Genomic DNA, 115,343 nt, shown 5'->3' with positions numbered 1-115,343 from the left:
TCGATTTAATACCTACGACGCTATAAAAATTAGAAAAGAAAAAGAATTTGAAAGCGAGATGCAACACGCACTTGACTTTGTTAAAACAGATGCTTTTGGAATTGAAGTTGATTTAGATGCGCTTCCTAACATCGCCAGTAGTGCCATGACTTTGAGCGGATTTTCTATCGAAGAATTGCGCCAATTTATTTCGTACTTTGGAAAACATAAAAATGCTACCTATTTGCATATTTGTGAAGGAGCACCAGATTTAGGGGAAGAAAAAAACAACCATTTGATAGGAAAGCTTATTGGTTATCTCGTTACTGATTTTATTAAAACAACACACCTATAAACATATAATTGATTGCAACTGCATAAAAAATAATAACACTATCTTTGCAGCCGTACTTCTCGATTTGAATTAGAAGTATTTTAATTAGAAATATATGTTATTCGAAGATTTATCATTATCAAAAAGTATACAGAAAGCCGTTTTTGAAGAAGGCTATTTAAACCCTACTCCTATTCAAGAACAATCAATTCCGATTGTTTTGTCGGGCCGAGATTTAATTGGTTGCGCACAAACAGGAACAGGAAAAACTGCTGCATTTGCTATTCCTATTATTCACCAATTGCATAGAATTGTTGGTTCTACTAAAAAACCAAAAGTAATTCGTGCGCTAATTGTAACTCCAACACGTGAGCTGGCCGTTCAAATTGGACAAAATTTTGACACCTACGGCAAGTATACCAATTTAACCCAATTAACCATTTTTGGAGGTGTATCTCAAAATCCGCAAGTAGATACTTTAAAGAAAGGTGTTGATGTTTTAGTGGCCACACCTGGTCGGTTATTAGATTTACACAAACAAGGTTTTATTGATTTGGATCATCTACATACGTTAGTTTTAGATGAAGCTGATCAAATGCTGGACATGGGTTTTATTAATGACGTTAAAAAAATCGTCAAATTAACGCCTAAAAATAGACAAACCTTATTGTTCTCTGCAACTATGCCTGTTGCTATTCGCGAATTAGCCGAGATGTTCTTACAAGATCCTGCAACAGTTACAGTTTCTCCCGTTTCCTCTACAGCAGAGAATGTAGAGCAACGCGTTTATTTTGTTGACAAAGGTGAAAAAAGAAACTTACTATATCATTTAATAAAAAATGAAAATTTATCGAATATTTTAGTTTTTTCAAGAACTAAACATGGTGCAGATAATGTCGTCAAAGCGCTTCGCAAAAAAGATATCGCTGCTGAAGCGATTCACGGAGATAAATCTCAAAATGCAAGACAACGTGTTCTAGAAGCGTTTAAAAATAAAGAAGTGGGTGTTTTGGTTGCAACTGATATTGCGGCACGTGGTATTGACATTGATCAATTACCATTTGTAATCAATTTTGACTTGCCTAATATTCCAGAAACGTATGTACACCGAATTGGTCGTACTGGTCGTGCTGGAAATGGTGGAATTGCGATTTCATTTTGTGGCAAAGACGAGCACCAATATTGGAAAGACATTCAAAAGTTAATAAAAGTGGATGTTCAGACCATAAACGATCATCCTTTTCCGTGGCATTCTGGTAGTCCAGAGGAAGCACCAAAAGCGGCCAACTCAAATAGAAGCGATGGCGCTCACAAATCTAGAAAGTCAAGTGCTAGTAAACAAAATAAAAAACGTTGGTATTAACCAACGTTTTTTTTACGCTATAATTAAAAGAGTTGCGCTGCAAGTAAACTTTCTTGTTGTCATCATATCCTACAATTAAATCAAAAGCTTTTGGTGTCTCTATTATGGTTGAACCTAGCATTTTTAATTATTTGTTGTTTGTAGCCTAAGAATATGATTTTACAGACTTCACTCATTGTTTTACACTAAAGAATTCTTCTAAAAATATAGTCCATAGCCCAGATTCATCCTTCGATTTTCTTTTGCATCAAGTTTATTAAAAAAAGCACATAAAAAAAGCCTCGCAATTTGCGAGGCTTTATTATTTAGATAAACTGGAGAATTATTTTTTCTCAGTTTTTTCCATTTTAGCTTTCAATGCAGCTAATACATCATTGCTATCTCCTAAAGTCGCAGCTGGTGCGTTTGAAGATGAGTTAGATGAATTATTGTCAGATGCACTTTTCACATTTTTTTCTTCTTCTTCACGGAAGATAGCAGTGTGAGATGCAACTACTCTTTTGAATTCTTTATTGAATTCGATTACTTTGAAATCAGCAGCTTCACCTTTTTTCAATTTCTTTCCGTCTTCTTTTTCAAGGTGACGAGTAGGAATGAATGCAACGATATCATCACCGAATTCTACAGTAGCTCCTTTGTCAACAATTTCAGAAATTTCACCGTTGTGGATAGTTCCTACAGCGAAAGAATCTTCGTATTGATCCCAAGGATTAGGAGTAGTTTGTTTATGACCCAAAGATAATTTACGTCCGTCAACATCTAATTCTAATACAACTACATCTAATTTTTCACCAACATTTACAAATTCAGATGGGTGTTTGATTTTCTTAGTCCAAGAAAGGTCAGAAATGTAGATTAATCCATCAATTCCTTCTTCTAATTCTACGAAAATACCAAAGTTTGTAAAGTTTCTAACGATACCAGAATGTTTAGAACCTACTGGATATTTAGTTGTAATATCTGTCCATGGATCTTGAGATAATTGTTTGATACCTAATGACATCTTACGATCGTCTCTGTCTAATGTTAAAATTTGAGCTTCAACAATATCACCTACTTTTACGAAATCTTGAGCAGAACGTAAATGAGTTGACCATGACATTTCTGAAACGTGAATTAAACCTTCAACACCTTCAGCAACTTCGATAAATGCACCGTAATCAGCGATTACAACTACTTTACCTTTAACTTTATCTCCAACAGCTAAGTTAGCATCTAAAGCATCCCATGGGTGAGCGTTTAATTGTTTCAATCCTAATTGAATTCTTGTTTTTTCGTCATCGAAATCAAGAATTACAACGTTTAATTTTTGGTCTAATTCAAGAACTTCAGATGGGTGGTTAATTCTTGACCAAGAAAGGTCAGTAATGTGAATCAATCCATCAACACCACCTAAATCAATAAAGACACCGTAAGAAGTAATGTTTTTAACAACACCTTCTAATACTTGTCCTTTTTGTAATTGACCAATGATTTCTTTTTTCTGTACTTCAATATCAGCTTCGATAAGCGCTTTGTGAGATACAACAACGTTTTTGAATTCGTGGTTAATTTTTACCACTTTAAATTCCATCATTTTGTTCACATAAACATCGTAGTCTCTAATTGGCTTAACGTCAATTTGAGAACCTGGTAAGAAAGCTTCAATACCGAAAACGTCAACGATCATACCACCTTTAGTTCTGCATTTTACAAAACCATTAACGATTTCTCCTGTTTCGTTTGCAGCAATAACTCTATCCCAAGACTTAATAGTACGTGCTTTTCTGTGAGATAATACTAATTGACCTGTTTTATCCTCACGGATGTCAATTAATACTTCAACAGTATCACCAACTTTTAAATTTGGGTTGTAACGGAATTCGTTTAGAGAAATAACACCTTCAGATTTAGCATTGATATCAACGATAACGTCTCTATCAGTAATTCTAATAACAGTACCATCTACTACTTCTTCTTGATCAGTAGCGATGAATGTTTTTGATACTAATTCTTCAAACTCTTTTAAGTTTTGTGCATCTACAGCATCAATTCCTTCTTCGAAATTGTGCCAGTTAAAATTTGCTAAAAACTCTTCTTGTGATTTTACTTGTTCAGACATGCTGATAAAAAATTTGTATTCTGTTTTCTCTCGTGTTTCTTAATGCGGCAGAAAAATACAGAAGTTGTTTACATAAATTGTTGATTCCTAATAGAAACGCTATCCGCTAAAAGGACTGCAAAAGTAATTCATTTTAATGAAACTACAAAACATTTACACAATGTTAATAGTCTGTAAATCAACAATTAATTACATTTTTATGTTTTGTTGGTATAAGAAAGCTAATTAGGAGCAGTAGATCAGCGTTTTATCTTTTAATACCAGTTCGCTTTAAACTTTTTCTTTGAGCTACGTTTCAAGGATATTGGCTCTAACGGGACTAAAGACTAGTAATAATTTGTATTCACAAGCAAAAAAAAACCGACACATAAAGGATCGGTTTATAATTTATAGGTAGCAATCAATGACTTAAATTTTCAATCTCTTTAGGGTCGTGTTCATGTTTAAATAAAATTGCAAACGCTATAGCAATAACCAAAGCGTAAGCTGCAAAAGACAACCAGATAGTATGCCAATCTTTCATTAAGATTTCTCTACTAAAAATACCGTCGGCAGAAATAGCATTTCCTTGACTTTTTATAAATGCTACCATTTTAGAATTGGTAGATTCCGTTTCTAAAAATCCTGCTAATTCAGTGGTATTCGAAAATGATTTTGTAAAAAAACGATCGATCGCCCAACCAGAAGTAAAACTTCCTAAAATTGCACCTACTCCATTGGTCATCATCATAAATAATCCTTGTGCAGACGAGCGAATTTTAGAGTCCGTGTTGGTTTCTACAAATAAAGAACCCGAAATATTAAAGAAATCAAATGCCATACCGTACACAATACACGATAAAACGATCATCCAAAGCCCACCAACGGGATCTCCGTATGCAAATAATCCAAAGCGCAAAACCCAAGCCAACATACTAATTAGCATAACATGTTTTATTCCGAATCGTTTTAAGAAAAATGGAATTGCCAATATAAACAAGGTTTCAGAAACTTGAGAAATTGACATTATGATAGTCGAATACTCAATTACAAAAGAATCAGCATATTTAGGAAAGTGCTTGAATTCATCTAAAAATACGTCACCATATGCATTTGTCAATTGTAAAGCACCTCCTAAAAACATTGAAAAAACAAAAAACAAAGCCATTTTGTAATTTCCAAACAATTTAAATGCTTCTAAACCTAACGTTTCAGTTAGTGTTGCATTTTCTTTGGTTAATCGTTGTGGTTTACATTTGGGTAATGTAAAAGAGTAGATTCCTAAAATTAAAGCACCGATTCCAGCGATATAAAACTGAAATTCAGTTGACTTGCTTCCTGATAAATTGGTAATCCACATGGCTACAATAAACCCTATTGTTCCCCAAACTCGAATAGGTGGAAAATCTTTTACGACATCTTTATTACTTAATTTTAAAGAAGTGTAGGAAATTGAATTACTTAATGCAATAGTTGGCATGTAAAAACACATGGCCAATAACATAATATAAATGAAGTTTTCGGGCGTGGTTACCGTCGGAATGTAAAATAAAACCCCTGCGTACAAGATGTGCAATACACCATATAATTTTTCGGCATTAACCCATCGGTCTGCTAAAATTCCTGTTAGCGTCGGCATGAATAAGGAAGCAATTCCCATGGTACTAAAAACCAATCCGAATTGTGTCCCATCCCAATTTTTTGTTCCAAACCAATAATTTGCAATTGTTATAAGCCAAGCTCCCCAAACAAAAAATTGCAGAAAACTCATTATGGTTAATCTATTTTTAATCCCCATCTGTTGAATTATTGATTTTGAAAAATAAGGTTGTAAAACTACTCTTTTATAAAATAGTTATAAAAATTTTAATCTGTTTTAACAGTATCTTTTATTATTTCTAAGACAGTTTGAAATTGTTCTTCTCTAGTAAGATACGAATTGTCAATTTCAATAGCATCATCTGCAATAATCAATGGCGAATCTTCGCGGTGTGTATCAATATGATCCCGTTCTACTACATTTTGTAACACTTCTTCATAAGAGACTTCATCTCCTTTTTGCATTAATTCATCGTAACGACGCTGTGCACGAGTATCAGCACTTGCGGTCATGAATATTTTCACTTCGGCATCCGGAAAAACGACTGTACCTATATCACGTCCGTCCATTACTATCGCTTTGCTTTTTCCCATTTCCTGCTGTTGCTCCACTAATTTTGCTCTAACTTCAGAAACTTCAGCGACTTTACTTACATAACTTGAAACTTCAATAGTACGAATTGCTGTTTCAACATTGATTCCGTTTAAATACATTTCGGCATAGCCTAAATCAGAATTAAACTGAAATTCTAATTTAATTTCTGGCAAACTATCAATTAGTAATTCTTTATCAAAATGAGTAGCGTTTATAAACTCCTTTTGCATAGCAAATAAAGCTACAGCGCGGTACATCGCGCCTGTATCAACATATACATAAGACAATTCTTTAGCGAGTTGTTTGGCTAAAGTACTTTTACCGGTAGACGAAAAACCGTCTATTGCAATGGTTATTTTTTTCAAAATGAAATGATTTATTTTTTATTTATTTATTGAAAATTCATAGTTAAACCAAACAAACTTGTGTTAGCTGCTAATGTATAGCGAGAATAAGAATAATTGAATTTTAGTTTGTTTAATTTTAGTCCAAAACCCAAAGAAACGCCAGAAAAATTACGTTGATCGACTATTTTTAACTCTTCTGACCTCCTAAAGTTATAGCCAACCCTTAAATTTATGGCTTTCTTAGGAAACAATTCTACACCTATAATGGTATGACGAATGACATTGCTTAAAAAGCCGACTTTTTCATCGGTTGAAGTTCCGTCCAAATTATTTACGGATCGATTGGGATTCGAAAAAGCAATGTTCCATTGTTGTAAGTTCTCGAAGGTTAAATGCCAACGAATAGGAACGTGTTCTAATTCTTGTGAAACTCCAGCAACAATTTCTAGTGGTAATTTTTCGTGAATTCCAGAATAGGTTTTAAATTGAGTTCCTAAATTACGTATGACTACTCCCCAATTGATATCGTTTTTTGTATCAATATAAATTAGTCCTAAATCTACCGCACCACCAATTGAGTTATAACTTTCTAATGTAGATGTAATTATTTTTGCACTTGCACCGAGGTATAAGTCTGTGTAAGGTAGGTTGTAAGCGTAACCTACCGAAAGCGCGGCTTCACTTCCTGTAAAATTTGCTGTGGCTTGGCCAGTTTCATCATAGCCTTCAAAATTACCATAATTAACGTAAGTCACACCAGCCTGAAAAGTTTGTAAATGGCGGTCGTATGTGTACGCATAAGACGCAGTTCCGTACGTTACTTCTCCGTAATAATTACTATAATTAATCGCAAAATTATTATCCATTTCTGCGTTTAAAGTAGCGGGATTAAAGAGAACCTGATTGACATCATCATCATAAAGCGTAATGACTTTACCGCCCAGTGCCGCTTGTCGCGGAGAAGTCATTAGGTTTAAAAACTGATAGGTATATTTCCCTCCTATTTGTCCGTAAGAAATCGAACAAAAAAGCAGTGTAAGAAACAATATCGTTTTTTTAACCATATTTTGTATGACTTTAAAAGCATTAAAATGCAGTTGCGAAGATAAAATTATTAAATGAAAAATGACTACAACCAAAACACAAATAAAAAACCAAATTCCGAACTAAATGAATCTTCAGCTCGGAATTTGGATTACAGAAAAGCAATTAATTTTACTTTAATTCTTTTGCATTTTTTACTTTTTGGTTGGTCAATGCCAAAGTCAGCACTTCACTCATTTCCTTCACATAATGAAATGTAAGGCCTTCTAAATATTCGGGTTTAATTTCATCAATATCACTTTTATTTTCATGACATAAAATTAACTCTTTGATGTTAGCACGTTTCGCAGCTAAGATTTTCTCCTTAATTCCGCCAACTGGTAAAACTTTCCCGCGTAGGGTAATTTCCCCTGTCATGGCAATGTGTTTCTTAACTTTAGTTTGCGTTAGCAGCGAAACTAAGCATGTTAACATTGCAATTCCTGCGCTTGGTCCATCTTTTGGAGTTGCTCCTTCTGGAACGTGAATATGAATGTTGTATTTTTGAAATAATTCAATACTCAAACCTAACGATTTCGCATTAGCTTTAATATATTCTAGTGCAATAGTAGCCGACTCTTTCATTACATTTCCAAGGTTTCCGGTCACGCTCAGTGTTCCTTTTCCTTCAGAAATTAAAGATTCAATAAACAAAATATCACCACCTACGCTTGTCCAAGCCAAACCGGTAACTACTCCCGCAACGTCATTGCTTTCGTATTTATCACGCTCTAATCTTGGTACGCCAAGGACTTTGATAATATCTTCGTCTGTAACTTTTTTATTGTATTCCTCCTCCATCGCTACCGACTTTGCAGCATTACGAATAACTTGAGCCAACTTATTTTCTAAATTACGAACTCCAGATTCACGTGTATATCCTTCGACAATTTTCTCCAACTGTTTTTTACCAATTGTCAAATCTTTATTTGTCAAACCATGAGCCGATAAAACTTTAGGAAATAAATGTCTCTTAGCGATCTCAATCTTTTCTTCAATCGTGTAGCCCGACATTTTAATCACTTCCATTCTATCTTTCAATGCAGGCTGAATATTGGCCATATTGTTAGAAGTAGCAATAAACATCACCTTAGATAAATCGTATCCCATTTCAAGGAAATTATCATAAAAAGCATTGTTTTGTTCTGGATCCAAGACCTCCAGTAAAGCAGATGATGGATCACCATTATGACTGCTTGACAACTTATCAATTTCATCTAAAACAAAAACAGGATTCGATGTTCCTGCTTTTTTCAAGCTCTGAATAATTCTTCCTGGCATCGCTCCGATATAGGTTTTTCTATGTCCACGAATTTCGGCTTCATCACGCAAACCACCCAGTGAAATACGAACATATTCACGACCTAATGCTTCGGCAACTGAACGTCCTATTGACGTTTTACCAACTCCAGGAGGTCCTGTTAAACAAATAATTGGCGATTTCATGTCATTTCGCAATTTTAAAACTGCTAAATGCTCAATCATTCTTTTTTTAACTTCTTCTAATCCAAAATGATCTTTATCTAAAACCTTTTGGGCGTATTTCAAGTCAAATTTATCTTTAGAATATTCTCCCCACGGCAGTTCTAAAAATAATTCTAAATAATTGCGTTGAATTCCATAATCCGGAGATTGTGGGTTCATACGACGAATTTTAGACAATTCTTTTTCGAAGTGTTTTTCCGTTTTTTCGTCCCATTTTTTAGATTTAGCCTTGATTCCCATTTCATCAATTTCCTCTTCTTGCGAAACGCCACCCAATTCTTCTTGAATGGTTTTCATTTGCTGATGTAAGAAGTACTCTCTTTGCTGTTGGTCTAAATCAAAACGGACTTTAGATTGAATATCATTTTTAAGTTCCAGTTTCTGCAACTCAATATTCATGTAACGCAAAGTTTCAAAAGCTCTTTCTTTCAAGTCATTTATAGACAATAAACCTTGCTTGTCTTTTACAGACAGATTCATGTTAGAAGAAATGAAATTGATTAAAAACGATTTGCTTTCAATATTTTTTATAGCAAAAGTTGCCTCAGAAGGAATACTCGGACTTTCTTTTATAATTTGAATGGCCAGCTCTTTAACTGATTCTAAAACAGCAGTAAATTCAGTATCTGTTTCTTCCGGACGTGTTTCAACCACATTTTTCACATTTGCAGTGATGTACGGTTCTTCCGTAAGAACTTCCGAAATTTCAAAACGTTTTTTTCCTTGCAGAATCACTGTGATGTTTCCGTCAGGCATTTTTAGAACGCGTAAAATACGAGCTACAGTTCCAACTTTATGGATATCATTTTTGGTTGGATCCTCGACATCTTCATCAATTTGTGAAACCACACCGATAATTTTATCACCGGCATTAGCATCATTAATTAATTGAATTGATTTGTCTCTTCCAGCAGAAATCGGAATTACAACACCAGGAAAAAGAACCGTATTGCGCAAAGGCAAAATAGGCAAAGTAACCGGTAATTCTTCGTTGTTCATTTCCTCCTCGTCTTCTGGAGTTAATAACGGTATTAATTCGGCTTCAGAATCAAATTCCTGAAGTGACAGATTGTCAATGGTAAGTATTTTATGATTTGACATAGTATAATAAAGGTCGTTTTGTCATTAAAAGTTATAAAAGCAAGTGATAAAAGATAAGATTTAATCGTGCTTTACTGAAAACACGAACTTAAGCTAATTTTTTTATACAGCCTTTAAAAGAGACAATCATTATGCCAAAAGAGTCGATTTAATTTTATAGTTAGGAATGAAAATAGTACCAAATGAGTATTTAAATTTTATACTTTGCAGTTAAAAAAGAACTACTGAATTTTAAATTGATAATTAAAAAAATATTTTCAGTAATACTGTAACATTAAAAAAAAATAACGGTCTATATAATAAACCAATCATCGTTTGAGCATAAACAGTCAAAATATTGAAGATTTAATCATTCTTTGTAAACAGAAAAATCAAAAGGCACAATTTGAAGTGTATAATCGATATTCTAAAGCAATGTATAATGTTGCATATCGCATTGTAAAAGATGAACATTTTGCACAGGATGTAATGCAAGAAGCTTTTTTAAAGGCATTTACCAAAATTGATACATTTAAAGAGGAGGTAACTTTTGGAGCTTGGTTAAAGAAAATTGTAATTAATTATAGTATCGATTTTTACAAGAAAAACAATCGTTTTCAATTAGAAGATTTAGGCACCACAGTTCAAAAGGTTGAAGATGACGCATCATTCTTCATTGACAACTTAGATCTAGACAGCTTGAAAATAAGTAATGTTTTTGATAGTATTTTAAATTTAAAGGACAATTATAGAATGGTTTTGACTTTGTTTTATATAGAAGGTTATGATCATGAAGAAATTAGCGAGATTCTTAAAATTACCAATGCAAACTGTCGAACGACCTTAAATAGAGCTAAAAATACTTTGCGGAAAAAATTAGAGGAATTAGATAGAATAACTAAACCTTGTTTTTAAAGAAGAAAATAATCCATTATAATACCGAAATTAAAAATGAATTCTAAAAATAAATTTTAGATATATGAAAAAGGAAAAAATAAATTTAGAACAGGTTTTTGAGAAATTTGAATCGCAGTGGGATTTTAAGGAACTGAATAAGGAACATGATTTAGATTTTATGAATCGATTGAGTTCTAAGTCCAAGAAGAAAAGCTATACGTTTTCTTTTGCCATTGCCGCTTCTATCGCGATTTTAATTGGCTTTTCATTGTTTTACCAACCTGTTGAAAAACAAAATGACTTGCAATTTGCTTCTAAGGAAACCAAACGAACCGATTCTATTTTTACAGTTTTAATAGAAAATCAATTGATTGTGTTGAAAGAAAAAAAATCAAATGAAAATCAGAAAATTGTTGCAGATGCACTGAAGCAGATGAAAGTTTTGGATGCAGATTATGAGAAAATAGTTGTTGAATTACAAAAAAATGGTGAGAGCAAACAAATAATTTATGCACTAATTAGCAATTTTCAAACTCGAATTTCTTTTTTACAGGAAGTTTTGAAACGAATTGATGAAAATGAAAAACTTAATGAAGAACTCCATGAGAAGACAATTTAACCTAGTTTTTATGACCATACTTCTTCCCTTTTTTACCATAGCCAATACTGGTAATTGGGCGGTTACCAAGCAAAAAACTATAAAAAAAACCTATTTAGTTAATTCCGATGCAGGAATCACAATTGATAATAAATACGGTAATATTTCGGTAACCACTTGGAATGAAGATAAGATTGATTTGGATATAATTATTAAAGTAAGCGGAAACAAAGAAAGTTGGGTAAACGAACGCATTAATACTATTGATGTTACGATTAACGCTTTAAAGTCGATGGTTTCTGCTCAAACCGAATTCGGAAATTTAAACAATAATAGTAGTCGTACTAATAGTTTTGAGATCAATTATGTGATCAAAATTCCAAAAAACGGATCGATTAAGCTCAATAATAAATATGGCAACATTACGATCTCAAATGCTGAATCGAGCACAGACATTTTCTGTAAATACGGAAAAATTAATTTAGGAAAATTGAATGGAACTAAAAATACAATTCAAATTGAATACTGTAACGATTCTAACATTGACTATATAAAATCAGGGGCGATAATTGCTAAATATTCGGACTTTCAAATTACGACAAGTGATAAGTTAGAACTACTTTCTGATTATACCGATGTGAACATTCAAAATGTAGATAATTTAAGATACACAAGTAAATACGGTACAATCAAAATTAATTCGGTACGAAATCTGGATGCAATTAGCAATTACCTTACTTTAAGAGTTGACGAGTTAAGAGATCAATTTAAAATTACTGCAAAGTATAGTGAAATCAAAGTTGGAATCATAAATGCCATTGCATCAAATGTTACTATTAATGCTGCTTACACTGATATTTCTTTAGGTTTTCAATCTAATTATCCGTTTGATTTTGCTGTAGATACAAAGTACAGCAACTTTAAGTATGGATCTGAATTAGAATTTAATTCGAAAGATGAAAGTAATAATTCTAAGTCTTATCAAGGTTTTTATAAAAAAAAGGGGATCAATAAACTTAGCATTGCATCCAGTTACGGAAATGTATCATTAATCAAAAAACAATAATTTAAATCAATCAACATGAAAAAGTTAACACTATTAATTGCAGTTTGCACGTTATTTTTAGCAATGAATGCTCAGGCACAATGGTCTTCAAAAAATAAAATTAAGGGAAATGGAAATTTGATTACTGAAACGCGAAAGACTGCAACCTATGATCAAGTAAAAGTAGCAGGATTTTTTGATGTCGATTTAGTTTCTGGAAAAGAAGGTGTTATACTTTTAGAAGGGGAAGATAATTTATTGCCACATGTTAAAATTGAAGTTGAAGGAAATGTGTTGAAAATTTTTACCGATAAAAATAGCAATATTAGTACAAGTAACGGAAAAACAATTCGCATCACAGTACCTTTTGAGGTTATTTCAGCAGTAGAATTGGTAGGTTCGGGAGATGTGGTATCAAAACACACAATTAAAGCAGAGTCTTTTACAGCGAAATTAACGGGTTCCGGTGATTTAAAACTAGCTGTAGATGCACAAAGTACAGCCATTATCTTGGCAGGTTCCGGCGATATAGCTATTACAGGAACAACTGAATCTTTAATGAGCAAATTATCTGGATCTGGAGACCTAACTACCACTAATTTAAAGGCAAAAATTGCACAAGTCACTGTTGCTGGCTCAGGAGATTTAACGCTTTTTTGTTCTGAAAATTTAACTGCAAGAGTCACAGGTTCTGGTTCAATAAAATACAAAGGTAATCCCGAAAAAAGAGATACGAATGTTTCTGGATCTGGAAGTATTTCAAAAATTTAATAAGCAAACTATTTATTCGTGAAGGTGTTTTATTAATTTAAAACGCCTTTTTTTGGCACTCGTCTCAATAAAATAATCGCTATCAGAAAAAACACTCCTAAGAAAACAATAGCTAATCGTGGACTTCCTGTAATTTGATCGATGATACCGTAGACTGACATTCCAATCACGATTCCTATTTTTTCTGCGACATCATAAAAGCTAAAAAACGAAGTTGTATCTTTTGTTTCGGGTAATAGCTTTGAATACGTGGAACGTGATAAAGACTGAATTCCGCCCATTACAAAACCAGCGACGGAGGCCATGATGTAAAAATGAATTGGCAAACTAATAAAAAAAGCGAAACCACAAAACACCAGCCAAATGCAGTTGATAACAATTAAAGTTGGAATATTTCCAAACTTCTCTGAAGCTCTAGAAGTCAGTAGCGCACCTAGAACTGCTACAAATTGAATCAACAAAATACAAATTATTAAACCGGTGGTTCCTTCTTCTTTAGATGACCATTCAATTTCTTGTGCGCCAAAATAAGTAGCAACAAGCATTACGGTTTGTACCGCCATACTGGATACAAAAAAACCGCCCAAGTATCGTTTTAAAGCAATGTTTTCTTTTAGTAGAGCCCAAACTTTTTTAAGCTCTTTAAATCCATTAAAGATAAATGCTTTGGATAATTTTTCATCACTCTTTCTATTTCCGTTAGGCATGTAATAATATGTGTATTGACTAAACAAAATCCACCAAATTCCGACCATAATAAAAGAGTAACGCATTGCTTTCATTGCTGCTTCTCCTTTGGTGCCAGTAATTCCAAAAGTGTCGGGCATCATAATCATCGCTAAATTGACAATTAGTAATAAAACACTTCCTATATAGCCTAGAGAATATCCTTTGGCACTAATGCGATCTTGTTGCTCTGGAAACGCAATATCGGGTAAATACGAGTTGTAAAAAACTAAACTTCCCCAGTAGCCAATTAAACCTAAAAAATAAAACAGTAGGCCGATGTAAATATTGTCTAGACTAAACCAAAATAAACCGATACAGGAAAAAGCTCCTAAGTAGCAGAAAAATTTTAAAAAAGACTTCTTATTACCGACATAATCTGCAATTCCAGACAGTAGAGGCGAAATAAAAGCGACCATCAAAAAGGCGAATGCGGTTACAAAACTTATTAAAGCGGAGTTTTTTAAGCTCAACCCAAAGACGGATATGTAGTGCGATCGATCTGAAAATAAAGCCTCGTAAAAAATTGGAAAAACTGCTGAAGCAATTGTCAAAGTGTAAACCGAATTTGCCCAATCATAAAAAGCCCATGCGTTTAGTAATTTTTTATCTCCTTTAGGTAACTCAGCCATAATAGTTTTAGGTTTGTGAAATTAGATGTCATATCGAATTTAAAAATAAATAAAAAAGGTTAAGAAATGCGAACATACCTTAACCTTTTTAATATTTTTTAAAATAATTCTTATTCTAGTTTGGCTTTCAAAGCAGTAGCTTCTGCTTTCATTTCTAAAGCTCTATAAACGCTTAATAAAGTTTCAGATGCTCCAGCATTTTTAGGATCTAAATCAACTGCTTTTTTAAGGAAAGGAATGGTACTTTTAAAGATTGCTTCTCTTTTCTTCTTTAGCACATCGTAACGAGCCATATCTTTAGATGAAGTTCCCAATTTATTCATTTCATCAATAATTGGTTTTTCGTCTTCCAATTTAAGTGCTGCCAAATTCACATATGCATTGGCATAATTTGGATCAATTTCCATTGCTTTCAAATAGTATTTTTCAGCATCCGGAAAATTTTTCGCATTATAACTAATTACTCCTAAGTTATAAACTAAATCAGCATTGTTAGGATCAGCTACTAAAGCCTCACCAACTAATTTTTTGTATGTTTCGAAGTCCTCAGTTTCTAAGTATAGGTTTGCTTCTGTTAAAATTAAAGAGCTGTCTTCTGGGTTTGCTTTTCTAGCATCAACAATTTCTTTTTTAGCTTCTTCAATCTTTCCTTTTTGCACTAAAATAAGAGCAATATTTTTATAAATTTCTCCTCTTTTTGAAGGTACTTTTTCAGTGGTAGGTTTTTCGTGCGTACCCAATTTAATTGCCATATCGCGTTGGTTTGCAGTAGTAAAACCATCCTCAGTTCCAGATACTTTATTTACTGCCAAGTAAGAAGTTCCTTTACCTGAATAATTTAACCTTTTTAACTCCTCATACATCGTCAAAGCAGTATCATAATCGCCAGCATTAATAAAAGTAGATGCAGCATAATACAAATTGATAGTATCTTTTTTATCTAATAAATAAGCATCATTTAATTTTTTTGCTCCCTCTTTGCTTTTGTTTGACTGTGTGTCAGCAATTGCACTATTGATCAATTTACCTTTAATTTCGGTAATTGAGGCCGCTGCTTGATTAGAATACTTCAATTTACCAGATGTTTTTTCAACTTCTAATAGTTTTTTATACGCATCTGCAGATAACGAAAGATACTTCCCTTCTTCTACACCTTTATTAGCTACATCCAAGTATGCATTTCCTTTTACAAAATAATACTGTGCCTGCTCTGTGTCTTTAGCGTTTACTACCATGTTTTCAGCATCATTTAAAATAGAAATAGCTCCTTGAGCATCTCCATTTTTCAATGATTTTTCAGCACTTTTAATTTGATCTTTTTGAGCAAAACTAGCTACTGAAATTAGTAAGGCTGACGCCATTATTGCAACTTTATTTTTCATACTTTTTAATTTATGTTCAACGTTTATTTAAAAATTTTATTCTTCAGATGATTCCGCTTCAGGAGTTTCATTAGATTCTTCTCCTAATTCTTCTGATTCTGATGCTTCATTTATTTCTTGACCTTCAGTTAATTCGGCAATAAGTTCTTCTTCATCATCTTTCATTACTTTCGCTACAGCTGCAATCGAATCGTTTCCTTTAATGTTAATTAAACGAACTCCTTGAGTTGCACGCCCCATAACTCGTAAGTCATCTACTGCCATACGAATGGTTAATCCTGATTTATTGATAATCATTAGGTCATCAACATCAGTAACCGCATTAATTGAAATTAGGGCGCCAGTTTTATCAGTAATGTTAAGTGTTTTAACTCCTTTACCACCGCGGTTAGTAATTCTGTACACATCTACGCCATCTTCATCTACAATCTTGCTACGTTTTCCGTACCCTTTTTCTGTAACTACTAAAAGTTGTGTGTTATTGATATCGTCTTTATTAACAGAAACCATACCAATCACTTCATCTTTATCGTCCTGCAACGTAATTCCGCGAACTCCAGAGGCTGTTCTTCCCATCGGACGTGTTTTACTTTCTTCAAAACGAACCAATTTACCAGATTTAACGGCAATTAAAATTTGACTTTCTCCGTTGGTTAATTTTGCTCCTAGTAATTCATCATCTTCTTTAATTGTAATTGCAGCAACTCCATTGACTCTTGGACGAGAATACTGTTCTAATGACGTCTTTTTTACTTGACCTTTTTTGGTCACCATAATTACGTTATGAGAATTGATGTATTCTTGATCTTTAAGATCTTGTGTACAAATAAATGCTTTCACTTTATCATCACTTTCAATGTTGATTAAGTTTTGAATGGCTCTTCCTTTTGCAGTTTTACTTCCTTCTGGAATTTCATAAACACGCATCCAGAAACATTTTCCTTTTTGAGTAAAGAACATCATGTATTGGTGGTTGGTAGCCACAAACATATGTTCTAAGAAGTCTTGATCACGAGTACCAGCACTTTTTTGACCAACTCCTCCTCTATTTTGGGTTTTGTATTCGCTTAAGTTGGTACGTTTAATGTATCCCGCGTGTGAAATCGTAATCACTACATTTTCATCAGCAATTAAATCTTCAATACTTACATCGCCTCCGGCGTACTCTATAGTCGAGCGGCGTTCATCTCCGTATTTATCACGAATTTCAATTAATTCTTCCATAATTAAAGCCGTTCTTAAATTTACATCTGCTAGCAAAGCTTTCAAATGTTCGATCAACTTCATTAACTCTTCGTATTCTGTTCTTAACTTGTCTTGTTCTAGACCTGTTAATTGACGCAAACGCATTTCTACAATTGCTCTAGCTTGAATGTCAGAAAGTTTAAATCTTTCGATTAATTTCTCACGTGCTTCTTCTGTGTTTTTAGAACTACGAATTAACGCAATTACTTCGTCTATATTGTCTGAAGCAATAATTAAACCTTCTAAAATATGCGCTCTTTCCTCGGCTTTACGTAATTCAAATTGTGTTCTACGAACTACAACATCATGGCGGTGCTCGATAAAATAGTGAATCATGTCTTTTAGATTCAACATTTGTGGACGCCCTTTAACTAGCGCAATGTTGTTGACACTAAAAGAAGATTGTAATTGTGTGTATTTATATAAAGTATTTAAAACAACATTTGGCGTTGCGTCACGTTTTAAGATGTAAACGATACGCATTCCATTTCTATCCGATTCGTCACGGATGTTGGCAATACCCTCTATTTTTTTCTCATTTACCAAGTCTGCAGTACGCTTAATCATGTCTGCTTTATTCACTTGATACGGAATTTCGGTTGCAATGATGCATTCTCTTCCGTCTACTTCTTCAAAACCAACTTTCGCACGCATCACAATACGTCCTCTACCCGTTTTAAAAGCTTCACGAACACCATCATAACCATATATTACACCTCCAGTAGGAAAATCAGGTGCTTTGATAAAGTTCATTAACTCATCAATTTCGATGTCATTATTATCTAAAAACGCTAACGTTCCATCAATAACTTCCGTAAGGTTGTGTGGTGGCATATTGGTCGCCATTCCAACAGCAATACCTGTTGCTCCATTTATCAATAAGGTAGGGACACGCGTTGGCATTACCTTTGGCTCATATAAAGTATCATCAAAGTTCAATTGAAAATCAACTGTTTCTTTTTCTATATCTGCCATTATTTCTTCCGAAATTTTACGCATTCTAGCTTCAGTATAACGCATTGCTGCAGGACTATCGCCATCGACAGAACCAAAGTTACCTTGGCCATCCACTAATAAATAACGTAAACTCCATTCTTGTGCCATACGTACCATGGCATCATAAACAGAAGTATCTCCGTGTGGGTGATACTTACCTAATACTTCTCCAACAATTCTAGCAGATTTTTTATGGGCTTTATTTGAAAAAACTCCTAAATCGTACATCCCGTATAAAACTCTACGATGCACCGGTTTTAAGCCATCTCTAACATCAGGAAGTGCTCGTGATACAATTACAGACATCGAATAATCGATGTACGCTGATTTCATTTCATCTTCTATGTTAATAGGAATTAACTTTTCTCCTTCAGACATAAGTTGTTATATTAAATAATTATTTTAGTTTCAAAACGTGCCAATATACGGATTTTTAAAATTTTTAGGCCTATTTTACTACACTTATTTAAATGTTTTATCAACAACTTTTCTTAGGTTACTCGTTAATAAATTAAGTACTGTTTAACGTAGATTTTGCCTTTTTTTTCGTCTATTAGCTGACAGCGTTTCCTGACGGGTACGGTTTTTGTTTTTGAAACAGTAATTCACTAAATTTACAATACCAACAATATATTATGGACGACAATTTTTCACCAAGAGTAAAAGACGTTATTACGTATAGTAAAGAAGAAGCTTTGCGTTTGGGTCACGACTTTATAGGTACCGAACACTTAATGCTAGGCATTTTACGAGACGGTAACGGAAAAGCAATTAGTATCCTAAATAACCTTGATGTTGATTTGGACCATTTGCGTAGAAAAGTCGAAATACTAAGTCCTGCCAACGTAACCGCCGAACCTAGCGTCGAGAAGAAAAACTTACACTTAACACGCCAAGCTGAAAGAGCGCTAAAAACAACTTTTCTAGAAGCAAAAGTATTTCAAAGCACCTCTATAAGCACTGCGCATTTGCTGTTGTGTATTTTAAGAAATGAAAACGATCCCACAACCAAGTTGCTTCATAAACTAAAAATAGATTATGATGTAGCTAAAGAACAATACTTAAATATGACTCCAAACGAAGAAGAATTTTTAGAAAACTTGCCTCGAAATGAATCGTATAACGATGATGCAGGACAAGATGACAGTCTTAAAGAAGGTAATTTTAATAATCCAGCCAATAAGTCTAACAAGAAATCTAAAACACCGGTTTTAGATAACTTTGGGAGAGATTTAACAGAAATGGCCGAAGAAGGAAAATTAGATCCTGTGGTAGGACGTGAGAAAGAAATTGAACGTGTTTCTCAAATTTTAAGTCGTAGAAAGAAAAACAATCCTTTGCTTATTGGTGAACCGGGTGTTGGAAAATCTGCTATTGCTGAAGGTTTGGCTTTGCGTATCATTCAGAAAAAAGTTTCACGTATTTTATTTAACAAACGCGTGGTAACTTTAGATTTAGCAAGTTTAGTAGCTGGAACTAAATACAGAGGACAGTTTGAAGAGCGAATGAAAGCGGTAATGAATGAATTGGAAAAGAATGATGATATTATCCTTTTTATTGACGAAATTCATACCATTGTTGGCGCTGGTGGCGCAACAGGTTCTTTAGATGCATCCAACATGTTTAAACCGGCACTATCTAGAGGAGAGATTCAATGTATTGGAGCGACTACCTTAGACGAGTACCGTCAGTATATTGAAAAAGACGGTGCTTTAGAAAGACGTTTCCAAAAAGTAATTGTTGAACCTACTTCGGTAGAAGAAACTATTACTATTTTGAATAATATTAAAGAGAAATATGAAGATCACCATAATGTGATTTATACGCCAGAAGCTATTGAGGCTTGTGTAAAATTGACTAATCGTTACATGTCGGAACGTTTCTTGCCAGACAAAGCTATTGATGCATTAGACGAAGCTGGATCACGTGTACACATTACAAATATTGATGTTCCAAAGCAAATTTTAGATTTAGAGCGTCAGTTAGAAGATGTTCGCGAATTGAAAAATGTAGTAGTCAAAAAGCAAAAATATGAGGAAGCAGCCAAACTTAGAGATGATGAAAAACGCATCGAAAAAGAATTAGCAATTGCTCAAGAACAATGGGAAGAAGATTCTAAAAATAATAGAATTGAAGTTACCGAAGATAATGTTGCCGATGTAGTTTCTATGATGACCGGTATTCCGGTAAATCGTATTGCACAAACAGAAAGTAACAAGTTGGCAAAATTACCAGAACTAATACAAGCTAAGGTTATTGGGCAAAATGAAGCGGTGTTAAAAATTGCCCGATCTATTCAAAGAAATAGAGCGGGTCTTAAAGATCCTAATAAACCAATTGGTTCGTTTATTTTCTTGGGTCAAACGGGTGTTGGTAAAACACAATTGGCAAAAGTTCTAGCTAGAGAATTATTTGATTCTGAAGATGCATTAGTTCGTATTGACATGAGCGAATACATGGAGAAATTTGCAATTTCTCGCTTAGTTGGTGCACCTCCAGGATATGTTGGTTATGAAGAAGGTGGTCAGTTAACCGAAAAAGTTCGAAGAAAACCTTACAGTGTAGTGCTTTTGGATGAGATTGAAAAAGCACATCCAGACGTATTTAATATGATGTTACAAGTTTTAGATGACGGTTATTTGACTGATAGTTTAGGACGAAAAATTGATTTTAAGAATACTATTATCATTATGACATCTAATGTTGGAGCGCGTCAGTTGAAAGATTTTGGACAAGGAGTTGGTTTTGGAACTTCTGCAAGGGCAGCCCAAGCGGATGAGAATTCGAAAAGTATTATTGAAAATGCTTTGAAAAAAACGTTTGCTCCTGAGTTCTTGAATAGAATTGACGATGTAATTGTATTTAATGCTTTAGAGAAACATGATATCGATTTGATTATTGAAATCGAATTGAAAAAATTATATTCTCGTGTTGCAGAATTGGGGTACAAATTAAATTTAACCGATACCGCAAAAGCTTTTATTGCAGACAAAGGATTTGATAAACAATTTGGAGCAAGACCCTTAAAAAGAGCGATTCAGAAATATGTTGAAGATATTTTGGCTGAAGAAATTATCACTTCAAAAATTGGAGTTGGTGATGAAATCTTAATCGATTTGAATGAAGAGGACAAAGAACTTACTGTAAACGTAAAAAAAGCTGAAGAGCCTTCTAATCAATAAATAAAAATTGTTTTATAACAGAGTCTATGCCCCCGTTGTGTTTTTATAACATAACGGGGGTTTTCTTTCATCAAAAACTGTTATTTATTAAAAAGTAATAGCTACTTTTGATATAAAAACTAAGTAAAACATATAGCTTATGCTACAAAATAAAGTTATCGTTGGTAGTGAAGAATGGTGTTCGTTTCCTGATTTAGGAATTCCTACGATAAAAGCTCGTGTAGATTCGGGAGCTAAAACATCGGCTTTACACGCAGTTAACATTGCGCCTTTTATAAAAAATGATGCTAATTGGGTGAAATTTGACATCAATCCAATTCAAAATAATAGTAAAACAATCATTCATTGCGAAGCTCCATTGGTAGACAAAAGGATCGTTAAAAGTTCTAGTGGTTACCGTGAGCAAAGATATGTAATACAAACTATTGTAGAAATTGGCAGCACCAAATGGCCTATTGAAATGACGCTTACCAATCGAGATTCTATGGGATTTCGAATGCTTTTAGGTAGAGAAGCCATGAGCGGAAGAATTTTGGTTGATCCTGAACAAAAATATCTTTTGGGACAACCGACGACCGAAAGTCTAAAAGAATTATATAAAAATTCTGAAAAAGCAAAATCTGGTTTACGAATCGGTTTGTTAGCGAGTAATCCGGAGTTATACAGCAATAAACGCATCATGGAAGCGGGCGAAATGCGCGGACACGAAATGCATTTTTTGAATATCAAAGAATGTTACATGAAGTTAGATGCTAAAAAACCGGAGATACATTATCGTGGCGGAATTATCTTGAATCAATTTGATGCTATTATCCCACGCATTCGACCAAGTATGACCTTTTACGGCTGCGCTTTAACAAGACAGTTTGAAGCATTAAAGGTATTTTGTTTGAACTCCGCTTCAGCAATCACACAGTCTAGAGATAAATTATACTCTTTACAATTATTACTAAATCACGGTGTTGAAATTCCAACTACAGGATTTGCTAATTCTCCTTTGGATACTGATAATTTAATAAAAATGGTTGGCGGCTCTCCACTGATTGTAAAATTATTAGAGGGAACACAAGGCAAAGGTGTTGTTTTGGCTGAGACAAAAAAAGCAGCAGAAAGCGTTATTAACGCATTTAAAAGTTTAAATGCGAATATATTAGTGCAAGAATTCATTAAAGAAGCCAACGGAAAAGATATTCGTTGTTTTGTAATTGATGGAAAAGTTGTTGCTGCTATTCAGCGAGAAGCGATGCCTGGCGAATTTAGAGCAAATATTCACCTCGGTGGAACAGCTTCTATTATTAAAGTAACGGCTGAAGAAAAGCGTATTGCGATAAAAGCTACCAAAGCAATGGATTTAAAAGTAGCAGGTGTTGATATTATTCGTTCGGCAAAAGGTCCATTGTTATTAGAGGTAAACTCCTCTCCTGGTCTAGAAGGAATTGAGGGAGCCACTAATAAGGATGTGGCGGGAGAAATGATAAAAGCGATAGAAAAGAATTTTAAGCTGATATAATTAAATACTACAAAAGCCAGTTAAACCTAAAAATTTAACTGGCTTTCTTATTTTCAAAAAATACTATCAACCTATAAATATTTATATCATGATCTCAAAAAATTATACAGTTCTTCTCCTGTTTTTTATTGTACTTTTTTGCAATGCACAAGAATCTATTAAATATAAAAGCAATAGTTACAGCGCAACTCCAAATTGGGAATTCATTTGTAACAGTTATGTATTAAGTGGAGCAATAAATATTCAAATTGCAAGTACAGAAACTGGTGGTATTTTAAAATTAGCTGTAAAAACTACTGACGAAAACTTTATTATTTCTGGAAATGTTTATGTGGACTTAAAAGACGTGTCGTTTATTCTTTGTACAGACAAAAATTATCGAGAATATACGAATGGACAAGCAATCACTTACTATAATTTTACTGTTGCAGAGATGAAACGTCTGAAAACTACTAATATTCAGGACATTCGTTTTAATATTAGCGGCAAGAAAAACACGTTCAGTAATCAAGTTGGAAATTTTACAGCAATTAATAAATCGACGTATTTTTCGACGATATATCACAATACTAATAAAATTTTTGAAACCGCTGCCGCAATCAGTTTATTGTAAAAAATAGATAAAGAAAATTCAACGAAATAAATTAAGCTTAGATATGAATGCTAACGAAAATACAATTAGCGATTTTTACCATGCTTTTAAAAATGGAGATGCTGCAAAGATGGCTTCATTTTACCATCCAGAAATTCAATTTAGAGATCCCGTTTTTGGACTGTTAAAAGCAGAAGAAGTTTTAAAGATGTGGCAAATGCTTTTCTCAAAAAATGGAGGAACAGTAAAGATTGAGGTATCAAAAATTAAAGCCGATGACTTTTTAGGTACGGCTCGTTGGGTAACTACTTATAATTTTAAGAAAAGCAATCGAAAAGTTGTGAATATAGTATCTGCAGAATTTCTTTTTAAAGATGGCCTTATCATTAAGCATACCGATTCATTTGATATGTGGCATTGGGCTCAACAAGCTTTTGGCTTTAAAGGTTTTATGTTAGGATGGACTGGTTTTTTTCAAAAAAAGGTTCAAGAAGAAGCTTTGCGATTACTGCATAATTACAAGTAAAATTGCTGAAATAAAAAACATAATAGTAAATAGTCGAAAATTCACGGTTAAAAACTCATTGTTTACGAATTCTTCTTCCCCATTATTAGATCTAAGTCTACAGCTGTATTTGCTTCAAATTATTTTTAAATAGTGCTTTAAAGTTTTTTACGATTTTTTGTTAAAGCCGATAAATAAAAGTAAATTTATAATACTGCTAAAAAAAAGAACTTCAATAAGAGCTATTTTTTACAATTAATCTCGACATCAACAAAATCTCAACTGTCTTTCTAAATGAAAAAAGTTTTACACAAAAAATTAAACGAACTGCAATCTACTGCAATTTCTGGAAATGACATTAGTTCTTCTTGTTTATATGTTTCATCATTAACATTATTATATGCTGGGCAGTATGCTTGGATTTCATTGCTGGTAGTTGGTATTGTTTTATTTATGTTCAGAAAAATCTATGGAGAAGTTGTAGGTGCTATTCCGCTAAACGGTGGAGCTTACAATGTACTTTTAAATACATCTACAAAAAGATTAGCTTCTATGGCGGCTACTCTTACAGTACTTTCCTATATGGCGACAGCAGTAATTTCGGCTTCAGAAGGAATGCATTATTTACACGGAATATTTGAAGGACTGAACGTCACGGTAGCCACAATTATAGTATTGATTGTTTTTACATTGTTAACTATTTTAGGAATTGGAGAGTCGGCGATAGTGGCGGTAGTTATCTTTATCACACATTTAGCGTCCTTAACGCTATTAGTATTAGCATCTGTTTGGTTTATTTTTAATTCTGGTTTAGATACTTTTCACATCAATTGGGCCATGCCAGTTAGTTCTGGTTCCATTATGTCTGCATTATTTTTAGGTTTTTCTGCAGCAATGTTAGGAATATCTGGTTTTGAAAGTTCTGCCAATTTTGTAGAAGAGCAAGAACAAGGTGTTTTCCCGAAGACCTTGCGTAATATGTGGGCCATTGTAAGTTTTTTTAATCCCGTTATAGCATTATTATTAATCTGTATTATTCCGCTTGCTGAAGTTGGCGAACATAAAGAATCGTTATTGGCTTACTTAGGACATATGACAGGTGGTTCGTGGTTAGCAGGTCTAATTGCTGTCGATGCTGCTCTTGTTTTATGTGGTGCTGTTTTAACCTCTTTTGTTGGAGTTTCAGGTTTGCTAAATCGCATGACTTTGGACCGTATTCTGCCAAATTATTTTTTAAAGCAAAATAAACGTGGCTCTAATTACCGTATTATTATAAGTTTTTTAGTGTTGTGTTTATCCGTTTTATTCGCAACAAACGGACATATTGAGTCGTTAGCAGGTGTTTATACATTTTCCTTTTTAGCCGTAATGATCTTGTTTGGTCTCGGAAATTTATTGTTGAAATTTAAACGTAAAAGGTTGCCAAGACCAGAAAGAGCAAGAGGCATTGTGGTCGTAATTGCTGTAAGTTTCATTGCTGCAGCATTTCTTGGTAATATGGAACTGAATATTGATTCCTTCTATATCTTTATAAAATACCTTATCCCAGCCTTAGTATTTGTATCTATTATGCTTAACCGTACCATTCTTATTCAGTTTTTAATTGATGCGTTACAATATTTTTATCAGCCTTTGCGAAAAATGGTGGTTTTAAGCAATCGATACTTATCAAAAATGCATCTTAAAATTAACTCTCAAGAATTTGTTTTTTTTACCAAAGGAGACGATATCGCAGTGTTGAATAAAGTAATGCAATATGTTCAAGGAAATGAAACTACTAAAAAATTAAAAGTTGTTAATGTAAATACAGATGGTGTTTCAAATACTTTATTAATAGCTGATATAAAGGTCTTAGACAGAGCTTATCCTGAAATTGATATTGAGTTCATCGAAATGCAAGGTGTTTTTGGACCAGAAATTATCACTGAACTATCGGAGAAATGGGGAATTCCTAAAAACTTTATGTTCATTGGTTCACCTGGAGACAAGTTCTCTTACCGTGTTTCAGAATTAGGTGGAGTTCGTTTAATTATGTAAGTAGATACAACTAACTACGAACTATTAATTTATATTAATCAACTATTATGGAGAAGGAAATTAATGATTTTTTATATGATCCAACAGTTGGTAAAATAGTAACCTTTTGTATTGGAGTCGGTTTGATCTGGATTTTGATAAAGTGGTTGCAAAACCGTTTGTTCACAAAAATTAAAGACAACGATAATAAGTATCGTGCAAATAAACTTAGTAGTTTTATTGGTTACTTTTTAACTATTGTTTTACTGACGGTTATTTTTAGTGATAGACTTGGAGGTTTAACTGTCGCTTTTGGAGTTGCTGGAGCTGGAATAGCTTTCGCGCTGCAAGAAGTAATTGCTTCTTTTGCCGGTTGGTTAGCCATTCTTTTTGGCAACTTTTACAAATCGGGTGATCGCGTGCAACTAGGCGGAATAAAAGGAGACGTAATGGATATCGGTGTGTTACGAACAACATTAATGGAAACTGGCGAATGGGTTGACGGCGATCTATATAACGGTCGTATTGTTTTGATCGCTAATAGTTACGTTTTTAAAGAGCCTGTTTTTAACTACTCTGGTGATTTTCCTTTTTTATGGGATGAAATTAAAATCCCAGTTCAGTTTGGAAGCAATTATGATAGAGCTGAAAGTATTATTCTTAATGCAGGTAAAACCGTTGCTGGTGACTTGTCTCAAGCGTCAAAAGACAACTGGAAAAAGCTTCAGAATATTTATAGATTAGAAGATGCACAGACAGAATCCATGGTTTCTTTAATTTTTAATGACAATTGGGTAGAATATACCTTACGCTATGTTGTAGAATATAAAAAACGTCGAGTGACCAAGACGCAATTATTCAAAAAAATATTGATTGATATTGAAGCTACGAATGGTGAAATAAAATTAGCGTCAGCTACTTTCCAATTAGTAGAAGGTTCAGAGCTTAAAGTGAAAAACACCTAAGCGCCATGGATTTATTTCACTTATTTTCAGTGCTCATTGTCCTATCTGCATTATTCTCTTTCATCAATTTCAGATATTTAAAGTTGCCCAACGCTATAGGTTTAATGTTGGTCTCTTTACTTTTTTCTTTTGTTATTTTAATCGCTGGAAATTATTTTCCTGTCTTTAAAAATGATATTGTGGAAAGGATGAACAGCATTAATTTTAGCGAATTAGTATTAGAAGGAATGTTGAGTTTTTTACTATTTGCAGGTGCTATTCACATCAAAATTGAAGATCTTAGAAACGAAAAACTAACTGTTTTATTATTTTCGACCATTAGTGTTTTAATAAGTACGATGGTTATTGGAATAAGTGCGTATTATGTACTCAACTTAATGGGAATTGAAGTGACATTAGTACATTCAATGCTATTTGGTTCTCTAATTTCACCTACAGATCCTATTGCAGTTTTAAGCATATTAAAAAGTGCTGGAGTTTCTAAATCATTAGAAACAAAAATTGCAGGAGAGTCATTATTTAATGATGGTGTTGCTGTAGTTATTTTTCTAACAATTTTAAATATTGCTAAACCAGGAGCAACTGTTACTTTTGAAAGTGTTGCCCAACTGTTTGTTCACGAAGCAATTGGTGGTCTGATTTTAGGAGCAATTATTGGTTATGCCGGTTACAAATTAATTGCCAGTATTGATAATTACCAAGTCGAAGTTTTATTGACTCTAGCTATAGTAATGGGTGGCTATACTTTAGCTCATTTTACACATGTGTCTGGCCCTTTGGCCATGGTTGTTGCGGGCTTAATTACAGGAAATAAAAGTAAAAAGAAAGGAATGTCAGATACCACTGCTGAATATGTGGATAAATTTTGGGAACTTATCGACGCCATTTTAAACGCAGTTTTATTTGTTTTAATTGGCTTAGAATTATTGGTAATTCAAATTAATAAGTTGGTATTAATTGCGGCTTTATTTATATTGGTAATTACGCTAATCACAAGATATATTTCGGTCTATATTCCTTCAATTGCCGTTCGCTTTAAAGAAAAAATGGACAACAATACTTTAATGATTTTAACTTGGGGCGGACTGCGAGGCGGCATATCAATTGCCTTAGCGCTTTCCATCGCACCAGAGTATGATAAAGATGTTTGGGTAACCATTACATACGTAATCGTGTGTTTCTCCATACTAATACAAGGAACAACTATTGGCTCTTTCGCGAAGAAAATTCAAAATTGATGAAGTATAAAAAAAGAGCATTTTTAAGGTGCTCTTTTTTATATCAATACTTTAAAATTCTTAAGAATTAAACCATCCTGCAACTAAATTTTCTTCAAAATCAGTCGCTCTTTTATGAATAAATTCATTAGTATTTTTGTTATATAAATAATCTAGTGTCCATTCTTTGTGGTTAGCAGCCATAGATTGGATACTTTCACAAACATAAGCGATCTCTGCATTTGTAGTAGTTGGATGAATAGACATACGAATCCACCCTGGCTTTTTAAGCAAATCGCCTATCCCAATTTCATCAACTAATTTATTCGAAGTTTCTTGATCCACATGCAATAAAAAGTGGCCATAAGTACCTGCGCAACTGCATCCGCCTCTGGTTTGAATTCCGAACTTATCGTTTAATAATTTTACGCCTAAATTAAAATGTAAATCATCTACAAAGAAAGAAATTACTCCCAAGCGCTCTTCATGTTGTGCCGCTAAAATCTTAATATTCTCTACCGATTTTAATTCATCAAAAACATAATTAACAATTTCATGTTCTCTTTCTAAAATGTTCTCGATTCCCATTTCTTCTTTCAGCTCAATAGCCAAAGCTGTTTTGATCACTTGTAAGAATCCAGGAGTTCCGCCATCTTCACGTTCTTCGATATTATCAATATACTTGTGTGCGCCCCACGGATTGGTCCAACTTACGGTTCCTCCACCTGGACAATCGGGAATCATATTTTTATATAATTTTTTATTAAATATTAATACGCCAGAAGTACCAGGACCACCTAAAAATTTATGCGGAGAAAAGAAAATAGCATCCAAATAAGCTTCCGGATCTTCAGGGTGCATATTCATTTCAACATAAGGTCCAGAACAGGCAAAATCTACAAAACAAATGCCGTTGTGCTGGTGCATTAATTTGGCAACTTCATGAAAGGGAGTTTGTAAGCCCGTTACATTTGAACATGCGGTAACAGACGCGATTTTGAAAGGGCGCTCTTTATGCTTTTCTAATAATATTTTGAGATTCTCTAAGTTAAATAAACCTTGGGCACACGAAGGAATAATTTCGACATCGGCGATCGTCTCTAACCACGTAGTTTGATTGGAGTGATGTTCCATGTGAGAAATAAAAACAATTGGTCTAATTTCTTCGGGAACAGTAGTATATTTCTTTAAATTTTCTGGAACTTTTAATCCTAAAATTCGTTGAAATTTATTAACCACGCCCGTCATACCAGATCCATCTGTAATTAAAACATCATCTTGGTTAGCGTTAGCATGTCTTTTAATGATAGTTCTTGCATGATTATATGCCTTGGTCATCGCGGTTCCAGAGACCGTTGTTTCAGTATGCGTATTTGCAACAAAAGGACCAAATTGATTCAATAATTTTTCTTCAATGGGTCTGTACAATCGTCCACTAGCTGTCCAGTCGGTATAAATTATTTGCTTTTTTCCGTACGGAGAAACAAATTCTTGATCAATACCTATTATATTGGTACGAAATTTTTTGAAATAGGTTTCTAAATTGGTATCTATAGCTGTATTGTTCATGTTGTAGTGCTCTTAGAGTACAAATATATCTCTTTTTTACAAAATTGTGAATTTATCAATTATAAACTTTAAATACTTTGATCCATTTTTAATTTATTAAAGAAAATCATGTTTTATAAATAATATAATAATTTACCCTATAAAATTTATAGGGTGATTCTAATTAAACTTAGTTTCTTCTAATTCTCATCTTGGTCGACTTTAAAGCTTTTGCAATCAAAATAGTACACTTACATTTTTGGTTAATTCCCTACAGGATATTAGTATTTGATTATTCAGTTTAGTATATAAACAACTTGCCTTTAATAAATTAACTTTTATAATTCAATTAACGTAATTTATGGCTAATTCCGATCAAATAGTTTTAAATTTGAAGTAGCAGTAGTTTAAAATACTTAAAAAATATCTTATGAAAAATCAAGAAGTTGCTACTTTTGGCGGCGGTTGTTTTTGGTGTATCGAAGCAATTATCCAACGTCTAAAAGGCATTATATCAATACAATCAGGTTACGCAGGAGGATTTATTAAGAATCCTCCTTATCGAGAAGTGTGTAGTGGTCGAACGGGACACGCAGAAGTAATTCAAGTTACATTTGATCCAGAAATTATTTCTTACAAAGAAATAATTTTTGTCTTTTTAACCTCGCACGATCCAACAACATTGAACCAACAAGGCGCCGATCGAGGAACGCAGTACCGTTCTATAATTTTGTATCATGATAAAGAACAACAGCAAATTGTAAACGAATTGTTTGACACACTTAAACCTATTTTTGAACAACCAATTGTGACTGAATTAACGCCACTAGAGGTTTTTTATGAAGCCGAAGAAGAACATCAAAACTACTACAATAACAATAGAGAAGCTGGTTATTGTACTATGGTTATCGACCCTAAGATTCAGAAATTAAAGAAAATGTACATTGATAAACTAGCATAATAATCATGATACATTTAAAAACTCATAATCGTTTTACAGCTGAATTACCTGCAGATCCCGAAGACACAAATGAAACGAGACAAGTAAAAAACACTTGCTTCTCGTACGTTTTACCTAGAATTCCGTCAAATCCAACTTTAGTTCATGCTTCTGAAGAAGTAAGCAGTTTAATTGGGTTAGATTTAGCGGACTTACAATCGCAGGAATTTTTAAATATTTTTTCTGGTAAAGAGGTTTTATCTCACGCTAAGTCGTATGCGATGTGTTACGCTGGTCATCAATTTGGAAACTGGGCCGGACAATTGGGTGACGGAAGAGCAATAAACTTGACTGAAGTTGAGCATGACAACAAATCCTTTACGCTGCAACTTAAGGGTGCAGGTAAAACACCCTATTCACGAACTGCAGATGGATTGGCAGTTTTACGCTCTTCTGTTAGAGAATATCTATGTGCCGAGGCAATGTTTCATTTGGGTGTTCCAACAACTCGTTCGCTTTCGCTAATGCTTTCTGGTGATTCTGTTTTGAGAGATATGTTGTACGATGGAAATGCAGAATATGAAAAAGGTGCTATTGTTTCTCGTGTTGCACCGTCGTTTATTAGATTTGGAAATTTTGAAATGTTAGCAGCTCGAAATGAGTTGACAAATTTAAAGCAGTTAACCGATTTCACTATTAAATATTATTTTCCTGAAATAAAAGGAGATTCAAAGCAAAGTTACATTCAGTTCTTTCAATTCGTTGCAGATAGCACTCGAAAAATGATTTTAGAATGGCAGCGTGTCGGCTTTGTTCATGGAGTTATGAATACCGATAACATGTCCATTCATGGAATAACAATTGATTATGGACCATATGGATGGTTGGAAGATTACGATCCAAATTGGACTCCAAATACTACCGATCGTCAAAATAAACGGTATCGTTTTGGAAATCAACCTAGCGTTGCACAATGGAATTTATACCAGTTGGCAAATTCTTTATTTCCGTTAATTAATGATGCGGCTCCTCTAGAAAAAGTATTAGAGTCGTTTTTAGAAGATTATCAGTCCGAATACAAAGTAATGATGTTTAGTAAATTAGGTTTATTTACATCAAGTGAGGATTCTTCTAAATTTATAAAAAATTTAGAGGATAATTTACAGTTATCAGAAACGGATATGACGATTTTTTTCAGAAATTTAAATCGGATTAGCAAAACGGATTCGGTTAATGAATGTTTTGAAGTCATAAGAGATTCTTTTTACAAACCAGAAGAAATAAAAGAAAGGATTCTCGAATCTTGGTTGAGCTGGTTTGCTGAATATTTAACTTTCCTACAATCTGAAACCCTTTCTGATGCGGAAAGGATTTTAAAAATGAATCTAATCAATCCGAAATATGTGTTACGCAATTACATGTCGCAATTGAGTATTGATGCTGCAGATCAAGGCGATTACTCATTAATTGCTGAATTATTTAACGTATTGAGAAAACCGTATGAAGAACAACCCGAATTTGAAAAATGGTTTGCCAAACGTCCCGATTGGGCACGATCTAAAGTAGGATGCTCGATGTTGTCTTGCAGCTCTTAAAAATAACATAAAAAAAAGCGAGGAATTTGACTCCCTCGCTTTTTTTATAAATTCTAAAGTATTACAATTTACTAATGTAACTTCCGTACATGTCTTTGAACTCGTATCCCTGCGCAAAACGATCTTTGCTCAATTTTTTATATTCTACTAATGCCCATAGTACAAATTCCTTCATAAAATATAATTCTTTTTCATCCAATTTTGATTGATATTTTTTAAGTAGAGCAGATAAAGGCGAAACGTCGTCCAATACTTTTTGATACTCTTCATCTGTAGCATCATCTAAAAGCTCAAATCCACTTTCTGTAAAAAACCATTCTACAATATCAGTATACGGTGTTTTTGCATCTGGTCGTTCTAGTTTTTCAATTTTTGGAAAGTACACTGGAAAAAGTGTTTGAATAGCAGAACCAATTAAGTGCTGTGCTACCGTGGCTGCTCCCTCCTGCTCTCCTTCATAAACTAATTCTACTTTTCCTGTTATTGCTGGAATTATTCCCATAAAATCAGACAATCGCAATGTAGTATGATCTGCACCTGCTTTTAACGCTCGACGTTCAGCAGTACTTAATAAATTTTCAAAAGCAGTAATACTCAAACGGGCACTTACGCCGCTTTTATTATCAATGTATTCGCTATCTCTAGCTTCAAAACTAATTTGCTCTAATAAATCTTTAGCTAGATTTGGAACATATACTACTTCGCTTTGGTGTTTGTCTAATTTGGCCTCTTGTTCTGTAATGGTCCGTGCAATTGCAATACTTTCAGGATAATGGGTCAAAATTTGAGACCCAATTCTATCTTTCAACGGTGTTACTATACTTCCTCTATTGGTGTAATCTTCTGGGTTAGCTGTAAATACAAACTGCATATCCAGAGGCATGCGCAATTTAAAACCACGAATTTGAATATCTCCTTCTTGTAAAATATTAAACAAAGCCACTTGAATTCGCGCTTGTAAATCGGGTAGCTCATTAATTACAAAGATGCAACGATTGGCACGCGGAATCATTCCGAAGTGAATCACGCGGTCATCTGCATATGATAGTTTAAGATTGGCTGCTTTAATAGGATCGACATCCCCAATTAAATCAGCAACAGTTACATCTGGAGTAGCTAATTTTTCAGAAAAACGTTCTGAGCGATGCAGCCACTTAATAGGAGTCTCATCCCCTTTTTCTTCAATTAAATTTTTAGCAAATCTCGAAATTGGATGAAACGGATCGTCGTTTATTTCTGAACCCTCAACATAAGGTATGTATTCATCTAACAAGTCAATCATTTTTCGAGCTAACCGTGTCTTTGCTTGGCCGCGAAGTCCTAATAAGTTAATGTTATGCCTTGATAAAATAGCGCGTTCCAGTTCTGGAATAACAGTATTTTCAAAGCCATGAACTCCTTCAAAAGCTGATTTACCAGTTTTGATTTTTTCGCGCAAGTTGTAACGTAATTCATCTTTAATAGATTGGCTTTTATATCCTGATTGTTTTAGTTCGCCGAATGTATTTATGTTTTCTATTTTCATATTTTACTTTATATTAAAGATTGAAAAATTTGATAAATTTAAGATTTCAATATTTATTTTTATTTACAATTATTTTATCCTAACTTTTGTATTTAAGTAAGTTAAGTAACATTACTTAATCTTTTTCTTTCTATTGGTTTCGTAATCTTCAAATATCATTTCTCCCAAACCTTTTAATCCGGTGTAAAATGCTTTTCCTTGGTTTGCTTCTGTAAAATGATTCACAAAACGTTGCAAGTATGGATCTTGAGCGATCATAAAAGTGGTAATCGGTATATGTAATTTTCGAGCTTGTTGCGCCTGATTGTAGCATTTGTCAACAATGTATTCATCTAAACCATTACTGTTCATATAATACGAACCATCGCGTTCTCTTACGCAACTTGGTTTACCATCAGTAATCATAAAAATTTGTTTATTTGTATTTCTTTTACGACGCAAAATATCCATTGCCAACTGCAAACCTGCAACAGTATTGGTGTGATACGGTCCCACTTTTAAATACGGTAAATCTTTAATAGCAATAGTCCACGCATCGTTACCGAAAACGAGAATATCTAAGGTGTCTTTGGGATAACGAGTCGTAATTAATTCGGCCAGTGCCATCGCTACCTTTTTGGCAGGGGTAATTCGATCTTCACCATATAAAATCATGCTGTGCGAAATATCAATCATAAGTACGGTACTCATTTGCGATTTATACTGCGCATCTTCAACCACGAGATCATTTTCAGTTAGTTTAAAACCGTCCATACCATTATTGATCTGGGCATTTTTCAAACTTTCAGTTAAAGAAATTCGCTCTAAACCATCACCAAAATGAAATTCTCTAAATTCGCCCGTATGTTCGTCTCCACTTCCCGAATATTTCGTTTTGTGGTTTCCAGATCCAGAACGTTTTAGATTACCAAAAATTTGATCTAAAGCTTGTTGTCTAATAGCGCGTTCTGTTTTAGCGGTGATTCCAATTCCGCTTGTTCCGTCCTCTTTCAGTTCGTCTTTGATGTAGCCTTTTTTCTTCAAATCTTCAATAAAATCATCGATAGTATAATTCTCATCGGTCAATTTATATTCGACATCCAGTTCGCGAAGCCAACTAATTGCTTCGTCAAAATCACCCGAAGTATGGGTAATTAACTCCTTGAAAATACCAAAAAGCTTTTCAAACGGAGACTGGAAAGGTGCCTCATATGTTTTAAAATAAAAACCTTTTTTGTGTTCGTTTTTCATACTTCTAAAATTACTTCATTTAGATTGAGTTAAAAAAGAACGTTTACTAATTTTTAGTTAAAAGAAAAGCAATTTTGAATTACAATAAAATCGTTTATTCGCCTTTTAAAAAGTACCATTGTGCGTTTTCCATTATAAAAGTAGAAAATTCATGGTGGATTTGCTTTACCTGATTTTCATCAGTGTAGAAGGCTTTAAATTCTACGGTATTTTCGGTGAATTTTATGATCTCCAACGAAATCCATTCATTGGCAGTTGACCATTCTAAAATAGCTTCCTTTGAATAATTTTTTCTTTCAGAGCCATAGGTGGTTTTCATAAGATAATCTGCATTATGAGAGGCAAATGCAGAATACCTCGAACGCATTAATGCTAAAGCAGTAGGAGCTTTTTTATTAGTATGGTACAAACCGCAACATTGTTCATATAATAAACCGGTGTCGCAGTAACATGTTTTCTGTCGCGTAAATAGATTATTCGGCTGCATTTATTTTTTGGTGCAATTGATTGAGTAAAACTTGATATTTACTAATTTCTCTTAGATCTTCATCTTCTTCAGCAAAATCAAGTAATTCGTCTAAGTCTTCACTTACTTCGACCAATTTATTATTCGCCGTCTTTAAATCTTTAGTAGCAATTAAGTCAATAATTTCTTGTACTGTTTCTTTTAAGGCTGAGAATTTATCGTTTTCCATATATTTAAAATTAATTTTCTGTTGTATTAGTGTCTTCGTTGTGCTTTTTAACAATCTGTTTCAGCATTTCTTTACGATCTGCTGCTGCTTTTTTGACTTTATCTTGCGCTTTGTGCAGTTTGTCGTTGTGTTTTTTAATATTTCTTTCGTTATTTCTACCCATTATATTTCTCGTTTTATATCTTCTAAAGTTTTTTGTGTAAAAATAAGCTCGTTTATTATTTGGGTACGCAATTCTTGAATGTCATCATAGTCAAAATATTTTGCCCAAGAAGTCAATTGCTGTAAGTTCCGAATTTGTTTGATTCGCTTAGTGGTTTCAAAAGTGGTTCGTAAAATTGCTTTATTATCATAAGCTGAGTTATTTTTATGCTGATACGTGACCGTATTATTTAGCAGATCAGCTTCGATATAATAGAGTCTATCTCCGTTGTTATCAGGAAAAAAAGAAGTCCATTTGGCAAAACCAATTTTATATTTAGAATCTGTTTCTGGATCTAAAGCGATTAACCTCCATTTACTATTGGCTAATCGCCCCCAATGATTTGATTGCCGATACATTCCTTCTTCGGTGTAATAATAAGCACTTCCTGCTTTACTTTCAAACTGAATTTTTAGACCGTTTATTTCGTCAATTAAAACTTCATTAAAAATACAAAAGGTATTTTTGAAGGAGTTTGGACTGGGTCTGAAATTTTTTTGCATGTGCAAATATAATTAGAATGCTTTAAAACAAACGTGCAATCTCAAAATGATTACCTTTGCTCCTTCATTCTAAAATACAAAAACAATGTCGAAAGAGATAGATCCAAAAATGCTGAAAAAAGGAATTTACACTGGAATTCTAGAGCAAGATGAAAATAATAATTTTTTTTGTGGCGAATTCTTATTGGATTATAAAGTGGCAGCATCGAATTTTAAATTAGGTGATGTAATTACAATTAAGACCGTTATAGAGAACCCAAGCGACATTAGCTATAATAAATATCCAAAAAAATCTAGAAATTTTGATAAGGCTAATATGAAGCCAGAGCAATAAAACGTAGTACTTAAAGTTTTAAGTGATAGAAATAACCGAATATATTTTGGCTCTATTCTGAAAAGTTAAAAAAAAGTGTACCTTTGCAAAAAATTTGTCGATTTGAACTAAAACAGTTCATTTTTAAATACAGACAAGTAGTTATCTTTATTTATGAAAAAAATTGTTGAATACCGCAAGTTACTAAACGTAGAAAAAACGGCTGAATTAAAAGATTTAAAAAAGATCTATCGTGATGCGATGAAAGAATCTCATCCTGATAAATTTCAAGGAGACGCTGCAGGTTTAAAAGATGCAGAAGATAAAAGTAAAGCTATTATCGAAGCATACCACTTTTTGGTAAGTATTAATCCTGAAACGATTAAAGCAAATTTACCAGAATATACAGAGACGATTGCAACGGCAACAATTAAAGATTATAAATTTGTTGAAGGTCGTTTAATTATTGATTTTTCTAACGGAAGTGTTTACGAATACATAAGTGTTCCAAAAGCAACGTACGTAAAAATGGTCAATGCAGATTCGCCAGGTCGTTTTGCTAAAAGACACATTTTGAATAGCTTTACTTGGAGAAAAAAGATCAACCAAGACTAAAGTTTAGTTCGTATAATCATACAAGAAACACTCATTTTATGGGTGTTTTTTTTTGAATGACAATTTAAATTATACATTTTCGCTTGCCGTATAAGCAAAAAATGACTTTAAACCTTTGTTAAGTTATTCAAAAACAAATACTTAAAAAGTACTGAAACTATAACAAAAATTTAGGTTTCAAAAATTTTTCTACTTTGTATTTTTAGATACATTTGCTCTATAAAATCAATTAACTAATTTATTATAATGAAAAAAACTATTTTATTCTTATCGCTTGTCCTAGCCGTTGTTTCTTGCAGCAAAGTTGGTAAAGGCGAATACATAATTTCAGGTACTGCTACAGGAGTAGAAAACGGAAAAACAGTTATTTTACAAACACAAGATCCGGTTACGAAAGCAATTTTAAACTTAGATACTGTAAAAGTTGAAAATGGTAAATTTGAGATTAAAGGTAAAGTTACAGAACCAGCTTTTCACGTTTTAAATTTTGAAAGTTTAAACGGACAAGTACCTTTTATCCTTGAAAGCGGTGAAATTAACATCGTAGTTAACAAAGACAGCATTCATAAATCTAAAATTTCTGGTACTTACAACAATGATGAGTATGTGAAATTTAATGATGAGATGATGGTGCTTCAAAAGAAAGCCAATGATTTTCAAAAGAAAAACATGGAAGTAATGCAAAAAGCACAACAATCTCAAGATACTGCGACTATCAACGGATTGATGAAAGACTTCATGAAAATACAAGAAGAATCAGCTACACAATCTAAAGCAAAATATGCTGGATATGCTGAGTCTCATCCAAAATCATTTATCAGTGTATTAATTATTCAAAGTATGTTAAACGATCCATCAGCTGACGTTGCTACTATTGAGAAACTATACAATGGATTGGATGAATCTATTAAAAACACTAAACCAGGTACTGCTGTTAAAACAAGTATCGGTCAAATGAAAATGCCTGCTGTTGGTGCTTCTGCTCCAGCTGTTGGTAGCCCTCAATGAAGAGCAGATTTTTCTGCTCCTAATCCGGAGGGAAAAATAGTATCGCTTAAAGAAAGTTTAGGTAAAGTAACAATTGTTGATTTTTGGGCATCATGGTGTGGACCATGCAGACAAGAAAATCCTAATGTTGTTGCAATATATAACGATTTGCATAAAAAGGGTCTTAACATTATCGGTGTTTCTTTAGATAAAGATGCTGCAAAATGGAAAGAAGCTATTGCAAAAGATAAACTTACTTGGACACACGTTTCAAATTTAAAGTTTTGGGATGAACCAATTGCTGCTCAATATGGTGTACAATCTATTCCTGCAACTTTTATATTAGATGCATCAGGAAAGGTAGTTGCAACAGATTTACGAGGCGATGCTCTTAGAGCTAAAATTGAAGAATTGTTAGCAAAGTAATTTTTTAAGATTTTATATAAAAATGTTGGAGCGAAAGTTCCAACATTTTTTTTATGCAAATTTCAGTATACAAAAACAAAAGCCATGTCTGAATATATTGTTGACCAAAACTATAGCGATATTACTTATAACGAGGAAGATTTAAATTTTAAAGAATTTGAAGGCTGTACATTCCATAATTGTAATTTTTCTTCTTGTAGTTTTAAAGCTTTAAGCTTTATTGATTGTGTATTTGATCGGTGCGTTTTTAATGAAGCCAGAGTGAATCACGTTTCATTTAAAACGGTTACTTTTAAAAATTGTCATATTGTAGATGTTAATTTTGCTATGTGTGACCGCATTATTTTTGAAGTACATTTTGAAAATTCTACTCTAGATTTTTCGAAATTTTATAGTTTAAACCTAAGTAATGCCACTTTTTTTAAGTGTAGCTTAGTTGCAGTCGATTTTATGGATACTAATTTATCCAGTTTAGCATTTAACCACTGTGATTTGTATCGCGCCGAATTTAGAAAAGCAAATGCCTCGAAAGCAGATTTTAGCACGAGTTACAACTTTACAATTGATCCAGGAAAGACAAAGCTTAAGAAAGCATTATTTGCGAGAAGTGAAGTAAAAGGATTGCTTTTTAAGCACGATATTATTGTTAGTTAAAGATTTGAATTTAAAAAATTAATAATCTCATCTTCGTCGAAGACAAAGTCGGGATCAGAATTTTTCATTGCAAAATCTGGCATATAAGGTATTTCGGCAGTTTCTGGTTTTTGCACGATAGTGATACCTCCTTGTTTTTGGATAATTTGTAAACCAATAGTACCATCTGCGTTCGCTCCAGAAAGTAAAATGCCTACTAATTCTTGTTTGAACATATAAGCCGCCGATTCAAAAGAAACATCAATACTTGGACGACTGTAATTTACTTTTTCTGAAGCGTCTAATGCAATTGTATTTTTATCTTCAAACAACAAGTGATAATCAGAAGGTGCTACATAAATGACGCCAGGTTCAATTAGTAATTTATCTTCAACATACTGTAATGGAATAAACGTTTTAAAAGCGATTAAGTCTTCTAAAATTGTATCAGCTGTATTTTTACGATGTACAACAATTACGATAGCAAATGGAATAGGAAGCTGTATCTGCGGAAGTATTTTAATCAATACTTGCAAACTACCTGCAGAACCTCCCATTATTAACAATTTACATCGTGATCTCATTGTGTTTTTTTCCAAATTTTCTCTTTCCGGAGCTGTTGAAATTTACTATCTCCTAAAGTATATTTAATAGTTTCTTTAGAACCTAAAGCCAAATAACCTAAAACTGCTAGGCTATCATCAAACAATTTTATAGCTCTTGATTGCAAATTGTTATCAAAATAAATCAACACGTTCCTACATAAAATCAAATCAAATTCGTTGAACGAGTTGTCTGAAACCAAACTGTGTTGCGAGAAAACCATTTTTTCTGACAAATCAGAATCAAATTTTGCAATATTAAAATTAGCACTGTAGTACGAAGAAAAATCTTCTTGACCTCCAGAGGCTAAATAATTCTCCGAATATTGTTTCATCATTCGCAAAGGAAAAACGCCTTTCTTTGCGGTTTCTAAGACACTTGCGTTGATGTCTGTTGCGTATAAAAGTGATTTATGCAACAAGCCTGCTTCTTTAAGCAGTATAGCCATCGAAAAAACTTCTTCTCCCGTCGAACAGCCCGCATGCCAAACTCTAATAAACGGTTTGGTTGCCAGCAACGGAATTACTTCTTTTCTTAAAACAGAAAAAAAAGAAGGATCGCGAAACATTTCAGTAACATTTACCGTAATTTCTTCGACCATTCGTTTATAATAATTCTCATCTGAACGAATTCTGTATAAAAATTCATGAAAGTGACTGAAGCCATCCATTTGATAAAGCCTGTCCACACGTCTTTTTAAGGAAGCTTTTGAGTAGCTTCCAAAGTCAAATCCATAATGTTCATACACGTCATTAATGAGTCCTTCTAACTCTATATCTTCTATCATTTTAAATCGTATCTAAGGCAGCGAGCATTTTATCTACATCAATTGGTTTCGAAATATAGTCGTCTGCTCCTGCTGCTAAACATTTTTCTTTGTCACCAACCATTGCTTGAGCCGTTACTGCTATAAGCAAAACATCTTTTCTAGCCGGTATTTTTTTGATTAATGGAATTGCTTCATAACCGTCCATTTCGGGCATCATCATGTCGATTAATATCGCATCAAATACATCTTCTGATTCTAATTTTTTCAATGCTTCTTCTGCACTTAAACAAGAAATACATTCGAATGATTTCGCACGTAATGTAGCCGTCAATGCGAATATGTTTCTTGGATCGTCATCAATAATTAAAATTCTCTTTTTAGTCATTTTGTAACAAATAGTTAGTTAATTTTATCGTATAACCATACTCTCAATAACGAAAGCAATTGATCGATGTCTACAGGTTTGGTTATGTAATCTGAAGCGCCCGATTTAATGCATTTTTCTCGATCTCCTGTCATTGCCTTTGCTGTCACAGCAATTACAGGCAGTTTTTTGAAGTGCGATTTCTTACGAATTTGTTCTGCTGTTTCGTAGCCATCCATATTTGGCATCATCATATCAAGTAATACAATATCAACGTCTGGATGTTCTTCTAACATTTGTAAAGCTTCTTTGCCGTCAATTGCGCTAATACAATTCATTTTAAAAACCTCTAGCGATTTAGTTAATGAATAAATATTTCGTACATCGTCATCAACGATTAATACTTTTTTACCATTCAGAATATTATTCAATAAATTTAATTTTTTAGCAACTTTCGAGCTGTCTTTATTTTCTTCTACCAAATGCAAGAATAAAGACACTTCATCTAGCATTCTTTGGTACGAATGGGCTGTTTTTACAATAATTGAATCCGCATATTTTTTAATTTTCACTTCTTCCTTCATCGACAAACTCTTTCCTGTAAAAACAATAACAGGTAAATTTTCCAATCCAGGTGTTTTCTTCAAACCTTCTAAAATATCGTAGGCTTGCTTGTCCGGTATTCCCATGTCTAGAATTACACATTCTACGTCTGGATCTTTTAAAGCGTTCACTCCATCTCCTATTTCACTTTTAATCTCGGAGTTGATGTTGTATGTTTCTAAGAAATAAGCCAATGCTTGCGCATGCTGCGGATTATCTTCAATAATTAAAACTTTTTGAAATTCTTTATTGATAATTTGCTCTATTTTTTCAAAAACCGAAGGAATACTTTCAAATGCAACCGGTTTGTGCAAGAAATTAACAGCGCCTTTTAGTAAACTTTCCTGCTTCAATTTATGTGAAGACATAATATGAACTGGAATCGGACGGGTTTGCACATTTCCTTTTAATTCTTCCATCACTTCCCAACCGCTTTTCATAGGTAATTCTACGTCTAACAAAATTCCGATTGGTCGATAAATTAATGCATAATTAAGAGCGTAATCACCTCGAACAGCTACAACTCCTTTATAACCTTGATCGCGTGTAAATTTTAATAACGATTTAGCAAAATTAATATCGTCTTCGACAATTAATATTACCTTGTCTGTTGGAATTAAGTTTTCTCTGTCATCTGCTATTTCACTTGGAATTACGGTACTTAAGTACTTTCTTTCAAAGGGCTTATCAGCTGTTGAAATAACTATCTCTTTTTCAGTTAGTTTAACTTTTTTCTTCTTTTTTGGTCCTTTATCTCCATAAACTGGTAAACACAAAGTAAATTCACTTCCTTGATTAACAGTACTTTTTAGTTTAATTTCTCCTTTTAATAGTTTAGTCAATTCACGGCTAATCGATAATCCTAAACCAGTTCCTCCGTATTTACGTTTGGTAGAACCATCTGCTTGTTGAAAAGCCTCAAAAATCAAAGGTTGTTTGGCAAGCGGAATTCCAATTCCACTATCGGTAACAACAAAGCAAATTGTTTTTTTATTAGTTGGATCTACTTTAATTTCAAATGTAACCAGACCTTTTGCGGTAAACTTGATAGCATTTGAAATTAAGTTTTTAAGAATTTGCTCTAAACGCATTTTGTCAGTTCTAATAACAGCAGGCGCTTCGTCAACATTAATCTCAAAACCTATACTTTTTTCTTTGGCTACTTCAGAAAATAAGTTCTTCATGGTGTTCGCAATTTCTTGAGTAGAAACTTCTAAGAACTCCAGTTCCATTTTACCAGCTTCAATTTTAGAAAGATCTAAAATCTCGTCAATCAAGCCCAGCAATCCATCTCCTGAGCTTTGAATCACTTTTGCAAATTCAATTTGTTCCTCATTCATATTGTCATCATTATTTTCAGACAACAAACGACTCAGTAATAATATTGAATTTAAAGGAGTACGCAACTCATGAGACATATTTGCTAGAAACTCCGACTTGTAACGTGTGGTAATCTCTAAATCCTCTGATTTTTTTTGAATTTCACTGTTTTTCTCTTCTAATAAAACACTTCTTTCTGCCAACTCTTCATTGGTTTGTTGCAGCTCTTCTTGTTGCACGCGCAATTCTTCTTCAGATGCTTGTAACTTTTCAGTTTGTGCTTCTAATTCTGCATTTATAGCTTCCATTTCGCTATGCTGAATGCGCAATTCTTCCGATTGTGCCTGAGTTTCCTCTAATAGATCACTTAAGCGCTTGCGATTCATTGTAGATCGCAACCCAATACCAATATTGTTGGCTACTTCATTCAAAAATTCGAGTTCTATATCAGTATATCCATTAATACTTGCTAATTCAATAACTCCTTCAATTTTGTTATCTCTAACAGGAAAAGCAACAATATGTTTTGGTTTAATTTTACCTAACGCATATGAAATTTGAATGGCACTATCGTCAATCACTTTAAGTTCAAGCAATTTATTTGATACGGCAGCTTGACCAATCAATCCTTCGCCTACTTTAAATTTTTGACGCTCTGGAGTTGCGATATGACTGTAACCTGAAGTTGCATGCAAAACATTTCCTTCTAATAAATATAATACGCCAGCGCTGCTATTGGTATAAACGGCAAGAAATTTAATAATATCATCAGACAACGGATCAATTAATTTTTCTCCCAGCATCACCATATTTAATTCGGCCATACCAACTTGCAACCATTCTTTATCACCTAATAACTTAAAGGAGGTAGCTAAAGATTTACCCATATTATTAAGAGAAGTGCTTACGCTACCTAACGTATCGCTTTTACTCTCTTCTACTTCAATTTCATAATCTCCTTCGGCAATTTGTGTCGCTACTTTGCTAATTGTTTCAATTCGCAACGCAGTTTCCTCTTCTTTTTTCTGAAGTTCTTTTTGCAATTCAAGTCTTTGCTCGTAATCTTTTAAAATACGAATTAAAAATATAACACTAATAAAAAGTGCAATAGCAAAGGCGATAATAATTAATAATGAACTGTATTTCCCATATTCTTCAGAATTTTCGATTCGATCAATTAAAAGACCTTGTTCTTCGCTCTCGATGCGCTTTACGAATCCTTTAATTTTAGCCATTAATTCTTGACCAGCATCCAGATCGTAAGCTAAAAACTCTGCTCCATTTTTTTTCTCTATAATCTTTCGATTTAAAAAGCGGAAATACTGGTCTCTTAATGGTTTCAACTGCAGTAAACGTTTCTGTTGTGCAGGATTGTCTAGCGTTAATTCTTCAACAACGTTAAAAAACGAGTCTACCTTACTCTCATTTAATTCGTGGTCCTTTAAAAAAGAAGTTTTACCTGAAACTAAGTAACCTCGCATGCTGGTTTGTGATTCGAGCATTAGCGAATTTCCCTCATTCAAGTTGTAAATTATATCTTGAGTGCGATTGACTAGATTATTACTATTTAATAGGCTTCGAATACTAATAAACGAAGCAGTTGAACTAATCAATAATATGAGTACTGATACTGCCGAGCTTATTAAAACGTTTCTTCTAAAATTTCCGTTCATGAATTTTGGGGATAAGTGGTATTATAAAACTATTTCGTCATTCAAAGGTAAAATAATTACAAAAGTTGCTCCTTCGTCTAACGCACTTTTTGCAGTTATGAGACCGTTGTGTTTTTCAATTATTTTTTTTGCAATCGCTAATCCAATTCCAGTTCCTTCGTAGGCGCTACGATCGTTTAAACTCTGAAAAATCATAAAAATACGATCAATATAACTTTCGTCAAAACCAATGCCGTTGTCTTTTACTTCTAATCTGCAATACCTTCCATTTTCAGAAACGGCACTTTCAAAAGATTTTTCCGCAATGATTTCAGCAGTTATTGTAATTAAAGGAGCTTGATCTTTCTTTGCGAATTTTAGAGAGTTACCGATAAGGTTTTGAAAAACTTGTCGCATTTGACTCGGAATAACTGTAAGTGTTGGCAAGTCGTCAATTTGAAGCACCGCTTGTTTAGAATCAATTAAATAGTCAAAGTCTGTAACCACTTCATCTACAATTGAGTTAAGATCGGTTTCTTCTGGAGGAACGTTGGAGGATAAGCGCGAATATTCTAGTAAATCAGTAATTAAGTTTTGCATTCTTTCGGCAGATCGAATGGTTCTGTCAATGTAATCAAGTGATTTTTCCTCCTTAACTAAAAATTTTTCTTTTATTATTTTAATGAAAATCTGAATTTTTCGAACGGGCTCTTTTAAATCATGCGAAACAACCCAAGAAAATTGCTGCAATTCATGATTACGCATCTCTAATTCTTCATTTTTTAAAACTAGTTCTTTGGTTCTCGCACTCACCATTTTCTCTAGATTTGCTTGGTCTTTTTTACGAATTTCAATTTCTTTTGACAGCAAATCACGGACTATTTTTAGTTCATTTTGTTGGTTGTAAATTTTCAAAAAAGTTTTGACTTTCAAGATCAATAAGTCCGGATCAACGGGTTTAGTTATATATTCTACTCCACCGGTTTCATATCCTTTTGATATGAATTTTTTTTGCTTGTTGACTGCAGATAAAAATATGACGGGAATATCTTTGGTTTTTTGATTTCCGGCCAAAATTTCTGCTACTTCAAAACCGTCCATAGTTGGCATTTGCACATCCATAATGATTACAGAATACTCGGTTTTTAAAATTTTTCTCAACGCTTCCTCTCCTGATGTAGCCGTTTCGACTTCAAGATTGTTCAGTTCAAGAATTTTTTTTAGGGCGATTATGTTTGCCTCTATATCGTCAACAATTAAAATCATAATTAGATGGGAGCTGTTTTCAGATGAATGATGTAACTCAGTAATTATCTACTTCGTAAAAAATGAAAAAATTTTTGACTGAAATAGGGTGTTTTTTAACTTTTTATAAGAAACTCTTCAAAAATAAAAAAAAGAACTTATAAACGACTCTTTATAAAATCTATTTTTAAATTTTTATTTAAAAATTTTCTACCATTTTTAATTTTTTTCTTTTGAGTTAAAATATAAATTTTTCAGGTTATTTAGTAGACTTTACGATTGCTATTCAATTTTACTTTTTTTATATGAAACCAAATGATACTAAAAAAACAGCTTTCCAATAAAAGCTGTTTTTTGATCGAAAATATAGAGGTATGTTAGGCTGTGATAGCTAGCGAATTTTGACTGTATCTGTAGTCTTTTGGACTACAGTTGTATTTTTCCTTAAATATTTTAGAAAAATAACTTCTGCTACTAAAACCAATGCTATAAACGATCTCAGAAATATTTAAATCTGAATTGCGCATTAAGCTTTCGGCTTTCTCAATACGGGTATTTGTGATAAAATCATTTACTGTTCGATTATGAACCAATTTAAAACCTTCTTGCAATTTATTAGCTGATAAGCCCGATTTCTGACATAAAAATTTAATTGAAAATGATTCGTCCGGTTGTTGCTTAATCAGTTGAGACAACTCTTTAATTGCATCAATATCTCTTAAACTCAAACAAGTAGACTCGCTAAAAATATTTTTGTTGCCCAATTGAGAGTGTTGTTCAATTTCTAACGCTAATATGATTTTAAAAATACCTTCTTTCAACAAATTACGAACTAATCCTGTTTGTTTCACCGCGTTCAATTGCTCAATTTTTTCGGCTATTCTAAAATTAGGTGCGCCCAAATGAATAAAATTTCCATTATCAGATAGTGGCTCAGCAAAAGTTTGTGTTAATATTTGATGCAATGCATTTGTTGAAACTGCTTTTTCATCTTTAGTATCCACTAAAATTAATAACACTTTTGTTTTTTTATCTTTGGCAAAATACAATTCATTTTCCTCTACATTGTTAGTAGTTAAAATTGCTGTTTCGTATTTTGATACGGTATTTATTTGTTCTTGCTTGTCAAAACGATGATTTAAAGCGCCTTCAGAGCAATAGGTAAAAATAATTGGAGAAGTTTTAGACGAATTAATATGAAATGAAATTGCTTCGTTAAACCTTATATCAAACTGCACGTATGAAATTCCTTCTTCATAAGTCATCCCTTCTATTTTTCCTTCGCATAAAGGAGAAGAAAGATCTAATGAATATTCTTTTTCATCGGAAGACAAAACGCCTCCAAAACTTGTTTGTAGCCCATTAAACAAGGCTTCCATTTTTGCTGTTTTAAGATTGATATTTTTCATTTTATCCGATTTAAAATTATATTTATAAAGCAGTTTGCAATACTTCGATTTTGATAATTCAAAGTTCTTCTTTTTGTCCATTGACTTAGTTATACAATTTTTTGGATATGTTTCATAATTACGTTTTTAGATGTTTTTTAAACAAAAAAAAGCTGTAACATGTACTGTTACAGCTTTTTGGAATTAAAAATAGTTTTGGAATTATTTTGTATTCAAACTCAAATTAACTTTTAGGTAACAAAACCGTATCAATTACATGAATGACACCATTTGACTGATTAACATCTGCAATTGTTACTTTAGCTTTGTTTCCACTCTCGTCACTAATATATAAGTCTTTTCCATCCATCCAAGCAGTTAAAGTACCGCCACTTACTGTTGACAACATAGCTTTACCTTTACCCATTTTGATTGCTTTAGCAATATCCATCGCATTCATTTTTCCAGATACTACATGATAAGTCAAAATTCCTTGTAGCATTTTTTTATTTTCTGGCTGTAGTAAAGTAGATACTGTTCCGTCAGGTAATTTTTCGAAAGCTGCGTTTGTTGGAGCAAAGACCGTAAAAGGCCCTTTTCCTTGTAATGTCTCTACTAAATCAGCTGCTTGTACTGCTGCAACTAGCGTAGTATGATCTTTAGAATTTACTGCATTTTCGATAATGTTTTTAGTTGGGTACATTGCTGCTCCTCCAACCATTACTGTTTTTTGAGCAAATGAACTTACTCCGAATACCAATGTAAATACTGCTGCTGTTAAAATGTTTCTAGTTTTCATAATTAAATTTTTAAGTTATACAGACATTTACGGCATTAAGTGTATTTTGGTTTTATAAAAAGAGAATTTTTTTCAAAATAAATCTTAAAACACTATTAGTCAGTTTTTTAAAAATATTTATTATTTAACTACTACACATAATGTGTGTGAGAAGTTTTCTATTTCATCAAAATGAAAAACGGTAATGACTTTAAAATCCTATATCATTTAATAGGTAACAGCCGAAAAAATCGGGTAATCCTTAATCTTTTCTCTTCCATTCAAAAAAGAAAGTTCCATTAAAAAATTAAACTGAACAATTTCGCCTCCCAATTTTTCAATTAATTCACACATTGCTTTTGCAGTTCCGCCTGTGGCTAAAACATCATCGTGAATCAGTACTTTATCACCCTTTTGAATTGCATCGGTATGAATTTCCAGATGATCCGAACCATATTCTAGTTCGTACGATGCAGATAATGTTTGATACGGTAATTTATTGGGTTTCCTAATGGGAACAAAACCTGCATTAAGTTCTTGTGCCAATAGTATTCCGAATAAAAAACCACGGCTTTCTGCTCCTACTACTTTGTCAATACGTTGTCCTTTTAAAGAATTTGCTAGAATATGCAAACATTCTCTTCTGGCTTTGGCATTACTTAATAGTGGCGTAATGTCTTTAAACAAGATTCCTTTTTTTGGAAAATCTGGAACGTCACGAATATAATCTTTAAGTTGTATCATAAGAATAGAATTTCACTAAAGGTCATAAAAAAAGCCGAGTTAGCAATAACTCGGCTTTCTATTTATAAATCTAAGAAATTATTTAACTTCTTCGAATTCAACGTCTTCAACATTATCACCTTGTGGTGCATCTCCTTGTGGTTGAGCAGCTCCTTGACCTTGGTCACCTTGCGCATACATTGCTTCTGTAGCTGTTTTCCAAGCTGCATTAACATTGTCTAAACCTTTTTGGATCGCTTCAAGATCTTGAGATTGGTGCGCCATTCTCAATTCAGTTAAAGCAAATTCGATAGCTGTTTTGTGGTCAGCAGTAATTTTATCTCCTAACTCTTTCAATTGAGTTTCAGTTTGGAAAATAGTACTATCTGCTTCGTTTAATTTCTCAGCTCTTTCTCTTAAGATTTTGTCTGAATCAGCATTAGCTTCAGCATCTTTTTTCATTTTTTCGATTTCTTCAGAAGTTAATCCAGAAGAAGCTTCGATACGAATGTCATGAGATTTTCCTGTTCCTTTGTCAGTTGCAGAAACTTTAATGATACCATTAGCATCAATATCAAAAGTTACTTCAATTTGTGGAACACCTCTTGGAGCTGGTGGAATACCATCTAAATGGAAACGACCGATAGTTTTGTTATCTGCAGCCATTGCTCTATCTCCTTGCAATACGTGAATTTCAACTGTTGGTTGAGAATCTGCTGCAGTAGAGAAAACTTGAGATTTTTTAGTTGGAATAGTTGTGTTAGACTCAATTAATTTAGTCAATACACCACCCATTGTTTCGATACCTAAAGATAAAGGTGTAACGTCTAATAACAATACATCTTTTACATCTCCAGAAAGAACTCCACCTTGAATAGCTGCTCCAATTGCAACAACTTCATCAGGGTTAACTCCTTTTGATGCTTTTTTACCAAAGAATTTCTCCACTTCTTCAACAATTCTTGGCATACGAGTAGAACCTCCTACAAGGATAACTTCGTCAATATCAGATGTAGATAAACCTGCATCTTTTAATGCTTTAGCAACTGGTTCCATAGAACGTTTAACTAAAGTAGCTGCTAATTGCTCAAATTTAGAACGAGATAGTTTTTTAACTAAGTGTTTTGGTCCTGAAGCGGTAGCCGTAACGTATGGCAAGTTGATTTCAGTTTCTGTAGAAGAAGACAATTCAATTTTTGCTTTCTCTGCAGCTTCTTTCAAACGTTGCAATGACATTGGGTCCAAACGCAAGTCAATTCCTTCTTCCGATTTGAATTCGTCAGCTAACCAGTCAATAATAACTTGGTCAAAATCATCTCCACCTAAGTGTGTGTCACCATTTGTAGACAATACTTCAAAAACTCCATCTCCTAATTCAAGAACAGAGATATCAAAAGTACCTCCACCTAAATCGTAAACAGCAATTTTTTGATCAGTTCCTTTTTTATCCAATCCGTAAGCTAATGCCGCAGCAGTTGGCTCGTTGATGATACGCATAACTTTAAGACCTGCAATTTCTCCAGCTTCTTTTGTAGCTTGACGTTGTGCATCATTAAAGTAAGCAGGAACAGTAATAACTGCTTCAGTAACTGTTTGACCTAAATAGTCTTCAGCAGTTTTTTTCATTTTTTGAAGTGTCATTGCTGATAATTCTTGTGCAGTGTATAAACGACCATCAATATCCACACGTGGCGTATTGTTGTCTCCTTTTACAACACTGTAAGGAACTTTACCTAATTCTGATTGAACTTCAGAAAAACTATGTCCCATAAAACGTTTAATAGAAGCAATTGTTTTAGTAGGATTTGTTACCGCTTGTCTTTTTGCAGGATCTCCTACTTTAATTTCTCCACCTTCAACAAAAGCGATGATAGATGGTGTAGTTCTTTTTCCTTCAGCATTAGGAATAACCACTGCCTCATTTCCTTCCATTACAGAAACACAAGAGTTTGTCGTACCTAAATCAATTCCGATTATTTTACCCATTTTTTATATATTTAATTTTGATAATAATTTTTGATCTCTTCTTGCCTAAGTCAATCTTTGTGCCAATATAAAAAACATTAATAAATTGTCAGTTTTGAATGGTAGCAAAGCTTCCCAAATACTGACAGACTGACATTTTTGCATTTTGTCAGTAATTTTTAGAGCTGTCAGAAGTGAGCGTTCCTATTTCAAATTACTTCATAAAATTGAATCTTTCATTCCGATCGATACATTTTTATTAATTAAAGTACATACTAATTTTATATTAAAATCGGGATTGCATAAAGTATCTTCGGTACAATTTCTTAGTTTTGCGGCGATATTTACTTTTAAAAATATCGCGACTTAACTAATTTAAATACGACAAATGACATCTTTCAGCAAACAATTATCTTTTCGTTGGTCCGATTTAGACCCTAATTTTCATTTACGCCATAGTGCTTATTATGACTTTGGAGCACAACATCGTGTAGAAATATTAGAACAATTAGGACTGACATTGCGCGTCATGCAAACGCAACATTTTGGACCAATCTTGTTTCGTGAAGAATGTGTTTTTAGAAAAGAAATTAACCTTTCGGATGTTATTGTCATGAAAACCAAAATGTCTAAAATGAAAGTAGACGCTTCTCGTTGGTCTATTGTACATGAATTTTACAATGATGAAAAATTATGTGCCGTAATTACGGTTGATGGTGCTTGGATGGATACTAAATTGAGAAAAATAGCGACACCAACTCCTGAAATTATAATTGAAGCCTTGAGCGTTTTTCCTAAAACAGACGATTTTATCGCGCTTTAAAGTAATTAAGTAACTGCAAAATAGTCAATTCTCTTTTTGAGTTATTGGTACGATTTTGATCCTAAAGATTATAGCAAAAATAAAGTCTAATACATGTGAATTTTAATCTTTGCTTAAAGAGTATTTCACGTCTTGAAGTAGTATACTTAATATTGATATCTAATTAAGATTTTCTTACCAATCTAAAATATCGAAAAATGAAAAATTTACTTACTTTTATAGGTCAACAAAAAATAAACTTATGTTTACAATAGATCAAATCAAAGAGTCGCATGCTAAAGTAAAGACAGGCGCAGATTTTCCAAATTACATTCAAGATTTAATAATTTTAGGAGTTAAAGGCTATGACACTTTCGTTAAAGATGGTTGTACCGAATATTATGGCGTAAATAACTTTACCGCTTCTACCGAAGAGAAATATAATGAAATAGCGATTAGTTCGACAGTAAATAAGGAACGCTTTATTCAGTTTTTAGTTATGCATCAGGATGGTGAGACCGATTACTTATCTTTTTGCAATCAAGCAGCACAATGTGGAATAAATAAATGGCGTATCGATATTGTCGAAATGACTTGTACATATTTTGACCTTGAAGATAATGCCGTTGTAATCGAAAAAATTCCGAATTAAAAAATCAAACACAAATGCTTTATAATTCTCATTGGGAATTGCTACTCTCCAATCAAGTGGACAAGAAGAGTTTTATTGATGAAATTGTAAAAGGAGAATCTATTGCAGAACTTTACTTTTTAAAAAATTTAAAAGGTTTGTTATTTTCTGACTTAGCAATCGAAAAGTTTATTAAAAGAGAATATCAGTATGATAGTATCGCCTCGACAACTTCTGCACGAAAATTGTGCACCTTTTCATCTGGAGAACGCAAAAAAGAATTTTTAAAACACTGCATCGCGCAGAAACCAGATTTTATAATATTTGATAATCCTTTAGATCACTTAGATCAACTATCTAGAAAAAATTTAGAAGAAGCGATAACCAAATTAGCGCAGCATACTATCATTATTCAAATTGTAAATCGCAAAAGTGATTTGTTTTCTTTTACATCGAACAAAGCGCAATTAATCGATAATTCATTCACGTTCCATCCTATTGATTCTTCCGAGATAAAAGAATCTTCTATTTCCAAGACGCTTCTTCCTGAGTCCTTGGACGTTGGTGAACCCATGTCAAATCCATTAGTAAAACTAAACCATGTTTCGGTCAGTTACGAAGATCGAAAAATTATAAATAGTATTTCGTGGGAAATCAATAAAGGTGATTTTTGGCAGTTAATTGGTCCAAATGGTTCCGGAAAGAGCACTATTTTGTCACTTATAAATGGTGACAATGCCAAGGGTTACGGTCAAGATTTACATTTGTTCGGAACAAAAAAAGGAAGCGGTGAAAGTGTTTGGGATATCAAAAAAAACATTGGTTATTTCTCTACAGCGATGATGGATTTATTTCAAAAAAATCATACCTTGGAACAAATGATTCTCTCTGGATTCTTTGATTCAATTGGTTTATACATCGAACCAACAACGCACCAAAAAATTGTGGTTTCGCAATGGCTTGAGGTTATTAAAATGAGTCATTTGAAAAATAAAATATTTACTCAGCTTTCCATCGGGCAACAACGTGTGGCTCTTATCGTACGAGCCGTTTTAAAACACCCACCACTGGTAATTTTAGACGAGCCCGTTGAAGGTTTAGATGATTCAAATACAGCGCTTGTTACGCAATTAATTAACTTATTAGTTAAAGAAAGTAGTATGGCGATACTTTACGTTTCTCATAGAATCGAGCCCAATTTAATTCCAAAATTTATTTTTGAATTAATTCCCAACGAAAATGGGTCAATTGGTCAAATTAAAAACTAAAAAAAGAGCTTGAAATTTCAAGCTCTTTTTTTAAAACTAATCTATTGCTACTTTATAGGTTGGATCTTCTACTATATTGACCTCAATAATGCTTGCTGCATTGCGTAATAGCAAACGGCAGTCTTCGCTTAAATGTCGCAGATGTACTGTTTTATTCTCTTTTGCATAGCGTTCGGTAATTTTATGAACGGCATCTATAGCGCTCATGTCTGCGATTTTACTTTCTGCAAAGTCTATGATAACTTCATTGGGATCTCCAACTACATCAAACTTTTCTGCGAAAGCAGTTGTAGATGCAAAAAACAATGGACCGTAAATTTCGTAATGCTTCACTCCTTTTTCATCAATATACTTTTTAGCTCTAATGCGTTTGGCACTTTCCCAAGCAAAAACTAAAGCCGAAATAATTACTCCTATTAAAACTGCTAAAGCTAAATTATGCAGAAATACAGTCACGATGGCAACCAAAACCCCAACAAAAATATCGTGTTTTGGCATTTTATTGATAACTCTAAAACTAATCCATTCAAAAGTTCCAATTGCTACCATAATCATCACACCCACTAATGCAGCCATGGGTAAAAGCTCGATTATAGGAGCTCCAAATAAAATAATAATTAAGATAGTGAGAGCAGCAATAATTCCCGACAAGCGAGCTCGTGAACCTGCTGAAAGATTAACTAGTGTTTGGGCAATCATTGGACAACCTCCCATTCCAAAAAAGAAACCATTTAAAATATTGGCACTTCCTTGAGCGATACATTCTTTGTTTCCATTTCCTTTAGTTTTTGTAATTTCATCAACCAAATTTAATGTTAACAATCCTTCGGTTAAACCAACAGAAGCCATAATTAAAGCGTACGGAAAAACAACTTGTAAAGTTTCTAACGTAAATGGAATATTAGGGATGTGGAAAGGTGGAAATCCGCCACTTATTGAAGCGATATCGGCAACAGTTTTAGTTTCGATGCCAAAACCTAATACGATGCCAAATACTACTAAAATCGCCACTAAAGACGCAGGAATTACTTTTGTTATCTTAGGTAAAAAGAAAACGATGCTGATTGTTAGAGCAACTAAGCCGACCATAATATAAAGCGGATTGCCACTTAACCATACACTTTGACCGTTAACAATAGTTTTAAATTGCTCTAATTGTGACATAAAAATAATTATTGCCAAACCATTTACGAAACCAAACATCACGGGTTGCGGTACTAATCGTATAAATTTACCCCACTTAAATAATCCGACTAAAATTTGTATAATTCCCGCCAATGCTACAGCGGCAAAAACAAACTCTAAACCGTGTGATTTCATTAATGCAATTAAAACGATAACCGTAGCTCCTGCTCCACCAGAAACCAGACCTGGACGACCACCAAAAATTGCAGTTACCAATCCCATTATAAAAGCAGCGTATAAACCAACAAGCGGAGGAAAACCAGCTAGAATAGCAAAAGACAACGATTCGGGAATCATAGTCATTGCAACCGTTAAACCTGCTAAAATCTCGATTTTATAGTCTACTTTCTGAGTAAAATCAAATAACTTAAAGTATTGCTTCATTCGTTTTAATTCTGGAAGATTTTATTATTACTAATTGCACTTTTCAGGCAATTGTAAGAAAGAGAGTTCTTTCAATTTAAGAAAGGCAAAAGTAAAATTTTTAAAAGAAATGACAAGTATAAAGTGATAACTATAAAATAAATACGAGTAAAATAGCGGTCAAACAATCATTTGCAAAGGGAATTACAAGCAAAATATTTAGTCCAAAATGATGAAAAAGTATTATATTAAGTTTCAAATGTATTATATTACATGCTTTTTTAAACTTTTTTTTGAATAAGAAAAGTGAACCACTCAAATTTTAAATTTCATTTATGACTATTATAATTACTTTTTGCGTTTTATTACTTGTCGCTTATCTCTTTGATTTGACGTCTTCTAAAACTAAAATTCCATCAGTTATATTATTGCTTTTATTAGGATGGGTTGTTCGTCAAGTAACTGATTTACTATTTATTGATCTTCCTGATTTTTCTATGGTATTACCCATTTTAGGAACTATTGGTCTGATTTTAATTGTTTTGGAAGGATCTTTGGAATTAGAGTTGAACGAATCAAAAGTTAGTTTGATTAAAAAATCATCCCTGGGAGCATTTTTACCCGTAGTAACGATGGCTATTATTTTGGCGTACCTTTTTCACTATTATGGTGGCTATGATTTTAAAGCATCTCTATGTAGTGCTATTCCGTTTTGTGTGATTAGTAGTTCAATAGCGATTCCTAGTGTTCGAAATTTAAGCTCAGAAAAACGCGAATTTGTTACTTATGAGAGTAGTTTATCTGATATTTTTGGTGTGATTTTCTTTAACTTCGTTTTGTATAATACTGATTTTGGTGCGGCTACTTTCGGATTTTTCCTATTGCAGATGCTAATTATCATTGTAGTTTCGTTTTTAGCAACTCTACTGCTTTCGTTTTTATTGAATAAAATTGACCATCATATTAAGTTTGTTCCAATTATTTTGTTGATTATTTTAATCTACGAGATATCAAAAATGTATCACTTACCAGCTTTACTATTTATCCTTATTTTTGGACTCTCAATTAATAATTTTGATGAGTTGAAGCGTTTCAAGTGGAGCGAAAGATTCCGTCCTGATTCATTAACGAAAGAGGTCGAAAAATTTAAGGAATTAAATATAGAAGCTGCTTTTGTAGTACGCTCTTTATTCTTTTTACTATTTGGTTATTTGCTAGAAACCTCTGAAATATTAAATCCAGACACGGTTATTTGGGCATTGGTCATTGTATTAATTATTTACTCTCTTCGTGCCATACAGTTGTATTTATCAAAAATTCCATTGATGCCATTATTGTTTGTCGCACCTCGTGGATTAATTACGATATTATTGTTTTTAAGTTTAGATCCCATTCTAAAAATTCCTTTGGTGAATAAATCTTTAATAATTCAAGTCATTGTCTTAAGTACTGTTTTTATGATGTTAGGAAGTTTACTGACCACTAAAAAGCAAGAACTTCAAAAGGAAAAAGAAGAAAAGAAAGCTAAAGAAGCCAATGAAATTGAAGTTTCTAAACTGTAGTCTTGATGTTGATTTTAGAACTATCTTGGTCTTTCTAGGAACGATAAATTTCTCCGATAATGGTAAAGCCTATCACCAAATTTCGATTAATTTGGTGAATTTTTGTTAGATACTTCTCAGCTGCAGCAAGAAGAAGATTGCATATTTTTGAATCTTAAATTTTATATTGAATGACAAGATTGACAAAATAAATAGCGATATTCTATCAAACTAAAACGCCAACAACCGAGCTTCTTTTAAAATTGCGCGAAATAAAGTACTTTTGCTAACTGTAAATATTTTTTATTTACTTTTAAACGTACTATATGAAATTAATTGCTACTCTATTTTTTTCTATTTTTTTTCAATTTACATTCGCTCAATCGACTGCTGACTATTTAACTAAAATTAGGACAAAAGAAGTCGAATTAACTGCATTTTTTCAGCAAATGCCAAAGGGAGGTGACCTACACCATCATTTTTCGGGTTCTATTTATGCAGAGCCTTTGTTAGCAAAAGCAATTAAAGAAGATTTTTATCTAAATTTAGAAACGATGGACGTTTCTAAATCAAAAGGAATTAGAGGTAATTGGTCTTTATTTTCTTCTTTAGAAAAAGAAGGAAAACTTAAAGCATATCAGCAAAAAATTCTAGAAACGTGGTCGGTAAAAGATTACAACGGATCAGTTCCATCCGATGATTTATTTTTTGACTCCTTTGATAAATTTTTCACAACTTTAGATGGTAGTTTTTCAAATGGTTTACTGGAATTAAAAAATAGAGCCATTGCAGAAAATTTGAGTTACATCGAAACACAATTGTCTACAATTCCGCACGATCTAGATTTAGCTGATCTCAAGCTCTACGATAAACAACTTCGAGAAGCTGCAGTTTCGAAGGACGAAAAGAAAGTTTTTAAACTTTTAGAAGAGATATTCAATTTTATTGAAAAAAAGAACGCTCAATCGTATGCAAAAGATTTTAATCAGAATTTCGTAGCCAAATTACACCATGACCTAAAAATTGACGACAAGCAATTTACCATGCGTTATCAAAATTTCGTGTTGCGATTTATGGAACCTGTCGATTTATTTACCAACTTGGTGATCGCATTTATCTCAGCCGATTCTAGCGATCTTATTGCTGGAGTGAACATTGTTTCGCCAGAAGATGGCGCTAATTCGATGCAAGATTATTGGTTACACATGGTTTTCTTTAAATATTGTCACACAAAATTTCCAAACGTAAAATACACTTTGCACGCCGGCGAATTGACGCTTGGTTTAGTACAGCCAGAAGATTTAACTTGGCACATTAATGCCGCTGTTTATATTGCGGGAGCCAACCGAATTGGTCATGGAGTGGATATTGCATATGAGAAAAACTCGTATGATTTATTGCGTTATATGTCTAAAAATGAGATTCCGATTGAGATCAATTTAGTCAGTAATGAATTCATATTAAAAGTAAAAGAAAACCGTCATCCGTTTTCGCTTTACAAACAATTTGATGTTCCAATTGTAATCAGTACCGACGATGCTGGAATTTTAAGAACAAACATCACAGAGCAATTTGTTTTACTCGCAAAACGCTATCCTGAAGTGAGTTATGAAGACATAAAAAAATATGTGTACAATAGCATCAACTATAGTTTCATCAAAGAAAACGCAGTCAAAAAACAATTAATAAAAGATTTAGATCAACGCTTCAAAACTTTTGAAGATTCCATTTCAAAACTATAATTTATGATTTTAGAAGGCGTCGTACTTTTTGTAAAAAAAGGTAAAACAAAAGATTTTGAATTGGATTTTATAAAAGCAAGTCAATATATTAGTGCTGTCGAAGGATATTTAAGTCATACTTTACAAAAATGTTTAGAGATAGATAATAAGTATCTTTTACTAGTTGAATGGAATACTTTAGAATCTCATACCATAGGATTTAGAGAATCATCAGCTTATTTACAATGGAAAGAATTGTTGCATCATTATTACGAACCTTTTCCTATTGTAGAACATTTTAAAACTGTCTATTCCAATAAAAAATAAAATTTAATGAACATTAAGCTTCTTGCCATTGGTAAAACCGATAATAAAGCGTTGCAAACTTTAATCGATGATTACAGCAAACGATTGTCTTTTTATATCAAATTTGATCTTGACATTATTCCAGATATTAAAAATGTAAAAAACTTGTCTGAAAGCCAACAAAAAGAGAAAGAAGGCGAACTAATCTTGTCCAAATTAGCGGTAACTGATCAGTTGATTTTATTAGATGAAAACGGTAAAAATTTTTCGAGCGTTGGATTTTCTGACGAATTGCAAAAGAAAATGAATTCTGGAGTAAAAACTCTGGTTTTTGTAATTGGCGGTCCGTACGGATTTTCAGAAGCAGTTTACAATAAAGCCCAAGGAAAAATATCACTGTCTTTAATGACGTTCTCGCATCAAATGGTACGTTTGTTCTTTATAGAACAATTGTATCGTGGATTTACAATTTTAAAAAACGAACCGTATCATCATCAATAGATTAAGCAATTCTTTAACAAAAAGCTGCGATGAATTTATATAAAAAAAGGTGCAAAAATTAAATTTCACACCTTTTTTCAATTTACTACTGAGTACCTAAAATTAATTTCAAACTGTATGCGTTTGGTTTCTAAAAACCAATTGACCATCAAAAGCATCTAGCAAAATAATACTATCGGTGGTAATGGCACCCGAAAGAATTTCTTTAGACAATTGATTTAAAACCTCACGCTGCACTACACGTTTTACAGGTCTGGCTCCAAATTGCGGATCGTATCCTTTGTCGGCCAAATAGGCAACTGCTTGTGGAGTTGCATCCATCGTTATGCCTTGCAACGCTAACATTTTGGTCACGCTTTTTAATTGTAAACCGACAATTTTTGTAATATTGGCGACGGTCAATGGTGTAAACAAAACAATTTCATCAATACGGTTGATAAACTCCGGACGAACCGTCTGCTTTAGTAAAGCTAAAACCTCCACTTTTGCCGCTTCAGATGCAGCTTCAACATTACCCTTACTATTATCAAATTTATCTTGTATAATTTGACTACCCATATTAGACGTCATGATGATAATGGTATTTTTAAAATCAGCCAAACGCCCTTTGTTATCCGTTAAACGACCTTCATCTAAAACTTGTAATAAAATATTAAAAGTATCTGGATGCGCTTTTTCAATCTCATCTAACAAGATTACAGAATACGGTTTTCTACGAACAGCTTCTGTCAATTGTCCGCCTTCATCATAACCAACATATCCTGGAGGCGCACCAACTAAACGACTCACACTATGACGTTCTTGGTATTCGCTCATATCAATACGAGTCATCGCATTATCATCATCAAAAAGATATTCTGCCAAAGCTTTGGCAAGCTCGGTTTTACCCACTCCAGTAGTTCCTAAAAATAAAAACGTCCCCACTGGTTTTTTCATGTCTTGCAATCCCGCTCTACTTCTGCGTACAGCATCACTTACCGCTTCAATTGCTTCTTCTTGACCCACCACACGTTTGTGTAATTCATCTTCTAAATGCAATAATTTTTCGCGTTCGGTTTGTAGCATTTTCATAACTGGAATACCGGTCCATTTAGCCACAACTTCTGCTATATCTTCGCGAGTTACTTCTTCTTTTATCAAAGAACTACCTTGTTGAAATTCTTGTAATTGTTTTTGCAATGCTTCCAAACGTTCTTGTGTTTCCTTGATTTTTCCATAACGAATTTCAGCTACTTTTCCGTAGTCACCGTCACGTTCTGCACGTTCCGCTTCGTATTTAAAATCTTCGATCTCATGTTTTACCTGCTGAATACCATCCACGATATCTTTTTCAGATTTCCATTTGGCATAAATCTCGTTTCGGTCTTCTTTTACATTGGCTAAATCCAATCGAAGTCCTTTTAGTTTTGACTCATCATTTTCGCGTTTAATGGCTTCAATTTCAATTTCCAATTGCATCACTTTACGATCCAAAACATCCAATTCTTCGGGTTTTGAATTAATTTCCATACGCAATTTCGAGGCAGCTTCATCCATCAAGTCAATCGCTTTATCTGGTAAAAATCGATTCGTTATGTACCGTTGCGATAATTCGACAGCAGCAATGATCGCTTCATCTTTAATCTGAACTTTGTGATGCGTTTCGTATTTTTCTTTAATTCCTCGTAAAATTGAAATCGCACTTTCAGTATCTGGCTCATCGATCAATACTTTCTGAAAACGACGTTCTAACGCTTTGTCTTTCTCAAAATATTTTTGATATTCATCTAAAGTAGTCGCACCAATAGCTCTTAATTCTCCGCGAGCCAGAGCTGGTTTTAAGATGTTAGCCGCGTCCATGGCGCCATCTCCGCCGCCTGCTCCGACTAAAGTGTGAATTTCATCAATAAATAAAACAATGTCGCCTTCGGCAGCAGTAACTTCTTTTACTACTGATTTTAACCGTTCTTCAAATTCTCCCTTGTACTTTGCTCCTGCGATTAAAGCACCCATATCTAGTGAAAAAACAATTTTATCTTTTAAATTTTCAGGAACATCTCCATCAACAATTCTGTGCGCTAAACCTTCAGCGATCGCAGTTTTACCAACTCCTGGCTCTCCAATTAACATGGGGTTATTTTTAGTTCTACGAGTCAAAATTTGCAATACGCGTCGAATCTCTTCATCACGGCCGATCACAGGATCTAATTTTCCAGTACGAGCCAATTCGTTTAAGTTTTTTGCAAATTTATTTAATGAATTATAATTTTCTTCCGCCGAAGACGACGTTACTCGTTCACCTTTTCGCAATTCTTCGATTGCAGCTTTTAACCCTTTTCCTGTAACGCCTTGGTCTTTTAAAATTTGTGAAACTTTACTTTTAGAATCAAAAATAGCTAAAATTAAATGTTCGATCGAAACGTATTCATCGTTCATTTTTTGAGCAATAATTTCAGCTTCGTTCAAAGTGGTATTTGCAATTCTAGAAAACATTAGCTCTCCGCCAGAAACTTTAGGAAAACTCTTAATTTGACTGTCTAAAAGTTGCAGAAATAAAGGCACATTTACATTTAATTTTTTCAATAAAAAAGGTGCTACATTTTCATCAACTTCAAAAATTGCTTTGAGAATATGTTCATTTTCAATTTGTTGTTGCTCATTACGCTGCGCCAATTGTTGCGAAAGCTGAATGGCTTCCTGAGATTTTATGGTAAATTTATTTATATTCATCTTTATTAATTTTTTAGTTACTATTATTTATAAGAATAATTAACTTTGCTAGACAATGGTCAAATTACATTCCATTACATATAAACAGACAAAATGACGTTTATTTTGAAAAAAAATTAAAATATTATGTCAAAAGGTCATAAATCAAGACAAAATGAGTTTTTTATCTAATATTTTCGGAAGTTCTGATGCAGAAAAACAATCAGATTCAAAAGTGAACTGGATTCCTCTTACAAATTTAACACAGTTAGCTGATATTGAGTCTAATTCTAGTGTTAAGCCTATTGTAATTTTTAAACACAGCACTCGTTGTAGCATTAGCCGAATGGCACTGAAACAATTTGAAAGAGAATACGATTTAAATGAAGTAGTTGATGCTTATTTTTTAGACTTAATTTCATATCGAGATGTGTCAAATGAAATAGCGAATCGTTTTGGTGTTCAACATCAATCGCCTCAACTTATTTTAATTAAGAATAAAAAAGCCACTTACAATGCCTCTCATAGCGATATCAATGCAGAGACATTAAAAAGTAAAATTTAGTATACGTATTAAATTATAGGAAATCATATAATACCCAAACCTCATTAATGGTTTGGGTATTATTTTTTTAAAAGCTTCCTCCAGCTCCTCCTCCACTAAAATCTCCACCTCCAAATTCCATCGAAGATTCTGAAGATACTTCTGGTCTCATTCCAAAAGTCGAAGCTACAATTAATGCTTCTGCATTTAGGAATTGATTTGAATTAGTAATTCTATCTGGTTTAAAGGTAATTCCTATGTCATTATGTTTTAATTTTTTTATCGCAAAGAAAGCAATTCCAAACAATACTAATCCTGCGATCGTTAATTCAATCTCTCCTGATAGAGCAGAGAAATAAATCTCAAAAGAATACATAGAAAATGCAACTGCTAAAAAACTAATCCACAGCATAATTTTGTCTTTCGTTTTTAGTGCTTGAATTAAATATAAAATTGGAACGATTATCGTAAAGCAGTAAAAAAATAAAGCAAAGGGAATATCTGTACTGGAAAGAATTTCATTTTCTAGCAGTACTACAGAAAGTTCTCTAACTACAAAATAATTACACGAAAGATAAAATAGAATTAAACAGAAAGTATTGGCAAGTAAAATCCCTTCGCGATAATATTGTTTTACTAAATTACCTTTTAATTTTTTTGTCCAGAAATAAAAGCCTGCTGAAAACAAAAGTGAAACAAAAGGTAAAATGCTCTTTCCTATTGTTCCGAACTCCAACATTGCCAAAAATAGAAAGACGGAAAGCGCCACGCAAAAAATAAGCATGGACAGTATGTGTAAGTATCTGATATACATTAAAATAGCGACAGCTGCCACAACAATAGCAGTAAGTAAATCAGATTCAAATACTTCACTAATGGCCACGCCTAAAGCCAATTGAGATCCCAGTAGAAAAGCTTCTTCTAAACCATGTTTAAAATAATTTTGAGCATAGAGAAATTCAGCACCTACAACTCCGATAATAGCATATAAATACAGAAAGACTTCCCAATTATTATCAATTCCTGAAATTCCAAGAAGTGAAAATGCCCCGCATATTGACACATATAATAATAGACCCAACAAAACGAAACCCAAACGAACAAGAATATTAGTATTTGTCTTAGGCGTGTCCAACTCTTTTTTAATGTATTCTATTTGTTCCTTGCCAATAAAACCAGCATTTTGCAATGACTTTGCTTCCTCGACCAAAATAAGGTTTTCTAGTTTAGTACTATTTATTGCTTGCATTAGTTTTTAAGTTTATTAAATTTTTTAATCAATTTGATAAAAATTACGATGGAGGTTACAAAATAAAAAGGCAAGAGTACAATTAGCAATTCCCAGATATCATCAAAATCAATTATAGTAAAGAGTTGTGCAATGACCAAATTTAAGCCTATGTAGGCATAAATTATTGTAAAAACATACAATGAAATTGATTTGATTTCGTAACTAATTTTATAAAAATAAAAGCAGGCTACGCCAAGTATTATCAAGAAAAGCAACCAAATAGCAGAGTTAAAGTGCACCAAATTAGTAATGGATACAAGACCAATAAGATGTAATGCAAAAGTAAAAAAGATCAATGAAAAATGCGTTTTTAAAATAGTTCGTTTACTGTAGATTGTCCAAGCTATAAGAGCAATCCCAAGAGCAATTGCAGAAAAACTTAAACCCTCAGTCGCGTAAAATTCTTCGCTTAAGAGTGCACGGGGCGTGACCGTCAATCCAATGTAGGCTGCAAGACCAGTAATTGCTATACTTAAAACACTTTTGTTGTCAAAATAGTAAGCAGAAAAGAAACAAATTATTGTGGGTATTAGCGTTGCTAAGCCATAAAGTGTGCCGAAAGCATTGTACTGAAATTGTAGGTATCCAATAAAGGTGCAGGTTAAAATATTTGCGCCCAATACAACATAATCTAAAACTGGATTTTCGAATTGGGTTTCTGCACGACTAAAACCATTTGAGTTTTTAAAACTAAAATAAAAGCAAACTGCGATCGTAATCACTAATAGAGATAATATCGCAACGTGACCAATAGTATCAATGTTGTTATAAATTAAAATTCCAACACCAGAGGTAAATAGTAAAACAGACAGATAAAGCGCCAGTTTTAGTTCTGCATGCAATGAGAAAATACCAAGACCACGGTATTCCTTTATTTGATTGAACTGGTTTTCTGTAATGAAATTTTTTTCAAAAAGTTTTAAAGTAGATTTTTCTTCAAATGATGACATACATTTTTTCTGCAAGATAGTAATTTCAACTATATGTAATTAACATGATTTTTCTGTTTTTGGTTTTAATATTAGGTCAAAAAAAATGCGCTATGATCAATAGCGCATTTTATATTTTAATAAGAAGATTTCATCTTCGCTCTGATCTCTGTCAAACAAAGATTGTTGATGCTTCCTTCGTGCGTATGCTTTGTTGCTTTTGGTGATTCGTATGTACCACTTTCCAGCTGCTCAGCAACGGCCTTGTATGCATCTCTAAAAGGCATTCCGGCAACTACCATTTCGTTTAACGTATCAACAGTAAAAAGATAATCGTACTTTTTATCTTTGAGTATTCCTTCTTTAACTGTAATATCTTTGATTGAAAAAATTGCAATATCCAAGCAAGCTTTCAAGTTTTGAAGCGCTGGAAACAATCCTTCTTTCAATAACTGCAAGTCGCGGTGATAGCCACTTGGAAGGTTATTGGTGATTAGCGTAATTTCATAAGGTAATGCCTGAATCTTGTTGCATTTTCCGCGAATTAACTCAAATACATCAGGATTCTTTTTGTGTGGCATGATGCTCGAACCGGTCGTTAAATGCGCAGGTAAACCAATGAAACCAAAGTTTTGACTCATGTACAAACAAACGTCCATAGAAAATTTAGACAAAGTAGCTGCTACGCTGCTCATGGCGAAAGCAACTGTTTTCTCTGCCTTTCCACGACTCATTTGAGCCGCAACAACATTGTATTTCATAGTTTCAAAACCCAATTCTTGCGTGGTAAGAGTTCTATTGATTGGAAAAGAACTGCCATAACCTGCAGCAGAACCCAACGGATTTTGATCTACAATTTTTAACGCAGCATTCAACATCGTTACATCATCAATTAAACTTTCGGCGTAAGCTGAAAACCACATTCCAAAGGACGATGGCATTGCAATTTGCAAATGCGTATACCCTGGTAACAAAACATTTTGATGCTTTTCGGCCGATTCCATCATCAGATCAAACAACGTTTTTACTTGCTCCTTAATGGCTTTTAATTCGTCTTTTAAATACAAATGCACATCGACTAAAACTTGGTCGTTGCGAGAACGCGCGGTATGAATTTTTTTTCCAGCATCGCCCAACTTAACAGTTAACAAATATTCAATTTTAGAATGAACGTCTTCGAAAGAATCTTCGATTTCAAAGTTTCCTTTTTCGACATCGGCAATAATTTCATTTAAAGCAGCTACTAACGAACTGGTTTCTTCGGAAGTTAAAAGTCCGATTTGGCCTAACATTTTGGCATGCGCAATAGAACCCAAAGCATCATATTTGGCCAAAACCAAATCTAAATCTCTATCATTTCCAACTGTAAATTGCTCAATTTTTTTGTCGGTTGGTATTCCTTTTTCCCAAAGTTTCATAATTATTATTTTTTGTTTCGCAAAGAGGCTCAGAGATTGCTCAGAGATTTGCGAAGTTTCTTATTTAAGAAAAACTTGATTTAAAATTTAAGTCCCTAGCCCCGATAGCAGCGGCATCCTTTGCTTGCCTTCTCTAGGCAAGTAAAGATATAGCGAATAGCGGGAAATAGCTCCTAATCATTCTAAAGCTTAAAAAAATCGGTTAAGATCTTAATGTATAAATCTATTCCTTCTTCGATTTCATTCAAAAATATAAACTCATCTGCAGAATGTGATCGCAAAGTTTCGCCTGGTCCTAATTTAAGCGATTGACAGCTCAAAACCGACTGATCTGAAAGCGTTGGCGAACCATAAGTGGTTCTTCCGAGCGCAATACCCGCTTGTACCAACCCGTGATTTACGGGAATTGAAGACGCGTTTAGCTGCATGGAACGTGGCGTAACCTCAGCATTTATATTGTTCTTTACAACTTCTAGAATTTCAGTATTAGAATAGCAATCGTTGACACGAATATCGACCACCAAATCACATTCTGACGGTACAACATTGTGCTGTTTTCCGGCATTTATTTGAGTAACAGTCATTTTTACGGGACCCAATTGTTCTGAAATTTTATCGTATTTGAAAGTCTTGAACCAATCGATGATTTGCATGGTGTTGTAAATGCAATTGTCGTCATTTTGATGCGCTGCATGACTGGCAGTACCTTTTATTTTGACATCTAAAACCAGTAAACCTTTTTCGGCAACTGCCAATTGCATCAAAGTTGGCTCACCAACAATGGCACAATCTAGTGTTGGTAAATGTTGTAAAACGCTATTTAAGCCATTTTTGCCACTACTCTCCTCTTCTGCCGATGCTACCACAACCAAATTGTGTGATAAATTATCATTTTCGTAGAAATATACGAAAGTCGCCAATAGCGAAACCAAGCAACCGCCGGCGTCATTGCTGCCTAAACCAAATAATTTCCCGTCTTGGACAATGGCTTTAAATGGGTCATTGGTGTAAGCTTGATTGGGTCTTACGGTATCGTGATGTGAATTTAATAATAAGGTTGGTTTGCTCTTGTCGAAAAACTTATTGAAAGCCCAAACGTTGTTTTTTTCTCTTTTAAACGGAATTTGATTTTGTATAAACCAACTTTCTATTAAAAGTGCCGTTTGGTCTTCTTCGCTTGAAAATGAAGGCGTTTCTATTAATTTTTTTAGTAAAGCGATGGCTTCCTGCGTCAATAGTTCTATGGTTTTCATATAACTGTTTTAAGATTTTTGTTTCAAATAATATAATTTAAAACGGTTAGAGGGTAATTAATGTATGCACGATTTGATCGTTTTTTAACATTTGATGGTGCCCTATTTTTATTTGTTGCACCCCTTTTGACAAACTATTGAAACAGTTGTCTAACTTAGGAATCATGCCCGAATGAATTACTTTTTCGGCCTTGAGTTGTGCGTATAATTTGGAGTTAATTTGTGGAATTACCGAATCATCATCTTCTGAATCGGACAGAACGCCTTGTTTTTCGAAGCAATAATTTAAAGTTACTTCGTAAACTTCAGACAATGCAATTGCGAGTTCGCTTGCAATGGTATCGGCGTTTGTGTTTAACAATTGTCCGTTTTTGTCGTGCGTAATGGCACAAAATACGGGAACAATTTTATGAGATAGTAAAGTTTGTAATAAGTTGGTATTTACCGCTTTTACGTCGCCGACATAACCGTAGTCGATAGTAGGATGGTTTCTCTTGGTTGACTGAATCAAATTTCCATCTGCACCCGAAAAGCCAATTGCATTATTGTCTTTAGCTTGTAATTGTGCCACGATATTTTTATTAATTTGACCTGCATAAATCATGACAACAACATCTAACATTGGGGCATCAGTAACGCGACGGCCTTCGATCATATTTGGCACTAAACCAATACTTTCGGCCATTTTTGTAGCAGATTTTCCACCGCCGTGAACCAGAACTTTATTGCCTTCTATTTTTGAAAAATCAGTAAGGAATTGCTCTAATTCGGCTGCATTGTCAATAATATTACCTCCTATTTTTATTACGGTAACTTTTTCCATTTATTTTTAGATTCAAAGGAACAAAGCAATAAAGCAGCAGCGGTTTTATTCAAGACTTCTAAGCCTTTTTTCTCTGAAACTTTATGGCTTTGCAACGCTAATTACATTTTCTTCAATATCTTTTGCAACACCAATTGCGCAGAATAGGTTCTGTTATTGGCTTGCTGAATTACCACGGAATTTTCGCTGTCGATCACCTCATCAGCTACAATTACATTACGGCGAACAGGCAAACAGTGCATGAATTTTCCGTTGTTCGTCAACGCCATTTTTTCGGCAGTGACTGTCCAATTTGGATCCATGTTGGTTACAGAACCGTACTCGTTGTAATTACTCCAATTCTTAACATATACAAAATCAGCATTTTCAAAGGCTTTGTTTTGGTCGTACTCGATTTTGGAATCTTTAGTTATCTCTGGGTTTAATTCGTAACCCTCGGGATGGGTAATTACAAAATCCATTTTTTCTTGCTTTTGCATCATTTCAACAAAAGAATTGGCAACAGCCTGAGGCAAAGCCCTTGGATGTGGCGCCCAAGACAAAACTACTTTCGGCCTGTGCGGGGTTTTAAATTCTTCCATTGTTATGGCATCTGCCAAAGACTGCAGTGGATGTCCCACAGCGCTTTCCATGTTTACAATTGGCACTGTAGCAAATTTTGCAAATCCGCTCAAAACCATTTCGGCATTGTCTTTCTCTTTGTCAATCAAACCCGCAAAAGATCTTATGGCGATAATGTCACAGAACTGAGAAACTACCTCTGCAGCTTCGCGAATGTGCTCCGACGCACCTTGATTCATGATGGTTCCGTCTTCGAATTCTAATGTCCAACCTTCGTTGGTAAAATTCATTATCATGACGTTCATGCCTAAGTTCATCGCAGCCTTTTGCGTACTCAATCGCGTTCGCAAACTTGGATTAAAAAACAACATCCCTAAGGTTTTGTTTTTACCAAGTTTTTTATTTTTAAGTGGATTGCTTTTTATCTTCAAGGCACTTTTTACCCATTTTTCTAATGAGTCGATGTTTTGAATAGAAATATAGTTCATCGTTATACTATTTTTGTAAAAGGGATTTTGTTTTCTAATGCTTGTAAAATAAAGTTGTCGTTTAAACCATTGACAACCCATGTTTCTATATGTGCCGCTTTGGCAATAGCTGCTGCTTCAATTTTTGATTGCATTCCTCCTGTTCCGTGAGATGATTTTGAATCACCTACTTCGTTGGCTAAGCTAGTTAAGTCTTCCACTATTAAAATAGTTTCTGGTACTTCATTGTTTATAGAAGCTTTAGTGTAAATTCCATTAGTATTCGTTGCAATTATTAAAATATCAACTTTTAATAATACGGCGGCCAATGCGGCTAATTTGTCATTATCACCAAACTGAATCTCATCGGTTGCAACCGTATCATTTTCGTTGATAATCGGAATATAATTGTTCTCTACCAGAACATTTATAGTATTGACAATATTGACTTTGGACTGCTCCTTTTCAAAATCAGAATACGAAAGTAAGCATTGTGAAGTCAACAGTCCTAAATCGCTGAAGTTTTCGTGAAAAATTCGCATTAAGTGTGGTTGACCAATGGAGGCTAAAGCTTGTTTTACAACAATTTCTTTGCCTTTACTTTCGAGTTTTACAAACTGTTTTGCTGCTGCAATGGCGCCAGAACTTACGATTATAAATTCATAATCATCGCTTAATGCAGCAATTTGTACACCAATATCTTCAACCTTACCTCTGGATATATGATTGGTTTCTTTGGTTAAAGTATTACTTCCAATCTTTAATAGTATTCTTTTTTTAGCCATTTCTATTAGATTTAAAGATTTAAGCATTTTAAGATTTAAAATTTTAATGTGTAAAATTGTATAATCCTTTTTCTCTAATCTTTCAATTCTTAAACTTTTTAATCTTGCAATTAATTTTATCGAATCTGTCCATCGCCATAAATGTACCATTTATTAGTCACCAAGTGTTGCAAACCAATTGGTCCACGCTGGTGCAATTTATCCGTACTTATGGCTAATTCGCCACCTAAACCAAACTGTCCGCCATCGGTAAAACGAGTAGAAGCGTTGTGATAAACTGAAGAGGCATCTACGTTTTCCATAAAGTGCTGGGCTGAAGCCTCACTTTTGGTAATGATTGATGCCGAATGTCCACCGCAATATTTATTGATTTTCGAAATCGCTTCCGGATTTCCGTCTACCGTCCCAATTACAATTTTATAATCTAAGAACTCTTCATACCAAATTAAATCACTTTCAATCCCTTTAACTCCAGTTGCTCTTGCAATGGATTCATCACCTAAAACTGTAACATCAAATAATTGTAATTCAGTCACCAGTTGTTTCGCGAAAACTTCCCAATTCGGTACATTAGTGTCAATTAATACTTTGTCTAAAGCATTGCAAACAGATATATTTGATGTTTTACCATTAATTATAATGGCCAATGCTTTTTCTAAATCTGCATCTGCATTGACATACACAAAATTATTTCCTCGACCGCTAACGATTACTGGACAGGTTGCGTGTTTTTTGGTAAATTCAATTAATTTTTCACCACCGCGAGGTACAATTAAATCTACCTTTTGCGTTGGATTTTCTAAAAATTCTTGCGTTTGCGCTCTGTCGTAATTCAAGTATTCTACCCATTCTGTAGAGATGCCAGTAGTCTTTAGCGCTTCATGCCAAAGACTAACAATCTTTTGATTTGATAAAATAGATTCCTTTCCGCCTTTTAATAAAATTTTATTTCCCGACTTAAATGCAATTCCACCAGCTTCAACAGTTACGTCTGGTCTAGATTCATATATAATTAAAATTGTTCCAAATGCAGCCGTTTTATTGCTGATTTTCATTCCGTTTTCGTGCGTAAAATTAAAACGAACTTGACCAACAGGATCTTCTTGACTTGCCAATTGTTGCAATGAAAGTATCATGCCGTCAACTTTGGCATCATCTACTAATAAACGTTTTTCCATCGCTAAATCATCTCCAGAATAATTGGCTAAATCTTGCTGATTGATACTTTTTAAAACAGTTCTTTCTTGCTCTAACAAAGCTGCCATTTTAATTAAAACCGCATTTCTTTTTTCAATTGGAAGTATTGTATTCATTGTTTTTTAGTTAATTAATTTTGGGCGTGTCCCGCCGAAAAAGGCGGGCCGGGCTATTCGTTCCCGCTTTTTTATAATTAGCAAAAAATGCTAATTATAAAAAGAGCTCCACTGCTATCCCTCACGCAAACGAATCGTTGTCGAAAAAGGACGTTGATTATTTATTTAATTAGTGCAAAATGTGTTTAGATCCGCATAAAATCATACTAACTCATTTTACAGATTTTATTTTTAAACCTTTGTCAAATTTAAATTTTTGACAAATATTTATTGTATTATTTCAACTCAGCCAGTGACTCCTGCAACGCCGAGATAAATGTATCAATAGCTTCCGTAGTAATAGTCAAGGGAGGCAGAATTCTCAATAAATTTTTATTGTTCGCGCCACCTGTAAAAATATGTTTTTCGATAATCATCTTCTTTCTCAAAGCACTCACGTCAAAGTCAAATTCAACACCAAGCATCAATCCTCTTCCTTTTACTTTAATGATTTCTGGAACTACTTTAATCGCTTCCACAAAATACTCTGAAACTTTAAGGACGTTTTTGATCAAATTTTGTTCTGCCATCACATCCAAAACTGCAATTCCCGCAGCGCATGCCAAATGACTTCCACCAAAAGTAGTTCCTAACAAACCATAACTTGCTTCAAATTTTGGAGAAATCAGAACGCCTCCGATCGGAAAACCATTCCCCATTCCTTTCGCAGTGGTTACAATATCAGGATTGATTCCGTGGTGTTGAAATGCAAAAAACTTTCCGCTTCTTCCATAACCCGATTGTACTTCATCTAAAATCAAGACCACCTCATTGGTTTTACAAACTTTTTCTAATGCCTGAAAAAACTCGGTTGTTCCTTGGTCTAAACCACCAACACCTTGAATTGGCTCGATAATCACACAACAGACATCTCCTTTTTTTAACTCTGCTTCTACCAAGTCAATTTGATTCAATGGTAAAAAAGTAACTACTTGCTGTGCATTAATTGGCGCAACTATTTTCTTATTATCTGTTACTGCAACTGCTGCCGAAGTTCTTCCGTGGAAAGAATTTTCAAAAGCAATAACTCTTGATTTTCCAGTATGAAAAGAAGCGACTTTCAATGCATTTTCATTCGCCTCTGCACCAGAACTGCACAGAAATAAACTGAAATCCGTCAAGCCTGAAGCTTTTCCTAATTTTTCAGCCAATTCTACTTGCAATGGATTTTGGATCGCATTCGAGTAGAAACTCAAATTATCTAGTTGTTCTTTTACTTTTGCAACATAATAAGGTTGTGTATGTCCGATAGAAATTACGCCGTGTCCGGAGTATAAATCTAAATATTCAATTCCTTTATCATCTGTAATCGTGCAATCTAGCGCTTTTACAGGCGTAATAGGATATAATGGGTAAACGTCGAATAAGTTCATATTTTATTTTTTTTGAGAATAGAAAAAAGAATAAAGAATAAAGACTGAGCAGTATAAAATGAGCCCTGATTTTTTAATCTATTTTCTTTATTCTATATTCTTTGCTCATTTTAATTTTTAGAATCCAGAAGGTTTCAAATGCAATCCTGTTGTTTCATCCAATCCAAACATTAAATTCATGTTTTGAACGGCTTGACCAGAAGCGCCTTTGCTTAAATTATCAATAATTGATGTAATTAAAACCCGGTTTCCTTTTTTCATTAAACTTATAATACACTTGTTCGTTTGCACTACTTGCTTCATGTTGATGTTTGTAGTTGTAACGGTTACAAATGGTTGGTCTTTATAAAATGCTTCGTATTTTTCAACTAAATCTTCTAAACTTTCTTCACTTTTTGTGTATAAAGTAGCAAAAATTCCTCTTGGAAAATCACCTCTATTTGGCACAAAAATTAATTCACTTGCATATGATTCTTGCAATTGATTGATACTTTGGTTGATTTCGCCCAAATGCTGGTGTTCAAAAGCTTTGTAATGTGAAAAATTGTTGTTTCTCCAACTGAAATGCGAGGTGGCGGATAGTCCAACTCCGGCTCCAGTGCTTCCTGTAGTTGCATTAATGTGTACATCTTCAGAAAGTAGATTGTCTTTTGCCAAAGGCAATAAAGCCAATTGAATTGCAGTTGCAAAACAACCTGGATTGGCGATATAATTTGCGTTTTTAATGGCCTCTTTATTCAATTCGGGCAAACCGTAAACAAAAGATTTTCCTTCGAATTCTTTGTCTTTTGTCAAACGAAAATCATTACCTAAATCGATAATTTTGGTGGCATCAGAAAACTTATTGCTTTCTAAAAACGAAATAGACTTGCCATGTCCTAAGCACAAGAAAAGCACATCTACATTTGGATTGATTGTATTGGTAAAATTCATTTCAATGTCGCCCATCAAATCCTGATGCGCAACAGTTAAAGGTTTTCCTGCATTTGTGGTGCTGTAAACAAAATCTAATTTGGCATTCGGATGAAACATCAAAATTCTAATTAACTCTCCTGCTGTATAGCCTGAACCACCAATTATTCCAATATTAATCATAATGTTTTTTTTTAGTCCAAAGTCATAAGTCTAAAGTCATAAAGTTTGTAGAGGTGTATTAAGATCTCATTCGACTGTATGACTTTCGATTTTGCGACTTCATTATTTATTCGTAAGTTTCATTGTTTACTGATGAAAATATGTTTTGTGCGTTTCCAAGAATTTTAATAAATCCTTTTGCATCATCAGATGTCCAAGCATTGTTCATTTCTCCGTATTGACCAAAGCTATTTGTCATCAAATCGTTTTCAGATTCAATTCCGTCTAGTGAAAAGTGATACGGTTTCAAGGATACAGTTACTGTTCCGTTTACCGTTTTCTGCGTATCTTCTAAGAAAGCTTCTATGTTTCTCATTACCGGGTCTAAAAATTGACCTTCATGAAACAACATTCCGTACCAGTTTCCTAGTTGTTCTTTCCAGTATTGTTGCCATTTACCCAGAGTATGCTTTTCTAATAAATGGTGTGCTTTGATAATAATCAAAGGTGCTGCGGCTTCAAAACCAACTCTACCTTTAATACCGATAATGGTATCACCAACGTGCGTATCTCTACCAATAGCGAAAGCATTTGCTAATTTTTCTAAAACTACAATGTTGTTTGAAGGTTTGTCGCTCTTTCCATTAACAGCAACCAACTCTCCTTTTTTAAACTCTAAAGTTACTTTTTCTTCGCCCTCTTTTATCAACTGAGAAGGATAAGCTTCGTTTGGTAAAGGTTTTCCAGAAGTTAATGTTTCTTTTCCACCAACACTAGTACCCCAAAGTCCTTTGTTTATAGAATATTGCGCTTTTTCCCAAGAATAATGAACGCCGTTTTTAGACAAATAGTCTACCTCTTCTTGTCTCGATAATTTCAAATCGCGAATTGGTGTGATGATTTCAATTTCTGGCGCAATGGTGTGAAAAATTAAATCAAAACGAATTTGATCATTTCCTGCTCCAGTACTACCGTGAGCAATTGCTGTTGCTCCAACTGATTTTGCATATTTAATGGCCTCAATAGCTTGAAAAACGCGCTCAGCACTAACTGATAATGGATAAGTATTGTTTTTTAAGACATTACCATAAATTAAGTATTTGATCGCTTTGTCGTAATATTTATCTACAATAGTAAGATTAGCATGCTTGGCACTACCCAATTCATATGCCCTATCTTCAATTTCTTTTAGTTCAGCATCGTCAAAACCTCCTGTATTAATTAAGACCGTGTGAACTTCATATCCTTGTTCATTTTTTAAATATTTAAGGCAATATGAGGTATCTAAACCTCCACTATAAGCTAATACTACTTTTTTCATTCTATATAATTTAAGGCTACGTTAAAAAGTGTAGCACGTTTTAAAATTTATTTTTATACTATTCAATTACTACGAAAAAAAACTAAAAGACAATATTTTATTCAAAAATAAAGCTTGTTTTATCTGTTTCAATCTTCGCAAAATTGCTTCATTAAATGGATGTCTTGGTGGTTCTTTTGGTTTTTCATTTGGATCATAAAGCATTCCAGTACACAAACACATTTTGTAATCTTTACTTTTTAAAATTTCAAAATTTGTACAAGTTTGACAACCCGCCCAAAATGTCGGATCGGTTGTAAGTTCTGAATACGGAACTGGCTTGTATCCTAAATCTGAATTGATTTTCATAACTGCCAAGCCCGTTGTGATTCCAAATACCTTTGCTCCAGGATATTTTTTTAACGAATATTCAAATACCTTCGTTTTAATTTTTTTCGCTAGTCCTAATTTTCTAAAATCTGGGTGCACAATTAAACCAGAATGTGCTACGAACTTGCCATGCTCCCAGCTTTCGATATAACAAAAACCAGCAAATTTTTCTCCATTTAAAGCAATTACGGCGTCGCCATTAGCCATTTTCTTTTGTATGTATTCAGGAGTACGCTTAGCAATCCCTGTACCTCTCAACAAAGCAGACGATTCTATGGTATCGCATATTTCTTGTGCGTATGTATAATGTTCTTCTTGTGTAACAACAATAGAGATCTTCATTTCAATAGTTGAAGTTAAAGGTTAAAAAATTTAAAAAATATTTATGAGAAATTCCGAAGACAAAACCAATAGAAACGAAAAATTTAAACACAAAGTATTCTAGACCAAAAAGTTGACTTTTTGATTTTAAAAAACAAATGATGCTTTTGGGATACGTTAATCCAGAGAATAACTGAGGGAATTTCAAAATGAAAATGAATATAAGTAAATACAAAAACGAAAACTCTAATGAATACTATACTAATAGCATCCGTACTTCGGGTGAAGTTGCAGAAAAGTTTGTCCGTGACGTAAAAGTTATATGTAAACTTATTTTATTCATTGATGCAAATGTACAATATTTATTTAAACCAACTATTTAATGAAGTGTTTGTAACAATTTTTTAATGCAATGTTATAAAAAAAGCCTCAAACAATGTTTGAGGCTTTTCGGTTTAATTTAATCGGTAAAAGAGTCTATTCTTTTGCAAACGGAATGGATTGTCCGTCGCTTGTAATCATATTTAATGCTGTTTTAGTACTATTAAATTCAAACTTCAAACCTGCTCTTTTCGATTCAAAGGTATCTTTTTGATCGTTTACTGGGGCAGCTATGAAACTAGGATAATCGGTTATGCTTACATTTAGAGTACTATTTTTATCTGAAAATGTAATTTTTATTGGTGCTTTTTTACTAGAATATACACCCAAATAATCGTCTAAAATTAGATCTTTTTCTATTTTTCCTGTTCCTACTTTCCAAACGTTATTTGAATCATTGTAGTCTGGAAAAGCGTGATCTGGATCTACAGTAATACTTTCAATTTCTTCAGTAGATTCATGTTTAAATGACCATTCGTTGTTGCGTTGCCAAACTTCAATAGGTAATTTAATTCTTGACAGTTTTCCGCTTTTTGTTTTTACTTCTAAAACAAAAGGCATCACCATTTTATCATTATTTTCAATATCAATAATAACCCCTTGCTTCGGATCATTTTTTACATATTTAATACCAGTAATACCTTGATCTAAACGCCAATTATTAAGAAACCAACCCCTCCAAAACCATCCTAAATCTTCGCCTGCAACATTTTCCATAGTTCTGAAAAAATCATCAGGAGTTGGGTGTTTGTACGCCCAACGTTTGATGTATTCTCTAAAAGCAGTATCAAAACGCTCTTCGCCTAAAATTTGTTCTCTTAAAATAGAAAGGCCGGTGCTTGGCTTGTAGTACAATAACATTCCGATGTTCGCTTCCTTCATATTATCAGGGGAGCTAAAAACGGTTTCTAAGGTTGAACCTGTAAATGCTTCTGCCATTTTATGATTGTCTCTTGGCGTTTCTTTGTATTCTCCATTATTAAAGTCAGCTGAACTTATAGAGTTGATGAATGTATTAAAACCTTCATCCATCCAGCCAAATAAGCGTTCATTCGAACCGACAATCATCGGAAACCAAATGTGCCCAAATTCATGATCAGTTACTCCCCATAAATCTTCTCCTTTTGACTCCCAGCTGCAAAACACAATACCAGGATATTCCATTCCGCCCTCATTTCCAGCTACATTTATTGCAGTTGCATACGGATATTCGAACCAACGTTTAGAATAATTTTCAATTGACCCTTTGGTATATTCTGTAGAACGTCCCCATGCTTCTTGACCTTCACTTTCTATAGGATAAACAGATAAGGCTAACGATTTTTTACCGCTTGGTAAATTAATTCGTGCTCCATCAAATATAAAAGCAGCAGAAGACGCCCATGAAAAATCACGAGAATTTTTTATCTGAAACTTCCACGTTTTCTCGCCAGAAATTTTAGCGCTAGCATTAGCAGTAACTTCGGCAGCAGAGCGAATCAGTACCGTTTTATCACTTTGTTTTGCTTGATTGTATCGTTTTTGTTCTTCCGAAGAAAGTACTTCAGAGGCATTAAGCAGCTCGCCAGAACCTACTACAATATGGTTGGCTGGTGCTGTAATTTCTACATCAAAAGTTCCATATTCCAAGTAAAATTCAGACGCTCCCAAGTAAGGAATCGTGTTCCAACCTCTTACGTCATCGTATACACACATGCGTGGATACCACTGCGCCATGGTGAATATTTTTCCGTTTTTAGTTTCTAAAACTCCCATTCTATCTGAACCTTCGTTTGGAGAAATAAAAGAATACTCGATCTTAATTTTTACCACTCCACCTTTAGATGCTAATTCTTGTGGTAAAAAAACTTGCATTCTGGTGTCAGAAACAACAAATTTTGCTTCTTGTTCTGAAGCTCGTTTTTTAGTGCCACTAATTACTTTTACTGACTTAATTTTAAATCCACCATCAAAAAGCTGACCCTGAGCGCCATTGCGACTACCCGTAAGTGGCACAATTGCATTTCCGCGAGAATCTTCTTTAAATAAGTTTTGTTCTAAATTCATCCAAACAAAAGACAATGCGTCTGGACTATTATTGGTGTAAGTAATTTCATCTGTAGCAACCAATTCGTTTGTTGTTTCATTTAATCTTACTTTTATTTTATAATCGGCACTATTTTGCCAATATTCTGGCCCCGGTTTTCCGCTCGCAGAACGTGTTGAAGTACCATTTTTAGTATAAAAATCAGGAGCAAAAGCATCGTGATAATTGTACTTTGATTCGGATGCTTTTCCGTCTTTAGATTCCTGTTGCGCCCAAGTCATGGAAAATGCAAACAATAAGGCCATCGTTAAAAGACCTTTACAACTGTAATTTTTCATTTGATAAAGAGGTTTAACTAGCAAATTAATGAAAAAAAATAGTGTTTAAGAAATTTTATTCAAAAGAATCAGTCAATTTTAGGATAATTTTATAGATTAGATATTTTACTCTATGGCTTTAAAAACTACTGGATTATCAAATATCTTTACAGTATTAAAATTAAAAAACAATTATTGTGATAACCGTTTTATCTAATTCTACTATTTCCGCAACTATAAAACATTTGGGTGCCGAACTTATTTCACTTAAAAATACTTTTAATAAAGAATACATATGGGAAGGAAATCCCTTTTTTTGGGGTAAACATTCGCCTGTTTTATTTCCGATAGTTGGTGCTTTACAAAATGATACCTATTCGTATAAAGACAAAGAGTATTCGTTATCGAGACACGGTTTTGCTCGTGATATGGAATTTAAATTGGTTTCTTCGTCCAGCGAAAGTGCAATTTTTTCTATCGAATCAAATTTAAAAACTTTGGAAGTTTATCCTTTTCAATTCGAATTTCAAATTATCTATACTTTAACAGCGTCTAAAATTAAAATTGCCTACAAAGTGATCAACAGAAATGACTCTGAACTGTTTTTTTCGGTGGGAGCACATCCTGCAATTGCCCTTTCAGAAAATTTTGAAAACTATGCAATTGCATTTGAAAAACCAGAAATTTTGAATCATTATTTATTAGAAAATAATTTAATTTCAAATAAGACAAAGCAAATCGACGTTACTACAAATCCCTTAGATCTAAATTACGAATTGTTTAAAAATGACGCTTTAATTTTTAAACAACTAGCGTCTAAATCGATTACGATTTTAGAAGATGAAAGACCGTATGTAAAAGTAATTTATAACGATTTTCCAAGCCTAGGTATTTGGACTGTACACAAAGCGCCCTTTATTTGCATTGAGCCCTGGCTGGGATATGCTGACACCATCAATAATTCAGGACAATTGGATAAAAAAGAAGGAATTATTAAACTGAATTCAAGAGCTACATTTCTTGCACAATTTTCAATCGAAATTTTATAAAATGCTACAACTTAATTTTGAACCTTTTCCAGAATTTGAATCCGAACGACTGATTTTTACGCGTACTGTTTCTAGTGATTTCCCAGAAGTTATTCGGTTGCGTTCCGATCCAGAAACGATGAAATTTATTCCAAGACCTTATATACTAACCGAGCAAGATGCTTTAGATCACATTGCAAATATTGATGAAAAAATTAATGCACTTGAAGGGATTAATTGGGCAATCAGAATTAAAAACTCTACCAAATTAAGTGGTTTAGCTGGACATTATCGCATACAGCCAGAACATTTTCGGGCGGAAATTGGCTATATGTTGTTGCCTGAATATCATGGTAAAGGATTCATGACAGAAGCGTTACAAAGGTTAGTTACCTATGGTTTTGAAGAAATGAAATTACATTCCATTGAAGCTGTGATTGACCCTAGAAACGATGCTTCTGAAAAAGTGCTTATAAAAAATGGATTTGTAAAGGAAGCACATTTTAAAGAAAATGAGTATTATAACGGAGAGTTTATTGATTCGGTAGTTTATTCGATATTAAATAAATAAAAAAGATTGCTATAGATTTAACTTGTTAAAATTTCATTATTGTAATTCTGTAAGTAACCTCACTTGACTTTTATGTTATATTTGCAGTCCAATCTTAAAAATTAGTTTTTATAAAAAACATCAAAATTCTTATGAAGAAAATCTTACTTCTTTTACTGTTACTTTTTGCAGTTAACTTACAAAGTCAAACTTACATAAAAGCAAATGCTTTTACTGCTGCAGTTTTAATCCCGAATGTTGCGATAGAAACTAGCATTGACGAAAAAACAACTTTTCAGTTTGATGTTATGGCTTCTTTTTGGAAATCTTTCGACGGACACCATCCCATGAAATTTTATACTTTTACACCTGAAATCCGCTACCATTTTAAGGAAAAGTATGATGGTTTATATATTGGAGTTCATACAGGATTTGACACCTACGAAATTCAAAAATGGAATTATTGGGGTACAAATTTATATGAAGATGGTTTTGGATATAGACTTGGCGCTACAGTGGGTTATAATGTTAAACTGAACGACAAATTTAATTTAGATTGCTTTTTTGGTGGCGGTTGGCATCAAGGTTTTTATCACGGGTATTATAATGATGGAACACCAGGCAGATATGAAAGAACTAAGAATTGGAATAAAAGTGGCGAATGGCTTCCGTACCGAGGAGGTATAATGATTTCTTATAAATTAAATTAAAACTTAGGCAGCGATTGAATATATAATTCTTCTACTTTTTTACGTGCCCAATCGGTTTTGCGCAAAAATGTCAAACTCGATTTTACAGAAGGATTTGTTGCAAAGCATTTAACTGGAATTATTTCAGCTAATGTATCAAAACCATAAAAGCCGACTAATTGTTCTACTATTTTTTGTAGCGTAATACCGTGCAACGGATCTTTAGACTGATTATTTTTCATTCGGCAAATTTATATCATTTCATCTAAAACAATTGCGGTTTCATTATTTTGTTATTAAATTTGTTGTACTATGCAAAAAACTGTTAACATATTAAATAAAAGAGCTCGATTTGATTACGAAATCATCGATACTTATACTGCTGGAATTGTTTTAGCTGGAACCGAAATTAAATCGATACGATTAGGTAAAGCAAACATAACCGAAAGTTTTTGCGAATTTAGCAATAGCGAACTATTTGCAATCAACACATATATAGAGGAATATGCTTTCGGAAATCAGTTCAATCATAAATCAAGAAGTGAGCGAAAATTGCTTTTAAAGAAAAAAGAATTAAAGTCTTTGGAAAAAAGTGTTCAAGCCAAAGGACTTACCATCGTGCCTTTAAAGCTTTTTACTAACGAAAAAGGTTTAGCCAAACTTCAAATTGGTCTTTGTCGAGGGAAGAAAACGTACGATAAAAGAGAATCTTTAAAAGAGCAAGATACTAAGAGAGACTTAGATCGAATTAAAAAAGCTTATAATTAAGACTTTTTTAATTGTTTTGAATCATATAAAATGCAGCTTCTTTGAGGAACTGCATTTTTTTTATTTAAATTTATGACAAAACAAGTCAAGACTAAACATTGCAGCATATGAATATACTTTTAAAAAATGCACGCGAACAAAAAGGGTTAAAAACACGGGAAGTGGCACAGATTTCAAAAATTGATCAAGCACTGATTAGTAAATTTGAAAGTGGTACTAGAAAACCAACTAAAGACCAAATTATAAAGCTATCCAATCTACTCGAAATAAATACAGATGATCTATTGGTTTTATGGCTTAAGGATAAAATTTTAAACGAAATAAAAAGCGAACCACTAGGTTTAAAAGCTTTAAAATTAGCAGAGGCAGAACTCCTTACAATTAGTGTTATCCAGCCAAAATCAAATTTTGCATTGCAAATTATCTTTGATGAAATTGCTGTTTTACAAGATCAATTTAAAAAAATCACTCCATTTGATTTGCGACGAATTACTAAACAAACCGAGTTAGAATTTACGTTTGAATGCAATAGAATAAATGGAAACTCCTTAAATTTTGAAGAAACTAAATTAGTTATAAACGACGGAATAACGATTGGCGGAAAACCCATGCAAGAACATTTAGAGGTGATCAATTTCTACGAAGCAGTTCAGTTTTGCAAAGACATTGTTCAGAGGAAAATCGCTTTTACCGAGAAAGAGTTGCTGCAATTAAAGGGAATTGTTAGTCGCGGTCTTCAAACAGATCAAACTGAAAAATATGTTGATAAAGTAGTCTGTCAGGAAATGGAAGTATTTTTTAAATGGTTTGAAAGTAATAAAAACCTACTATCAATTATAGAATTTGCTGTAGAATCACATTTAAAATTAATGACTATTCTACCTTTTCACAATGGAAACAATCAAATCGCATTGTTGGTAATGAATTTAATTTTACTTCAAAATCAACTTAACCTTACAATTATTAAGGGAGATTCCTTAAACAAAGAAAAATACATTGCCATTTTAGAGCAAAGTTTACTTTCAAATAACAACGCTCAATTTACAGAATACTTCGCAAAACAGCTAAAAGAAACGCTAACATACAGTTTGTCTTTGCAAAATAATTAAAAGCACGAACTATATTAAAATTACTTTTAATACACAGAAAAAGAGACTTCTGTAAGATTTAAAATAGGAGTTCCTTTTTTTAAAGGCGAAATAATATAGGAAAGGAATTTTTTTTTTTTTCAATTTCCTTTCTAAAATAAAATCGATCTTTATATGCGTTTACACAAAGTACCGTAACATCTTAGAAAATTAATTCGTTTAAGCCGAGAAAATTAGCAATATTTCGATCTAATTTCGATCTTCTAATAAAGGGACAAAACGAAACTCTCCAAACTCATGTTTTTCGAACTGGGTTTCATTCTTACGAATTAAAAGCGTCATGATTTGAACGTCTTCACCTAAAGGAATAACCAACCTTCCTCCTATTTTTAGCTGCGCCATTAAAGGTTTTGGTACAAATGGAGCACCAGCCGTAACAATTATACTGTCAAAGGGTGCATGTAGCGGCAAACCTTTATAACCGTCTCCAAAAGAAAGGTGTTTGGGGCGAATTCCTAATTTAGGAAACAAAATAGAGGTTGTTTTAAATAATTCATTTTGGCGTTCAACGCTGTAAACCTTTGCTCCTAATTTATATAACACAGCTGTTTGATAACCCGATCCTGTTCCTATTTCTAAAACTTTATCCTCTTTTTTAATCTGCAAAAGTTGCGATTGAAACGCCACGGTGTACGGTTGAGATATCGTTTGCCCCGCGCCAATAGGAAAAGCTTTGTCTTGATACGCATAATCCTCAAAACTTGAATTCAAAAATAAGTGTCTTGGTATTTTTTGAATCGCTTCTAACACCGCTTTATCATTAATGCCTTTTAGTTGTAAAGTCTTTACTAATTGATTTCTTAATCCTTGGTGTTTGGCGGTATCTTTCAATGCTGGAGGTTTAAATTTTGGTAAAAATAGCGGTAATAAAATCAAAAAGCAAAAGCCAAAATCCAATTCAATTTTTCTATATTTTAATTTGAATTCCCTATTTTTGTTAAAAATATACTATCATGCTAAAAGTAGGAGTGTTAGGTGCGGGTCATCTTGGTAAAATACATTTGCGTTTGTTACAACAATCTGATCAATACGAATTAGTTGGTTTTTACGACGAAAATCAAGAGTATGCCGAAAAAATATCTAAAGAATTTGGTTACACTAATTTTACTACCATTGCCAAACTAATACACGCTGTTGATGTTATAGACATTGTAACTCCCACTCTTTCGCATTATAAATGTGCTAAAGTTGCGATAAAATCAGGAAAACATATTTTTATAGAAAAACCAATTTCAAACACGCTTGAAGAAGCTCAAGAAATTATAGCTCTATCCAAAGAATACAATGTAAAAGGTCAAGTTGGTCATGTAGAGCGCTTTAATCCTGCTTTTATGGCCACTAAAGAAATGATCGATAACCCGATGTTTATTGAAACCCACCGTTTGGCCGAATTTAATCCGCGCGGTACCGATGTTCCTGTCGTTTTAGATTTAATGATTCACGATATTGATGCTATTTTAAGTGTTATTCCGTCAAAAGTTAAAAATATTTATGCCAGTGGTGTTTCGGTTATCAGCGATACTCCAGATATTGCAAATGCTCGAATCGAGTTCGAAAATGGCTGTGTTGCTAACTTAACTGCTAGTAGAATATCGATGAAAAATATGCGTAAAACTCGCTTTTTTCAGAGAGACGCCTATATCTCAGTTGATTTCTTAGAAAAAAAATGTGAAGTGGTTCGAATGAAAGATGCACCCGAGAGTCCAGGCGATTTCGATATGATTTTGCAAAATGCTGAAGGAATCAAAAAACAAATTTACTTTACCAATCCAGATGTAATGCAAAACAACGCGATTTTGGATGAGTTAGAATCTTTTGCAAACGCAATTAATACAGATACGACGCCAGTAGTAACATTAGAGCAGGCGACAGAAGCTTTAAAAGTAGCATATCAAATTATCGATTGCTTTAAAAAATAATTCCTAAAATAATTTAAAGTTTAAGGCTTGAAGTTCTTTTTGTGAGGCTTTAATCTTTAAACTTTTTAATTTTAAATAAAATATACAATGAAAACAATAGCAGTAATTGGAGCTGGAACAATGGGAAATGGAATTGCACATACTTTCGCGCAAAGCGGTTTTGTGGTCAAGTTAATTGATGTTTCCGAAAAATCATTAGATAAAGGAATGGATACGATAGCTGCTAATCTCGATCGAATGATTGCAAAAGGTACTATTACGCAACAAGATAAAATTAAAACCATTACCAATATTATTACCTATACTGATATTAAAGATGGTGTTGTTGGCGTTGATTTAGTGGTAGAAGCTGCAACAGAAAACGTTGATTTAAAGTTGAAAATTTTTAAAGAATTAAACGAAAGTTGCTCACACAATACGATATTAGCAACTAATACTTCGTCAATTTCGATTACTCAAATAGGCGCAGTAGTCTCGCATCCTGAGCGCGTAATTGGAATGCATTTTATGAACCCAGTTCCTGTTATGAAATTGGTCGAAATTATTCGTGGTTACAATACTAGCGATGAAGTGACACAAATTGTCATGGAATTAGCTGAGAAACTAGGAAAAACGCCAGTAGAAGTAAATGATTATCCGGGTTTTGTTGCCAACAGAATTTTAATGCCGATGTTAAATGAAGCAATTGAAACTGTATATAACAAGGTGGCAGGAGTTTACGAAATTGACACGGTTATGAAACTGGGAATGGGACATCCGATGGGCCCTTTACAATTGGCCGATTTCATAGGTTTAGATGTATGTTTAGCCATTTTAAATGTGATGTACGACGGATTCAAAAACCCAAAATATGCACCTTGTCCATTATTAGTAAATATGGTTCGTGCAGGTAAACTTGGCGTTAAATCCGGAGAAGGTTTCTACGATTATACGGAAGGAAAAAAAGCGGAAAAAATCGCCAGACAATTTCAAAATTTATAAAACACAGTGCTATGTCAATAGTTGAGAATTTAGAACAAATAAAGAATTCATTACCTGAAAATGTTACTTTGGTGGCTGTTTCTAAAACCAAACCTGTGACTGTTTTAATGGAAGCTTACAATGCAGGTCAACGCATTTTTGGCGAGAACAAAATTCAGGAAATGGTCGACAAGTTCGAACAAATGCCAAAAGACATTCAATGGCATATGATTGGACACGTCCAAAGCAATAAGGTGAAATTTATGGCTCCTTTTGTAAGTTTAATTCACGGCGTTGATAGCTTAAAATTATTGCAGGAAATCAATAAGCAAGCGCTGAAAAATAATAAAATTATCGACTGCTTGCTCCAAATTTTTATCGCAAAAGAAGATACAAAATTTGGTTTGGATGAAGAAGAATTGAAATCTTTATTGGAATCTGAAGAATTTAAACAACTGAAAAATATTCGCATTACAGGCTTAATGGGAATGGCTACTTTTACCGAAAATCAAAGTCAAATCGAAAAAGAATTCAGGTATTTAAAAGAAATTTTTGATACTTACAAAATAGTCTCTGCTGATAATTGTCAAATTGTAACGCTTTCTATGGGAATGTCTGGCGATTATCAATTGGCCACAGAATGCGGCAGTACTATGGTTCGCATTGGTAGCAGTATTTTTGGAGGACGATCATAATTTTACTCTATTTTTAAAGACTGAACATTAATTATTATACAACTGAACACTTAATTTGTACGCAATACTCGACATAGAAACTACTGGAGGACAGTTTAATGAAGAAGGAATTACCGAAATTGCCATCTATAAATTTGATGGTTTTGAAGTAGTAGACCAATTCATTAGTTTGGTAAATCCCGAAATTCCGATTCAACCTTTTGTGGTTAAATTGACCGGAATCAATAATGCCATGCTGCGCTCTGCTCCCAAGTTTTTTGAGGTTGCCAAACGCATCATAGAGATCACTTCCGATTGTATAATCGTGGCACACAATGCGTCGTTTGATTACCGAATTCTACGAACAGAGTTTCGACGATTAGGTTATGATTTTGAAGCTAGAACACTTTGTACAGTAGAATTAGCCAAGCAATTAATTCCGGAGCAACCGTCTTATAGTTTAGGCAAATTAGTTCGAGCGCTCGGCATTCCGATGGCAGACAGACATCGTGCCAATGGCGATGCCATGGCGACGGTGAAGTTGTTTAAAATGTTGCTCGAGAAAGACGTCGAAAAAACGATAGTTAAAGAATTTGTCAAGATCGAAGTAGAAAAAGGAATGACTCCAAAATTGCTAGATATCTTACGTGATTTACCAAGTAAAACAGGTGTATATTATGTACACAATCAAAGTGGCAGCATCATTTATATTGGTAAAAGTAGCAATATCAAAAAAAGAGTCAACCAACATTTTACCGGAATCACCAATAAAAGCAAACGCATTCAAAAAGACGTTTTTACAGTTACTTTCGAAGAAACGGGCAGCGAATTAATAGCACTTTTAAAAGAAAGTCAAGAGATAAAAGTTAATGCACCGATTTTGAATCGAGCACAGCGCAAAAATATTTTTATTTATGCAATTTACTCCGAGAAAGACGCTAATGGATACCTTACTTTAAAATTGCAAAAAACAGACGGCCGTAAAAGAGAAATTATGTCCTTTGTATCTGCGCAAGAAGGTAAAAATTTTCTATTTAGAATTACCGAAAAGTACAAGTTGTGTCAAAAACTAAACGGACTATATGAATGTAAAGATGAATGCTTTCAGTACAAAATAAAAGAATGCGATGGCGCTTGTATTGCAAAAGTATCAGCTCAAGTTTATAACGCACGCGCTCAAGATTTTATCAGCACCTACTCCTTTGAGAATAAAAGTATGATCGTTATTGACAAAGGAAGAACGATAAGCGAAAGAAGCGCTGTTTTAATTGAAAATGGTATTTACAAAGGTTACGCTTTTTACGATTTAAATTATCAAATTACAAATCCAGAAATCCTTAAAAATATTCTGATCTCGATGGAGAATAATCGCGATGTTAGAAGTATTATTCAAAATTTTATTCGAAAAAGTAAATCATTAAAAGTAATAAATTTTTAAATTTTAGCTTTTAAAAAAAATAAAAATGGCAAGAAGTATCTCTAAATACGAACACTTAAAAAATAGAATTTATACCATCATTTACAAAAGTGATACGGTGACAGGACGGCTGTTCGATTTAATTTTGTTAGGTATTATAGTGATTAGTGTGATCATTATAATGCTCGAAACCGTCGAAGGTTTTAGTTTAAAATACCATTCTACACTTATTATTATAGAGTGGGTTATCACTATTCTTTTTACTTTTGAATACATATTGCGAATTTTATGCATCAGTAGACCGTGGCGTTACGTGTTTAGTTTTTATGGAATTATTGATTTAATGGCAATTTTGCCCATGTTTTTATCCATTATTTTTCCCGCAACGACCATCTTTGTTATCGTGCGTTCATTGCGATTGTTTAGATTATTCAAAATTTTACACATTCCACAAATCAATCATCAGTACCTACAATTGCAATCGGCGATGAAATCTAGTAAGGAGAAAATTTTAGTTTTTATTTACTTCGTTTTGGTTTCCACTATTATTATAGGTAGTATTATGTATTTAATTGAAGGAAAAGAAAGTGGATTTACTAGTATTCCCGTCGGAATTTATTGGACAATAGTAACGTTAACAACCGTTGGTTATGGTGACATTACGCCAATTACAGGTTTAGGACAATTCGTTTCCTCTCTAGTTATGATTTTGGGATACGGAATTATTGCGGTTCCAACTGGAATTGTAACTGCAGAATTTGCCAAAAACGCCTTAAAAAACACTTTGCATACCAATAAAAACCCATGTCAACAGTGCGGAATTATTGATCAACCAGATAATGCCAAGTTCTGCTATCATTGCGGAAACGAGATAAATATTGTATAATTCTTAACAGAAGCTAATCCAGCTGTACTTTACAATTCCTCCTCGTTAAAACCATTTTTATAGGTCGCAAAAAGAGCTTCTAAAGTCGCTTTTTCGCAACCAAAAAAATTAAGTTTAAACAAGTTCGGGATTTCCATTTCCATCTGGGCTAAAAACCTACACAACTCATAAATTTAGCTTTCAATGAAATATCTTATTACTATTGTCGGACCAACAGCTATTGGTAAAACAGCACTCAGTATTCAGCTATCAAAACAATTTGGTTGCGAAATTATCTCGTGCGATAGTCGACAATTCTTTAAAGAAATGACCATCGGTACCGCTGTTCCGAATACTGAAGAATTAGCAGCAGTAAAACATCATTTTATTCAAAATAAATCAATCTTTGACTCGTATACCGTAGGTGATTTTGAGAAAGAAGCTTTACAAAAGATGGAACAATTATTTCAAAAAAATGATTATATAGTACTTGTTGGTGGCTCTGGATTATATGTAGATGCTGTATTAAAAGGATTTGATGAATTTCCGGAGATTCCTTCCGCTGTTCGCCAAAATGTTCAAGAAATATATACTTCACAAGGAATCGACGCTTTGCAGGATATTTTAAAAGAAAAAGACAATTCCTATTACAATCAGTTATTGTCCGACAATCCGCAAACCTTGCAAAACCCGCAGCGCATGATGCGTTTTACCGAAGTTTGTTTGGGTAGCCGAAAACCCTATTCGTCTTTTCTAAACCAAAAGAAAAACAACCGCAACTTCACTCCTATTTTAATCGGATTAGATGCTCAAAGAGCTATTATTTACGAACGAATAAATAAACGGGTTGATAGTATGATGAACGAAGGATTGCTGTCTGAAGCAGAGAATCTTTTTCCGAACAAAATATTAAACGCTTTACAAACCGTTGGCTACAGAGAATTGTTTTCTTACTTTGATAGAGAAATTACTTTAAACTTTGCGATCGAGGAAATCAAAAAAAATACGCGCCGTTTTTCTAAAAGACAATTGACCTGGTTCAAAAGAAATGAAGAAACGAAATGGTTTGATTATTTAACTCCTAAAGAGATAATAATTAGCTACGTACACAGTTTCAAAAAAAAGTAATCTATTAAATTACTACAATTCATCCTTTAAAGCAAAGCTAAATTTAAACGATTGAGTCGCAAATCATTTAAATATTCATATAAATATTAAAAGCTAGTTTTACATTCTATATAAAATAATACAAATGCCAATAGCACCCAACTTCAGCTCAGAACTCAGTAAAGAATGGGAAATTAATTTTACCCAATGCACGCCAAGTGGTTACCTAAAGTATACGGATTTATGCAATTTATTACAATTAACCGCAGCCGCACATTCTGAAATTGGCGGAATCAGTTTTACAGACATGCAAGAATTCAATCAGGCTTGGGTTTTAAGTCGCATGCGTGTTGAAATAAACGCGCTTCCAAAATCAGGTGATACAGTTGTGGTAAAAACATGGATTAATAGTTTAGAGAATTCCCGTTCAGTTCGCGCCTTAGAAATGTACGTTAAAGGGCAAAAAGTAGCCGGCTGTGAATCATTTTGGGCTGTTTTTAACACCAAAATTCGCCGTCCAGAAGCATTGGCTTTGCCCTTTGATCATTTCATACTTTACCCTGAAAAAAAAGCGACTAAAGAGTCCTTTTCAAAAATAAATATTAAAAGTGATAGCAAAGTGCTTTCTAACAAAATAGTCTTTCTATCAGATTTAGACATTGTCAATCATGTAAATAATGTCAAGTATTTAGAATGGTGTTTGGATTATGTTGATCCAAGTTTGATACTGACGCAGAAAATAGAAAGCTTCGAAATGAATTTTATGAAAGAACTCTCTTTGCAAGATGAAATAAAAATTCAGGAAAATAATACTGAAAACCGAAGTGTTTTTACTATTTCTAAAGACGAAAAGAATTGTTTTGCACTAGAATTAAATTGGAAAAAGTAGTTTTATTGTCCATTTGATAAGAAGAAAAGAGCACTTGAAAAAGATATTTTATTTTTATGTAATTCACTACCAATTAATTAAAAATAATATTAAAATAATGTGCTTTTTTTGTTTGTACAAATCAAAACAGTTCCTATATTTGCAACCGCTTAGCAACAGTTAAGCGCCGCAATTAGAAGGGGAGATACTCAAGCGGCCAACGAGGGCAGACTGTAAATCTGCTGACTACGTCTTCGTAGGTTCGAATCCTACTCTCCCCACGAAAAGGGCTAAAGATAAAGAAATCAAGGTTTCACAATCTTTTCAAAAACCCACAAAAAAACGTGTTAAGCCTGCAAATCCAACGATTTGCAGGCTTTTTTGCTTTTCTGCACTATTCAAAATTTACAAAACCACTCAAAGTTTTTGTGGCATAATCGTGGCACATTTAGGTATATAAAAAATGTGCCACAAAATAGCCGCTTAAGCCTTGTAAACAAAGGGGTAAACGACGTTAACGACTTGATTTGAATCGCATATAATTCTACATTTATTAATCTAAAAAATTGAATTATGTTAGAAAGCAGCTTTGGGTTGGCATTTTTTCTTAAGAGTCCCCGTACAGAAAGTAATTTTAGAAGCATCTACCTTAGGGTTACAGTTGATGGCATCCCCAAGGAAATATCCACAAAACGTAAATGGGAGCACAAACGTTGGGATCAGAAAGTCGAGAGAGCTATAGGAAGCAAGGAAGATGCCAGAGTGCTTAACTTTTTTTTAGATGCATTGATTCTGAAAATCAATGAGTACAGAACAGAGATTATGTATAGTGGTAAACCCCTAACCTCGCAAAAGATAATGGATTATGTTTTGGGAAATATTTCTCCACGAGTTAAGGTATTGGAGGAGTTTAAAAAACATAATGATGAAATGACCTCTTTAATTGGTCGTGGTTACGCAGAAGGAACACTGGATCGATTCACTATTACATTTAATCATCTTACAAAATTTATCAAGATCAAATTTAATGCCGATGATTTAGAATTCTCAGAACTTAATCTAGAGTTTATTAAGGATTTCGAATTTTTTCTGAGAACAGTTAGGAATTGTAGCAACAACACAACGCTCAAGTATATAGCCAATTTTAAGAAAATTGTTATCAGAGCTCTTGATAAAGAAATTATTATAAAAGATCCTTTCAAAAATTTTAAAAGTAAAAAAACAAAAATTTTTAAAAACCCTTTAACTACACAAGAACTATATGAGCTAGAAAGACATTATTTTACGACAGATCGATTAAATATTGTTCGCGACGTATTCGTTTTCCAGTGCTACACAGGCTTAGCATATATTGATGCTTATCAATTAAAAAAAACTGATATTAAAAAAGGAATCGATGGAGAACTGTGGATCATGTCTGAAAGACAAAAATCAGGATCTAAAACTAATATACCACTGCTGCCGCAAGCACTTGCTTTAACTAAAAAATATAAAGAACATCCTTTGTGCTTGCAACGTTCTACTGTTTTACCAGTATCTTCTAACCAGAAAATGAACGAATATCTAAAAGAAATAGCTAATCTTTGCGGGTTTCCATTCACATTGAATACCCATATGGCTCGTCGAACTTTTGCGAGTACAGTGACATTAAAAAACAATGTTCCTATTCATATAGTCAAGGAAATGTTAGGACATCAATCTGTTAAACAAACAGAGGCTTATGCAATTACAGAACAAGTTACAATTGGGCATGAAATGGCAATGCTTAATATGCGTATTAATAAACCTAAAACAGAAATCCTGGAATCTGATCTTGCTGTTCTTAATCGCTTGGAAAAAGAAATAAAGACTATAAAGGAAAAGTACAATATGTAATTCTTGCTTATGAAGTTAATAATTGTAAATAGTCGATTACAACATTTAAGAATGAAATGGTATAAAATATTAAAAGCCCGCTTTACGGGCTTTTATAGTTAATTTCACTACACTTCGATATCCAGGATGGTAGGAAGGTGTGTACATTATATATCCAAAATTTTGAAGTTCATTGAAATATTTGTGATAGGTTGGTAAAGTTTGCACATGAGATAAAGACATGATTCTGCTTCGACTTACGCTGATTAAACGCTTTTGTCTCTGTTTATATCCCAATTGCAGGATTGCAACCAGGATTGCTAAATGCCAAACATTTAATCTCGTATCTTCTGATAAAATATTGATATATTGAATAAATTTTTCTGCTTTACTCTTGGTTTTCTTTAGCATTTTTAAATAATTTTTCAAGGTCTTTTTTATTGTAATAATAAGATCCAAGCACTTTTTTATATCGCACTTTACCAGTCACCCTAAGGTTTTGTATTGAACCTGCAGACATGTCCATCATTTTTCTAACTGCCCTACTTTTTAACCATTTTGGACTGAATAAATCCGTTTCTCTCGATTTGCTTGTAAGAACATTGTAAATGTCATTTCTTAAATGCAATCCAAACTGGATTAAGTCTTCCTTTGTTATAATTTCGCTCATGATTTCATCTTTCAAAAATTAAAAAACTAAAAATTGCATCGCTATATCCAAAACAGTCGCTGATTCCCTAGTCAGTATTGTCCGTAAAATAAATTTTACTCCCTTCATTTTTCTTAAAGGATATTACGTATTTAATGTACCCGTAATCATTAAGATCGTGGAGTATTTTATTGTAGGTTCTTTGTGAGGATACTTTTGCAATGGGCATAACCTCTTTAGCAAACACTTGGATAGGATTAGCAAAACCCCTCTCAACTCTGCTTTGCAACAAAGCCATATATATGGCAATATGTGTGGTACTGATTCGGAAATCATTTTGAATACCTACAAAGAAATTCGAAAAGGAATTTGACTGATCCATAATAAATTAGATTGCTTTCGACTGTTTTTTTCTAGGCTTTTTTTTTGAAGATTCATCCAATGCCACTGCATTTTCTTCCTTTTTATCTTTTTTAAGATCTTTAGCACTTTGCTCCTTTTGACCTTCGCCCACCTTTTGCTCTTTGACTTCTCTGGTACTAATGCGCTTCATACTATCATCATAAACATTCACTGTTTTAAAATGAGGGTTTGCTTCGACGAACTGTTTTACCTCTTCCCCATTGACTTTAAATTTAACAGACTGCATGTTTCCTTTTTTCAAAGATGCTAAAAGACTGTCTTTATAATCGGGTGTTTCCAATTCTTTAATGGCTTATTTAGAGAGTGTTGCCTCCAAATCGTAACCATAATTTTGATGGTACTGTTGCATTTTAAAATTGCCACTGGCATCCGATTCTTTAAAATCCATTTTCAACCATGCATTATACACTTGCCCTTCTGCATTTTTCAAATCTTTATTTACTGCTCTTCCATCCATAAGATTATAGGCCTCTTTCAAGGTGATGTTGTTTTCTTTATTGATGTAAAAATTTTGAGACAAAGCAGTTCCCCCAGCTTCTTTTTTTAAGTCAACTTTATAGGAATTAAAAAAATACATGTCGGTCTGTTCTGATTTTTTAAATTGCAAGGAAGCACTGACTTGATCAGTATTAAACTTTCCAGAATGCTCTAATTGAAAAGTAGGAGTTCCTTCTTTTATTTTTTGCTGCAAGGCATTTTCTAAGCCTGCACCAAAACCAGTGAATTTAATCTGGTCGCGTAAAAATTCGAAATTTTTCTGATTCATAACGTTATAATTTTAGAATTAATAATCTTTTGTAGCACTTACAAGGGAAGAATTTTTGTTAAAGCTCTTCGATTTAATTTAATCGAAACTTGTCTTGTTCCATTCTTTTCCACCAGTTGTATAACTAGATACTTTTTATTAGAAATAGTAAATTTGGGCACCACCACTACCCTATCTATTTCAGATTCACCAGGCACATTGGTAATGGAGTCAAATATTCCGATTGGTATAATTTCTAACTCCTGTGAAGCTGTTCGTTTACTTTTCTTTTGATCACGAATAAAAAAACGCAGTTGATCCACCTCGAAATTGATCATCGAATCGTTAGTCAAATGAAGTCGAAAATAGAATAGCTCATCTTGAATGTAAATCCCCGTTACTTGCAATCCCAAGTCAAATTCTTTGCATTCAAGTCCTTTAAGAAATTTGGTTTTCAATAAACATAAGTTGGCGTTGCGGGCTATTTTACTTTTATTTTCTATCTCTGGCGAAAAAACTACTTCTTGTTTCACTGCAAGTTCAGCAGTTACAACTCGATTAATGTTGGGGTTACTCTCACTAAAATTGACAATAAAACTATAGAGGTTTCCGTCAGCGGTGACAATCGTTAGATTAGTTGGTACAAAATCACTCTCATAAGCTTTTACCAAAAGTATATTTTCAACGCCTTTCGCTTTATCCACCACTATCGCTTCACTGCCTTTATCCACGCTTACAATTGCAAAGGGAAATACCAAACTGGTCGTTTTATTAGTGGCAACACGTAACTCGTTCGAATTTGCCGAAGACATACTTTGTGACATTTTGCCCGCAGCATTTCGCATGGAATCTAGAACCATTCCTGCTCCTTGAGTTGCTTTACTAATCACTATCGTGCTCGAGCCACCAAATACACTGGTTACTTTTTGACCTAAGGCGCCAACATGAACAATATAATTGGCTATAGAGGGAACAGTGAATTACCCAACCATTCCGATAATTATGAAAATGAGATAGGCCATGTCGGTTCTACTGAAAAATGTACTCCCATAATTGTTTACTTGTGAAATATCAATAGTCAACATTTGTTCTTGAATTTTTCCCATAATTCCCCCGAAGATATTCGCCACCGGAAGCCAGAGGTAAATATTAATATACCCAGCAAGCCAAACGGTTAATGTGTGTTGAAATCCATCAAAAACGGCTATTCCAAAAACAAGAGGACCTAATATGGAAAGCACAATGAGTTGAAAAGTACTTCTTCAACTGTTCAATTTCCATGCACTATCCATACACTATCCATGCATTATCCATGCATTATCTATATAACATATTTAGCGCGCTGTAAAAATAAAGGACAATTTGGAGTGACTAAAAGAGGCCTTTTCGGTTATGTTGGTCTGTAATGGTCCTTTCTGAATGTTAGTATTTTGATTTACAGTAAAATAGTTAAAGCTTTGTAGTATAAATCCGCTTTTAGATGCATCGAATTTGGTTTTATACGGTTTGAAGAAATGTACCTAACATTTTAACTTTTATTATTATAACACACAGTAATTATGGCACAGCAAAAGGGAATTATTAAATTAAGAGGTACTATCGGCGATATTACTTTTTATAAGACTAAAGATGGTCATATGGCTAGAGAAAAAGGAGGAGTTGATGCCAAAAGAATTGCTAACGATCCTGCTTTTCAGCGCACACGAGAAAATGGTTCCGAATTTGGAAGAGCGGGTAAAGCAGGAAAAATATTGCGATCGTCAATTCGGTCTTTACTTTTAAATGCAGCAGACAGCAGAATGGTTAGTCGATTGACGCAATCGATGATTAAAGTGATTCAGGCTGACACTACCAGTGTGCGCGGTTTGCGCAATGTTATTGATGGAGAAGCTGAGTTGTTAATTGGCTTCGAATTTAATATTAATAGTACCTTGGACTCTACGATTTACGTGCCTTATCAGGCAAGTATCAACCGTGTCACGGGTGCTATATTACTCGAAATTCCGTCTTTTGTTCCCGCTGATATGATCGTTGCCCCTAGTGGCGCGACCCATTTTAAAATTTTATCTGCTGGAACTGAAATTGATTTTGAATCTGAGACCTTTTTGGAGGCTCATACGGAAACTGCTGTTTTACCGCTAAACAAACTGCCGACGGTAGCCATTACTCATTCTAATATTGTCACTCCCAATAGCACTAAGCCGTTGTTTCTAGTGATGGGTTTAGAATTCTATCAAGAAGTTAATGGTACTATGTATACCTTAAAAAATGGTATGTATAATCCGTTGTCTGTAGTAACCGTTAGCGGTTTATAAGATGGTTCTTATATTGCATCGAACGTATTTTCCAGAAGGAACAAACGGGGTTTTGAGTTGTAACGGAAAGGTCATTTGCCTCACGATAGAATTGCCGTGGAAGCAGAACTGTAAGCGGGTGTCTTGTATTCCTGAAGGTGAATATTTTGTAGAAAAGCGTTACAGTAGCCGTTTTGGGAGGCATTTACAACTATTGGATGTTCCCCAAAGAAACTTGATACTGTTTCATCCTGCTAATAATGCCTTAGCAGAACTACAAGGCTGCATTGCTCCAGTAACCCAAGTCTCGGGAGCTGGTTTAGGGCTAGCGTCAAGAAAGGCTTTTAGTAAGCTTAGCCATCTAGTTTATAAAGAGCTTGATGCTAAAGAGAGTGTTTTATTACTTGTTCAATCTTAATTCCTAGAAGGAATTGTAAAAATATAGAAATTATGACTATTATTAAACGAGCTAAGGCTCCTACTCCTAAATTTTTTAGAATAATTCGAACAATCGGACTTACGTTAGCCACAGTTGGGGGTAGTATTATCGCAGCTCCTGTACTGTTGCCCGTCGCGATCGTCACATTAGGAGGCTATCTAGCCGTTGTTGGTGGCGTACTATCTGCCGTGAGCCAACTGACCACCGACACTAGTATGACAACTGATGCAAACGAGTAATAGTTCTTTTGTAGGAACTGCCAGTGGTACTTTTTTGAGCATTTTACCTAATTTGAATTCAGATGACATTTTGAACACAATTGTCTTGGCTACTTTAGGCGCAATTGTTAGTTTCGGAATGACGATACTACTCAAAAAAATTGCTAGAAAAGGAAAAAAAACAAAGTAGATAGCTTTGGCTACTGTAGTTTGTTTTGAAAGTCCAGACCTTTGGTTTGGACTTTTTTTTGGTATTAAACACTCAATTTATAAAAATAAATTAAGTTAATGATTTTAAAGATCACTATCCAGCAGTAAGATGGATTCCAATATTGCAAAGAAACTGTCTTGCAATATCCTCTCTAATTACCCAATAATTAAAGGCCAAACCTACTCTGAAGGGAGTCCCGTATAGAAACAAAATTCTTCGACACTTATAAACTGGTGCTCTTCTTTGTTTAATGCTCTTTTAATCTCGATTAGCAGTAGTCTGGAGTAGCGGTAGCTTCTACCCGTTATTCGCTGAACATCTTTGGGATACATACAAAGTCGTTTTTGTTCTATTTTCATACCTGCCGTTTATTTAATTGCCTTACCTACTATCTCTCCTCATTATTTAGTCTGCCTCTTCTTGGAGCTTAAATACTGGATTTTTAATTTTTACGTGGACAAAGCTAAATGACAATTGGTACTGGGGCAACAGCAGCTCTGCGGATCTATCGTATTTTAGCTACGGAATTATAACAAATCCTTATTAATTTATTACAGCATAAATTCTTACAATTACTATATTTACATAGCCGTTCGATAAAATTCAAAAGTATCGTTTTGAACTCTTTACTACTGAATACTAGTACGTTTGATCTATGAACCTATTTATTACCCAAATTAACGTATTATGAAAGCCTACTGCTTATTCTACTTTTTCCTATTTTTTATCCTTGCTGCAACTGCTCAAAAAGCTAATACGGTATCCGACTCTTTACAAAACAAGAGCTATTCGTATCTTGATGATAAAGCATACGAATTCAGAAAAGACACCGCAAAAGCTGTAGTCTACTTGCACGCCCATTTAGCCAAAGCGAAAAAGGAACAAAATCGCGAAGAAGAAGTTACTGTTTATCGAAATCTTTTGCATCTGTCTCCCGATCCTTTAAAATTGGTTTACGCCGATAGTATGGTTTATACCGCAAAACAAACAAACGATCCTGCCTTAATCGGGTCTGCTTATTTATCAAAAGGTACTGTCTATTATAGTTTTAAAAAGCAAATCCAAGCTTTGGATTACTATATTATTGCCAATAATTACCTTGCTCAAAGCAACGATACATACTTGATCTATAAATTAAAATACAACATTGCGGCAGTGAAAAACTATCTGGGTTATTATGAGGAGTCCATCTCCTTATTGAAAGACTGTATCTCCTATTTTACGGACGAGCATCCTAGACCTTATTTAAATTCATTGCATGCGTTGGGCTTGAGCTACAACAGAACTGGAAATTATGGACTTTGCTCGGAAACAAATAGTTTAGGACTTGCAGAAAGTCGTAAATTAGATATACAGGAAATGGAAATTTACTTTACCCAATCTGAAGGTATAAACGATTATTGTAAGCAGAATTACACAGCCGCTATAGAAAAAATTGTATCTGTTTCTGACGTACTAAATCAAAACCGCGATTTTGCTACCGAATCCGTAGGCTACGCGTATATCGGAAGAAGTTACTGGCAGTTGCAGTCTTACGAAAAAGCAGTTGCTTATTTTGAGAAAGTAGATCAAATTTTTAATGAAAAAGGATATATCAGTCCTAATTTAAGAGTCGTTTATGAGTTACTGATTGACTACTACAAAAAAAACAAGAATATAAAACTACACTTGTATTATGTAGATCAATTACTCAAAGCCGATACCGTATTGCAGGAAAGTTTTTCTTATTTAGTTAAAAAAATACATAAGGAGTACGATACCAAAGAATTAATTAGCCAACGAGAGCAATTGCAAATCCAACTTGTTCGAAAAGAGAACGCTACAACTGTTTTGAAGATTTTTTCTGTACTGCTTGCGGTCGGTTTACTACTTTTTACGTATCGTCATTTTAAGACTCGGAAGATTTATAAAGAAAAAAAATTTGATGCGTTGTTGACACAACTTAACTCTCTTGAATTTAAAACTAAAACAAAACGGTTCGATGACAAACCAGCCATACTGGATATTAATCCTGAAACTGTTTTAAAGATTCTTGCCCAAATGGATAAATTTGAGAAGGATAAAAAATTTTTAGCAAAAGACTGGACCCTATCCAAATTATCTACTGCTTTTAATTCTAATCCAACCTATTTGTCTGCGATTATTCGTCATTGTAAAGAAAAAAGTTTCAACGAATACATTAACAATTTAAAAATTGAATATGTCATCGAGCTTTTGTATGCTAACAAATACATGCGGAATTTTAAAAATGCTGCGCTGGCTCAAGAAGTAGGTTTTACAAGTACGGAGCGTTTTGTTAAAGCTTTTAAAGCTAGAACTGATATGTCTGTTTCTTATTTTATCGAACAAATTAGAAAAAGCCAATCAGTCACTTTACCTTCCACTTAAATTAAAAATGAAATCACTTATTGAAAAAGGAGTACATAGTAACATATTCTACATCAACTTTTATTTCTGGCAGTATTTTTCGGTGAAAAGCACGTATTATAATTGAAAAACGGGTACTTAATTTCAATATTTAGGTTCTATAGCTGTTTTTTAAAAGTTTAAAATTATCTATTTTACTTGAAAGACAGCTATTATTTACTAATAACAATGTGTTTGAATTTAAAATTATTAACGCTATGCGCATTCAAGTTTCCTTGTATACCAGTTGTGATAAATTGAACTATTTACTTTTGAAATTCAGCAAATTTATAAAATATAAAATTTGATCTGATCCCTTCTCTTAAACTTAAATTCAAAATTGCTTGTACTGTTGCAAGAGTAATATTTATTATAGACACAAAATCAACAGAAGCATACATAAAAATAAATGATTGAATTAACAGGTACTGACCATGAAGAAGAATTCCCTAAACCTAATTTAGAAATTTTTTGATTTGTAATCAAATTAATTTTTATTATTACAGATTCTATTTCAAATACTTTAAATCTCAAATCTTATTTTTTTAATAATATTCTTTTATGTACTCGTAAGCCCTATCAAACAATACTTGTTCCTTATGAAGTTTATACTTCAATAATGCTTGTCGCAATGATCTTTGAACTTCACGCTCACCAGAAGCTGTTTTTTGCCAACCTGGAAAGCGTACTTGACGAACAATGGCATCTATATCAGTGACAATACGTTCTACAACTGCAGGTGTCTGGTCCGTTTTAAGTTCTAAAAACAGTTCAGTCAAGGCTGCTTGAGGTGTTTTCTCAATCAGGCTCAAATCCAGTTCTTTTTCGGCAAGTAAAGTTTCTTTTGCAATTTTACAAAGTTCCTTGATAAATTCAATAGACGAAATTAAACCCTGTTCCGCTTTGTCTCTTAAGGCTTCTAATAGTTCGCTTAACTTTTTAAATTTTGGATTTCCTGCATGCTTTTTAAACCGTTTTGCTAAAGTTTTCTCCAGTTTCTTGACATTTCTAGTATCAGGATTATTGAAGATGTCTTCAATCACATCTGCGTCTAAAATAAATGCATCTAAATGATGTACTTCCCCGACATGAACGTTATCATGAATTAATTTAGTAGTTTGTGCTCCTAATGAAAACCATAACAGTTTACCGATATGATCTGAGGCTGGTCGCACTGATTCAAATACTTGTGAAAGCCAACGATAGTCTTTCTGGTACAAATCTAAAATTCTGTCTGGTGATAGTGATTCCCATAGTTTAGCCAGGTATTTAAAATCTTTTGCAAAAGCATCTTTCTTATCATTTGTATTTATTGCATTCTGAGCTAATTCCAGACCATCAAAGCCTTCTAAATCTCTATTTATTCCTTCAAAATGGGACAGTGAATCTTTCATTGCTTTGGGTAACTCATCCCTTAGCTCAGATAAATTGGTAATAATTGCTTTTACGCTTTCTTCGTCAAACTCTAATGCTTTGGCTGCATCATCAAAAACTCCAAAATAATCTACAATTCTTCCAAACGACTTACCAGGATACAATCTATTCGTTCTACAAATTGCTTGCAATAAAGTATGGTCCTTTATCGATTTGTCCAGATACATCGTTTGCAAAATAGGAGCATCGAAACCAGTAAGTAATTTAGCAGTAACAATAATAAATTGCAAATCTGAATTTGGATTATTGAAGTCATCCACAATTTTTTCTTGTTGACTTTTATCAATTCCCCATTTTTGTTTGAATTCAAAATCGTCGTTCGCTGAAGTGGAGATCACAACTTTACTTGCCTCAGTTGGGAAATATTTATCTAATTCTTCTTTGTACTGCACACAGGCATACCGATCTGGGGTAACGATCATCGCTTTATAGCCTTGTGGTGCTACTTTTTCTTTAAAATGTTGCTCTATATCGGCTACGATTTTTGCAACCCGCTCAGGAGATTTTAAAAATGCCGCCATTTTAGCTGACTTCTTATTTAAGGCATCTGCTTCCTCATCCGTTAGGGCAGCTTCATCTTTAAACAGTTTAAAGGCTTCATCTATTGTTTCTTTATCAACATGTACGTCAACTAATCGAGGCTCAAAATGTAGTGGTAGTGTTGCATTGTCTCTTAATGAATCCTGAAAAGTATATCGTGACATATAACCACCTTGATCTTCTTCGGCACCAAAAGCCCAAAAAGTATTTTTATCGGCTTTATTCACTGGCGTACCTGTCAAACCAAACAAAAATGCATTGGGTAAAGCGGCGCGCATTTGTCGGGCTAAATCTCCTTCTTGGGTTCTATGCGCTTCATCAACCAAAACAATGATATTGTCCCTAGTATTCATATTGGGCTTAGCATCTCTAAACTTATGAATCATCGAAATGATTATTTTACGGGTATCTCGTTCCAATAAAGTTTGTAACTCACTAATGCTATCTGTTGTAATTACGTTGGCGACATCTGCTGCGTTGAAGGTTCCCGTAATTTGAGTATCTAAATCAGTTCTATCTACTAAAACAATAACAGTAGGACTTTTGAGTTCTGGCATTTTACGCAGTTTTTGTGCAGCAAAAACCATCAGTAAAGATTTTCCAGATCCTTGAAAATGCCAAATCAATCCTTTTTTAATTATTCCTTCTTTAACGCGTTCTACTATTTTATTAGCTCCTTCATATTGTTGGAATCGACACAATACTTTGATACGTTGTTTCTTTTTATTGGTTGAAAACAAGGAGAAATTTTGCAGAATATCTAACAACCGAGCTGGATGCATCAAATCTGATAATTCCTTACCTATCTCACTTAATCCTAACCGTTTTGCTAGTGAATCCTCATCATTTTCTAATCGCCATGGTGCCCAAAATTCTAATGGTGTTCGTATCGCTCCATAAAATAATGATTTACCCTCTGTAGCGAAAGAAAGGATGTTTGGAACAAATAATTGTGGAACAGCATTTTCATAAATATCATGAATTTCATGTGCTCCATCCAACCAACTAACTGATGGTCTAATTGGGGTTTTAGCTTCTCCAATAACGACTGGAATACCATTGATTAGCAGAACAATATCTGGAATTTTAGTTTCCCTGTGATGTACTCTAAACTGATTAGTAACAAAATAAGTATTGTTATTTAATTCTTTAAAATCGATCAAACGAACGGGAACATGTCGATTATTTTCTCCAAAAGGCATGGTCTTTTCACCTTGTAACCATTTAAAGAATTCTTCATTAGCTTTTACTAACCCAACTTGATTTACCGAAAGCAGAATGGCTCGCAATTTATAAATCACCTCATCTGCCAACTCGTTTGTAGCTTGGATTTCAGGGTTTAAACGAATTAAGGCTTCTTTGAGTTCACTTTCTAGCAATACTTCATTGACACTTCTTTTTAGGTCGTCTTTTGATTTATACTTCCAGCCGATACCATACTTACTTTGCGGTTCAGAAGCACTATCGCCGTTCAAATTTACACCGCTCAATTGATGAATGATGTAATGTTCTGCACTGTTCAGTTCGTTAAATGACATATAAAGTGATCAAGTATTTAAGAATTTTTAATTTCCAAAAAGGATTGTTGGAATACTAATTTTGCAGTTCAAATAAATTTTCGGAATGATTTTTTAAATGATTATACGCAATTTCGATTTGTTTGTTTTCAAAAAGATTTGCTTTACGATTGCTCCAGGAAGCAATTGATTTTTGAACCGATTCGATTGTCTTTTCTTCGTTAGAATTGCTTACAAAATCTACTGTGGCTAATAATTCTAGTGCAAAAGTTGATTTAAAACCTTGAAGTAGTTTCAAAACATCCTTAATTCGTTGTCTTTGTTCGAAATTTATATTCTTTTTTAGATACTCTTCTACTTCAGAATATTTATCATAATTGAGCCATAAAGATTCAAAAGGCTTGGCTTCATTTTGTTCCATTCCTTGTAGGTAAACTCCATTCAGATGCATCAAAACATGATTCAATTGTACAGTGTAAGGTCCATAATGATGTGCTTCAAACTTCAAACGCAATTTCTCGCCACTTCTTTGTAAAAAATAGGCCAACTTATTAGCAACAAATAAGCTGCTTTGCTCACCCGAAGTTTCGTACTGAAACAGTAAATAAAGTAACATAGCTCTAGCCGTAGTTAACTTCACTTCTTTTACCTGGTTTTCTTTTTGCAACAACGACTTGATTTCGTTATTTGGAGAATAAATATGAATATCACAATTAACATTCGCCAACGCTTCTTCCATCATACTTTTTACACGCTCCCAGTCTAAACCGCCATTTCCACAACCAAGAGGTGGAATAGCAATACTTTTAATATCGTTTTCTATGATGGCTTTTTTCAAGGCCAGCAATCCTGTACTTATATACTCGTATTTTGAATCGGCTTTCCAATGGGCTTTGGTTGGAAAATTGATAATGATTTTTTGGTTTAATAAATCACCTTCTCGAACTACTAAAACTTCACCTGTGTGAAATGTTCCTTGTTTACAAGCTTCTTTATAAATTTTATAATTTTGTGGAAATCTGTTTTTAAATTGCAAAGCGATTCCTTTACCCATCACACCAACAGTGTTAACGGTATTTACTAATGCTTCTGCGTTAGAACTCAATAAATCGCCTTTAATGTATTGTATCATATTTAGTAGTAAAGCTTGCTAGTTTCATCGACAAATACTTTGATATCGATTGCTAATTTAATTAATAAATCCTCAAAATAAACTTTTCTTTCTTCGTTTTTTACAACCAAAGCTGCAATATACTTAGTAGGTACATGATTCCGAATTAAAAACTCAGCTTGTTTATAATCTTGACGAGACAAATTACTTTCGTCATTACTCCATTTTTTTGCTTGAATACAATCCCATTTTAATTTTTCAAAATCCTCTTTTTGCGTATAAAAATTGGCTATTGATATTTTAGCATTTCTATCCGTAAAAACACAGTCTAAACCTGAATTTTCTACATCGTTAAATTTACAAATTATAAAAACAATGTCTTTTTGTGGTAATTGGGATACTCCTTGATAACCATTGTAAATTAAATACAACATTGGCGAATGGCCCGCGAAATAAAAAGGAACATATTCTCCTAAATTCCCCGCATCAGTTAGTGGAATAGGATGTGCATGTCGGTCTTTTATCAATTGACGATTACCGATATTGATATAATCAGGATCCATATTGGGATGCTCCCTACTACACAAGCCATTTTGCAAAATGTACTCCACATTTTGCCAATGCACCATTCGGTAAAGATTTATGATTTCAGGTATTGCCATTTATAAAATTAAAAATCTAAATGTATTGAATAATATTTACAACTAAAAATCCTTATATATTACTCTTTATTTTCAATAAGAATATCCGAGCTACAAGATAACACTTTATTTATATCTACTAATAACTCCTCAAATCCAGAATCACCAATTTCTTCCAAAACCCATTTATAGTCTAAAGATCCTTTAAATTCAGCAAAGTCCATTTTTAAATCTATAAGGCTTTCTGTGTTTGAACTACTTTTAATGGTGTCATAGTTTTCTCCAATTTTACCTAAGTGCTTTCCTGGTTCTTTAAAATATTTTGAATTAGTTTTTATATAATCTTCATCCATTTCATTATTAAATGATCGCTCAACAATCACAATAGAAAAACTATCATTTTCTAATTCTTTTACCGCTCTTTTGGCCTGAGAAACAGCAATATTAATTGGATCTGTGTTTTGATAACGACAGGACTTTAATTCAATATAAAAAGACTTTTTAGTATCAGGATTATAAATTCGAATGTCATAAGCACCGCCACCAGCATGAATTATTTCATTTGTAACTTGATAGCCTTCTAAGGTTTTGATAAATAGCTGCTCTACTTTTGAACCAAGTTCCAGTAAATTACTAAAATCTTTCTTTTTTCTAGCATCTTCTTTTGCAAATGCCATTACGTTTTGAGGAATCCCATTTGGAAATAAATCTACCAAATTATCTATTTGATTTACAAACGCTGTATTATCTATTATTCCTGCAATTTTACTAATGTTCTCGGAGTTTCTTAAAATTTTCATTACATCCTCTCTATTCTCACTATTTTCAATGGTAAGAATATAAAAAATACGACCTGATAGTGTTAACAACTTGCTAGCGTACTTTTTAGTTAGATCCTTTCTAACTTCAGTCCAATTTATTAACTCTAATAAAGCCTCTCTGTTTTCTTCATATGCTTTATTATATTCTATGTTTTCTACTTCATTCACGACTTCATTACCGAGTCTTTCAAAATTTAATGTGTCAGAAACTTTTATTCCTATGCCGTCAGCAATTAATCTTTTAAAATAGTTTTTTTCGGTATTAAACTTAGATAAAATCTGAAGTAACTCTCTATTCAAAGGCTGTTCTTTATAACCATAATTTAATATTTCAGTATAGTTACAAAAAACATTATCACTTTCTCTATTAGGTATTATTTTACCTTCTTTTAAGAATTTAGAATAGTCATTGGTTTTACTATCAAGTAAACTTAAATAATTACTTAACCAAATTGTAACTTCATCTTTTGATTTTTCTAAATCAGTTGCTAAGCTAGATAGACTTGCAATTTTTTCTAATTGATTATTTATTGATTGAATTAATAACCGATGCACTATTTCAAAATTAAATTTTGAAGTATATTCGTTACTAACTAAAGTGTTTTCTATTTTGAATAATGTAGAAGCATTATCTAACAATAATCGCTGGAATGAATCTTCTTTAGAGTTTGGAGCAACTATTGAATGAACGTTTATTAAATGAGTTAATGAATTACTAGTTTTTATAAAATCCACTTTTAAAAAATGTGAATTTATAGCACTATTTAAATCACTCATACTCTTGGACTGGTGCGCTTCTTTAAGAATATCAACCTCTCTATGAATAAGATCTTTGTACCAATCTTCTCCTAACTCCAATAATAATTTTAAAAACGGATTTGGTAAGTACGCATTATCATCATTTGATATTTTCTCAGCCCAAAGTGTTGGTAATTTTCTAAATAAACCATTATGATTTGGAACTAACTTATAAGAATTATGTAAAGCAGTTTGATCTAAATCTTCGATTGCTTTATATAACTTGTTTAGCCAAGTATATACATTTACAGAAGATGTAAAATCTATTGTGTTTTCTAATTTATTAATATCATTGACGAGTTCTTGTAAACCATAACTTAAATCTAAACCCCAAGTATGCATTTGGTTTTCTGGACCTAAAAAATGAATCCAACTTTCTTGTTCTTGCATAACAGGAACTTTAGCTGTTCCTAAATAATCTGTTATTAAACTTCTAAGTTCTGGATAATCATGTTCATGTGTAGTTGGAAATCTAACAGCAGATAATGCGCATGTTTCGCTACCGTGACCAACAATATTTTTATGTATTATTTGTTGTCGGTATTTAGATTGAACATTCTCAATATACCATTCTTTTGAATTATGCTCCGAATCATCTGCATCAAAATTATAATCAGGTAAATTACTCAAACAAATAGAAAATAAGCTCTTTGCACTTTTCGAAACCAAATAATCTACAAACTCCAGAGAATACTTAATCGCATCTTCAAGTAATTTTTTATTATGATTTACCTTGTCCGAATTCCCGTTTAAATACAAGCTATCTCTTCTTTCAGTTGGATTAAACGTTTTACCATTTAAAATAAAAGGGAAATAAAATTTTTCTGTCCCAATAAGAGGAAAATCTCTATATAAAAAGGGTTGGTTATTGTTTACAGGAACTAATTGATAACTTTCAAATTCTATAACTTCTACTAACAATTCAATTTCTTCCGTAGACTTGACTATAAAGTTTTTGTAAACAGGCGAGGAACTGTCATTTTCATCTAATATAGAAATGCATACTTCATCGTATTCATTCTCTTCACTTCTCGGTTTTTCTATTTTATAGAGGTATTGTGTATTATCAACATTGTTCTGAATGCGAACTTGTTTAATATCTTGTAAAAAAACGAGTGAAATGGGTAAGGATTCAATTAAATCATTAATCCCAACTTCAGCCGTTTTAAACGATTCCTCATTTAAAGCATATTTAAATTTATTGAAGTAATCATTTTCAGTCCTCGACGCTTCGTAATCAGGATAAGAATTGAATTTTGGACTTTCATCTATATTATTTAATTCTATTAATGCGTTTTCAATAGGAATCATTAGGTCTTCAGAAGTTTTTCCTGAGCGGTCTAATTCAAAAGCAAACTTCATTGCTACTTCTTCAGATTCTTGTAAAACCCCATCAATCGTAATAACATCTGATAATAAATGGGTTGCTATAAAACCTGTTCCAAATTTACCTGTAACTTTTGTGTTTTGGTTTGCTGAGTGTTTTGAGCTTACTTGTTGTACTAAACCCGTTAAATTATCAATAGTAAAGGCATTACCATTGTGTCCAAAAATCAGCTCATTTTGATTTAAAGTTATTTCTACTGAAACTTGTCCAAAAATATTAGGAACGTCTTTTGCATTTTGCATTAATTCCCAAATCCAACGTCTTTTAGATTTTTTTCCTTCCTCTCTTAATTCGTCTAATTTCTCAATAATTTTATCAGCCGAAAGTTTTACATTATTCTTAGAAATACTACTGTTTACTACGTTTTGATATGCCATAACTAAAACACTTGATTTATTAAACTTTTTTGGACAGATTGTGCAGCTTGGATTTTTGATTCAATATTTGAAATAGATTCTTCAAATTTTCTCAATTTCAGTACTATATTATTTTGGATTACAATACTGTATTTTGGAAATTTTATTTTTTTCATTCCGTTTAAGTCTAAATGCAATACCGTTGTTCCAGGAGAATATGCAAATAGTATCCAATGAACCCAATTAGCTTTAAGTACATAATATAAATAGTCACGTGAAAGACTTGTTTCAGATATTTCTATTGCTACTAAATCCATTGTGAATAGCATTCTCTTATCCTGATAAATAGATGGATGTAGTGGATAACCAACTACTCTTCCTTCTCTAGTTATATCAGTACAAGCAATAATTAGATCATCATTTTTAGCAAAATGTTCTTCTTTATATGGTCCTTCATAATATTTTATACCTTCTCTATTAAATCCTCCACCTCTTTCGATAGATTTAAGATTTAATAAAGGAATTCCATTTATTTCATTCGAATAATCATCACTTTTATATGTAACACCTTTTCTAGTTTTAATTACATTTCCTAAAACCCATTTTTCACTTGTGTTTCTGGGTACTGAATGTTCAATTTCTAATTGGTAAGATACTTTTAAACTCTCTAAAACCACTTTCTCCTTCTCAATCACTTCATCCATAGCCCAAAGTAATTCGGCTAGTTTTGCTTGTTGGTCTTTGGGAGGCAGAAGAAATTCGTAATTGGCCAAATCAACAAATTTCACTCTTGGTGAAAGCCCACCAGCTGAGTGCTTTATTGCATAATCAAAAAACTTATCGTTGTTGACCACAAAAGGAAGTAATTCAGGAAGCAGATTGGCTTTGGCTCTAAAGACTGTAATATCACCAGAACAAATTCCATCAAACTCTGCTTGAGCAGCTTTTTTCAAATAAGCTCTTCTTCGTCCAAAAAGGACATCACCTTTGCTAAACTTTTTTGTAAATGTGGTACTTTCTGCAATGCTAGCCGATTTTCTTAAATGAATATCTCCAGCATCGATATGTTCCAAACCTACTACATGCTGAACATTTTCGGCAACAGCATCTTTCATACTTTCCTTTGGTTCAAAAACAACATCACCAAATTTTACTGACTTCCAGTTTGTTTTATCTATTTTTAAATCTTTATTCATTATTTTTAAAGAGTTTGAAAAAGTTCATTCATAGCATTTTTTAAGTCTAATGAAGTGTCTTCCCAATTTTTATAAACATCTTCAAAAAGTTCTGTTTTTTGAGAACTCAATTCATTGGTTCGAACATATAAGCTAATAGACATATTGCCTTTATTAGCAATTATATCTGAACACTTTTTTACAACAGTAAAGGCTTCAATATCAGTAAATGATTTATAGGCTTCAAAAATAGAATCAATATGATTTGGTTCTAAAAACGACATTGTTTTCTCTTGTTTTACTTTGTCAACCGCATTGATAAAGAGAATTTTACCTTTTTTATGTTTCGGTTTATTGTTATTGGTAATCAACAAACAAGCTTCCATCGGAGAATTGTAAAACAAATTAGGTCCTAAACCAATCACACATTCGACAAAATCTTGCTCAATCATACTACGGCGCATTTATGCTTCAGAATCTCGAAACAAAATTCCGTGAGGCCATAGCGAAATAGAACGACCGTTTTTTAAATGCAAACTCTTTTGTATGTGTTGCTGAAAAGCATAATCGGCACACCCTTGCGGTGGTGTTCCCCAAAGGTTACGGCCGTAAGGATCGGTTTCAAAACTTTTTCTGTCCCATGATTTTATAGAATACGGAGGATTGGCTAAAATGACATTGAACTTTTTTAATTCGTCGTTTTCTAACAGTCCTGGTTGCGCCAAGGTATCGCCACGTACAATATCAAATTCCTCGATTCCGTGCATAAACATGTTCATACGTGCAATAGCCGAGGTAATGAGGTTTATTTCTTGTCCGTACAATTTAAGCGTTCGGTATTCTTTACCTTCTTCTTTGAGGTGTAAAGCGCAATTCAATAACAAACCACCAGAGCCACAAGTAGGATCGTAGACGCTCTCGCCTGGTTGCGGGTCCATAATCATGGTCATTAGTTTTACAACGGTCCTGTTGGTGTAAAACTCGGCTGCGGTGTGGCCGCTATCGTCTGCAAACTCTTTAATCAGGTATTCGTAAGCATTTCCTAATTGATCATCAGGAACGTTCTTTAGGTTGAGTGTGTGTTGCGAAAAATGCTCCACCAAGTTCACCAAAGTAGCGTCTGAAAGTCGGTCTTTGTTGGTCCAACTGGCATCGCCAAAAATCCCAAACAAAGTTTCGGGATTGGCTTTTTCAATTTCGCGCATCGCTTCTTGAATTGCTACTCCTACATTAACGGTAGTTTCACGAACGGTTTTCCAATGTGCTTTTTCGGGCACCAAGAAATGATGGTGTTCGGCAAAAGAGGCGTATTCTAAATCGCCATTACTTTCTTGTAATGCTTTTTCGAACTCTTCGTCATACACATCACAAATGCGCTTGAAAAAAAGCAGCGGAAATATATATTGTTTGTAATCTCCAGCGTCTATGGTACCACGCAATGCGGTTGCCGCACCCCAGAGGTATTTTTCTAGTTGTTGTTGGGTCATGGTTATTCTTCTAGCAATTCTAAAACATCAATTTCTGCATCAACATCTGTACCTTTCGAAATGACCATTTTTGGGACGTTCAAAATAGTCATCAATTTTTCTTTAAGAAGTTCTTTTCTTTTATTAAAAAAGTTCATAAAGTTCACTAATTCTAAATTCTCATCTTCAGGGAAGAAGTGTAATAATTTATAGCTATTTTGTTTTTCGTCAGATGGATGGGTTTGTTTTAACCACTCATTTAATGGTTTGGCACTTTTTTGTATGTTAACAATAGCTTCAATCAATTGAAGATTTGGCAAAGAATTAAAATTATTTATAAATTCCTCTCTATCCTCTTTCAGCACGATGCCCATCTTTTCTAAACCTTTATTATTGAAGAAAGACTTCGGATGAATATGATCTTGGTGAAAAGTATAGTCGTGATTTAAAGGATATAATAATCCTAAAACCATAAATGCAAAAGATGATCCATATTGTGTAGTCAGAAGGTGTTCTATGTTCGATTCTTGAAATTCTAAAGACTTATTAGTTCCCTTATACTTATCAATTAAGATCTGTAGTGGAAATGTGCCTATATTCTCAGAAATAATAGTTCTGTATGTAGGATATAAATTATCAGGAGAACCTCCAAAAATTTTCTTTAACAACGCTCTAATAAGCCATTCTTTGATTAGAGCCCTATTTTTGCCTTGGCTTGCATGATGTAATATTTCTTCTCCTATGTTATTTTTATTTAAAAAATAAGCGATGGGAACAATTGCATTAGTAGCAGTTAAAGTCTGACCTGAAAAACCAAAATGATTTATTAATTTTACTGAAATTAATAATGATTTTGAAATATTATCCCATTCATTTTCAATTTTCGCCATGTTTTCTGTACTGAAATTATCTACACGAAAACGAATGTCTTTCAAATCTGTCAAAACTAAGCAAGATTTAAGGACAAGATCTTTATTGAAATTAAATTTATTACCAACTGCATTTATTTTGTCTACAAAAGAATGAATTATTACTCTAGCATCTTTTTTCTTCCATTGAGCAGTAGCTATCGATAATAACAAATCTGAGTAACTTAATTTAGTTCCACCACTATTAATTCGAATAAAAATATGAAGTACTTTATCTAATTGCTCACTTTTTTCGAGATAGAAATTAATAGATTCTTGCTCATTTACAACTTGATACAACTTTGTAAGGGTTGTTGAGGCATAAATAGTTTGCTCTGATGTTCTCCTTGATGTATCTGTTAACCCATTATTCATAAGATAGCTCATGATATCCATCATATTTGTAAAGTCTAAAATGTCACCTGCTTTAAACCAATGAAAATCATTTGGATACTTAACTTTAAATAGTTCTATTTCATGGTCACTCAAAAAACGAAAATCAAATTCCTTATCACTGTCTTCAGAATTTTTAAGCAAATTTATATATAGTTTTTTAGCAGGAAATGCATCATCATTTTTCCAACCGTATCTCGGTAATTTTCTAGCATCACTACCTTTTAATCCAATATACAAAGAAGTAAGTCTCTGTTGGCCATCTAGAATAGCCATTCTATCTTTAGAACCACTTAATTCAGCTTGTTCATTATGCGTTCTATCTCTTTCATGATAGTTTGAAAGAAAACGGTAGAATTTGAACTTACTTAAATTTTCCGCTTTAACTTTCCAGAAAAGGAAAGTACTTATTGGATAATCTCTCATTATAGAGTCAAAAAGTAATTCTATTTGATTTGGAGTCCAGACAAATTCTCTTTGAATTGATGGAAGAATAAATTCTTGTTCTTGTATAGCTTCAATTGCTTCTCTAATCTTAATTGGTTTCTCGTATGCCATTATATAAATGTTTTTAAAATCGTTTTAAATTTTTCTTCTGCAATTAAACTATCTTCCCAAGCTGCTTTCAAATCAACCAATGCTTCTTCAACTGAAGGAAGATTGTCTTCAATGATTTTCTCCACGTACAAAGGGATATTCAGGTTGAAATCATTCTCTTTGATGTCTTTTGTAGCGACCACTTTTACATGGTTTTCGACATCTTCATAATCATTATACCAATCAAAAATTTGGTTTACATGTTCTGGCTCCAAGTAATTTTGAGCTCTACCCACACGAACTTGGTTGGCTGCATCAATAAAAACTACTTTATTCTTTTTTTGTACTTCCTTTTGTTGTTTAAAGACCATGACACAAGCGGCCAATTGCGTTCCGTAAAATATATTGGGACCAATACCAATAACGGCTTCTAGTAAATCTTGCTTTAACAGTTCTTCTCTAATTCTACCTTCGGCACCTTTGCGAAACAAAGCACCATGTGGCAAAACCACTGTCATTCGTCCAGTGGCATTCATAGACTTGATCATGTGTTGCACCCAAGCCATGTCGCCGTTTCCTTGTGGTGGCACTCCTGCAATATTTCGACCATAGGGATCATTTATCCATAAATCAGCACCCCAATCCTTTAATGAAAAAGGAGGATTTGCAATGACACAGTCAAAAGTTTTCAATCCATCAGCTTCAAAAAAAGCAGGATTGCGCAAGGTGTCTCCACGAGAGATTTGAAAATCTTCGATACCGTGCAAGAACATATTCATACGAGCAATAGAGCTCGACGTAAGGTTTTTTTCTTGTCCAAATAGTTTCAAGGTTCTATAATCTTCTTTGTTGTGTTTCAAATTGTCCACACACTCCAAGAGCATTCCACCTGTACCGCAAGCGGGATCATAAATACTTTCTCCCTCGTGAGGATCGAGTATCAATCCTAATAAATGAACTACGGAACGAGGCGTATAAAATTCACCCGCTTTTTTATTGGTTAAATCCGCAAAGTGCTTAATTAAGTATTCATAGGCTTGTCCTAAAATATCAGGATCTACCATTGAGTTGGATAAAGAATATTGCGAGAAATGCTCAATCAGATCCGTTAGTAACCTATCAGAAAGTTTGTTTTTATTGCTCCACTGAGCATCACCAAAAATCCCATATAGATGCTCTTGATTGGCTTGTTCAATTCCGCGTAAAGCTTTTTCAATTGCTATACCTACATTGGTAGTAGTTTCCCGAACATCGTTCCAATGACATCCTTCAGGAATATTAAATCTGTGAAATTCGGGTAAAAGGGCATATTCTGTATCTCCTTCTGATTCTTCAAATGCTTGTTGATATTCTTCATCAAAAACATCCGAAAGTCTTTTGAAAAATAATAAAGGAAAAATATAAATTTTAAAATCAGAGGCATCAACAGGGCCTTTAAGTATCCAAGCGGCTCGTGAGAGGTATTGCTCTAGTTGTGAGAGGGTTATTTTAGTGGTCGTCATTTTATGTTTATGAACATTCAAGTATCACACAAACATACGAAAACCAATACAAATTGATACAATTTGCACTCTGTTATTTGTTGTCTAAAATTGCCATGATAAACATAATTAATCTTTAGCTATTTCCACTCATTTCAATTTGAAAACCGTGTCACTATATACTTTTTTATCTTTTCAATCAATTCCAAATGGAAGTAAATTAAACATTTGTCTCAACCACGACCGAACTCATTTTCCGTATCACTCCTCAATTTTAGTTGCAGAAATATCTATAGTAATAATCTATAAATTACCTAATTTAATAAATTGCTCGTAACGCGTAGGATGGTTTTCTAACATTGCTAACAGTCTTCAATGAAATATTTGATTACTGCTTGGATCTTATAGCGTCAAAAAATAACCAAAAATTAGGTTTTGTTTCAGCCAATATTAGTTGTATTAGGTTTGATTTTCATAACCAAATTTCGAAATTTTGCACGAAATAATTTTAGTTTTTTTCTAATTAGATTTTAAATTATTATAAGTTGCAAATTTGACAACATTAGAATTCGTATATAAAAATTATATTTCTAGTTTTTATTTAAATCTATAGAATAATCTAATAATCTTTTTGGATCCACTCCTAGACCTTTGGCTAATTCTAAAAAGGTGGTAAAAGCTAAGTTTCTATTACCGTTTTCAATTTCACTAATGTTACTTTTAGTCAAATTGCTATGCGTTGCAACAAAGTCTTGACTAAGCCCTAATCCCTTTCGAACACCGCGAAGGTGTTTTCCAAATTGGATTAATCTTTTATCTTTTTCTTTGCCCATCGTACAAAATGAATGAAATTAATTTTATAAAAAGTTATAAGAACTTATAACAAATTAGATTTATTTGTTATATTTGTATTGTTAATTTGTCATTTTAAACAGTTGACAACTTGATAGATAATAACATTTTGCGATTCTTCAATTTGAAAGTGAAGCATTCGCTTAGAATCTCGTATCAGAAAACTGGTAATTTTATAGGAACGAGAAGATAAGTACGATGCTCACGTCTTAAGGCGTGGGCTCACTTATTGTTCCC

At 33.4% G+C, this 115,343-nt stretch carries 102 protein-coding genes, 1 tRNA gene and 2 pseudogenes (1 of these 105 running past the window's edge); 47 read left to right on the top strand and 58 right to left on the bottom strand.

Annotated elements, in window-relative coordinates:
* Positions 1–334: the 3' end of a formimidoylglutamase gene (locus AP058_RS08490; protein WP_066309197.1), read on the top strand. The gene continues 698 nt to the left of window position 1, outside the view; 334 of the gene's 1,032 nt are visible here — the last part of the coding sequence; its start codon lies off the left edge, out of view; it ends in the stop codon at positions 332–334.
* Between the two features lie 94 nt (positions 335–428).
* Positions 429–1,676 carry a DEAD/DEAH box helicase gene (locus AP058_RS08485; protein WP_066309192.1) on the top strand — a complete coding sequence of 416 codons (1,248 nt, stop codon included), beginning with the start codon at positions 429–431 and terminating at the stop codon, positions 1,674–1,676.
* Between the two features lie 322 nt (positions 1,677–1,998).
* Here AP058_RS08485 and rpsA read toward each other — a convergent pair whose 3' ends face one another.
* The 5 genes from rpsA to lon all read right to left on the bottom strand — a co-directional run bounded on the left by rpsA (position 1,999) and on the right by lon (position 9,966).
* Positions 1,999–3,777 (bottom strand): 30S ribosomal protein S1, encoded by a 1,779-nt coding sequence (gene rpsA / locus AP058_RS08480; RefSeq protein ID WP_066309190.1) that lies wholly within the window; start codon positions 3,775–3,777, stop codon positions 1,999–2,001.
* Positions 3,778–4,177: 400 nt separating this feature from the next.
* Positions 4,178–5,554 carry a nucleoside permease gene (locus tag AP058_RS08475; protein WP_066309188.1) on the bottom strand — a complete coding sequence of 459 codons (1,377 nt, stop codon included), beginning with the start codon at positions 5,552–5,554 and terminating at the stop codon, positions 4,178–4,180.
* A 68-nt stretch (positions 5,555–5,622) separates the two neighbouring features.
* Complete coding sequence (cmk, locus tag AP058_RS08470) at positions 5,623–6,315, bottom strand: (d)CMP kinase (RefSeq protein WP_066309183.1); 693 nt, start codon at positions 6,313–6,315, stop codon at positions 5,623–5,625.
* A 26-nt stretch (positions 6,316–6,341) separates the two neighbouring features.
* Complete coding sequence (porQ, locus tag AP058_RS08465; RefSeq protein WP_066309589.1) at positions 6,342–7,361, bottom strand: type IX secretion system protein PorQ; 1,020 nt, start codon at positions 7,359–7,361, stop codon at positions 6,342–6,344.
* Positions 7,362–7,512: 151 nt separating this feature from the next.
* A complete protein-coding gene (lon, locus tag AP058_RS08460; RefSeq protein WP_066309182.1) occupies positions 7,513–9,966 on the bottom strand; it encodes an endopeptidase La in 2,454 nt (817 codons plus the stop codon).
* Positions 9,967–10,281: 315 nt separating this feature from the next.
* Here lon and AP058_RS08455 point away from each other — a divergent pair, with 315 nt between their 5' ends.
* The 4 genes from AP058_RS08455 (at position 10,282) to AP058_RS08440 (ending at position 13,256) form a co-directional block, all read left to right on the top strand.
* Positions 10,282–10,860, top strand: coding sequence for an RNA polymerase sigma factor (locus tag AP058_RS08455; protein ID WP_066309175.1), 579 nt, complete (start codon positions 10,282–10,284; stop codon positions 10,858–10,860).
* Positions 10,861–10,924: 64 nt separating this feature from the next.
* On the top strand, positions 10,925–11,461 hold the full coding sequence (locus AP058_RS08450; protein WP_066309171.1) for an anti-sigma factor: 537 nt from the start codon (positions 10,925–10,927) through the stop codon (positions 11,459–11,461).
* Positions 11,445–12,506 carry a hypothetical protein gene (locus AP058_RS08445; protein WP_066309588.1) on the top strand — a complete coding sequence of 354 codons (1,062 nt, stop codon included), beginning with the start codon at positions 11,445–11,447 and terminating at the stop codon, positions 12,504–12,506. Before AP058_RS08450 ends, AP058_RS08445 begins: the two co-directional genes overlap by 17 nt.
* A 15-nt stretch (positions 12,507–12,521) precedes the next feature.
* Entirely contained in the window at positions 12,522–13,256 is a 735-nt protein-coding gene (locus AP058_RS08440) for a head GIN domain-containing protein (protein WP_066309169.1), read from the top strand.
* Between the two features lie 32 nt (positions 13,257–13,288).
* Here the strand turns inward: AP058_RS08440 and AP058_RS08435 are convergent, their stop codons facing one another.
* The 3 genes from AP058_RS08435 to gyrA all read right to left on the bottom strand — a co-directional run bounded on the left by AP058_RS08435 (position 13,289) and on the right by gyrA (position 18,615).
* A complete protein-coding gene (locus tag AP058_RS08435; RefSeq protein ID WP_066309167.1) occupies positions 13,289–14,614 on the bottom strand; it encodes an MFS transporter in 1,326 nt (441 codons plus the stop codon).
* A 110-nt stretch (positions 14,615–14,724) separates the two neighbouring features.
* A complete protein-coding gene (locus tag AP058_RS08430; RefSeq protein ID WP_066309163.1) occupies positions 14,725–15,996 on the bottom strand; it encodes a tetratricopeptide repeat protein in 1,272 nt (423 codons plus the stop codon).
* Positions 15,997–16,032: 36 nt separating this feature from the next.
* Positions 16,033–18,615 carry a DNA gyrase subunit A gene (gene gyrA / locus AP058_RS08425; protein WP_066309160.1) on the bottom strand — a complete coding sequence of 861 codons (2,583 nt, stop codon included), beginning with the start codon at positions 18,613–18,615 and terminating at the stop codon, positions 16,033–16,035.
* Between the two features lie 257 nt (positions 18,616–18,872).
* On the opposite strand from gyrA, the gene AP058_RS08420 reads away from it, so the two are divergent.
* From AP058_RS08420 to AP058_RS08390, 7 genes are all read left to right on the top strand, one after another.
* Positions 18,873–21,419 (top strand): ATP-dependent Clp protease ATP-binding subunit, encoded by a 2,547-nt coding sequence (locus AP058_RS08420; RefSeq protein WP_066309158.1) that lies wholly within the window; start codon positions 18,873–18,875, stop codon positions 21,417–21,419.
* Positions 21,420–21,558: 139 nt separating this feature from the next.
* The gene (gene rimK, locus AP058_RS08415) at positions 21,559–22,929 is read left to right on the top strand and encodes a 30S ribosomal protein S6--L-glutamate ligase (protein ID WP_066309155.1); all 1,371 of its coding nucleotides are present in this window, start codon (positions 21,559–21,561) and stop codon (positions 22,927–22,929) included.
* 88 nt (positions 22,930–23,017) lie between these two features.
* Positions 23,018–23,542, top strand: coding sequence for a hypothetical protein (locus AP058_RS08410; RefSeq protein ID WP_066309153.1), 525 nt, complete (start codon positions 23,018–23,020; stop codon positions 23,540–23,542).
* A gap of 43 nt (positions 23,543–23,585) precedes the next feature.
* On the top strand, positions 23,586–24,047 hold the full coding sequence (locus tag AP058_RS08405) for a nuclear transport factor 2 family protein (protein WP_066309152.1): 462 nt from the start codon (positions 23,586–23,588) through the stop codon (positions 24,045–24,047).
* A 273-nt stretch (positions 24,048–24,320) separates the two neighbouring features.
* Positions 24,321–26,063: an APC family permease gene (locus AP058_RS08400; RefSeq protein WP_066309147.1), complete on the top strand. Its 1,743-nt coding sequence runs from the start codon at positions 24,321–24,323 to the stop codon at positions 26,061–26,063.
* 47 nt (positions 26,064–26,110) lie between these two features.
* Positions 26,111–27,007, top strand: a complete 897-nt coding sequence (locus AP058_RS08395; protein WP_197413394.1) for a mechanosensitive ion channel family protein — start codon at positions 26,111–26,113, stop codon at positions 27,005–27,007.
* Positions 27,008–27,012: 5 nt separating this feature from the next.
* The gene (locus AP058_RS08390; RefSeq protein WP_066309143.1) at positions 27,013–28,245 is read left to right on the top strand and encodes a sodium:proton antiporter; all 1,233 of its coding nucleotides are present in this window, start codon (positions 27,013–27,015) and stop codon (positions 28,243–28,245) included.
* Between the two features lie 60 nt (positions 28,246–28,305).
* Here the strand turns inward: AP058_RS08390 and AP058_RS08385 are convergent, their stop codons facing one another.
* Entirely contained in the window at positions 28,306–29,793 is a 1,488-nt protein-coding gene (locus AP058_RS08385) for an aminotransferase class V-fold PLP-dependent enzyme (protein WP_066309141.1), read from the bottom strand.
* 409 nt (positions 29,794–30,202) lie between these two features.
* On the opposite strand from AP058_RS08385, the gene msrA reads away from it, so the two are divergent.
* Both msrA and AP058_RS08375 read left to right on the top strand, forming a co-directional pair.
* Complete coding sequence (gene msrA, locus AP058_RS08380) at positions 30,203–30,733, top strand: peptide-methionine (S)-S-oxide reductase MsrA (RefSeq protein WP_066309140.1); 531 nt, start codon at positions 30,203–30,205, stop codon at positions 30,731–30,733.
* Positions 30,734–30,738: 5 nt separating this feature from the next.
* Positions 30,739–32,307: a YdiU family protein gene (locus tag AP058_RS08375; protein WP_066309138.1), complete on the top strand. Its 1,569-nt coding sequence runs from the start codon at positions 30,739–30,741 to the stop codon at positions 32,305–32,307.
* A 61-nt stretch (positions 32,308–32,368) separates the two neighbouring features.
* On the opposite strand, the gene AP058_RS08370 is transcribed toward AP058_RS08375, so the two are convergent.
* The 6 genes from AP058_RS08370 to AP058_RS08350 all read right to left on the bottom strand — a co-directional run bounded on the left by AP058_RS08370 (position 32,369) and on the right by AP058_RS08350 (position 36,462).
* Positions 32,369–33,832 carry a magnesium chelatase gene (locus AP058_RS08370; RefSeq protein ID WP_066309136.1) on the bottom strand — a complete coding sequence of 488 codons (1,464 nt, stop codon included), beginning with the start codon at positions 33,830–33,832 and terminating at the stop codon, positions 32,369–32,371.
* A gap of 111 nt (positions 33,833–33,943) precedes the next feature.
* The gene (locus AP058_RS08365; protein WP_066309133.1) at positions 33,944–35,062 is read right to left on the bottom strand and encodes a VWA domain-containing protein; all 1,119 of its coding nucleotides are present in this window, start codon (positions 35,060–35,062) and stop codon (positions 33,944–33,946) included.
* A gap of 94 nt (positions 35,063–35,156) precedes the next feature.
* Entirely contained in the window at positions 35,157–35,549 is a 393-nt protein-coding gene (locus AP058_RS08360; protein ID WP_066309131.1) for a YchJ family protein, read from the bottom strand.
* Positions 35,536–35,757, bottom strand: coding sequence for a hypothetical protein (locus AP058_RS08355; RefSeq protein ID WP_066309127.1), 222 nt, complete (start codon positions 35,755–35,757; stop codon positions 35,536–35,538). The genes AP058_RS08360 and AP058_RS08355 overlap by 14 nt, the downstream gene beginning before the upstream one ends.
* Positions 35,758–35,767: 10 nt before the next feature.
* The gene (locus AP058_RS16880; protein ID WP_157492658.1) at positions 35,768–35,920 is read right to left on the bottom strand and encodes a hypothetical protein; all 153 of its coding nucleotides are present in this window, start codon (positions 35,918–35,920) and stop codon (positions 35,768–35,770) included.
* Positions 35,920–36,462, bottom strand: coding sequence for a hypothetical protein (locus AP058_RS08350; protein WP_066309126.1), 543 nt, complete (start codon positions 36,460–36,462; stop codon positions 35,920–35,922). Before AP058_RS08350 ends, AP058_RS16880 begins: the two co-directional genes overlap by 1 nt.
* An 85-nt stretch (positions 36,463–36,547) precedes the next feature.
* On the opposite strand from AP058_RS08350, the gene AP058_RS08345 reads away from it, so the two are divergent.
* From AP058_RS08345 to AP058_RS08325, 5 genes and pseudogenes are all read left to right on the top strand, one after another.
* The gene (locus AP058_RS08345; protein ID WP_066309124.1) at positions 36,548–36,796 is read left to right on the top strand and encodes a hypothetical protein; all 249 of its coding nucleotides are present in this window, start codon (positions 36,548–36,550) and stop codon (positions 36,794–36,796) included.
* A gap of 153 nt (positions 36,797–36,949) precedes the next feature.
* The gene (locus AP058_RS08340) at positions 36,950–37,390 is read left to right on the top strand and encodes a KTSC domain-containing protein (protein ID WP_066309123.1); all 441 of its coding nucleotides are present in this window, start codon (positions 36,950–36,952) and stop codon (positions 37,388–37,390) included.
* A gap of 246 nt (positions 37,391–37,636) precedes the next feature.
* A complete protein-coding gene (locus AP058_RS08335) occupies positions 37,637–38,398 on the top strand; it encodes a DUF4369 domain-containing protein (protein WP_066309122.1) in 762 nt (253 codons plus the stop codon).
* A gap of 18 nt (positions 38,399–38,416) precedes the next feature.
* Positions 38,417–38,803, top strand: a pseudogene (locus tag AP058_RS08330) (peroxiredoxin family protein); the annotation flags it as partial.
* 84 nt (positions 38,804–38,887) lie between these two features.
* Positions 38,888–39,457: a pentapeptide repeat-containing protein gene (locus AP058_RS08325; RefSeq protein WP_066309119.1), complete on the top strand. Its 570-nt coding sequence runs from the start codon at positions 38,888–38,890 to the stop codon at positions 39,455–39,457.
* Here the strand turns inward: AP058_RS08325 and AP058_RS08320 are convergent.
* The 9 genes from AP058_RS08320 to dnaK all read right to left on the bottom strand — a co-directional run bounded on the left by AP058_RS08320 (position 39,454) and on the right by dnaK (position 50,867).
* Positions 39,454–40,020, bottom strand: a complete 567-nt coding sequence (locus AP058_RS08320) for a chemotaxis protein CheB (RefSeq protein ID WP_231739603.1) — start codon at positions 40,018–40,020, stop codon at positions 39,454–39,456. The genes AP058_RS08325 and AP058_RS08320 overlap by 4 nt on opposite strands.
* Entirely contained in the window at positions 40,017–40,826 is an 810-nt protein-coding gene (locus AP058_RS08315) for a protein-glutamate O-methyltransferase CheR (protein WP_066309116.1), read from the bottom strand. The genes AP058_RS08320 and AP058_RS08315 overlap by 4 nt, the downstream gene beginning before the upstream one ends.
* A 1-nt stretch (position 40,827) precedes the next feature.
* Positions 40,828–41,193 carry a response regulator gene (locus tag AP058_RS08310; protein ID WP_066309115.1) on the bottom strand — a complete coding sequence of 122 codons (366 nt, stop codon included), beginning with the start codon at positions 41,191–41,193 and terminating at the stop codon, positions 40,828–40,830.
* Positions 41,194–41,207: 14 nt separating this feature from the next.
* Positions 41,208–44,768, bottom strand: coding sequence for a response regulator (locus tag AP058_RS08305; RefSeq protein ID WP_066309110.1), 3,561 nt, complete (start codon positions 44,766–44,768; stop codon positions 41,208–41,210).
* A gap of 21 nt (positions 44,769–44,789) precedes the next feature.
* Positions 44,790–46,013, bottom strand: a complete 1,224-nt coding sequence (locus AP058_RS08300; RefSeq protein ID WP_066309109.1) for a response regulator — start codon at positions 46,011–46,013, stop codon at positions 44,790–44,792.
* A 356-nt stretch (positions 46,014–46,369) separates the two neighbouring features.
* Complete coding sequence (locus AP058_RS08295) at positions 46,370–47,401, bottom strand: AraC family transcriptional regulator (protein WP_066309585.1); 1,032 nt, start codon at positions 47,399–47,401, stop codon at positions 46,370–46,372.
* A gap of 223 nt (positions 47,402–47,624) precedes the next feature.
* Positions 47,625–48,179, bottom strand: a complete 555-nt coding sequence (locus AP058_RS08290; RefSeq protein WP_066309102.1) for a fasciclin domain-containing protein — start codon at positions 48,177–48,179, stop codon at positions 47,625–47,627.
* Positions 48,180–48,386: 207 nt separating this feature from the next.
* Positions 48,387–48,902 carry an adenine phosphoribosyltransferase gene (locus tag AP058_RS08285; RefSeq protein ID WP_066309097.1) on the bottom strand — a complete coding sequence of 172 codons (516 nt, stop codon included), beginning with the start codon at positions 48,900–48,902 and terminating at the stop codon, positions 48,387–48,389.
* A 78-nt stretch (positions 48,903–48,980) separates the two neighbouring features.
* Positions 48,981–50,867: a molecular chaperone DnaK gene (dnaK, locus tag AP058_RS08280; RefSeq protein WP_066309095.1), complete on the bottom strand. Its 1,887-nt coding sequence runs from the start codon at positions 50,865–50,867 to the stop codon at positions 48,981–48,983.
* Between the two features lie 367 nt (positions 50,868–51,234).
* On the opposite strand from dnaK, the gene AP058_RS08270 reads away from it, so the two are divergent.
* From AP058_RS08270 to AP058_RS08260, 3 genes are all read left to right on the top strand, one after another.
* A complete protein-coding gene (locus tag AP058_RS08270; RefSeq protein WP_066309091.1) occupies positions 51,235–51,669 on the top strand; it encodes a thioesterase family protein in 435 nt (144 codons plus the stop codon).
* A 241-nt stretch (positions 51,670–51,910) separates the two neighbouring features.
* Positions 51,911–52,300, top strand: a complete 390-nt coding sequence (locus AP058_RS08265) for a DUF1398 domain-containing protein (RefSeq protein ID WP_066309089.1) — start codon at positions 51,911–51,913, stop codon at positions 52,298–52,300.
* 14 nt (positions 52,301–52,314) lie between these two features.
* Positions 52,315–53,547 carry an ATP-binding cassette domain-containing protein gene (locus AP058_RS08260; protein WP_066309087.1) on the top strand — a complete coding sequence of 411 codons (1,233 nt, stop codon included), beginning with the start codon at positions 52,315–52,317 and terminating at the stop codon, positions 53,545–53,547.
* Positions 53,548–53,583: 36 nt separating this feature from the next.
* Here the strand turns inward: AP058_RS08260 and AP058_RS08255 are convergent, their stop codons facing one another.
* Positions 53,584–55,116: a SulP family inorganic anion transporter gene (locus AP058_RS08255; RefSeq protein WP_066309085.1), complete on the bottom strand. Its 1,533-nt coding sequence runs from the start codon at positions 55,114–55,116 to the stop codon at positions 53,584–53,586.
* 314 nt (positions 55,117–55,430) lie between these two features.
* Here AP058_RS08255 and AP058_RS08250 point away from each other — a divergent pair, with 314 nt between their 5' ends.
* From AP058_RS08250 to rlmH, 4 genes are all read left to right on the top strand, one after another.
* The gene (locus AP058_RS08250) at positions 55,431–56,657 is read left to right on the top strand and encodes a cation:proton antiporter (protein WP_066309078.1); all 1,227 of its coding nucleotides are present in this window, start codon (positions 55,431–55,433) and stop codon (positions 56,655–56,657) included.
* 305 nt (positions 56,658–56,962) lie between these two features.
* Complete coding sequence (locus AP058_RS08245) at positions 56,963–58,378, top strand: adenosine deaminase (RefSeq protein WP_066309076.1); 1,416 nt, start codon at positions 56,963–56,965, stop codon at positions 58,376–58,378.
* A gap of 3 nt (positions 58,379–58,381) precedes the next feature.
* Positions 58,382–58,684: an antibiotic biosynthesis monooxygenase gene (locus tag AP058_RS08240; RefSeq protein ID WP_066309074.1), complete on the top strand. Its 303-nt coding sequence runs from the start codon at positions 58,382–58,384 to the stop codon at positions 58,682–58,684.
* Positions 58,685–58,690: 6 nt separating this feature from the next.
* Complete coding sequence (gene rlmH / locus AP058_RS08235; protein WP_066309071.1) at positions 58,691–59,164, top strand: 23S rRNA (pseudouridine(1915)-N(3))-methyltransferase RlmH; 474 nt, start codon at positions 58,691–58,693, stop codon at positions 59,162–59,164.
* A 108-nt stretch (positions 59,165–59,272) separates the two neighbouring features.
* Here the strand turns inward: rlmH and clpB are convergent, their stop codons facing one another.
* Positions 59,273–61,873, bottom strand: coding sequence for an ATP-dependent chaperone ClpB (gene clpB, locus AP058_RS08230; RefSeq protein WP_066309068.1), 2,601 nt, complete (start codon positions 61,871–61,873; stop codon positions 59,273–59,275).
* A gap of 154 nt (positions 61,874–62,027) precedes the next feature.
* Here clpB and ytxJ point away from each other — a divergent pair, with 154 nt between their 5' ends.
* Complete coding sequence (ytxJ, locus tag AP058_RS08225) at positions 62,028–62,417, top strand: bacillithiol system redox-active protein YtxJ (protein ID WP_066309062.1); 390 nt, start codon at positions 62,028–62,030, stop codon at positions 62,415–62,417.
* 67 nt (positions 62,418–62,484) lie between these two features.
* Here ytxJ and AP058_RS08220 read toward each other — a convergent pair whose 3' ends face one another.
* The 13 genes from AP058_RS08220 to AP058_RS08155 all read right to left on the bottom strand — a co-directional run bounded on the left by AP058_RS08220 (position 62,485) and on the right by AP058_RS08155 (position 78,478).
* On the bottom strand, positions 62,485–63,645 hold the full coding sequence (locus AP058_RS08220) for a hypothetical protein (RefSeq protein ID WP_066309061.1): 1,161 nt from the start codon (positions 63,643–63,645) through the stop codon (positions 62,485–62,487).
* A complete protein-coding gene (locus AP058_RS08215; protein ID WP_066309060.1) occupies positions 63,645–64,637 on the bottom strand; it encodes a DUF2157 domain-containing protein in 993 nt (330 codons plus the stop codon). The genes AP058_RS08220 and AP058_RS08215 overlap by 1 nt, the downstream gene beginning before the upstream one ends.
* A 116-nt stretch (positions 64,638–64,753) precedes the next feature.
* Complete coding sequence (argH, locus tag AP058_RS08210; protein ID WP_066309057.1) at positions 64,754–66,034, bottom strand: argininosuccinate lyase; 1,281 nt, start codon at positions 66,032–66,034, stop codon at positions 64,754–64,756.
* A gap of 182 nt (positions 66,035–66,216) precedes the next feature.
* Positions 66,217–67,287: a M20 family metallo-hydrolase gene (locus AP058_RS08205; RefSeq protein WP_066309053.1), complete on the bottom strand. Its 1,071-nt coding sequence runs from the start codon at positions 67,285–67,287 to the stop codon at positions 66,217–66,219.
* Positions 67,288–67,333: 46 nt separating this feature from the next.
* Entirely contained in the window at positions 67,334–68,110 is a 777-nt protein-coding gene (gene argB, locus AP058_RS08200; RefSeq protein WP_066309051.1) for an acetylglutamate kinase, read from the bottom strand.
* Positions 68,111–68,211: 101 nt separating this feature from the next.
* Entirely contained in the window at positions 68,212–69,159 is a 948-nt protein-coding gene (locus AP058_RS08195) for an N-acetylornithine carbamoyltransferase (protein WP_066309048.1), read from the bottom strand.
* 2 nt (positions 69,160–69,161) lie between these two features.
* The gene (gene proB, locus AP058_RS08190; protein ID WP_066309582.1) at positions 69,162–69,923 is read right to left on the bottom strand and encodes a glutamate 5-kinase; all 762 of its coding nucleotides are present in this window, start codon (positions 69,921–69,923) and stop codon (positions 69,162–69,164) included.
* Positions 69,924–70,039: 116 nt separating this feature from the next.
* Positions 70,040–71,236, bottom strand: a complete 1,197-nt coding sequence (locus AP058_RS08185) for a glutamate-5-semialdehyde dehydrogenase (protein WP_066309046.1) — start codon at positions 71,234–71,236, stop codon at positions 70,040–70,042.
* A 275-nt stretch (positions 71,237–71,511) separates the two neighbouring features.
* The gene (locus AP058_RS08180) at positions 71,512–72,648 is read right to left on the bottom strand and encodes an aspartate aminotransferase family protein (RefSeq protein WP_066309042.1); all 1,137 of its coding nucleotides are present in this window, start codon (positions 72,646–72,648) and stop codon (positions 71,512–71,514) included.
* Positions 72,649–72,765: 117 nt separating this feature from the next.
* Complete coding sequence (gene argC, locus AP058_RS08175) at positions 72,766–73,743, bottom strand: N-acetyl-gamma-glutamyl-phosphate reductase (RefSeq protein ID WP_066309040.1); 978 nt, start codon at positions 73,741–73,743, stop codon at positions 72,766–72,768.
* A gap of 106 nt (positions 73,744–73,849) precedes the next feature.
* A complete protein-coding gene (locus AP058_RS08170; RefSeq protein WP_066309036.1) occupies positions 73,850–75,043 on the bottom strand; it encodes an argininosuccinate synthase in 1,194 nt (397 codons plus the stop codon).
* A 69-nt stretch (positions 75,044–75,112) separates the two neighbouring features.
* Entirely contained in the window at positions 75,113–75,754 is a 642-nt protein-coding gene (locus AP058_RS08165; RefSeq protein ID WP_066309033.1) for a GNAT family N-acetyltransferase, read from the bottom strand.
* 456 nt (positions 75,755–76,210) lie between these two features.
* Positions 76,211–78,478: a M1 family metallopeptidase gene (locus tag AP058_RS08155; RefSeq protein WP_066309023.1), complete on the bottom strand. Its 2,268-nt coding sequence runs from the start codon at positions 78,476–78,478 to the stop codon at positions 76,211–76,213.
* A 176-nt stretch (positions 78,479–78,654) separates the two neighbouring features.
* On the opposite strand from AP058_RS08155, the gene AP058_RS08150 reads away from it, so the two are divergent.
* The 3 genes from AP058_RS08150 to AP058_RS08140 all read left to right on the top strand — a co-directional run bounded on the left by AP058_RS08150 (position 78,655) and on the right by AP058_RS08140 (position 80,745).
* Positions 78,655–79,506 (top strand): aldose 1-epimerase family protein, encoded by an 852-nt coding sequence (locus AP058_RS08150; protein ID WP_066309020.1) that lies wholly within the window; start codon positions 78,655–78,657, stop codon positions 79,504–79,506.
* Between the two features lies 1 nt (position 79,507).
* Positions 79,508–80,056, top strand: a complete 549-nt coding sequence (locus AP058_RS08145) for a GNAT family N-acetyltransferase (protein ID WP_066309015.1) — start codon at positions 79,508–79,510, stop codon at positions 80,054–80,056.
* Between the two features lie 131 nt (positions 80,057–80,187).
* Entirely contained in the window at positions 80,188–80,745 is a 558-nt protein-coding gene (locus tag AP058_RS08140) for a DUF3575 domain-containing protein (RefSeq protein WP_066309011.1), read from the top strand.
* Here AP058_RS08140 and AP058_RS08135 read toward each other — a convergent pair.
* A complete protein-coding gene (locus AP058_RS08135; protein ID WP_066309007.1) occupies positions 80,742–80,966 on the bottom strand; it encodes a VF530 family DNA-binding protein in 225 nt (74 codons plus the stop codon). The genes AP058_RS08140 and AP058_RS08135 overlap by 4 nt on opposite strands.
* A gap of 70 nt (positions 80,967–81,036) precedes the next feature.
* Between AP058_RS08135 and smpB the strand changes: the two genes are divergently transcribed.
* Both smpB and AP058_RS08125 read left to right on the top strand, forming a co-directional pair.
* Positions 81,037–81,492 (top strand): SsrA-binding protein SmpB, encoded by a 456-nt coding sequence (gene smpB, locus AP058_RS08130; protein WP_066309003.1) that lies wholly within the window; start codon positions 81,037–81,039, stop codon positions 81,490–81,492.
* 107 nt (positions 81,493–81,599) lie between these two features.
* Positions 81,600–82,601: a helix-turn-helix domain-containing protein gene (locus AP058_RS08125; protein ID WP_066309002.1), complete on the top strand. Its 1,002-nt coding sequence runs from the start codon at positions 81,600–81,602 to the stop codon at positions 82,599–82,601.
* Between the two features lie 228 nt (positions 82,602–82,829).
* On the opposite strand, the gene AP058_RS08120 is transcribed toward AP058_RS08125, so the two are convergent.
* Complete coding sequence (locus AP058_RS08120) at positions 82,830–83,471, bottom strand: protein-L-isoaspartate(D-aspartate) O-methyltransferase (RefSeq protein ID WP_066309579.1); 642 nt, start codon at positions 83,469–83,471, stop codon at positions 82,830–82,832.
* 122 nt (positions 83,472–83,593) lie between these two features.
* Here AP058_RS08120 and AP058_RS08115 point away from each other — a divergent pair, with 122 nt between their 5' ends.
* The 9 genes from AP058_RS08115 (at position 83,594) to AP058_RS08075 (ending at position 92,325) form a co-directional block, all read left to right on the top strand.
* Positions 83,594–84,559, top strand: coding sequence for a Gfo/Idh/MocA family protein (locus AP058_RS08115; protein WP_066309000.1), 966 nt, complete (start codon positions 83,594–83,596; stop codon positions 84,557–84,559).
* Positions 84,560–84,646: 87 nt separating this feature from the next.
* A complete protein-coding gene (locus tag AP058_RS08110) occupies positions 84,647–85,540 on the top strand; it encodes a 3-hydroxyacyl-CoA dehydrogenase family protein (RefSeq protein WP_066308999.1) in 894 nt (297 codons plus the stop codon).
* Between the two features lie 11 nt (positions 85,541–85,551).
* Positions 85,552–86,214: a YggS family pyridoxal phosphate-dependent enzyme gene (locus AP058_RS08105; protein ID WP_066308992.1), complete on the top strand. Its 663-nt coding sequence runs from the start codon at positions 85,552–85,554 to the stop codon at positions 86,212–86,214.
* Positions 86,215–86,269: 55 nt separating this feature from the next.
* Positions 86,270–87,631, top strand: a complete 1,362-nt coding sequence (locus tag AP058_RS08100; protein ID WP_066308990.1) for an exonuclease domain-containing protein — start codon at positions 86,270–86,272, stop codon at positions 87,629–87,631.
* 25 nt (positions 87,632–87,656) lie between these two features.
* Positions 87,657–88,496: an ion transporter gene (locus AP058_RS08095; RefSeq protein WP_066308984.1), complete on the top strand. Its 840-nt coding sequence runs from the start codon at positions 87,657–87,659 to the stop codon at positions 88,494–88,496.
* 183 nt (positions 88,497–88,679) lie between these two features.
* Positions 88,680–89,603, top strand: coding sequence for a tRNA (adenosine(37)-N6)-dimethylallyltransferase MiaA (miaA, locus tag AP058_RS08090; RefSeq protein ID WP_066308981.1), 924 nt, complete (start codon positions 88,680–88,682; stop codon positions 89,601–89,603).
* A gap of 124 nt (positions 89,604–89,727) precedes the next feature.
* A complete protein-coding gene (locus tag AP058_RS08085) occupies positions 89,728–90,471 on the top strand; it encodes an acyl-[acyl-carrier-protein] thioesterase (protein ID WP_066308979.1) in 744 nt (247 codons plus the stop codon).
* 178 nt (positions 90,472–90,649) lie between these two features.
* Positions 90,650–90,731: transfer RNA gene (locus tag AP058_RS08080), tRNA-Tyr, on the top strand.
* Positions 90,732–91,023: 292 nt separating this feature from the next.
* Entirely contained in the window at positions 91,024–92,325 is a 1,302-nt protein-coding gene (locus tag AP058_RS08075) for a site-specific integrase (protein WP_066308977.1), read from the top strand.
* A gap of 69 nt (positions 92,326–92,394) precedes the next feature.
* Here the strand turns inward: AP058_RS08075 and AP058_RS08070 are convergent, their stop codons facing one another.
* The 7 genes from AP058_RS08070 to AP058_RS16995 all read right to left on the bottom strand — a co-directional run bounded on the left by AP058_RS08070 (position 92,395) and on the right by AP058_RS16995 (position 95,362).
* Complete coding sequence (locus AP058_RS08070; protein WP_066308975.1) at positions 92,395–92,715, bottom strand: hypothetical protein; 321 nt, start codon at positions 92,713–92,715, stop codon at positions 92,395–92,397.
* Complete coding sequence (locus tag AP058_RS08065; RefSeq protein WP_066308973.1) at positions 92,693–92,974, bottom strand: hypothetical protein; 282 nt, start codon at positions 92,972–92,974, stop codon at positions 92,693–92,695. Before AP058_RS08065 ends, AP058_RS08070 begins: the two co-directional genes overlap by 23 nt.
* A gap of 67 nt (positions 92,975–93,041) precedes the next feature.
* Positions 93,042–93,335 (bottom strand): hypothetical protein, encoded by a 294-nt coding sequence (locus AP058_RS08060; protein ID WP_066308972.1) that lies wholly within the window; start codon positions 93,333–93,335, stop codon positions 93,042–93,044.
* Between the two features lie 6 nt (positions 93,336–93,341).
* Positions 93,342–93,656: a hypothetical protein gene (locus tag AP058_RS16875; protein ID WP_157492656.1), complete on the bottom strand. Its 315-nt coding sequence runs from the start codon at positions 93,654–93,656 to the stop codon at positions 93,342–93,344.
* A gap of 12 nt (positions 93,657–93,668) precedes the next feature.
* A complete protein-coding gene (locus AP058_RS16870; protein ID WP_157492655.1) occupies positions 93,669–94,142 on the bottom strand; it encodes a hypothetical protein in 474 nt (157 codons plus the stop codon).
* Between the two features lie 38 nt (positions 94,143–94,180).
* Positions 94,181–95,074, bottom strand: coding sequence for a conjugative transposon protein TraN (traN, locus tag AP058_RS16670; protein ID WP_231739614.1), 894 nt, complete (start codon positions 95,072–95,074; stop codon positions 94,181–94,183).
* A gap of 27 nt (positions 95,075–95,101) precedes the next feature.
* Complete coding sequence (locus tag AP058_RS16995; RefSeq protein WP_197413392.1) at positions 95,102–95,362, bottom strand: hypothetical protein; 261 nt, start codon at positions 95,360–95,362, stop codon at positions 95,102–95,104.
* Between the two features lie 318 nt (positions 95,363–95,680).
* On the opposite strand from AP058_RS16995, the gene AP058_RS08040 reads away from it, so the two are divergent.
* From AP058_RS08040 to AP058_RS08025, 4 genes are read left to right on the top strand one after another with little or no spacing between them, the layout of a single operon-like run.
* Positions 95,681–96,436, top strand: coding sequence for a hypothetical protein (locus AP058_RS08040; RefSeq protein WP_066308969.1), 756 nt, complete (start codon positions 95,681–95,683; stop codon positions 96,434–96,436).
* 1 nt (position 96,437) lies between these two features.
* Complete coding sequence (locus tag AP058_RS08035) at positions 96,438–96,833, top strand: DUF5675 family protein (RefSeq protein ID WP_066308963.1); 396 nt, start codon at positions 96,438–96,440, stop codon at positions 96,831–96,833.
* A gap of 32 nt (positions 96,834–96,865) precedes the next feature.
* The gene (locus AP058_RS08030; protein ID WP_066308962.1) at positions 96,866–97,093 is read left to right on the top strand and encodes a hypothetical protein; all 228 of its coding nucleotides are present in this window, start codon (positions 96,866–96,868) and stop codon (positions 97,091–97,093) included.
* On the top strand, positions 97,080–97,262 hold the full coding sequence (locus AP058_RS08025) for a hypothetical protein (RefSeq protein ID WP_066308959.1): 183 nt from the start codon (positions 97,080–97,082) through the stop codon (positions 97,260–97,262). Before AP058_RS08030 ends, AP058_RS08025 begins: the two co-directional genes overlap by 14 nt.
* A gap of 200 nt (positions 97,263–97,462) precedes the next feature.
* On the opposite strand, the gene AP058_RS16665 is transcribed toward AP058_RS08025, so the two are convergent.
* Positions 97,463–97,642: a hypothetical protein gene (locus tag AP058_RS16665; protein WP_082706611.1), complete on the bottom strand. Its 180-nt coding sequence runs from the start codon at positions 97,640–97,642 to the stop codon at positions 97,463–97,465.
* 328 nt (positions 97,643–97,970) lie between these two features.
* Between AP058_RS16665 and AP058_RS08020 the strand changes: the two genes are divergently transcribed.
* A complete protein-coding gene (locus AP058_RS08020; RefSeq protein ID WP_066308956.1) occupies positions 97,971–99,671 on the top strand; it encodes an AraC family transcriptional regulator in 1,701 nt (566 codons plus the stop codon).
* Between the two features lie 563 nt (positions 99,672–100,234).
* Here AP058_RS08020 and AP058_RS08015 read toward each other — a convergent pair.
* From AP058_RS08015 to AP058_RS07975, 9 genes and pseudogenes are all read right to left on the bottom strand, one after another.
* A complete protein-coding gene (locus AP058_RS08015; protein WP_066308953.1) occupies positions 100,235–103,201 on the bottom strand; it encodes a type I restriction endonuclease subunit R in 2,967 nt (988 codons plus the stop codon).
* A 55-nt stretch (positions 103,202–103,256) separates the two neighbouring features.
* Positions 103,257–104,312 (bottom strand): macro domain-containing protein, encoded by a 1,056-nt coding sequence (locus AP058_RS08010; RefSeq protein ID WP_066308951.1) that lies wholly within the window; start codon positions 104,310–104,312, stop codon positions 103,257–103,259.
* Between the two features lie 2 nt (positions 104,313–104,314).
* Positions 104,315–104,953 (bottom strand): DUF4433 domain-containing protein, encoded by a 639-nt coding sequence (locus tag AP058_RS08005; protein WP_066308948.1) that lies wholly within the window; start codon positions 104,951–104,953, stop codon positions 104,315–104,317.
* A gap of 59 nt (positions 104,954–105,012) precedes the next feature.
* A complete protein-coding gene (locus AP058_RS08000; RefSeq protein WP_066308945.1) occupies positions 105,013–108,315 on the bottom strand; it encodes a sacsin N-terminal ATP-binding-like domain-containing protein in 3,303 nt (1,100 codons plus the stop codon).
* A gap of 2 nt (positions 108,316–108,317) precedes the next feature.
* Positions 108,318–109,490 (bottom strand): restriction endonuclease subunit S, encoded by a 1,173-nt coding sequence (locus AP058_RS07995; protein ID WP_066308944.1) that lies wholly within the window; start codon positions 109,488–109,490, stop codon positions 108,318–108,320.
* Between the two features lie 5 nt (positions 109,491–109,495).
* Positions 109,496–110,956 (bottom strand): annotated as a pseudogene (locus tag AP058_RS07990) (N-6 DNA methylase).
* 2 nt (positions 110,957–110,958) lie between these two features.
* Positions 110,959–112,794 (bottom strand): DUF262 domain-containing protein, encoded by a 1,836-nt coding sequence (locus AP058_RS07985; RefSeq protein ID WP_066308942.1) that lies wholly within the window; start codon positions 112,792–112,794, stop codon positions 110,959–110,961.
* The gene (locus tag AP058_RS07980) at positions 112,794–114,275 is read right to left on the bottom strand and encodes a class I SAM-dependent DNA methyltransferase (protein ID WP_066308940.1); all 1,482 of its coding nucleotides are present in this window, start codon (positions 114,273–114,275) and stop codon (positions 112,794–112,796) included. Before AP058_RS07980 ends, AP058_RS07985 begins: the two co-directional genes overlap by 1 nt.
* 569 nt (positions 114,276–114,844) lie before the next feature.
* Entirely contained in the window at positions 114,845–115,087 is a 243-nt protein-coding gene (locus tag AP058_RS07975; protein WP_066308936.1) for a helix-turn-helix domain-containing protein, read from the bottom strand.
* Between the last annotated feature and the right edge of the window lie 256 nt (positions 115,088–115,343).

The organism is Flavobacterium sp. TAB 87 (assembly GCF_001529295.1).
Taxonomy (GTDB): domain Bacteria; phylum Bacteroidota; class Bacteroidia; order Flavobacteriales; family Flavobacteriaceae; genus Flavobacterium.
Note: the sequence above shows the minus strand (reverse complement) of the source record. Positions and strands in the feature narration are given on the sequence as shown.

What these genes read in the sequence shown, in the direction of transcription:
- AP058_RS08485 (WP_066309192.1), top strand. Translation starts at nt 429, where the DNA reads ATGTTATTCGAAGATTTATCATTATCAAAAAGTATACAGAAAGCCGTT.
- AP058_RS08180 (WP_066309042.1), bottom strand. Translation starts at nt 72,648, where the DNA reads ATGAACTTATTCGACGTTTACCCATTATATCCTATTACGCCTGTAAAA.
- AP058_RS08400 (WP_066309147.1), top strand. Translation starts at nt 24,321, where the DNA reads ATGAAAAAAGTTTTACACAAAAAATTAAACGAACTGCAATCTACTGCA.
- AP058_RS08125 (WP_066309002.1), top strand. Translation starts at nt 81,600, where the DNA reads ATGAATATACTTTTAAAAAATGCACGCGAACAAAAAGGGTTAAAAACA.
- clpB (WP_066309068.1), bottom strand. Translation starts at nt 61,873, where the DNA reads ATGAATATAAATAAATTTACCATAAAATCTCAGGAAGCCATTCAGCTT.
- AP058_RS08170 (WP_066309036.1), bottom strand. Translation starts at nt 75,043, where the DNA reads ATGAAAAAAGTAGTATTAGCTTATAGTGGAGGTTTAGATACCTCATAT.
- AP058_RS07975 (WP_066308936.1), bottom strand. Translation starts at nt 115,087, where the DNA reads ATGGGCAAAGAAAAAGATAAAAGATTAATCCAATTTGGAAAACACCTT.
- AP058_RS08060 (WP_066308972.1), bottom strand. Translation starts at nt 93,335, where the DNA reads ATGGATCAGTCAAATTCCTTTTCGAATTTCTTTGTAGGTATTCAAAAT.
- AP058_RS08145 (WP_066309015.1), top strand. Translation starts at nt 79,508, where the DNA reads ATGCTACAACTTAATTTTGAACCTTTTCCAGAATTTGAATCCGAACGA.
- argB (WP_066309051.1), bottom strand. Translation starts at nt 68,110, where the DNA reads ATGGAAAAAGTTACCGTAATAAAAATAGGAGGTAATATTATTGACAAT.
- AP058_RS08240 (WP_066309074.1), top strand. Translation starts at nt 58,382, where the DNA reads ATGATTTTAGAAGGCGTCGTACTTTTTGTAAAAAAAGGTAAAACAAAA.
- AP058_RS08410 (WP_066309153.1), top strand. Translation starts at nt 23,018, where the DNA reads ATGATCTCAAAAAATTATACAGTTCTTCTCCTGTTTTTTATTGTACTT.
- miaA (WP_066308981.1), top strand. Translation starts at nt 88,680, where the DNA reads ATGAAATATCTTATTACTATTGTCGGACCAACAGCTATTGGTAAAACA.
- AP058_RS08440 (WP_066309169.1), top strand. Translation starts at nt 12,522, where the DNA reads ATGAAAAAGTTAACACTATTAATTGCAGTTTGCACGTTATTTTTAGCA.
- AP058_RS08375 (WP_066309138.1), top strand. Translation starts at nt 30,739, where the DNA reads ATGATACATTTAAAAACTCATAATCGTTTTACAGCTGAATTACCTGCA.
- AP058_RS08205 (WP_066309053.1), bottom strand. Translation starts at nt 67,287, where the DNA reads ATGAAAACCATAGAACTATTGACGCAGGAAGCCATCGCTTTACTAAAA.
- gyrA (WP_066309160.1), bottom strand. Translation starts at nt 18,615, where the DNA reads ATGTCTGAAGGAGAAAAGTTAATTCCTATTAACATAGAAGATGAAATG.
- AP058_RS08040 (WP_066308969.1), top strand. Translation starts at nt 95,681, where the DNA reads ATGGCACAGCAAAAGGGAATTATTAAATTAAGAGGTACTATCGGCGAT.
- AP058_RS08435 (WP_066309167.1), bottom strand. Translation starts at nt 14,614, where the DNA reads ATGGCTGAGTTACCTAAAGGAGATAAAAAATTACTAAACGCATGGGCT.
- AP058_RS08340 (WP_066309123.1), top strand. Translation starts at nt 36,950, where the DNA reads ATGAAAAAAATTGTTGAATACCGCAAGTTACTAAACGTAGAAAAAACG.
- msrA (WP_066309140.1), top strand. Translation starts at nt 30,203, where the DNA reads ATGAAAAATCAAGAAGTTGCTACTTTTGGCGGCGGTTGTTTTTGGTGT.
- AP058_RS08155 (WP_066309023.1), bottom strand. Translation starts at nt 78,478, where the DNA reads ATGAAAAATTACAGTTGTAAAGGTCTTTTAACGATGGCCTTATTGTTT.
- AP058_RS08105 (WP_066308992.1), top strand. Translation starts at nt 85,552, where the DNA reads ATGTCAATAGTTGAGAATTTAGAACAAATAAAGAATTCATTACCTGAA.
- AP058_RS08295 (WP_066309585.1), bottom strand. Translation starts at nt 47,401, where the DNA reads ATGAAAAATATCAATCTTAAAACAGCAAAAATGGAAGCCTTGTTTAAT.
- AP058_RS08355 (WP_066309127.1), bottom strand. Translation starts at nt 35,757, where the DNA reads ATGGAAAACGATAAATTCTCAGCCTTAAAAGAAACAGTACAAGAAATT.
- AP058_RS08305 (WP_066309110.1), bottom strand. Translation starts at nt 44,768, where the DNA reads ATGAACGGAAATTTTAGAAGAAACGTTTTAATAAGCTCGGCAGTATCA.
- AP058_RS07985 (WP_066308942.1), bottom strand. Translation starts at nt 112,794, where the DNA reads ATGGCATACGAGAAACCAATTAAGATTAGAGAAGCAATTGAAGCTATA.
- AP058_RS07980 (WP_066308940.1), bottom strand. Translation starts at nt 114,275, where the DNA reads ATGACGACCACTAAAATAACCCTCTCACAACTAGAGCAATACCTCTCA.
- AP058_RS08450 (WP_066309171.1), top strand. Translation starts at nt 10,925, where the DNA reads ATGAAAAAGGAAAAAATAAATTTAGAACAGGTTTTTGAGAAATTTGAA.
- AP058_RS08070 (WP_066308975.1), bottom strand. Translation starts at nt 92,715, where the DNA reads ATGCTAAAGAAAACCAAGAGTAAAGCAGAAAAATTTATTCAATATATC.
- rimK (WP_066309155.1), top strand. Translation starts at nt 21,559, where the DNA reads ATGCTACAAAATAAAGTTATCGTTGGTAGTGAAGAATGGTGTTCGTTT.
- AP058_RS08320 (WP_231739603.1), bottom strand. Translation starts at nt 40,020, where the DNA reads ATGAGATCACGATGTAAATTGTTAATAATGGGAGGTTCTGCAGGTAGT.
- AP058_RS08315 (WP_066309116.1), bottom strand. Translation starts at nt 40,826, where the DNA reads ATGATAGAAGATATAGAGTTAGAAGGACTCATTAATGACGTGTATGAA.
- AP058_RS08310 (WP_066309115.1), bottom strand. Translation starts at nt 41,193, where the DNA reads ATGACTAAAAAGAGAATTTTAATTATTGATGACGATCCAAGAAACATA.
- argC (WP_066309040.1), bottom strand. Translation starts at nt 73,743, where the DNA reads ATGATTAATATTGGAATAATTGGTGGTTCAGGCTATACAGCAGGAGAG.
- AP058_RS08385 (WP_066309141.1), bottom strand. Translation starts at nt 29,793, where the DNA reads ATGAACAATACAGCTATAGATACCAATTTAGAAACCTATTTCAAAAAA.
- AP058_RS08255 (WP_066309085.1), bottom strand. Translation starts at nt 55,116, where the DNA reads ATGAAGCAATACTTTAAGTTATTTGATTTTACTCAGAAAGTAGACTAT.
- AP058_RS08300 (WP_066309109.1), bottom strand. Translation starts at nt 46,013, where the DNA reads ATGATTTTAATTGTTGACGATATAGAGGCAAACATAATCGCCCTAAAA.
- AP058_RS08345 (WP_066309124.1), top strand. Translation starts at nt 36,548, where the DNA reads ATGTCGAAAGAGATAGATCCAAAAATGCTGAAAAAAGGAATTTACACT.
- AP058_RS08390 (WP_066309143.1), top strand. Translation starts at nt 27,013, where the DNA reads ATGGATTTATTTCACTTATTTTCAGTGCTCATTGTCCTATCTGCATTA.
- AP058_RS08405 (WP_066309152.1), top strand. Translation starts at nt 23,586, where the DNA reads ATGAATGCTAACGAAAATACAATTAGCGATTTTTACCATGCTTTTAAA.
- argH (WP_066309057.1), bottom strand. Translation starts at nt 66,034, where the DNA reads ATGAAACTTTGGGAAAAAGGAATACCAACCGACAAAAAAATTGAGCAA.
- AP058_RS16870 (WP_157492655.1), bottom strand. Translation starts at nt 94,142, where the DNA reads ATGAATCAGAAAAATTTCGAATTTTTACGCGACCAGATTAAATTCACT.
- AP058_RS08360 (WP_066309131.1), bottom strand. Translation starts at nt 35,549, where the DNA reads ATGCAGCCGAATAATCTATTTACGCGACAGAAAACATGTTACTGCGAC.
- AP058_RS08445 (WP_066309588.1), top strand. Translation starts at nt 11,445, where the DNA reads ATGAGAAGACAATTTAACCTAGTTTTTATGACCATACTTCTTCCCTTT.
- AP058_RS08325 (WP_066309119.1), top strand. Translation starts at nt 38,888, where the DNA reads ATGTCTGAATATATTGTTGACCAAAACTATAGCGATATTACTTATAAC.
- AP058_RS08370 (WP_066309136.1), bottom strand. Translation starts at nt 33,832, where the DNA reads ATGAAAATAGAAAACATAAATACATTCGGCGAACTAAAACAATCAGGA.
- porQ (WP_066309589.1), bottom strand. Translation starts at nt 7,361, where the DNA reads ATGGTTAAAAAAACGATATTGTTTCTTACACTGCTTTTTTGTTCGATT.
- AP058_RS08350 (WP_066309126.1), bottom strand. Translation starts at nt 36,462, where the DNA reads ATGCAAAAAAATTTCAGACCCAGTCCAAACTCCTTCAAAAATACCTTT.
- AP058_RS08020 (WP_066308956.1), top strand. Translation starts at nt 97,971, where the DNA reads ATGAAAGCCTACTGCTTATTCTACTTTTTCCTATTTTTTATCCTTGCT.
- AP058_RS08065 (WP_066308973.1), bottom strand. Translation starts at nt 92,974, where the DNA reads ATGAGCGAAATTATAACAAAGGAAGACTTAATCCAGTTTGGATTGCAT.
- dnaK (WP_066309095.1), bottom strand. Translation starts at nt 50,867, where the DNA reads ATGGGTAAAATAATCGGAATTGATTTAGGTACGACAAACTCTTGTGTT.
- proB (WP_066309582.1), bottom strand. Translation starts at nt 69,923, where the DNA reads ATGGCTAAAAAAAGAATACTATTAAAGATTGGAAGTAATACTTTAACC.
- AP058_RS08110 (WP_066308999.1), top strand. Translation starts at nt 84,647, where the DNA reads ATGAAAACAATAGCAGTAATTGGAGCTGGAACAATGGGAAATGGAATT.
- AP058_RS08095 (WP_066308984.1), top strand. Translation starts at nt 87,657, where the DNA reads ATGGCAAGAAGTATCTCTAAATACGAACACTTAAAAAATAGAATTTAT.
- AP058_RS16665 (WP_082706611.1), bottom strand. Translation starts at nt 97,642, where the DNA reads ATGAAAATAGAACAAAAACGACTTTGTATGTATCCCAAAGATGTTCAG.
- AP058_RS08135 (WP_066309007.1), bottom strand. Translation starts at nt 80,966, where the DNA reads ATGAAAAATAATCAGTCTAAAGATCCGTTGCACGGTATTACGCTACAA.
- AP058_RS08005 (WP_066308948.1), bottom strand. Translation starts at nt 104,953, where the DNA reads ATGGCAATACCTGAAATCATAAATCTTTACCGAATGGTGCATTGGCAA.
- ytxJ (WP_066309062.1), top strand. Translation starts at nt 62,028, where the DNA reads ATGAGTTTTTTATCTAATATTTTCGGAAGTTCTGATGCAGAAAAACAA.
- AP058_RS08000 (WP_066308945.1), bottom strand. Translation starts at nt 108,315, where the DNA reads ATGGCATATCAAAACGTAGTAAACAGTAGTATTTCTAAGAATAATGTA.
- AP058_RS08015 (WP_066308953.1), bottom strand. Translation starts at nt 103,201, where the DNA reads ATGTCATTTAACGAACTGAACAGTGCAGAACATTACATCATTCATCAA.
- AP058_RS08250 (WP_066309078.1), top strand. Translation starts at nt 55,431, where the DNA reads ATGACTATTATAATTACTTTTTGCGTTTTATTACTTGTCGCTTATCTC.
- AP058_RS08185 (WP_066309046.1), bottom strand. Translation starts at nt 71,236, where the DNA reads ATGAATACAATACTTCCAATTGAAAAAAGAAATGCGGTTTTAATTAAA.
- AP058_RS08165 (WP_066309033.1), bottom strand. Translation starts at nt 75,754, where the DNA reads ATGAAGATCTCTATTGTTGTTACACAAGAAGAACATTATACATACGCA.
- AP058_RS08265 (WP_066309089.1), top strand. Translation starts at nt 51,911, where the DNA reads ATGTTTACAATAGATCAAATCAAAGAGTCGCATGCTAAAGTAAAGACA.
- AP058_RS08215 (WP_066309060.1), bottom strand. Translation starts at nt 64,637, where the DNA reads ATGTCATCATTTGAAGAAAAATCTACTTTAAAACTTTTTGAAAAAAAT.
- AP058_RS08245 (WP_066309076.1), top strand. Translation starts at nt 56,963, where the DNA reads ATGAAATTAATTGCTACTCTATTTTTTTCTATTTTTTTTCAATTTACA.
- AP058_RS08365 (WP_066309133.1), bottom strand. Translation starts at nt 35,062, where the DNA reads ATGAAAAACGAACACAAAAAAGGTTTTTATTTTAAAACATATGAGGCA.
- AP058_RS07995 (WP_066308944.1), bottom strand. Translation starts at nt 109,490, where the DNA reads ATGAATAAAGATTTAAAAATAGATAAAACAAACTGGAAGTCAGTAAAA.
- AP058_RS08395 (WP_197413394.1), top strand. Translation starts at nt 26,111, where the DNA reads ATGGAGAAGGAAATTAATGATTTTTTATATGATCCAACAGTTGGTAAA.
- AP058_RS08475 (WP_066309188.1), bottom strand. Translation starts at nt 5,554, where the DNA reads ATGGGGATTAAAAATAGATTAACCATAATGAGTTTTCTGCAATTTTTT.
- AP058_RS08290 (WP_066309102.1), bottom strand. Translation starts at nt 48,179, where the DNA reads ATGAAAACTAGAAACATTTTAACAGCAGCAGTATTTACATTGGTATTC.
- AP058_RS16880 (WP_157492658.1), bottom strand. Translation starts at nt 35,920, where the DNA reads ATGGGTAGAAATAACGAAAGAAATATTAAAAAACACAACGACAAACTG.
- AP058_RS08025 (WP_066308959.1), top strand. Translation starts at nt 97,080, where the DNA reads ATGCAAACGAGTAATAGTTCTTTTGTAGGAACTGCCAGTGGTACTTTT.
- AP058_RS08115 (WP_066309000.1), top strand. Translation starts at nt 83,594, where the DNA reads ATGCTAAAAGTAGGAGTGTTAGGTGCGGGTCATCTTGGTAAAATACAT.
- smpB (WP_066309003.1), top strand. Translation starts at nt 81,037, where the DNA reads ATGCAAAAAACTGTTAACATATTAAATAAAAGAGCTCGATTTGATTAC.
- AP058_RS08010 (WP_066308951.1), bottom strand. Translation starts at nt 104,312, where the DNA reads ATGATACAATACATTAAAGGCGATTTATTGAGTTCTAACGCAGAAGCA.
- AP058_RS08270 (WP_066309091.1), top strand. Translation starts at nt 51,235, where the DNA reads ATGACATCTTTCAGCAAACAATTATCTTTTCGTTGGTCCGATTTAGAC.
- AP058_RS08035 (WP_066308963.1), top strand. Translation starts at nt 96,438, where the DNA reads ATGGTTCTTATATTGCATCGAACGTATTTTCCAGAAGGAACAAACGGG.
- AP058_RS08260 (WP_066309087.1), top strand. Translation starts at nt 52,315, where the DNA reads ATGCTTTATAATTCTCATTGGGAATTGCTACTCTCCAATCAAGTGGAC.
- lon (WP_066309182.1), bottom strand. Translation starts at nt 9,966, where the DNA reads ATGTCAAATCATAAAATACTTACCATTGACAATCTGTCACTTCAGGAA.
- AP058_RS08420 (WP_066309158.1), top strand. Translation starts at nt 18,873, where the DNA reads ATGGACGACAATTTTTCACCAAGAGTAAAAGACGTTATTACGTATAGT.
- rlmH (WP_066309071.1), top strand. Translation starts at nt 58,691, where the DNA reads ATGAACATTAAGCTTCTTGCCATTGGTAAAACCGATAATAAAGCGTTG.
- AP058_RS08030 (WP_066308962.1), top strand. Translation starts at nt 96,866, where the DNA reads ATGACTATTATTAAACGAGCTAAGGCTCCTACTCCTAAATTTTTTAGA.
- AP058_RS08140 (WP_066309011.1), top strand. Translation starts at nt 80,188, where the DNA reads ATGAAGAAAATCTTACTTCTTTTACTGTTACTTTTTGCAGTTAACTTA.
- AP058_RS08195 (WP_066309048.1), bottom strand. Translation starts at nt 69,159, where the DNA reads ATGAACTATATTTCTATTCAAAACATCGACTCATTAGAAAAATGGGTA.
- AP058_RS08285 (WP_066309097.1), bottom strand. Translation starts at nt 48,902, where the DNA reads ATGATACAACTTAAAGATTATATTCGTGACGTTCCAGATTTTCCAAAA.
- rpsA (WP_066309190.1), bottom strand. Translation starts at nt 3,777, where the DNA reads ATGTCTGAACAAGTAAAATCACAAGAAGAGTTTTTAGCAAATTTTAAC.
- AP058_RS08430 (WP_066309163.1), bottom strand. Translation starts at nt 15,996, where the DNA reads ATGAAAAATAAAGTTGCAATAATGGCGTCAGCCTTACTAATTTCAGTA.
- AP058_RS08220 (WP_066309061.1), bottom strand. Translation starts at nt 63,645, where the DNA reads ATGCAAGCAATAAATAGTACTAAACTAGAAAACCTTATTTTGGTCGAG.
- AP058_RS08085 (WP_066308979.1), top strand. Translation starts at nt 89,728, where the DNA reads ATGCCAATAGCACCCAACTTCAGCTCAGAACTCAGTAAAGAATGGGAA.
- AP058_RS08075 (WP_066308977.1), top strand. Translation starts at nt 91,024, where the DNA reads ATGTTAGAAAGCAGCTTTGGGTTGGCATTTTTTCTTAAGAGTCCCCGT.
- AP058_RS08335 (WP_066309122.1), top strand. Translation starts at nt 37,637, where the DNA reads ATGAAAAAAACTATTTTATTCTTATCGCTTGTCCTAGCCGTTGTTTCT.